Consider the following 103,307-nt stretch of genomic DNA (forward strand, 5'->3'; position numbering starts at 1 on the left):
CTCGTTACATGACGTCACTGCCTATTAGGGCTGTGTCGAGGTACCATTGGTATTCGGCGAAGCAGGGGCAGCGCCGTTAGCTGGCGGGGTTGCCGGAGCCGTTGGCGTCATCGGAGCTGGCGCCGGAGCCTGATCGCTCACCGCTGGTGGCGTCGTGGACGACGTCGTGGTCGGGTCCGTCGTGGATGGGCTGCTCATCTGCATCCAGATGAAGCCGCCGACCAGGAGGACGACGATGACTGCGGCCCATGGTGCCCAGCCCGCAGACTTGCGGTGTGTTTCAGGGGTGGTGCGCAGTTCGGGGCGGTCCGGACGAAGGTTCGGGTCGCGGGGCAGATTTGGATCAAAAGTCATGGTGTTTTCTCCTCTTCCAATGCGGAGAAAATGCACATCTGCGTGAAAGGTTCCTAAAATGCCCGAATCGTCGGTTTCAACGTGTGGAGGCGGAAAGTGCATGCCTCAAGATATTAGCGAATTGCGGATGATCGCATTGCGAGACATTGAAGCGCATGAAATTGGATGCCGTCGGCGATTGGGAAAACACATTGCCGGGTGCCAGCACCATATTCTCGGTCAGGGCACGGCGTGCCACATCGGCGGCATCGATGTTTTCAGGTAGACGGCACCATAGGAAGATGCCGGCCTGCGGCTCTATCCAGGGAATGATGTCTAGCAAGCGCAGGGTTTGGATAACATTTGCTCTTGCCTTTGCAAGCCGCGCCTTCACGGTTTCCATGTGCCGTCTGTAGCTTCCATCCTTCAGCACCTCCAACACCAGGGCCTCAGACATCTGGCTTCCGGCAAAATTGGAAGCGATCTTCATGTCCACAAGGGGATCGAGCCAATCGTTGCGCGCTACGATGTAGCCGCATCGGGCAGAGGCCGAGAGCGTCTTCGAAAAGCTGCCGATCTGGATGACACGGTTGAGATCGTCGAAGGCGGCGAGCCTTGGCGCTTTGGTATTTTCGAAGTCAGAAAAAATATCGTCCTCGATAATCGTAAGGCCAGCGCGTTCTGACAGCATCAGCAGACGGTGCGCGTTGACCGGCGAGAGAACGGCACCTGTCGGGTTGTGGATAGCCGAATTGGTGATGTAGAGCCTTGGACGATGCTCCTCCAGGCTCTTTTCGAACAATGCGACATCCGGTCCCTCTGCCGTGTAGGGCACACCGACGACCTTGACGCGATGTGCTCGCAGTAGGGCGTGGAAATTGAAGTAGCATGGATCATCCACCAGAACGGTTTGGCCGGGTTCCAGTAGAAAGCGGCAGATCATGACGATTGCCTGTGTTCCTGAATCCACCAGAAGGATCTGATCCGGCCCAACCGTGAGACCTGACTCGACCAGGCGTCTCGCCAGCAATTGGCGAAGCGCAAGCAGTCCGAGTGGGGTGGCATAGTCGGTCAGAATATGGGCCTGTGATCGCGAGAGCGTGCGGAGCGCCTTGCGCAGTGCCTCCTGCGGCATCCAGGAGGGTGGCAGCCATCCGCAACCGGGCATGGCGAGCCCCTGCCCTCCTTCCAACGCCAGCCGCGAGACCCAGAAGGGATCGACTTGCCGGTCGAGTTTCGGGCCGATCTCTACAAGAGAGAGCGGTGCAAGTGTCGTGGCAACGTAAAAGCCGGAACCCGGACGCGAGCGGATCGTGCCCTCGGCGACCAACCTCTCATAGGCTTCGACCACTGTCGAAGTCGAGACCGTCAATGCTTTCGCCAAGGCTCTGACGGAGGGCAGTTTCGCGCCCGGCGTCAATACGCGTGCGGAGATGCGGCGACGGATCTCGGACATCACCGCATCAATACGGGGCGACGCGCTCTTTGTGCGCCGTTCGGATACATCCATCTGTTGCGCTCACTCGGCCATAACAGTTTTCCCAAACTGTATGCCACTGTTGCTGGTGACGCCACTGTTTTGCAGCCACAAAAGCTGCAAAAGGAGTGCTTAGATGAACACGATATCGAGCGGGTGGCTGAGCGGCTTTGTCGGCGTTGTGATTTTCAGCGGGTCGTTGCCGGCCACGCGAATTGCGGTAACTGGTTTCGATCCGCTCTTCCTGACACTTGCCCGTGCCAGTATCGCCGGATTGCTAGGCGCCGCGCTGCTTTTGGCTTTCCGGGAAGCAAGGCCTTCTCGCAACGACCTGTTTTCGCTTGTCGTCGTTTCGCTTGGCGTGGTCGTGGGGTTTCCGCTTTTAACCGCGCTTGCCTTGAAACATGTCACTTCGGCGCACTCCATTGTCTTCATCGGCCTTCTTCCACTCGCAACGGCAATCTTCGCGGTACTGCGTGGCGGCGAACGTCCCCGCCCAACCTTCTGGCTGTTCTCCTGCCTCGGCAGCCTGCTCGTGGCGAGCTTTGCTTTCAGCCTCAACGGCGAGGGTAATTTCACAGGTGACCTGCTGATGGTGGCAGCGGTGCTGGTCTGTGGACTTGGTTATGCGGAAGGGGCCACGCTTTCGCGGCGACTTGGCGGCTGGCAGGTGATTTCCTGGGCACTCGTTATTTCACTACCGGTCATGTTGCCGTTGGCACTGTTTTTCATGCCATTGACATGGACCGGTATAGCCGTGCCCGCCTGGCTCGGACTGGCTTACGTCTCGCTCTTCAGCATGCTGATCGGCTTCATCTTTTGGTACCGCGGGTTGGCGCTGGGCGGTATTGCAGCGGTCGGTCAACTGCAACTGCTGCAGCCGTTCTTCGGCCTGTTGCTGGCGGCCACACTGCTCGGAGAGCCGGTTAGCCTTGCCATGCTGGCGGTTACACTCGGCGTGGTCGCTTGCGTGGCCGGTGCGCGGAAGTTCGCGAAGTAAACACGAATATCAACCGTTACCGCGGCCGATCCACCGGTGCCAGTCCTCTTCTCTGCCGTTAAAGACGTTGAGATCGATCTTGCCTTCGACGCCGTGGGACAGGCCGGAGCCGGAATATTGCCAGAAGAGCCACTTGCGATCCGGATAGACGCGCGAGGGATGCTGGGCCACGGCGCGCAGCCAGAATGGATAGTCGCGAAGCTCGCCGGACAGGTGATCCTTGTAGAAATCCGGTGCGGTATAGATGATCGGGCGCTTGCCGTAATGGCGCTCGAGCCTGTCCATGAAGACCTGCATCTTTTCCAGCACCTGCGCGCGGGAAAGACGCATCTTGCAGGAGGATTCGCCGTTATATTCCACGTCGATCACCGGCGGTAGCGCGTCGGGATCTCTCGGCACGTTGCGGATGAACCAGTCTGCCTGGTGGCTTGCCGGGCGGCACCAGTAGAAGAAGTGGTAGGCGCCGCGGCGCACGCCTGCGGCCTTGGCCCGCTCCCAATTGGTGCGGAACATCGGGTCCAGATGGTCGCCACCATCGGTTGCCTTGATGAAAGCGAAATTGGCGCCGCGCGTTCTCAAGCGCTCCCAGTCGATATTGGCCTGCCAGCGCGAGACATCGACGCCGTGAACTTCAAAGTGCTTCGGCTGCACCCTGCCAAAATTGATCGGCTTTGCATCCGAGAAAGCTGGACGAAACACGCGTGAGCGTGCGGAAGATCCGGCACTCATGGCAACGCTGCCCGCCATCGCAAGCTGCACCGGTCTGTCTTGTGGAAGATTAACGCGGGCCTGGGGAACGACTGCGGGAGCGATGACAGGTGCTGCGCGCTGCTGCGTCGACATCTGCTTGTCAACGGCGGCGAAAGCGGGTGAGCCCCCTGGCATCGGCCCGCCCCAGGCCAGCACTTCCTGATGCGGCTGTCTGTTCAAAGCCACCTTCTGGTCGCCCTCACCCACACTTGCCTGTGGAACGGGCGCGGAGGGGGTAACGGAATTCGTCACCTCCTTTGAAGGCAGACCCGCCACAAGAGCATCCGGTCCGGAACTGGAAGTACAGCCCGAGAGAGATAGGCAGGCAAGAACAAAAGCTGGCACTGTCGATCGACGCATGTGAACCCGTACGCAAAACAAATCGGGACACGCGCGAAGGAAGCCGGTCCTGATAACCAAAAGGTATGACTAACGGGAAATTATCAAAAAAGACTGAATGCAATCTTTACGACGGGATCAGGCTTATGCAGGTGAAAATGCGTCAAGCATCATTTATCCGTGATACGCCCGCATATTTCGCCGCTGGGACTTCGACAACTGGCTTTGCGCACGCGATCAAAACACTGTATCCGGAGCGCATGATTATGATCCGGCCTTCGCGTCCCGACGAGGGCGCCCGTACTATCGAAATCTGGCGCGGCGCCGTTGACGCCACTCATCACTTTCTGATGCCTGATGATCGTATAGTCTTAGACGAGTTGGTGTGTAATTTCCTCCCGCACGCTCCACTCTGGCTGGCGGTTGATGAAAATGACTACTCGCTCGCCTTCATGCTGATCGATGGGGGACACATGGAAGCGCTGTTTGTCGATCCCACCCAGCGCGGACGCGGCATTGGTGCTGCCTTGGTGAAGCACGGGCTCACGCTTCATCCGAAGATGACGACCGATGTGAACGAGCAAAATGATCAAGCTGTTCGCTTCTACAAACGGATGGGATTCAGACAGACAGGCCGCTCGCCAATCGACGGACAGGGCCGGCCATATCCCCTTATCCACCTGGAATATGGGATGTGACCGGCCGCGCATGGTATCTCACTCATTAGCTTCGCTGCGCTGAGCTGACTGAGCTTAGGGCATTAAAGTTGACAGCCTTCGCTGCCGCATCAGTTGCCCATAAGAATATCGAGTAGCGTCGTCTGCTTTGGCCCGTTTTGTCGCGGCGATGCGCCGCCGCCAACATCCGCAGGCGGCACAGGACCGCCGGATTGCTGAGGCGGATAGGCTTGCTGCGGATACTCCGACGGTGGCGCTGGCACGGTCCCTGCGGTTTGCTCCGCCCCCACGGGTGCGGGCGGATAATCAGTCGGCGTTGGGGCAGAGCCGCCACCCAGCGCATTCGAAATGATATCGCCGATGGTCGCCGGAGCCTGCGGGCTTTGCGCCATGGGTTGGCCGATTTCTTGGCCACCATAGGCACCCAGTCCGAAAAGCGGCGATGGCGACAAGCCGCTATGGGCTGCCGTCATGAATTCCTTCCAGGCCTTGGCCGGCAGGCCGCCGCCCGTCACTTTCTTCATCGACGTGCCGTCATCATTGCCGAACCAGACACCGGTGGTCAGCTGGCTGGTGTAGCCGACGAAAAGCGCATCCCGGAAAGACTGCGTCGTGCCGGATTTGCCGGCTGCCTGCCAACCTTTCAGACGCGCAGCCTTGCCGGTGCCCTCATTGATGACGCCCGTCAACATGCCGTTCATCGTCGCGGCGATGCCTTCATCCAAAACGCGCGGCGGGTTGTCGTATTTGTTCTCGTATAGAACCTTGCCGTCGGCATCGGTGATGCGCTTGACGATATGCGGCGTTGCCTTGAAGCCGCCATTCATCATCGGCGCATAGGCCGAGGTGAGCTCCAGCAACGACACTTCGGATGTGCCGAGCGCAATCGAGGCATTGGCCTGAAGGTCGGATTCGATGCCCATCCGATGGGCCACCTGCGTGACCTTATTCGGGCCGACCTCCATGACGAGCTGGGCGGCAATGGTGTTCAGCGAATTGGCGATCGCGGTCGCGAGTGTCACTTCGCCGCGATATTTCTGATCGTAATTTTCCGGCGTCCAGTTGCCGATGCGGACCGGCGCGTCGTTTCGCACCGAATTGGGCGTCAGGCCGGATTCGAGTGCGGCGATATAAACGAAGGGCTTGAAGGCAGAGCCCGGCTGACGCTTGGCCTTTGTGGCGCGGTTGAACTGGCTTTCGGCGTAATCGGCGCCACCGACGACGGCGCGGACAGCGCCCGAACCATCCATGGAGACAAGGGCCGCCTGCGAGGCGCCGAGCTTCTTGCCTTCGCTCTTCAGCACGTCGTTGAGAGCCTTCTCCGCATCCTTCTCAAGATCAAGATCGATGGTCGTGTCGATCGTCAGATCCTGCTTCACGTCGCCGATCAGGCTTTTCACCTCATCCATCACCATGTCGGCCGCATAGTGCTCCGCGCCCGACCAGAAGCGCTTCGCCTTGGTCGGCGGCTGCGACATAGCGGTCTTGATTTCGTCTTCGGAGATGAAGCCGACATCGCGCATGGACTGCAGCACCACCTGCGCGCGCTCCTCGGCCGCCTGTGGATCACGCGCGGGCGAGAGGCGCGATGGCGCCTTCAAAAGTCCCGCCAGCATTGCGGCTTCGCCAAGATTCACATCACGCGCCGACTTGTTGAAATAGCGCCGCGAGGCGGCTTCGACACCATAGGCGTTCGAGCCGAAGTAGACGCGGTTCAAATACATCGCGAGGATCTGGTCCTTGGTGTATTTCTGCTCCAGCCAGATGGCGAGCAGCGCTTCCTGCATCTTTCGTTCGAGCGTCTGTTCCGGAGAGAGAAACAGGTTCTTGGCCAATTGCTGCGTCAGAGTTGAGCCGCCCTGAACCGTGCGACCATGCAGAAGATTGGTGACGATGGCGCGCCCAAGACCGAGCGGGTCGACGCCGAAGTGCGAGTAGAATCGGCGATCCTCGATCGCAATCACCGCCTGCGGAATATAGGGTGACATGTCTTCGAGAGCCAAAGCTTCGCCGCCTGTTGTGCCTCTATTGGCCAGAATTGTGCCATCGACAGCGACGATCTTCAGGTTTGGCGGGCGTTCTGGAATGGCCCATGTGCTGGCGTTCGGCATGCGTGCGCCATAATAGATGACGACGCCGGCGACCGCGATGCCGCCCCATATGCCGAGCACGATACACCAATAGACGATCCGCCGGAAAAAGCCGGTGATCGCGCCGCGCTCACGCGTTTCTCGCCTTGATTTCGATTTCGACGGCTTAGTCCCGCCCTTTTTCGGCGGCGGGGCATCGGAAGGACCTGACTTTCGGCCACCCGCATTGGTGCCGGCAACCCGATCACTGGCATCGAGACGCAGGTCGTCACCGGAATCGTGAAAATCCCCAAAGGAAGGTTCAACTCTCTGGCGTGATTTTCCACTACCTGCCATCTGTCAGAAACTGCTCCGTGATAATGATGCCGCCAAAGGACATGCTGTCAATGAAGACAAATCCCGTTGAAGCTTAAATGCGGCGATTTAAGGTGGCGTTAAGGCGCAGATCGCCTCACATTGGCGTCACTGCGCCCCGCTCTTACTGGCAGACGTCGACCCATTCAGCCTTCGTCAATTGTACCAGACGATCGGGCGAGATGCGCACGGCCGCGTTGATCGCCCCTGCCGCAGGCACGACCTCGGCATAATTTCTGATCGATACATCGCAATAGACCGGCAGATCGGATGGCAAGCCGAACGGGCAAACGCCGCCGACGGGGTGGCTCGTTACCTCGACCACCTCTTCGGCACCCAGCATGCGGGGTTTGGCGGAAAATCGATCTCTGAATTTCCGATTGTCGAGACGCTTCATACCCGCCGTCACGACGAGGAGAATGGTGTCTCCTGCCTTGAGGCAGATGGTCTTGGCGATCTGATCGGGATCGACGCCGTGAGCCTCGGCGGCCAATGCCACCGTCGCGGAACTGGCCTCGGTTTCCAGTACCTCGATGTCTGGAGCATGGGTCGCGAAAAATTCTTGGACGGAAGCAAGGCTCATGCGTAATCTTTAGGCGTCCGGTCGCCTCTTGGCAAGGGGACAGCCCACAGCTATGCATAAAACGCAATGCTGCGCTGCAATGATATGTCTGTTTTCGAACGGGAACTCCTGTATCTTACAAGCATCGAAGCGACGCACTCCTCCTCCCAGCGTCGCCCGATTGGACTGACAGCACTCCTCCTCCCAGTTGTCAGTCAGTTTTAAAAACCCGGCGCACCTCCTCCCGCGCCGGGTTTTTTATTGCCTGAACGTCGGCTTCAAGCATGTTGCGTGACGGTCTACTGAAAATCGTCCGTGATATTTGTCGCGAAACCATGCTTCGGGCAAACTTGACTTATTCCTCTGCCCGCCCTACTTCTCTCGCATCGATATTTGTTTGACGACCAGAGCTTCGGCGTTCCAAAGACGCACAGACGATCTTTCTTTCCTTCAAATTCGACCAACACCGCGCTGTTTTTCAGCGCAAAAGTAATATGCCAACGGAAGGAACTCGTTATGGCTACTGGTACAGTTAAGTGGTTCAACGCAACCAAGGGCTACGGCTTCATTCAGCCTGACGACGGCGCACAGGACGTGTTCGTACACATCTCTGCAGTCGAGCGCGCTGGCATGAGCGGTCTCAAGGACGGTCAGAAGATCTCCTACGAACTCGTTCAGGACCGTCGTTCTGGCAAGATGTCTGCAGACAGCATCGTTGCTGCCTGATTATGATTTGGCTGGTTCGCCCAGCCTGTCAGTTGAAAAGCCGGGACCTCGCGTCTCGGCTTTTTTTGTTTTTAAAGGCTTTTTTGATTAATTTTTGTCGGGCCTTGTAAAAGACATGATGCACACCGATATAGGGTCCATCAGTGTTTCGGCAGTTCCCGATGAGGCTTTTGATGAGCCGCCGCGTTGCACCCTCGTTAACAAAAAATTAACTAAGGCGCGCAATGATGAAAGGGAAGACATGAGCGACAGCGAAGAAGTTGGCGCCGTGCTGAGACACAAAGCCGTTTTTGCACTTTGACCACGGATGTACTGGCACTGATTGCATGAACGGAAATGAAAGGTCGGGCTTGCCCGGCCTTTTTGTTTTTCTGGGGCTATTCCCTGATGGAGCAGGTGCCGCTCAAGCGCGGCGCCTACCTTCTACAGACGCGATTACTTCGCGCTCAGCGCGGACAGTATCCGCACCCATGAGCGGGTTCCCTTGTGGAAGGATTTCAGCTCGTATTTTTCATTGGGCGAATGGATGCGGTCGTCGGTGAGGCCGAAGCCGATCATCAGCGAATCCATGCCAAGCATATTCTGGAAGTCGCCGACAATCGGGATCGATCCGCCCATGCCGATCACCACGGCTGGCTTTGCCCATTCATCGGAAAGCGCCGACTTAGCCTTGGTCAGCGCCGGCGAGTCGTAGGACAGGTGGATGGCTGGTGAACCGCCATGCTCATGGAAATCGACCGAGCAATCCGCAGGAATCTTCGAGCGCACATAGGTGCGGAAGCTTTCGCGGATAGCTGCCGGATCCTGCCGACCGACGAGACGGAAGGACACCTTTGCGGATGCCTTGGCTGCAATAACAGTCTTGAAGCCTTCGCCTGTGTAACCGCCGGTGATGCCGTTCACTTCCGCCGTCGGGCGCGCCCAGGTGAGTTCGAGGACGGAACGTCCCTTTTCGCCCGCTGGGACGGAAAGCCCGACCTCACCGAGGAAGGATTCTGCCGTGCGACCGAGATTATCCCAGGATGCCTTGATGTTGGCGGGCGTTTCCTCCACGCCATCATAGAAACCAGGCAGTGTCACGCGTCCCGTTTCGTCATGCAGACCGGCGAGAATGTCGGTGAGAATATGGATCGGGTTCGCCGCAGCACCGCCAAAAAGGCCGGAATGCAGATCGCGATCGGCAGCGGTGATGACGATTTCCTCGCCGACGAGGCCGCGCAGGGCCGCGGCAATCGCCGGCGTCTCGTGGTCCCACATGCTGGTGTCGCAGACGAGAGCGTAATCGGCTTTCAGCTCGTCGGAGTTCGCGTCCAGGAATGGTTTCAGCGATGGCGATCCGGACTCCTCTTCACCTTCAAAAAGAATGGTGACGCGGATCGGAAGCGACCCGCTGACCTGCTTGTAGGCGCGGCAGGCCTCGACGAAGGTCATCAGCTGGCCCTTGTCGTCCGAGGTTCCGCGGCCCGAGATCACCTGACGACCACCGCCGATATCCTTCAGCTTGGCATCGAAGGGATCGTCCTGCCAAAGATTGATCGGATCGACAGGCTGAACGTCGTAGTGGCCGTAAAACAGCACATGCGGCGCATCCGCAGTCGCGCCATCATGATGGGCGACCACCATCGGGTGGCCCGCAGTATCGCGAATGGAGGCATCGAAACCGATGCTGGTCAGATCACGCACCAGCCATTCGGCCGCCTTGCGGCACTCTGCCTTGTAGGCCGGATCGGTGGAAATAGACTTGATGCGGACAAGTTCGAAAAGTCTCTCAAGGCTGGAAGGAAGGTTGTCGTCAACCGCCGAGAGAACGGGAGAAATATCTGTCATTGCATGATCCTGTCATGTCTGGCTTGTCATGTCTGGAACGCCAGCCAGCCGTTTTATCGGGCAGGTGTGTTCCATTTGTGTAAATCTCCGCAAGCAGCTCGCCGAAGACCGGTATCGGTCCATCGGGCCGATGCGCCAGATGGCAGGACGATAGAGCAAATGACGGGCGGTTTCGAGCCGGAAAACTTACTTTTCCGATTTCGCCGCGCTGATAGCGCGGCCCATATACTCCAGCAGCAATTGCCGTTCGAACTTCAAGAGACCCTTCAACAAAGCCTCTTCCGTTTCCTTCGATGCGGCGATGGCCGCCTCCTCAAGGGCGGTGCCTTTCTCCGTCAGCGTGATGATCTGTGAACGGCGATCTGTCGGATGAGGTTTGCGTTCGATCAATCCGTCTCGTGCCATGCGCGCGAGCGTGTTGGCAAGCGTTGCCTGTTCGATGTCAACCCGATCGAGCAGTTGGCGCTGGGTCAGCCCATCTTCCTGCCAGAGTTCCAGCAGAACGGGAAACTGGCCAGGAGAGAACCCGAGGGCAACGGTGCGCTTCAGCATGACCTGGGAGAAACCCTTGGCCAGTTGCGCGGCGAGATAGGCTGCAGAGTCCTGTCGAGAAAATCCCATCGGGCACATCGTCCGGATCATTTACATATCGTGCGATGTAAAGGGCTATGCTTTCGCGAAGCGTGCGTTGCGGCGGATCGCATGCACGAAAGAAAACCGCCATGACCGGGAGGGGACGGTCATGGCGGCCATATTGAGGGACAAAGGCCCGGAGAGGGGGAAAGGCCTTTGCCCGGTCTGACGCGGCGGGGGACGAGCCAGCTATCAGACTACGGCGTGATCAGTCGCCGTCCTCTAAGAAATGAGGCTGCAAATGCGGCTTTTCAAGGGAACATCGGATTACAAATCGGTAACGTTCCGGTGAGATTATTTGGCGTTATTTCGGCGCTTCTGCTGAAGCCAGGTGATGCTGGTCAGCGAACCACCAATGAGAGCCGTCATCCAAATAAAATCCATGACCATGCGGCCAGCGGCACTATCTGCATCAGCGACGACGATGACGACAAAGGCGGCCAGGAGTGCAGCGTCTGCGAACTGAAATTTCGCCGCCTGCCTTATATCCGCATCCCCTGTGGGATCATCGTGGAAATACGTCCGCAGACCTTTGGTCGCGAGCAGGTAAAGGGGAACGGTGGCCGTCTTCGCCACCGTCACTGAGGCGGCATCACCCAGAAACCAGGATGTTGCAGCAACACCTGCCATCAGGACGATCGAAACGAGCCAGGCTGTTACAGAAGATGTTGTATGCATCAAGAACCTCGCGAGACCATGGAAGAAACTTGCTGGGTACTTGAGGCCGACGATAGACCTTTTTGCCGTGTCGCGCTATCCATGCTTCCCATGAAAAAAGGCGATCATCTCTTTCTCGTGGACGGCTCCGGTTTCATTTTCCGCGCTTTCCATGCCATCCCTCCGCTCAACCGCAAGTCCGACGGATTGCCGGTCAATGCCGTGTCCGGCTTCTGCAACATGCTGTGGAAGCTGTTGAAGGATGCGCGCAATACCGATGTCGGGGTGACGCCAACGCATTTTGCGGTGATTTTCGACTATTCCTCCAAGACCTTCCGCAACGAGCTCTACGACCTCTACAAAGCCAATCGCTCGGCGCCGCCGGAAGATCTCGTTCCGCAATTCGGCCTCATCCGCCATGCAACACGCGCCTTCAATCTGCCATGCATCGAAACGGAAGGTTTCGAGGCCGACGATATCATCGCGACTTATGCCCGCCAGGCAGAAGCGATTGGTGCGGATGTCACCATCATTTCCTCCGACAAGGATCTGATGCAGCTCGTTACGCCGAATGTACACATGTACGACGCGATGAAGGACAAGCAGATCGGCGTGCCGGATGTGATCGAGAAATGGGGCGTCCCGCCAGAAAAGATGATCGACCTGCAGGCGATGACCGGCGATTCCACCGACAACATTCCGGGCATTCCGGGTATCGGTCCGAAGACTGCGGCGCAGCTCCTGGAAGAATACGGCAATCTCGATACGCTCTTGGAACGCGCAGGAGAAATCAAGCAGCAGAAGCGACGGGAAAACATCATTGCCAATGCGGAACTGGCGCGGCTTTCGCGACAGCTGGTGGCACTCAGAACCGATGTGCCGCTGGAACTTGCGCTGGATGCGCTGACGCTTGAAGTTCAGGACGGACCGAAGCTGATCGCCTTCCTGAAGGCGATGGAGTTCACCACACTCACGCGCCGCGTCGCGGAAGCGACGGGGGCTGATGCGTCTGTCATCGAGGCCGCGCATGTTCCGGTCGAGCGCGGGGCGGAAGCCCATGGACCCGATCTCGATGCTGGCACCGAGACGACCGGCGATGCCGCATCCGTTCCGCTCGGTGAAGCGTCGGTCGCGGATGTCGGCGCGGTTCTCTCCAAGGCGGAAGGCGATACGCCGCGGGATCTTGCCTCGGCGCGCGAATCGATCTTCGCCGCTGCCAAGATCGACACCGCCGTCTATCAGACCATCCGCACTATCGACGAATTGGATCGCTGGGTTGCGATGGCGCGCGAGACGGGCGTTGTCGCTTTCGACACCGAGACGACCTCGCTCGACCCTATGACGGCGGAGCTCGTCGGCTTTTCGCTGGCGATTGCCGATAACAGCAAGAATGCCAGCGGTTCGGATATCATCGCAGCCTATGTTCCCTTGACCCACAAGACAGGTTCCGGCGGCGACCTTTTCAGCGACGGCATCAAGCTGGCGCCAGACCAGATCCCTTTCGATCTGGCACTCTCGCGATTGAAAGACCTTCTCGAAGATCCCGCAGTCCTCAAGGTCGCCCAGAACCTCAAATATGATTACCTGTTGGTCAAGCGTCTCGGCATCGTCATGCAGAGCTACGACGACACCATGTTGCTGTCCTATGTGCTGGAAGCGGGCAAAGGGGCGCATGGCATGGATGCGCTCTCCGAGCGCTGGCTCGGCCACAAGCCGATTGCTTACAAGGATATTGCCGGTTCCGGAAAATCCGGCGTGACCTTCGATTTCGTCGACATCGACAAGGCGACGACCTATGCCGCCGAAGATGCCGATGTAACGCTCAGGCTCTGGATGGTGCTGAAACCCCGTCTGGTCGCCGATCGGTTGACGAGCGTTTATGAGCGGCTGGAACGACCGCTTGTGCCGGTGCTGGCGCATATGGAAGAGCGCGGCATTTCCGTCGACAGGCAAATTCTGTCGCGGCTTTCCGGCGAATTGGCACAAAAAGCTGCCGCCTTTGAGGAAGAAGTCTACGAGCTGGCGGGCGAGAAATTCAACATCGGCTCTCCCAAGCAGCTTGGCGACATCCTGTTTGGCAAGATGGGGCTGCCGGGCGGTTCCAAGACCAAGACCGGACAGTGGTCGACCTCGGCCTCCGTGCTGGAAGATCTTGCTGCCGAAGGCATGGAGCTTCCGCGCAAGATCGTTGACTGGCGCCAGCTGACCAAGCTGAAGTCCACCTATACGGACGCGCTGCCGGGTTACATTCACGCCGATACCAAGCGCGTTCACACGTCCTATTCGCTCGCATCGACGACGACGGGCCGTCTCTCCTCATCGGAACCGAACCTGCAGAATATTCCGGTGCGGACCGCCGAAGGGCGTAAGATCAGAACGGCCTTCGTTTCGACGCCCGGCAACAAGCTGCTGTCGGCCGATTATAGCCAGATCGAACTGCGCGTGCTGGCGCATGTCGCCGATATTCCACAGTTGAAGAACGCTTTCGAGAACGGCATCGATATTCATGCGATGACGGCATCGGAAATGTTCGGCGTACCTGTCGAAGGCATGCCGTCGGAAGTACGCCGCCGTGCCAAGGCGATCAACTTCGGCATCATCTACGGCATCTCCTCCTTCGGTCTTGCGAACCAACTCAGCATCGGTCGGTCTGAAGCGGGAGAGTACATCAAGAAGTATTTCGAGCGCTTTCCCGGCATTCGCGACTATATGGAAAACACCAAAGCTTATGCCCGCGAGCACGGCTACGTGGAGACCATCTTTGGTCGCCGCATCCACTACCCGGAAATCAAGTCGTCCAACCTTTCGGTCAAGGCGTTCAACGAGCGTGCGGCGATCAACGCACCGATCCAGGGGTCTGCCGCGGACATCATCCGACGCGCCATGATCCAGATGGAGCCGGCGCTCCAACAGGCGAAGCTGTCTGCCCGCATGCTGCTTCAGGTCCATGATGAATTGATCTTCGAAGTCGATGACGGCGAGATCGAAAAGACGCTGCCAATCGTTGTTTCGGTGATGGAAAATGCGGCGATGCCGGCCATCGATATGAAGGTGCCGTTGCAGGTGGATGCACGCGCTGCCGATAACTGGGATGAAGCGCACTGAAAGCATGTCGCGCAGAAGAAGCAGCTCCAGCGCCGGAGCGAATCTGAAGATCGCGACACGCTTTATAACTGTGCGGATGTCACGTGCCTGTCGCGCATGAGGCGTAGGGGGAAGGCTTCCATCAAGGAGCCTTTCCATGCACGCCCCTCTCGTTTCGCCGCAACTTCTAACCTTTTCGACTACCCATCAAACCGCACCACCGCGGCACCTGGGAACACGCTATTCTCCTGAGGGAGACTTTCTGCCCGAACCTGGCAATACCGTCGTTTGCCATCTGGTCGAAGGCTCCTCTTCCGAGGAGGCTGTCATAGCAGCGCGCCAGCGGCTTCTCGATATGCCGGAGGCTTCAACCCATCTTGCCTTCACGCCTATCTCCAGCCTGCACATGACGGTGTTCCAAGGCATTATCGAGAATCGCCGCGCCTGGCCGTACTGGCCGAAGGAAATGCCAGAAGACAGCACGATCGAGGCGATGACGACCTTCTACCTTGAGCGCCTGGCCAAGTTTCCAAAGCTGCCGGCCTTTAACATGCAGGCGACATCCGTCACGCCGCTTGGTCTCATCCTGAAGGGCGCAACCGAGGATGACGAAAGGATCGTTGCTGCGTGGCGCGACGCGTTTGCCGAGGCATTTGGCTATCGTCACCCAGACCACGAGAGGTACGAATTCCACATTACATTTGCCTACACCCGCCGCTGGTTCGATCCGGAGTGCCTGCCGCGCTGGCAGGCAATGCTGGATGATTGCCTTGAAGAATTGCGGGCGGCGGCGCCGGTCATCCAAATGCGTCCGCCAGCCTTTTGTGCATTTGCAGACATGAACCACTTCGAGGAGTTGATCGTCTTCGATCACGTCTGATAAGGATGTGGCAATGGATGCCGATTTCGATTGCGTCGGCATCTCGCGAAAAAATGCGTGTCGGGGCTGGTCAAAGCCCTGCAAGGCATGTATAAGCGCGCCAAATTTCCGATATCGAGACATGCGACATTCGGCCTAAGGTTTGGCTGGTTCCCGTGTTTCGCCGCTTCAGTGGAGTAACACAAATGGCAGTTCCTAAAAGAAAAACGAGCCCGTCCAAGCGCGGTATGCGCCGTTCGGCAGACGCCCTCAAGGCAGCAACCTACGTCGAAGACAAGAACTCCGGCGAACTGCGTCGCCCGCACCACATCGACCTGAAGACAGGCATGTACCGCGGCCGTCAGGTTCTGACGCCGAAGGAAAGCGCATAATCAGCGCTTCTTGATGTACTTGCATGACGAATGAGCCGGCCTTTGGGTCGGCTTTTTTGTTGTCTTCTCCAGTCTTTGTAATGCCGCTTGGAAAATCGAGAACCCACACATACTATCCTCAATAGGAGGGCACGTCTTTCGGGATGTGCCATGTGGAGGAGTTTGAGTGCGATATCGGTGGGTTGGCATCCTTCTGCTTTGCCTTGGTCTGTGCGGGTTTGCCTTCACCAAGGGTCGGGAACTGCTGGCTGAAAGCTATCTCAACGAGGCTGCCGAACAGGGCGGAACGACGTTGCGGCTTGCCGTCTCTGCCCTTGGCGGCCATCTCAACCGTTACGAGCCCCTTCCGGCGCTGATGGCCGACCATGACGACATCGAAGAGCTGGTTGCTCACCCGGAGGACCAGCGTCTCAGGCAGCGCGCCAACATCTATCTTAAGTCGATCAACGACCTTCTGAAATCCTCCGACATCTATATCATGACGCTGGACGGCGAGACGATCGCTGCGAGCAACTACGATGGGCCGGCAAGCTTCATAGGCCAGAATTTCAGCTATCGACCTTATTTCCAAGATGCGGCCAAGGGCCTGCAGTCACGCTTCTTTGCGCTTGGCACGACGTCACATAAGCGCGGCTACTATTTTGCCTCTCCTATCCTGTTCAACGACGTCATCAAGGGCGTCATCGTCTTCAAGGTGGATATTGAGGGCATCGAGGCCTCCTTCGGCACGGGAGAAAACCGCATCGTCGTTACCGATCCGGAAGGCATCATCTTCATGACCGGCGTGCCGCAATGGCTTTACTCGGCAATCCTGCCGCTGACACCAGACAGGATTGCCCGAACAGAAGCCTCGCGCCGCTATGCCGATGCCAAGCTCAGCCAGCTGCCGGTGACCGAGGGCACCTTCGGCAGTCATCGTTTGATGGCGGTGCGCGAAGGGCAGCAGGACCGGGAGTATCTCGTGCTTTCCCAGCCGATGCCGGAAGCTGGCTGGACGGTAAATGTGCTGATGGATACCGGCTCGGTTCGCACGCAGGTGCAGACGATGCTGCTCGCCGCGCTCCTGTGCCTTGGCCTTGCCGGTGCGTTGCTGGCGGCCATGCTGCAAAGACGCCGACGACTGCAGGATCGTCTGGTGCACCAGGCCGAAGCCCAGGCTGAGCTGGAGCGTCGGGTTGAGGAGCGCACGGCCGATCTGGCGCGGGTTAACCGCGACATCAAGCGCGAGATCGCCGAACGCCGTCAGACGGAAAAGCAGTTGCGCAAGACCCAGAAGGATCTGATCCAGGCGGGTAAGCTCGCCGCGCTGGGCCAGATGTCGGCAGCCCTCTCGCATGAATTCAACCAGCCGCTTGCAGCCGCCAAGACCTATGCCGAAAGTGCGTCGCTGTTGATCGAACGCGGACGCGTAGAGGAGGCAAGCTCCAATCTGTCCCGTATCTCTGCCCTGATCGACAGAATGGCGTCGATCAGCAAACACTTGCGCAACTTTGCCCGCAAGCCGAATGAACATGTCGGACCCGTTCCACTCGACACGGTGGTGTCCGACACGCTCGAAATCGTCAGCGCGCGATTGAAAGCAGCGGATGCCGAGTTGCGTGTGGCGCTTGGCCCCGAGACGCTCTTCGTCAAGGCCGGACCGGTGCGTCTGCAACAGGTACTCGTCAACATCATTTCCAATGCGGCGGATGCGGTGGAAGGGTTGGACGACAGGCGTATCGATCTCACCGCGCAAAAGAATGAGAACGAAAACAAAGTCATCGTCTCGGTGCGCGATCGCGGGCCCGGCGTGCCGCCGGCGATCATGGAGCGCATCTTCGATCCATTCTTTTCCACCAAGGGTGTCGGCAAGGGCCTGGGTCTTGGCTTGTCGATCTCCTATAATATCGTCAAGGACTTTGGCGGGCGGCTGATCGTCACCAACCTCGAGGATGGTGGCGCTCGTTTTGATATTGAACTCGACGCCCAGACACCGATGGAGATTGCCGCGGAATGAGCCAGTCCCGCGTATTGCTGATCGATGACGAAGAGGATTTACGCCTGTCCACAGCTCAAGGGCTTGAGCTTGCAGGTCTCGATGTCGTTACCATCGACAATGCCGACCACGTCTTTGAACTGATCGGCTATAGTTTTGACGGCGTGATCGTGAGCGATATCCGCATGCCGGGTATCGACGGCATGAGCCTGCTGCAGAAGGTGCGGGAACTGGATGCAGAAATCCCCGTGATCCTCGTCACCGGGCATGGCGATGTGCAGCTCGCGGTCAGCGCCATGCGCAATGGCGCATATGATTTCATCGAAAAGCCGTTCAGCGTTCAGTATCTTGCCGGCATCATCAAACGCGCCATGGACCGTCGCTCACTGGTGCTGGAAAATCGTCGCCTGCGCGCGGTTGCCGGCAAGCGCGACGATCTGGAAACGCGCCTGCCAGGCCGCACTCAGGTGATGGTCGAACTTCGTTATCGCATCCGTGCCATCGGAGCTGCTGATGCCGATACGCTGATCATCGGCGACACAGGTGCGGGCAAGGAAGTGGTGGCGCGCGCGCTCCACGATGTCAGCGCCCGGGCCGACCGCCCCTTCGTCGCCATCAACTGCGCGGCCCTTCCGCAACATCTGATCGAGAGCGAACTCTTCGGCCACGAGGCGGGCGCTTTTCCCGGGGCGCTAAGGGCGCGCTACGGCAAGTTCGAGCATGCGCGCGGCGGCACCATCCTCCTTGACGAGATCGGCTCCATGCCGCCCGACATGCAGGGCAAGCTGCTGCGCGTGCTGCAGGAGCGCACCATCACGCGTCTCGGCTCCAATGAGACCGTGGAACTCGATGTTCGCTTCATCGCCACCAGCAAGACCGATCTGGCACAGGAGGCGCTTGCCGGGCGCTTCCGCCAGGATCTTCTTTATCGCCTGAACGTCGCAACGATCCATGTCCCGTCCCTGGCACAACGACAAAGCGATGTCCCCTTGCTCTTCCTGCATCTCGTGAGAGAAGCGGCTGCCCGCTACGGCCGTGACGATATGGAGGTGCCCTCAAGCATCGTCTCGTCGCTTGCGATGCGCGAGTGGCCAGGCAATGTCCGTGAGCTCAGAAACGAGGCGGATCGGTTTGTTCTCGGGCTGGATGGTCGTTCCGGTGAAGGGTCGCCGAGCGATCCACTCTCCGGCCACGGGCTTTCCGCCAAGGTGGCGGAATTCGAAAAGGGCATCATCGCAAGAACAATCGCGTCTCACAAAGGCAATCTCAAAGCTGTCTATGAGACGCTCGGAATATCGCGCAAGACGCTATATGAAAAGATGCAAAAATACGCATTAACGAAGCATGCGCCCATTGATGAAGACATGGCGAGCCCTTGAGTATCCATCGCTTTTATTGCCATGGGTCGGAATCCACCCACGTCATGACAGCGATGTTTCGGAATCCACCCATTCAGGCCGTTAGCCGACGATCTTTTAACGATTTGTTTTCTTCCCTCGATTGCGTGAAGCGCGATCTCGACTGCAAATGATCTCACCCCGGCGAACACAGAGGAGTGTGTTTCGTCGCTGAGGCCATATTCATCGGGAGGAAAAGATGAAACTTCTGAAATCCGTCACGGGTGCAGTCGCTGCCGCCGCCGTATCGCTCTTTGCGCTTTCTGCAGCCGCTCAGGATTATCCTGGCCGCAACATTACTATGGTTGTGCCGTTCTCCGCTGGCGGTCCGACAGACACCGTGGCCCGCCTCGTGGCGGAATCCATGTCCAAGGATCTTGGCCAGCAGATCATCGTCGAAAATGTCGGCGGCGCAGGCGGAACACTGGGTGCCGGTCGCGTGGCATCTGCCGATCCGGATGGTTACACCATCCTCCTGCATCACATCGGCATGGCCACCAGCGACACGCTTTACCGTAAGCTCGCCTACAAGACGCTCGACGCCTTCGACTATGTCGGCCTCGTGACCGAAGTACCGATGACGATCCTGTCGCGCAAGAACCTTGAAACCAAGGATCTCAAGGGCCTGATCGACTACGCCAAGGCGAACAAGGATAAGGTCACGGTTGCCAATGCCGGTATCGGCGCTGCCTCTCATCTGTGCGGCATGCTGTTCATGAGCGCCATTCAAACGCCGCTCGTGACCGTTCCCTACAAGGGCACCGGCCCGGCGATGACGGATCTTCTTGGCGGTCAGGTCGATATCATGTGCGACCAGACGACCAACACCACCAAGCAGATTCAGGGCGGCACCGTGAAAGCCTATGCCGTCACCACGCCTCAGCGTCTCAGCGTTCTGCCGGATGTGCCGACGGCGACGGAAGCAGGCCTGCCCAACTTCGAAGTTGGTATCTGGCACGGCATCTACACGCCGAAGGGCACGCCAGCCGCCGTGAATGAGCGTCTCTCCAAGGCACTTCAGGTGGCGCTGAAGGACCAGAACGTTGCCGCGCGCTTTGCCGAGCTCGGCACCACGCCATCGCCAGAAGCGGATGCAACGCCTGCCGCACTGAAGGCCAAGCTCGAAAGCGAAATTGCGCGCTGGAAGCCGGTCATCGAATCGGCTGGCCAATACGCCGACTAAACCTGCATCGAGCCGGGGATGGCACATGCCGTCCCCGGTTTCTTGCTGCAGTCCACAGCGATCCTAAAGACCTCAATCGAACTCTACAGACGTCGGGCCATAAAAAGGCACCGATGCACAGGCGGGGACGACCATGAAATCAGTCAGTTTCGATGCCACAGAAGCCATCTGCGGCGCAATTTTTATCTGCCTCGGCATTTTCTTTGCTTGGCAATCCTATGATCTTGATCTCGGCACCACCTTTCGCATGGGCCCTGGATATTTCCCGCTCGTCCTTTCGCTGATCCTCGTGCTGCTCGGCAGCGTGATCTTCCTGCGGGCCGGCAAGGTTGCAGGCGAGCCGATGGGCTCGATTGCATGGCGGGGCATCTTCTTCATCCTCCCGGCGCCCATCTTCTTCGGTTTGACAGTGCGTGGCCTGGGCTTCGTCCCTGCCCTCTTCCTCAGTGCGCTGATCGCCTCCTTTGCATCGCACAAGATGAAGCCAGTGATGGCCGTGCTTCTATCGGCTGCCATTACGGTGTTTTCGGTTCTCGTCTTCAATTACGGTCTTGGCCTGCCTTTCCAGCGCTTCGGCCCCTGGCTCAACTTCTGAGGTCGCGTCATGGAACTCTTCGATAATCTGGCGCTCGGCTTTTATACGGCCTCCACGCTTCATAACCTGTTCTTCTGCCTGATCGGCGTGCTTCTCGGGACGCTGATCGGCGTTCTTCCCGGGATCGGCGCCACCGCGACGATCGCCATGCTTCTGCCGATTACCTTCCAGCTGGAGCCCGTTTCCTCGCTGATCATGCTCGCCGGCATCTATTACGGCGCGCAATACGGCGGCTCGACCACGGCGATCCTCATCAATATGCCGGGTGAGTCTTCCTCCGCCGTGACAGCCATCGACGGATACCAGATGGCGCGTAAGGGGAAAGCCGGGGCGGCACTCGCCATTGCGGCCATCGGCTCCTTCGTTGCCGGTACAGTTGCAACCTTCCTCGTGGCAGTCTTCGCGCCACCGCTCACCTCGATCGCGCTCGAATTCGGTGCGGCGGAATATTTCTCGCTGATGGTTGTCGGTCTCGTGTCATCCATTGCACTGGCGCACGGCTCCATCGTCAAGGCGCTTGCCATGGTCGTCCTCGGCCTGCTGCTAGGCCTCGTCGGTACCGACATCTATAGTGGCACACCGCGCTTCACACTGGGCATTCGCGAATATGCCGATGGTCTGAACTTCGTTGCGGTTGCCGTCGGTGTCTTCGGTATTGCCGAAATCCTGCGCAATCTGGAAGACGAAAAGACCCGTACCGTGCTGATGGCCAAGGTTTCCGGCCTTCTGCCCACCAAAGATGACTTCAAGAAGATGGTTGCGCCCGTCCTGCGCGGAACTGTTATCGGCTCGGCGCTGGGCATCCTGCCAGGCGGTGGTGCCATTCTCGCGGCCTTTGCCTCCTATACGGTGGAAAAGCGCGTCTCGAAGAATCCAGAAGAATTCGGCCACGGCGCAATCGCCGGTGTCGCAGGTCCGGAATCGGCCAACAATGCCGGTGCTCAGACCTCCTTCATCCCGCTCCTGACACTTGGCATTCCTGCCAACCCGGTCATGGCGCTGATGGTCGGCGCGATGATCATCCAGGGCATCGTTCCCGGTCCGAATGTTGCGACCGAGCAGCCGGCGCTCTTCTGGGGCATCATCGCCTCCATGTGGATCGGCAACCTGATGCTGGTGGTGTTGAACCTCCCGCTCATCGGGCTCTGGGTGAAGCTTCTGACGATCCCTTATTACGTGCTCTTCCCGATCATCATGGCCTTCTGCGCCATCGGGGTTTACAGCGTCAACTCCAACGTCTTCGATCTCTATGCCGTCGCCTTCTTCGGCTTCATCGGATACGCCTTGGTGAAACTGCGCTGCGAGCCGGCACCTCTGCTGCTCGGCTTCGTGCTTGGCCCGCTGCTGGAGGAAAACCTGCGCCGCGCCATGATCCTGTCACGTGGCGATCCAAGCACCTTCGTCACCAGGCCGATCAGCGCCACGCTGCTCCTGATCGCTCTTCTGGTTCTCGTCGTCGTCTTCCTGCCAAGCGTCAAGAAGAAGCGCGAGGAAGTCTTCCAGGACGAAGGCTGATACAGCCTCACGGTTCATCACAAATCAAAGGCCGGACACCAACTGTCCGGCCTTTGTCTTGTTTATGCGTCATAAAACTGCGAAAGCAGCGTGATTGGTAACGGAGGTCTTCATGGCAGATCAAAATGAAGCGCGGATCATCACTTTAGAAGAGACGGTGGCCTATCAGGCCAAGACGATCGAAGAGCTCTCCGATCAACTGGCGGAACAGTGGAAGGTCGTCGAGCAGACTCGTGCAAAACTCGATCGTCTCACGGAGCGCTTCTTGAGCCTGGAAGAACAGTCGCTTGACGCGCCAGCCATTACAAAGCCACCCCATTACTGATGACGCCGACGCCTTACGACATATTGAGGAGCTGAGATGACGCAGAGTGCGATACCAACACCAGTCGCTGAGATTCTATCTTTCTGGAATGAGGCTGGTCCCGAGAAATGGTTTGAGAAGAACGCCCATTTCGACAGCGCCTTCCATTCCCGCTTTCACGATCTGCACTTCGCGGCGGCTCGTCGGGAGCTGATCGACTGGCTTGATGCGCCGGAAAGCAGCCTCGCGCTTCTTCTTCTCCTCGATCAGTTTCCCCGCAACTGTTTCCGCGGCACAGCGCATATGTATGCGACCGATCCGCTGGCGCTTCACTACGCTCGTGACGCCGTTTCACGCGGCCATGATCAGGCGATCGATCCTGAACTGCGGATTTTCTTCTACCTAACCTTCATGCACTCGGAAGAACTGGCCGACCAGGAGCTTTGCTGCGAGCTTTGCGAGCCTCTTGGCGAACGCTATTTGCCTTTCGCGATCGAGCATCGCGATATCGTCGCGCGCTTCGGTCGCTTCCCTCACCGCAACGATATTCTGCTTCGTGAAACGACGGAAGAAGAGCGCGCCTTCCTTGCCGAAGGTGGGTTTGCAGGCTGATGAACAAAAACGCCGCCAATCCGGATGGATGGCGGCGCTAGAAGATTTGTGAACTGAAGGCGACGTCAGCCGTCAAAAAATTCCTTCATCCTAGCAAAGAAGCCCGTCGATTCCGGATTGTTGTCCTTCGACGAAATTTCCTCGAATTCCTGCAGCAATTCGCGCTGACGCTTGGTCAACTTTTGCGGCGTCTCGATCTGAATCTGGATGTAGAGATCGCCCGTCTGCGCCGAACGCAGAACCGGCATGCCCTTACCCTTTAAGCGAAACTGCTTGCCCGGCTGCGTGCCTTCCGGCACCGTCACACGTGACTTCGTTCCATCCAACGTCGTGACATCGAATGTGCCGCCAAGGGCTGCAGTCGTCATCGAGATCGGAACTGCGCAATAAAGATCGGCGCCATCGCGCTGGAAGAACTCGTGCGGACGCACCGACAGGAAGATGTAGAGATCTCCCGAAGGGCCACCTCGCATCCCTGCTTCGCCTTCACCTTGCAGACGAATGCGTGTTCCGTCTTCGATGCCGGCCGGGATGTTGACCGAGAGCGAACGCTCCTCCGTCACACGGCCCTGGCCGTGACACTTGGTGCAAGGATCGGTGATCGTCTGGCCGCGGCCATGGCAGGTCGGGCAGGTCCGTTCCACCGAGAAGAAGCCTTGGGCTGCACGCACGCGGCCCGAGCCTTGGCAGGTGCCGCAGGTCTTGGGGCTGGTGCCAGGCTTTGCACCGGAACCGGAACAGACGTCGCAGGTTATGGATGTCGGCACCCGGATTTGCGCGGTCTTGCCGCTGAAAGCCTCTTCCAGCGAGATTTCCATGTTGTAGCGGAGATCAGCTCCGCGCTCGCGGCCACCGGAAGACCGGCGCGCACGACCGCCGCCCATCATCTCGCCAAAGATGTCTTCAAAAATGTCGGAGAAGCCGCCGCTGGCAAAACCGCCGCCGCCACCGCCGCCCATGCCGCCGTGTTCGAACGCCGCATGGCCGAAGCGATCGTACGCCGCGCGTTTTTGCGGGTCTTTCAGCGTCTCGTAGGCTTCATTGATTTCTTTGAATTTTTTCTCGGATTCTGCGTCATCGGGATTTTTGTCCGGATGATACTTCATCGCAAGTTTGCGGAAGGCGCTCTTCAGCTCCTTTTCATCGGCGGATCTGCTCACGCCCAATGTCTCGTAAAAGTCTGCTTTCGCCATGAAGATAACACACCCCGAAATGGATTTCCGGCTGCACGAGGCAGCCGGAGTCAGTCTCATTCACTCAAGTCCGAGAGCAAGAGCCGCGATTTACGCGGACTTCTTGTCGTCCTTGATTTCCTCGTAGTCGGCGTCGACCACACCATCATCCTTGCCGCCTGCGCCGCCTTCACCGGCTTCCGCCTGCTGGGCTTCGTAGATGGCCTGACCGAGCTTCATGGATACTTCCATGAGCGTCTGGGTCTTCGCCTGGATGTCGTCTGCATCCGGCTCGGATGCTTCGACAGCCGTCTTGAGGGCAGCGATGGCATCTTCAATCGCCTTGCGGTCGGTTTCAGAAACCTTGTCACCATACTCCTGGACCGACTTCTCGGTGGAGTGGATCAGGCTCTCAGCCTGGTTCTTGGCTTCTACGCCCGCACGACGCTTCTTGTCGGCTTCAGCATTGGCTTCCGCATCCTTAACCATCTTTTCGATGTCGGCGTCGGAGAGACCACCCGATGCCTGGATACGGATCTGCTGTTCCTTACCCGTGCCCTTGTCCTTGGCCGAGACCTGGACTATGCCGTTCGCGTCGATATCGAAGGTCACTTCGATCTGCGGAACGCCACGTGGCGATGGCGGCAGCCCAACGAGGTCGAACTGGCCGAGCAGCTTGTTGTCGGCTGCCATTTCGCGCTCACCCTGCGAGACGCGAATGGTCACGGCAGACTGGTTGTCTTCGGCGGTCGAGAAGGTCTGGCTCTTCTTCGTCGGGATCGTCGTGTTACGATCGATCAGACGGGTGAAGACGCCGCCCAGCGTTTCGATGCCAAGAGACAGCGGGGTTACGTCGAGGAGCAGAACGTCCTTGACGTCGCCCTGCAGAACGCCGGCCTGGATGGCCGCGCCCATGGCAACCACTTCGTCCGGGTTGACGCCCTTATGAGGCTCCTTGCCGAACAGCTGCTTGACGACTTCCTGCACCTTCGGCATGCGGCTCATACCACCAACGAGAACGACTTCGTCGATCTCGGAAGCGGATACGCCGGCATCCTTAAGAGCTGCCTTGCAAGGTGCGACAGTGCGCTGGACCAGGTCATCGACCAGGCTTTCGAACTTGGCGCGCGTCAGCTTCAGCGTCAGGTGCTTAGGACCGGATGCGTCTGCCGTGATGAAGGGCAGGTTGATTTCGGTCTGCTGCGAAGACGACAGCTCGATCTTTGCCTTTTCGGCAGCTTCCTTGAGGCGCTGCAGAGCCAGCTTGTCGGACTTCAGGTCGATACCGTTGTCCTTCTTGAATTCGGCTGCAAGGTACTCGACCAGACGCATGTCAAAGTCTTCACCACCAAGGAAGGTGTCGCCGTTGGTAGACTTCACCTCAAAGACGCCATCGCCGATCTCGAGGATCGAGATATCGAAGGTACCACCACCAAGGTCGTACACGGCAATCGTCTTGCCTTCCTTCTTGTCCAGACCATAGGCAAGGGCGGCAGCGGTCGGCTCGTTGATGATGCGCAGAACATCAAGACCAGCGATGCGGCCCGCATCCTTGGTTGCCTGACGCTGGGCATCGTTGAAGTAAGCTGGAACGGTGATGACGGCCTTTTCAACCTTTTCACCGAGATAGGATTCAGCGGTTTCCTTCATCTTCTGAAGGATCATCGCGGAAATTTGCGAAGGGGAGTAGCCCTTGCCCTGCGCTTCTACCCAAGCGTCCCCATTGTCGCCCTTGACAATATCGAACGGGACCAGTCCCTTGTCCTTCTCGACGGTCGGATCGTCGTAACGACGGCCGATGAGGCGCTTGACCGCAAACAGGGTGTTGGTAGGGTTGGTAACGGCCTGGCGCTTTGCAGGCTGACCGACCAGACGCTCACCATCGTCGCTGAATGCGACCATGGAAGGGGTCGTGCGTGCACCTTCCGCGTTTTCGATGACTTTGGTGTCCTTGCCGTCCATCACTGCGACGCAGGAATTGGTCGTGCCAAGGTCAATACCGATTACTTTTGCCATTTTCTTCTCTCCTTGAAGCGAGTCATCGGAACCCCGGGAGGCATTCCACTGACGACTCCTTGACTTGGATGGTCTTGCTTTTTTGTCAGCATTTCTGCTGGTATGCGGCGTATATAAGGAGCGAATTTTCTGGCTGCAAGGCGAATGGCGCCAGCGAAGGCAGCAAAAAGAAAGATTTGCTGCACTTCTTCATCTCGGCTCTAAAGCTGGTGTGACAGCCCAGACATTCATACAAGAGATCGTGCTGCGGCAGTTGTAAGCCGCTACCCCTGTGGCTTGATCAGGCTCTTGACCCTTTGGGCAAAGACATCCAGCTGGAAGGGCTTGGTCATGACGTGCATTCCATGGTCAAGATGACCATGGTTCAGGACTGCGTTTTCCGCGTAACCAGTGATGAACAGAACCTCGAGATTCGGCCGATTGACGCGGGCTGCATCCGCCAATTGCCTGCCGTTCATGCCGCCCGGCAAGCCGACATCGGTGATCAACAGGCTGATCTGTCTGTTGGAATTAAGAAGACGCAAGGCCGAGGGCGCGTCTTCGGCTTCGATCACCGAATATCCCAAATCCTGCAGCTCCTCGACGGCGAGCATCCTGACCAAGGGCTCGTCGTCCACAACCAGGATCGTCTCGTCGCCATCGGCACGTGGTGCATCGATATGGCCTTCGGCTTGCGGATCGTCCGCATCGACAGAACCGGCATAGCGCGGCAGATAGATACAGATCATCGTGCCCTTGCCGAGTTCGGAATAGATGCGCGCCGCACCGCCCGATTGACCGGCAAAACCATAGACCATGGAAAGGCCAAGTCCTGTCCCCTGGCCGATGGGCTTGGTGGTGAAAAAAGGATCGAAGGCGCGCTCGATGATATCCTGCGACATGCCGGTCCCAGTGTCGGAGACGCAGAGCGACACATATTGTCCCGGCTCCAGGCCGCGCATGCGGGCGGCCCGCTCGTCCATCCAGCGGTTCCCGGTCTCGATTGTCAGCTTTCCGCCATTCGGCATGGCGTCACGGGCATTGATGCAGAGATTGAGGAGCGCGTTTTCCAGCTGGCTGGCATCGACGAATGTCGGCCAGACACCAGCGGCTCCCACCGTTTCCACTTTGATGCCCGGCCCCACGCTGCGCATGACCAGTTCCAACATGCTGTCGACCAGGGTGTTGATATTGAGCGGCTTCGGGTCAAGTGTCTGGCGGCGCGAGAAAGCGAGCAGTCTTTGAGTCAGTGCGGAGGCTCGCTTGGTGGCACCCATTGCGCCATTAATATAGCGCGAAAGGTCTCCCACCCTGCCTTGTGCCAGGCGCGTGTTCATCATTTCCAGGCTACCGCTGATACCAGCGAGGATATTGTTGAAGTCATGCGCAAGACCGCCAGTCAGCTGGCCGACAGCCTCCATCTTCTGCGCTTGGCGCAACGCTTCTTCCGCCACCATCAGCTCGGCACTGCGCTCTTCCACCTGCTGCTCCAAGGTGGCATTCAGTTTTTCCAGAGCCAGCTCAGCTTTTCTACGGGCGGTAATATCCTGAAAAAGGACCGCAACCTGGCGGCGTTCCTTCGGCTCGATGCGAACGGCCGCGAGCTCAAGATAGCGGCCCGTGGCAACCAGTTCCTGCTGGAAGCGAATGGGCTCGCCGGTTTTCAACACCGCGCCGTAGCGGGCGATCCAAGCGTCAGCCTCATCCGGCACCATCTCACGCAGCTTCTGACCAACGACATTGGGAATACCGGCGTGACGAGCATAGGCGTCGTTTGCCTGGATATGCACATAGTCGCTGTCCGGTCCATGCGGCCCGTCCAGGAACTCGATGATACAAAAGCCTTCATCGATCGCGTCGAAAAGACCCTTGTACAGGTCCTCGCTTTCGCGTCTTGCGCGCTCCGACACCGTGCGCTCGGTGACGTCCGAGCCTTCGACGAAAATAGCGCAGACCTCGCCGTTCTCATCGCGGATCGGCTGATAGAGAAAGTCGAGATAACATTCCCTGCCAGATCCATCCTCATCGGCGTGGATGACGAAAAGAGCACCGAGAGCTTTATAGGGTCTGCCCGTTGTGTAGACCTCATCAAGAATGTTGACGAAGCCTTGCTCTGCGGCCTCAGGAAGCGCTTCCGCGACCGTTCGTCCAACAATATCGTGACGTCCAACGAGATCCATATAGCTCGGATTGGCAAGCTCGAAGCGGTGATTTGGACCCCGCAAAAGCGCAATGAAGGTCGGCGCCTGCTCAAAAAGCTGAGTCAGGATCGGACCGATATTCCCAGGATCGTTATTCACAGTCATCGCACTCAAGACGTCGTTGTTAGCGGCATGATCAGGTTCGGCGGCACGACAAGCCCATCCTTGCCGCTGATCATGGCGTCCAGATAGCCAAGTGCGTTTTGCAAGCCATTGACGGTGTAAGGCTTTTCGATAGCGCCGACAGCGCCGGCAAAATCGGGCGGAATGCGTTTGATATTGCCGCTGACAAAGACATAGGGGACTTTTTTGCTGGCGAGAAACCTGCCGACATCCACGCCGGTCGGACCATCGAGAAGATGAATATCGACAAAAGCAAAGTCGGCACTTTCCTTTTCAATCAGAGCAATGGCCGATGCGCTATCTGCTGCGACGCCGACAACGCTATGCCCTGCTGCCTCAACTTCGCTTTCCAGTTCGAGTGCCAGAAGTGCCTCATCCTCCACGATGATAATGCGCAATTCATGATTCCTTCTTATGTCCAACCAACAGCGTCACGCTTACAATCGTCTGCCGGCCATTCTGTTCTCGTTTAATATCTGCGCTGACCTGACGCGCACAGGTTTCCAGCAACATCTGACTGAAGCGCTGCTCCTCCTCATCGACCTTCACAGGATCGATCGTATCGGCGACCTGGATGAGGAAATGTCCGTTCAGCCTCTTTACGGTCACCTTGATGTCACCGCCACCATCGCCCAGCCCGCGTCTGACGACATCGCCCACCAACTCGTTGACGATAAGCGACAGAGGCGATGCCTTGTCTGCAGGGACGTAAACCGGCGACAGGTCCAGTGTGACATTGATATCGGTGCGCTTCAGTTGACTCGTCAGATTGACCACGAGGTCTTCTGCGAAGTCGGCCACGTCGAAACGGGCGATATTATCGAGCGTGAACAGCTTGCGGTGAACGGTGCTGAGCGCCTCGATGCGGTTGAGCACCGATTTCAGTGTTGCACTCGCCGTCTCATTCTTCGTCATCCGCTCTTGCAGCTTCACGATGGACGCCATCGTCATAAGGTTATTCTTGACGCGATGATCGACTTCGTGAACCAGTACGGTCTTGGCGTCCAAGGCATCGCGCAGGTCTTTGGTGCGGCGACTGACTTCTTCCTCGGCAAGATTGCGGGCTTCGGCAAGCTCGGCCTCCTTGTCCTTGATGCGGGTGAAGTCGAGCTGCGAGGCGAAGTAGTAGATCACTTCTCCTTTGTCGTCCCTCACGGGGCTGACAAACAGAGCGTTCCAAAACTCCGCTCCGTCCTTTCGATAGTTCAAGATGTCGACCGACACCGACGTTCCGGCATCGATGCCCTCGCGAATCTTGGCGACGGCTTGCGGATCCGTCTTCTCGCCTTGAAGAAGACGACAGTTCCGACCGAGGAGTTCGTCGCTGCTATAGCCTGTCAGATCGTTGAAGGCCTTGTTGCAGAAGATGATGGGGTTGTCGTCCTGCTTTGGATCGGTGATGATCATCGGCATGCGGGTTGCTTTGAATGCTGCCGCAAAAGGGTCTTCCGATGCGTGTGCGGCGAGCAAACGCTCGCCGGCTTTACGCGCTTCCAGAGGCAGCAAATAATCGACCATGAATTTTTCCGCACTTCACCACATGCGTAATCATTCTGGGGCTGGAAGGTTCCCGACGATGGATTATTTTCGCTGGCCTGTCATCAAGTTGCAGGACTAAGTAGATTTGAGACAGGTGCCACCGTCCTAGTTGGGCTTGGCTTCTGCCTCTGAATCACCAATCAGAAGACTTTACGCAACTTGGCATCGACCGAGTGCTTGTTACCGCCTCTGACCGCAAAAAATAGGAAGATCGCCGACCACAGGATAGACTTCTCCGCACCGCCGAGTCCTTCCGATTTGACGATCCAATGGAAATAGACCGTCACCATCAAGACGATGAAGGCGGCGAACGCTGCAGGACGGGTGAAGAGGCCGATCGCGACGAGGATACCGCCGAAGAATTCCGTTGCGGCCAGAAGGGGAGACCAAAATACACCAGGATAGAAGCCCAGGCTCTCCACCATGCCTACAGCGCCGAAAGGATTGGTAATCTTGCCAAAGCCATGGGTGACAAGCAGCACGCCCGCGACAACACGCAGAACGGTCTCCACCAGTTCATAGGTGCTGTTATAGATAGGAGCGACAGCCGGGACGATCAGTCGTTCACGAGAAAGGTCATTATGTGCCACAAACATACTCCACTGAATTGCAATTCCAGACCTTCTGCAAGAAGCTGTTTTCAAAGCAAGTCTCCCTCGAAGAAAACATGACAAACTAAGTAATATTTTTGTGAGATGAGAAAAGGACCGTTTGATATGGATGGAGCCGTAAAACCTCGCATTTCGATCACCTATTGCACGCAGTGCAACTGGCTGCTGCGCTCGGCGTGGATAGCACAGGAGCTGCTCAGCACCTTCTCCGACAGCCTTGCAGAAGTCGCACTCATTCCGGCCACCGGCGGCCGCTTCGAAATCACGGTAGACGGAGCGCTCTTATGGGAAAGAAAGCGTGATGGCGGCTTTCCAGGACCGAAGGAATTGAAACAGCGCCTTCGCGACATGATCGATCCCGACCGGGATCTCGGCCATCTCGATCGGCAGAAGAATGAGGGGCTGGATACATAGTCGGACGTGTATGCGGACCGATGGTCTCAGAAGAGCGCGACGCTATGGTCGCATCGTGATGGGCCTTTATTTAAAAGGATCGACCTGGCGTCGCCATCGCACGAGAACGGGCACCGCGATGTTTTTTGACGAAAAAACAATGATCGTCACAAAACTTCAAAATCCCTGTTGACACCAGCGGCCTGCCCCCGTACATGGCTCCTCGTCGCCCAGATGGCGGAATTGGTAGACGCGCCAGCTTCAGGTGCTGGTACTCGCAAGGGTGTGGAGGTTCGAGTCCTCTTCTGGGCACCATCTAATTCCAGAAAGCCGTGTAATCTCAATAGGTTACACGGCTTTCGTCGTTTTAGTCCCCCCGTTTATTCCCCCAGTCGAATTTTGATTTTGATTGCTGATAATCGACGGTAGGCGAGCCGAAATCTACGTGTCCAGCATGTCCCAATCATCACCAAGAACCCACCTTAGAGCGGACAGTTTGCCGTTGATCATTCCCCATTCGAAGTCGTCCCAAGGGCCTAGGTTCTCTTCCCCAACCTCTTCTTCTGTTTTACGTGCCGCCGCCATGGCGCCAGCCCAAATCGAGTCAACCACGACCTCCGGGTGATAACCTTTCAATTTGCGGAATTCGTCTTGGGTTATGATCCTTATCTTGCCGGACTCTACACCGTTTCGAAGACCCCAATGCCGGTTGTACCAAACTTGCCGGTTCAGCAAGTTTTCTGCGTCTATGATCTCCGACAGGCGCCGAGGGTCCATAGTGTAGGTGAACTCAAAATCCCGCTCTTCAACAAGCTCCGGCGCGGTGTCACGGAGACAGTCTAGCAATGATATCCAGTAAGCCGCCCGGCCCGGCGCGAAAAAAGGCACCAAGTCAGGATGAGGGTTGCGGCGGTCACCGGCAGGGTCGCTGAAATCGTGGACGTTGTGGGTGACGAGGGCGGCGGCTTCCTCGGCTTTCAGGCCGGACACAACGTCGGCAAACGCTTCGATAATGAGCGCATCTCCGATACTGTTTTTGGACCGGTGATAGGGCGCGTTCCCAGCCATGGCGCGGTCCGTTGCGCGAACCTTCTGACTATCGGTCACTGGCAATAGCGTAGCGCCAGAAATGAGCCTATCCACCGCCTCAAATGCAGGTGTAATAACATCACCAGTGACATCCACCTTATGGCTAAGCTCTTCGATGGCATTTAGCGCTTCGGTTTTTTCCGCCTCATCGCCGAGCCTTCGAATGGCTTCTCGGACAAGGCGGAAATGGGTTTGCAGCCCCTTTCGCGTCTCTTCGGCGAGCTTGTCCTTTCGACGGTCAAACTCCTGCCGGACAACTTCCGGAATTAATAGTTCAACTTCGCCATCCCCAACCAAGTCTTCCAAGGCGGCAATCGTAGACAAGGCCCGATAGTCTCTCGCGAGGTCGAGCCATACCGATGTGTCCACCACCAGTTTCAGCACTTCGCGGCTCCCTTGGAGAAAGTTCTCTTAAGCGCTTTGATACCGGCGACCAATCGAGGATCCTCTCCTCCATCAAAGGTCTTTTCAATAAGCGCTAGGACCGCCGGACCATCGCCCTCACTGGCGGAGCGAAGGAAGGCCAAATCCTTCTCTACATCTGCCTGAGCGGCAGCATCTTCGGCCGCGATGAGTTCACATATAACTGACATCACTACTCCTGCTTAAATCTGCGTACAGATTAGCGGAGCCCGGATCGTGCGTCTGTTGTTAAGTTGCAAACTATGTGAGAAATAATTTGCAAAATGCAAACGTCTAAATTGTACGAGAGGTGCCCGCCTTGAAGGACCTAGTCCCCCAATCTGATCGATTCACAACAGCCGACCATGCCAAACGCGGTGAGGCCATAATTGAATATGTGTCGGCTGGCCTGGCCTACTTCTCGGAAGGTTGGTCCGAAGCTTTCATGCTGCCCCTTAGGCGCCTAATCAAAAAGCGGCTAGAACAGATGGAAGAGGCTGTTGTCGCAGACATTCGTGCGGGGCTGATTACCGCCGAAGCCGTTATCGAAGAAGAAAGGCTGGCATCATTTGTTCTACGTGTCCGGCGAGCCGCTGTTGAAGGTGTGGCTCAACACAAGTTACGGCTTATGGCACGGATATTCTTCAAGAGCGCTCCGCGTGAGGACTACGCCGAAGATGAGATGGCGGACTTTTGGGCTATCACCGTGCAATTGAATTCGAGCGACATCAAGGTCCTCGCTGTGCTGAAAGCAGCCCGCGAGAACGGGTTTGGGCGCGATTCCGATGAAGAGCGTAGCAGTCGAAGGATCAGCGCTGAATTGGACAGCAACAATGCCTTCGAAAACGAGTTGGCGTTCAGGGAAGCTGTGCTAGCCCTTGTCCGATTCGGATTCATTGATGCTGTATCGGGATGGGGCTCACTTGTATATTTCGTAACGGATCGATGCTTGCTTTATATAGACAAGCTGGATTTTACGAACCTAGACGCGCCACCTAGCACCTAGGAACACGCTTTGCCCTCTTCGCTCGAACCACGCACGGATCCTCAAACGAACCCTGCCATATGCCGAGCCTATCGGACTTCGCTGCAGCCTCATCCTTCGCAAACTCGCCGCGTGAATAGCGCTTGTAGTCAGTCGCCCAACCTTTCCTCACCATCCAAGCGTTCACCGACTGGCCATCGGCGCGTTCGCATCGGGCCACAAAACGCCCATACCTATCCTTGTCCGTCACAATGCAGGTCGTCGGGCGTGATGCGGCTAGAAAGGCGTCCAGCGCCTCGGCGGCGGCCTGGCCGCATCGGTAGGATACGCCGTTGGCGTCCAAGCAAGTTTGGTAGCTTTCTACGGCATCAATCCCGTGGAGCCTGATCTTTGTATCCCGTATGGAGATGGTATCGCCATCTGTGACCACCGCTCTTCCAGTCAACGACGAGCCCTTGGCGATTGACGCCGGAATTGCGAAACTTGCTGCGATGACGGCGGCCGCAAGCCCGGCGGCGCCAATTGTTATGATGCGTTTCATTATTGATCCTTGTTAGACCGTAGCCGGGTCCCGTGTTCCGAGACGATTGAGGGAGCCGATGAAAACAGGTTTTCCGGTAGACGTATGGACACAGCCAGGAACTGGAAAGTCGGTCCAAAGGACGAGAGGGCGGCGGATGATGCGGGCATTTTCAACGTATGACCGCGCCTGTTGCGGGTTCATGTCGACCACCACGATATGGGCAATCCCGTCACCTTTATCGCCCGCCTCGATATCGATGCACGCCAAGCGTTTGGTCATGTCGCCATTGAACCATGGGGAAGCGTCTGGCGCTTCGTAGATCCGGAGAACACGGGGCGCGAAGATGCAGGAAACCATGCCCTCTTCTGGCGCAAAGATCATTCCGGAAACCGATGGCACGTCAATTTCGGAAGCTGGCCCGATTGTCCCGATCAACCACGGCCGCCCCGTCACCGGGTTCGTTCCCTCGGCGTTCTGCGCCATGATGGTGAGGACGGCACCGGGACGGCGCGCCCGGTCAATGGCGGCGACGACCGTTTCCACGTCTTCTGCCACGAAGAGGTCGGCCGTCACCACGCCGTTCTCGGCGGAAATAACGGCTTCGAATTCGACACACGTCCCATTCGTCTTGCCGGTGTCAGGGCACTGAATTGGGACCACTCGAATGATTTTTGGAGCAATGATTGGTGTGCGCATGACTTCAATCCGACAGTGATGAGTTTACGGCGGCTGCATTCCGGCGAGAAAGCGCGGACAACTCGGCGCGGACGGCGGCGGCCACCTCGCCCGGCGAGCCTGATCCGCCAGAAACGTTGATGGTGACCCCGTTTATGGAAGCATCAATGCTCTGGGGAACATGGGCAACAATCGGCTCCGCAATGGCAAGGTTTTGCGTCTGGACGGTCTGCGTCGTCACCTTGTCCGGAGAAGCGGAGCCGCCAGATGCCGGAGCCTGTCCCGTGTTCGCGGCGGCCTCCGAAGCGCCGGTGGGAACCGCCTTCAACATCTGGCCGCCCATCTCGCCGACGCGGGCGCCAACGGCTGCAGCACCGGAAGACGGAGACGGTTTGTTATCGTTTCCGGGCGCCGGGGTCACCGTGTTGACCTTGAAGCCCAACTTGTCTTGGACGCTTTGCGGAAGCCAGCCGATGAGGTCGTTGATGGAAGATTTCAGCCAATCCACCACGGCGGACCATTTATCCTTGAGACCGTCCCAAATGGCTTGCACGATGGCAGAACCGGCGCCACGAACCCGTTTGGAAAAGCTGTTCCACCAATTCTCATAGGCGGCCCACGCATCGTTAAGGGTGCCCACGATGGCTTGCGCGAAGTCCGTGGACTTGAACCCTTCCCATAGCGAATTGATGAGGTCGGCACCCTCGGAAATGAGATCGATTCCAGTGAAATATTCGAAGACGGCATTCATGCCCTTGGCGACAAGGATGACCGGGTTAAACTCTTCGAGATAGGCGTTGATCCCATCAATGAAGCCCACCTTGAAGGCGTCTTTCACCCTGCCCCATGCCCCGGAGAAGTAGGAAATGAATTCGTCCCATTTCTGGTAGAGGACATAAACGGATGCACCCATCAGAGCGAGACCAGCGAGGATCCAGCCGAGCGGCGTGCCGAGAAGAACGGCGCCAAAGTTGAAAACTGCGGCCGTTAAGGCCACCAACGCGGCAATCATCGGACCAAATATGAAGGCTGCGATCAACCCAAGCGCCGCGTAAAGCGGACCGCCAACGAAATCTACCACGGGCTTCACCCGCGCAATGAAGTCTGCAAACCCCTTCGTCCATTCCGAGATTGCCACCCGGAGGTCCGACGCCGGGTTCATGAGGTCCCGGAGAACCTTGCGGAGAACCCGCGCCCAATCGATAAGCTTGGCCCGGATGATGTCCACGTTGGCATCATACAGTTCGCGGAGTTCGACAACGAATTCGTTGAAGACGGGAAGAAGCTGGACGGCCACCAAAGTCCGCAAGGCATCAAACCGGCGGGTGAGCGCGTCAAGGTTTTCGGTGAATGCCTTACCCAAATTGAGGGCATCTTGAGACATCAACGCGCCAGCTTTACCGGCCTCCGATGCAAGCCGGTTATATTCCTGTCCGTTCTTCCGGAGAAGCGGCAACAGAAGCGTGGCGTCGTTGGCAATGGCCTCCATGTAGAAGGTCATTTCCGCTTGAGAAAGATTGGCGTTTTCCAGGGAGGAAACATAAAGCTGTAGCGCTTGCGCGGACGAAAGACCTTGAAATGCTTTCTTTGTCACCCCGACCTTTGGCGCGATGTTCTCAAAGAAATCCTTCATGGGACCGCCGCCGGTCTGCATGAAATCACCGACCTTGTCTCCGACGTCCTTGAGGATATCGGCCATCTTGTCTTGCTCGATCCCCACCGTCTTCGCGGCATATGCCCATTTCTGGAATTCAATTGATGGCGTCCCCGCCACCTGGCTCAGCCGGTCGATTTCCTTGGCAAGTTCGGCGGTCCCGGTAGCCAGCCCGAAGAGGCCAGCAATAGCACCAGCGGAGCCCAACCCCACCAATGCGGTGAAGGATGCAAGACGTGATGTCGTAGATGCCAGACCAGCGCCGAGCCCCTTGAGAGATGTACCGAGGCGTGCCGTGGCGCCAGTGATGCGTTCTAATCCGAGCTTCTTGCCGAGATTGGAGAGGCGGGAGGAAATCCGCTTAATCGGTCCAGTGAGACGGTCAATAAGTGAGAGGGTGACTGTTGCTTGTGCATTGGCGGCCATCAGTTGCGCTCCGCCTTCTTGGCTTCGACAACAGCTTCAAGCTCGCGGACATCGAAGAGACGACGACGTCCTACCTTGATCCCTCGCGGGATAACACCGGTTTTTACCCAACGGCCAAGCGTTGCATCCGAGATGCCGCCAAAGCGTTCACGGACCTCTTCGCCGGTAATTAGATTAGATCGAACCGAATACATGGAAAATCTCCTTTGGAGGACTTTCCCATGACTGTTTATGAGTGCCTATGCGGGATATTGCGAACGGTTATGCGCGACGAATACGGACGCTATATTTTCTTTCGACGCATGATGATTTCGTAGCCCAATGTTCCAGCGAGAGCCACTAACATGTGTGTCTGTGGTGAGCGTTTGCCGGACCGCCAAGCATAGACGGAACCGACGCTGACCCCGCTTCTCTCTTCCATGTCGCCGAGGCTCATCCCCTGCCGCTGCCGTTCTGCATTAATCGCTAGGATGGCGGGCACTTGGTCTCGTAGATTGAATTCACGGCTCATCAGGCACAACGTCCTTCACTAGATTTTTTGCGCAAGATGATCTCAAAACCGAAGCACTCGGCAATTTTCACCAGATTTTGGATAGTTGGGGAGCGAGAACAATTGCGCCAGCTGTAGGTCGAATTGATGCTGACGCCACTGCGCTTTTCCATTTCGTCCAGGCTCATTCCGAGGCGCTGCCGTTCGCTTTCAAGGAACTCGAAGGCGGCGCGTTGATTGCACATGTCGAATTCATCAGGCATCGTTATCCCCTTGGTGTGGCTCATTTGATCTCCCCTTCCGGCGGCGCCTTCGCTGCCACTCGGTTCATCTCCGTCCTCACCCGCGCGTCCAGCAAGGCGATGAGCGTTCCGGGATCGACACCAAGTTCCCCTGCGATTTCGGCGCCGTAGCGTGCCGGAAAATTCAGCATGGCTTCACGGGTAACGAAGGCCACGGCCCGAACGGCGCGGCGGGCTTCCTCGGCTGGCACCAATTCGCCGCGCCGATGGGCAAGCTCAAGTTCCTGGCGACCGGCTTGCGCCAACAGAAGGCGGATTTTTGCGGCTTCGATATCCTCGCGCCCTTCACCCTTTCCGGCACCCTCGGCGGCGCCGAGCGGTCGGCCTGGGCCGGGGTTCAATTCTGCACGCACCCACTTAAGCGCAGCCTCGACCCTCACGGATCCATCCGGCAGCATGGGCAGACCCTGTTTAGCGAGTTGGGAAATTCGGCCCCGGCTTAGGCCAAGACGTTTTGCGAAACTTGATTTGGATTCAATGGTTTCGGTCGGCATATCGGTGAGTTTCCGAGTGTTTAGAATTAATATCGGAGCGCTGTCGCTACAGAAGCCTTGCGCAGCCGTGTCCCCCGCAAGATGCCACCCCGTCGGAAGGACCCAAGCTATTGATATCTTTGGGCTTTACTTTGTTGCACCGCCGGGTGAGGACGAGTCTCCCGGCGGTGCGGATGCGACGGCAGTTGGGATGCCGCCGCATGTTAGTCGCGGATGGGCGGAAGTTCGGCAGCGCGCTTCATGGCCTTCGTCCAAAGGGCGGCGCGGTCGATGCCGTCGCCACGGTTCCGGGCCGGTGTTGAAGCGGCTGGTGCATTGGCCTCACGCTTGGCACGGGCGTCCTTGCCATAAAGTAGCTTTTGCCGGAGTTCGCTGGGTGTGGGCATGTTCGGTCTCCTTAATGCCGCCACGCATCGGCGATGGCCTGTCGGGCGGCGCGCTGTTTCGCAAGGGCTTCGATTGCAGCGTTCTGCGCAAGGATCGCCCTGCGCAGCGCCAGATTGACCGGCCCGTGTCCGGGGTCGCATGCAATGGCCCATCCGGCTTCCCGGGTACGGGCATAGGCGAGACGCGCCGCTCGTTCGGCCTGATGCGACACACGTTCGGCGGCGCGTTGGGCTTTGAGGATTTCGGCGGCGCGGGTCATGATTAGAGTTCCGAGTCGTCCGCCAGAAGTGCGGCGGGGTCTGCGAATTCGGATCGGTTGACCCGGAGGCCGTGGCGCTCGGCTTCCCGCGCAAAGCGCTCCCGCAACTTTTCGAGGTCCGCGATTTCAGCTTCGAGTTTCGCGATTTCTCGCGCCCGCTCCGATGCCGCAATAGGTTCGCCGGGCGTCGCAGCTACGGCCGCATCCACCAGTGCGGTGGTGATCCCATCAGGATTTGCCAGATACGCCAGACCGATTGCGGCCCATTTCGAGAACACCGGCTTCGACCCGCCGCCTGGCGGAATGATGTTGCCACCATTGGGGTCCGAAAGGACCGAGAGGTTTGTTTCGTCCTTGAAGGCGACCACTGACGCGGCAAGTTCGGCAACAACACGTTCCTCAATTTCCTCGCGGGTGGCTGGACGGCGCCGTGTGTCGGAAAGCTTGTTCTGTGCTGCGATGATATCTTCGCCGATTTGGTCGAGGTCGCGGCGGATGTCGGAGGCGGCCTTGGCCTGTGCCGAGAACATCCCGGCGAGCCGGTCACCGATGCTTTTAATGCTGGCTTTCGCCATGGGAAGGTTCCTTTCCAGATTGATATTTAATCAGCGAGGTCGGACGGCAATGCGCCATGTTCGGCAGCGAAAGCCTTGCAGCGCGTCCAGAGGCGCCCAACGTGGTCGGCGGCCTCGGCCAAATCGTCAAATTCGGCATTGGCTCGGGTTTCGGCCGCTTCCGCCTTAGCGACCACTGCACGGGCGACCTCAATCGAATTATCGCGAGGCTTGATCCGGACCTGTTTGGTAGTTTCGGAGGCGCCTCCGAAAGCGCTCTCTTCGCGGACCACTACCCCTGCAATCGGGTTCTGAGCCCGGTCCAATTCTTCGCGTGCGGTTCCCACATCCTTGCGGGCATCAAGCACCTTCCGCCAGGCAGTGGCGCGGGCAGCGTTGGCGGCGTCCCGTTCGCGGCGGTAGTGCCGTAGTTTCTGTTCGGAAATTTTCATTGTCGGTGACCTCTTCGGCTTTGTTGAGAAGAGGTTATCCGGACCCGTGGGCAAAATCCGTCTTAACCGTTGCCCACTCGAAAAGATCAGTCACGCAATGCGGCGCGTATAGTCCTTTCAGACGGGATCAAGCCGCCGTTAAATTCAATGATCTTTGCAACAGATGTTTTCGGCTCACTTCGTTGCGGTTCACCAATACGTAAGGATGCTGCGACGCGGAGGATTTCGGCGGCCACACGACGGCCACTGTATTGAGGCCATAGTTGATTTCGAAGCCACCGGATCCGCTCGTCGCGAACTACTGCGGCCACCTTCCGGGAGGCGGCGCGGTCAGCTTCATCAAGCGCCAAGCACCGGCCAAGGAATGCCGCGACCTCCGGGTCCAAGTTCTCCGCCAGTCTTGCTATGGCACGGATCCCCTCGCTTCGGGCTCGGTCGGTTATGGCCGATGCCGCCGGGATCATCATGGCAGCGACTCCCTCAACCTTGCTTCGCGGGCCACAAACGCCGCTTTGATCTTTGCAATGTCTTCGCCAATTTCGCTCATACGAATTTCAAGGCGCTCCATTGCCGCGAGGATTTCGGCATCTCCGGTCTGCTGGTCCGACTCCGCGTTGGAGGGCTCAACTTCTTCGGAATTCTGCTTCCCAGATGCCCATTGGTTGAACCAAAAGTGCGAAACTCGAACCCGGCGCCCGACTTTGCCAAACTTAAGGTTTCCGCGTCTCATTTCTCGGCTGACGAATTGCCTTGTGAAGCCGGTGCGTTCGCATATCTGCGCGATGGTCAAAAACGCTGTCATTTTGATCCTCTGATTACTTTTGTTTCCATCAGTTTACATCATGAGGGCCAATATTCATTGCGACATCCGGGACATGGATAAGTTTTCGCCATGGGAACGCGCTAGACATCTGTTGATGCGAAGGGTTTTTCGAAGCACGACCCTTCGCTCCAAGCCACTGTTATTGTTGTGTTTCGAAGCGTCGAAGGGTGTGAAGCGTGATTTCCTGCAAACTCACTGAACGAAACGCATGCGTCCCCATCGTCTGCATTTTTTCCAAGTTTGGTGTGGTACGTCCCATTTTACCCTTCATATCCTTCGACCCTTCGAAAGATAATAAAAACAGTAACTTAGAGCGAAGGGTGTTCCGAAGGATCGAAGGGTAAGAAGAGACTTATCTTTTGCAACGGGCGATTGCTAACAGCACCGTCCCATGGTGAAAGAACATTGATGTGATTTACCCGGCCTCTAGGGAGAGTGCGTTGATCGATTTTAAGGAAATCCCGGACGGAGATGCCTGGGAAGAGTTTTGCCGCGACTATTTGGTCGCACTTGGGCTTGTAGTGGACGTCCCTCCCGGCAGAGGACCTGATGGTGGCCGCGATCTGCTTGTTAAAGAGCAACTTACGGCCACTCTCGCGTCTCGGTCATTTACCTGGCTGGTAAGCTGCAAACACAACGCAACCAGCGGCAAGTCCGTAGGGCCTGACGATGAGCAGAACATAACCGACCGTTTGGAACAACACGGAGCGGAAGGATTCATCGGCTTCTATTCAACGATGCCGAGCGCGTCACTGGTCGAGCGGCTTAAGGAACTTCGTGACAAGGGTAAAATCCATGCATTCGAAATCTACAGTGGCAGCAGGATTGAGAACGGGTTTCACGATATCGGGCTATCTGGCGTACTGTTGCAGCACCTTCCAAACAGCCATACTGCGCTGCGTCCTATACACCCCCTCCTTGGACGATACGAACCGCTGCACTGCGAGATGTGTGGGAAGGACTTGCTTAAAGCAAGCGTGAAAGGTGAGACGCTCGGAAACATTATATTTGCTACCGCTCGGAAGAAAGACGAGGATGATGAGCGGCCACCCGTTTCTAGTGTGCACTTTGTCTGCAAAGGTGAGTGCGATGAGACTCTTGAAGACCGTCTGCACAAGCGAGGCATATATACAGGGTGGGACGATATTTCCGACTATTGCAACCCGCTAATCTTCTTGCGCCGGTTGACTGGTTATACGAACCAGATGCGCAATAAACCCAACTCATATACGGAAGCAGCCCACGAGAAAATGATTACTTTCTACGTCACTTTAAGCCAGCGTACTCTAAGGCAAACGAATGAAGAGGATCGCAAGGCACTTGGCGATGCGATGTTTGTGGAGCAGTTTGGAGCCTAGTCCGACTGGTTTAGGCCGTCACTGATCCCGTACGAATAACTGACGTCGGGTTTTCGGGTCTTTTGATCCCTTCCTCCATCCTAACGACCGTAGACATTCCCCGATTCGCACCTGAACATCTTTCCGATAGTCGCGCGGGCTTAGTGACAAACAATCTGTGGCAAGTTCAGCCATAGAAATGGAGCTCCTGCCTTCGAGATAGCGCGAAACAATGTCTTCCCAAGGATCCAGTTCTCGCGCGTCATCCTGAGCAGGCGCAAAGACTTTTCGTTCAAAGTCCCGATCCGGCCACCAGTGAACTCCTTGGCGGTAGAGTTGCACCGCCTCCGCCCACAACTGGTCGCGATCATGCCGAAGTTTCGGGATACTGAGCTTGCCAATCTTTATCGGCCAGAAGCGGCGGCCGCCCGTGGCGTCCTTCAAATAGCCATTGGCGCCTGGATTAATGGTTCCGGCGAAGACGCACTGGCGCGGCACGGTGACGTTGAACCGGGCATGTGGAGGCCGGTAATCTTCGATCCGGCGGGTGACGAAAGCCTTAAGCACGTTGGTATCCGCTCGGTTCATGGAGGCCATTTCGGACGCTTCGATAATCCACTTCCCGCGTAGCACGATGCTGGAATCCTTGGAGGAAAGGTCGCCAGGAAGTTGGTCCCCAAACCATTCGCCTCCGAGGATCCGAAGAGCGGTTGATTTTTGTTCTCCCTGCTCGCCTTCCAAAACGACCATGTAATCGGCCTGACAGCCGGGCTCAAAGATGCGAGCGACGGCGGCTATGAGCCACATAGTCCCGGCATTATTGGTGTATGGGTTGCTTCTGGCTCCAAGATAACTGGAAAGCCATCCCCCCACGCGGGCCCTTCCGTCCCACTCCAGCCCGCTGAGATAGTCCCGGACGGGATGAAACCTGTTTGCGCGCGCCACCGCTTCCACGGCATCGATAACAGACGCCTTTGGGAGCGAAGGCCACATTGCTTCCAACTGCAGCCATTCCTGCAACAAGACGATGTCGACGTCGTCAATAGTGCGACCAGCGTCCCTCGCGGCCGCCGCGTTGACGGCTGGCAACGGCTTCAAGACGCTTACTTGCCCCGTCATCTCATTGAAGCCGATGCATCCTCGCAATTGCGGAGCTATCTCAAAGGACCGGATGGCATTCGGCAAACAATTAATGATCTTGCCGCTATCGCCATCGACCAATAGGTCTGCAGCCCAGTTGAAGCGTGGCGCCGCCTTCGACTTGTGACGGCCTTGGCTGCGCTTCGTCTCGTTGAGGTCTATAACATTCTCGTCGGTCATTTGCGGCCGCCCTTCACCATCCATGCGGCGCAACGCGAAACTTCCTCGGAGATTGTCGTCCCGTTCCAATGTGCCAAGAGGCTCAGAAGACCAGAGTCGGACACCAGCCAGTCTGGCGAACCGGACGTCGAGGCCATCCAGTTGTCTGACGGATCAACCGAAAGCCAATAATTCGCTTCGGCATCTGCAACCTCGAAAGCATCGCCGTTCCACTGAAAAGCCCACCTCTCTGTCCGAGCGCGCTTCTCAAGAATGGTTCGGCGACGAGAATGCAGGACGCCGTTGATTTCATGAGGCGGAGGCAAAGCGCCTAGGCTGCGAAGGTCTGCTAATTCGGCGCGGGCTTCGTCCAATATTCCATTCGCAAGACGGTCGAGGTCGGACGCTGCCTTGACGGCCCTTCCTTCTTCCAAATCTTCTACCGCACTTTGGATGACCTGAACCGCTCCAAGAAGAGCAAGCTTCTCGTTGAACCGGGTAGCTTTTGGGGTGCCTCCGGCTTGATTAATATGAGAATAGATGATATGCATTGCGAATACTTTCTTGGGAGACCCCGTTCTTTGACTTGCCGGTCGGACGGGGTTTTTCTTTGCCTGTTGGGCAGCGCGGTTCCGCGCCGCTCATCGTTGATTAAGCGGCCTTAGACTGCATACCGGCGAAGGCGCGGAGGTCACCCACCACGTAAAATACGAACGCACCGACCTTCTGATACCGAGGGCCGGTCGTTTTGGTGCTGCGTAGCTTCACGAGGGTCTTATGCGTGTAAGCGATGCCCATCAGCTGCAAAGCCTTGGCGGCGTCTTTGGTGTCCAACCGGGCAGTATCCGGCAGAGCTTCAAGTGCGGAAAATTCATCGGCATAGGTGCGGAAATCGGTCATGTCACAGTCTCCTTGAGCATTGAAGACAAAGGTACGTGACGTTACCGCTGCTAACCATAACGGAAACTGCGAAGCTATGCGTAGCGTATAGGCTGTGAAAATGTTTTTTCTCGCAATATGCACTACGCATACTACGAGATATTTTTGTTTCTATTATCGGATAGATGGAAGAGTTGCTTTCTAATCTCGCAATCGTCCAATTATTCCATCATGACACTTCATGAGCATGGGTGACATCCGTTGATAAAATGACTGTTGGCGCTCATGGAGCCTATGCGGCGGCCGTTTCGGCGATTTGCACGACCTTGCCGCCGATGCCGCGAACATGAACGGCCCAACGGTCCATCAGCGCTTTTCGCTGTACGATATAGTCGTAGTTCAAATACGAGCGAGAGACCTTGTTGCCTACAGTATGTTGCAGGCACAATTCCGCAATTTCGTGAGGCGCATCGGTGCATGCTGCAAGCCAATTTCTAAGGCTCGACCGGAAGCCGTGCGGGCGCGCAGTCAGTTCCGCCCGGCGCATATGCATGCCGAGTGTCATGTCGCTAATAACGCCCTCACGATAGGCCGGGAGAAGGTATCCGTCACGGGCGACCTTTCGGGCTTCCTTGATGACCGCCAAAGCCTCGGCAGATAGTGGCACGCGGAAATCGGACGTTTCGCCTTTGCGCCCCTTCTGCATCTCCGCTGGCACCGTCCAGATATCGATTTCATGGCCGTCTATCGTTTCTCGGGTGATTTGCTCATCCCGGATGTGGCGGAGTGGCGTCGACCGAACGCCGGTGAGAATGAGAAGCCGCAACGCCAGATGGGTGACACTTTCGTCGCCCAAGGTTTTGTAGAAGTCGGGGACATCCTGCCACGCCATGGATGGGATGTTCTTCGCCTCATGCCGTGACTTTCCGAGTAGGGCCTTCGCTTTCTCCACTGCCTGTAAATCAACATCCAACCCAAGGGCAGCGGCATGCGTCATGACGATGTTGAGGCGGTTCATCGCCTTTCGGGCTGTCTCACCCTTGGCGTCCCAAATCGGCTTAAGGGTGTCGCGGATTGCAATTTGGTCGATCTGACTGACTGGCGTTTTTCCGAGCTTTGGAAGCACATGCAGTTCCAGCGGCGTAAACCAACGACCTGCCTTTCCATCGCCCTTCAATTCGGCCTTCCGGGTTTCAAACGCATCTTTGGCAACATCGGCGAGCAAATGGAGATTGCGCTCTCTTTCACGCCTTTGCCGCTCGCGCTCTAAAATGGGGTCTTTTCCGGCCCGGACAAACGACCGGGCATCCTCGGCCATGCGCCGGGCCTCCGCCAGTGTTACCGCCGGATAAGCGCCTAACCCCATCTCGCGGCGGCGGCCATAAACAGTAATTCGAAGAATCCACCATGAACGGCCATCAGGCCGTTTCAAGAACCGGAGCCCGGCGCCATCTTCGTGCTTTCCTGGCGGGAGCGTCGAAAGCCCCTTCGCCACTAGCTTGTGAATTGCTGCCATTTCGCGCCCTCGGCTCGTTATACGTCAACTTTCTCTTCCCCCAATTATCCCCCCACTAGATGTAGTATTAGATGATAAAGGATGACATCGGGCAATTGGAAGATATGTCGAAAAACGACGCATTTGCAAGGGCTTGCTGTGGACGGTGAGTGGTACTGATAACGACTGATATCTACTAATATGCAGGTTAGATGCCTCTTCTGGGCACCATTCCTTACTTGATCCTAGCCAGATCAATCATTTAGCTGAAAAATCAAAAATTGATTTCCCCTTACGGGGACAATGCGATTTCTATTGCGATCGGCGAGCCTTGCTTACAATGATGCGCCGAAAAATGTGGTCGGATGCCGCAGCTACCTGCTAGCAAACATGCTTGTGCGTGCTGATCATTTATCCGTTTTTGCGGTCAGGTCTCTGCAAAGGGAAGAGGTTGCTCAAGCGCGGTGCTGGCTGCTCAATATCGAGTCGACATGCTCATTCACCAAACATCTCGGCAGCCGAAAACGCGCCTAAGGCTACCACGTGGCCTTGCGCGGATATCAGTTCTGGGCGTGCTCTTCGCAGGCCGGCGAACACGAGAGTACGCTTCGCGAAGTCTGGCGATAGACGCGGACGGTGTTGCCCTCATCGATCGATACGAGAACGCGCTCGTCAACGATCGCGTTGCCCTCGGCATCCAGCAGAACAAGATTCGTGGTGCCGAAACTGCGGCCGGTCAGCACGATCGTCTTTGCATCAGCAACGGTCGCATCCGCAACCTTTGAATTGCCGACGATAACCTTGCTGACCGCACGATCAAGCTTGAGCACGCGCGCCTGATTCATCGACACGCGCAGCATCTCATCGTCAGCAGAGAGTGCAATGGAAGAGGCAAAACTTAGGGCCGCTGCAGCGATTGCAAATCTTTTCACAGTGGAAGCGCGCATGAACGGATAAGACCTTTAGTTATGCTTGGTGCATGTCATCTTGATCACCATGAACGGGAATGGTGAATGAAGACTTAAACGGCGCGTCGAAATGAGAAAGCGTGACCCTATCAAGTGCGATCTGCTTCGGCATAAGCGTGTAGACAAACCGCCCAATACCAAGGTTCCGGTAGAAATTGTGCTCGAAACGGCGTCACATTATCCTTTACTCATCTATCCATCGCAAACTAATTCAAATCTTAGGTTTTAACCTTCGAATTTGTTTACCAAGCAGGCGACATTACTCATTTAACGTTACGTTAAGCGCGTTCCTTAAACGCTTGGCAATCGCGATTTCGTAGGTTGGCGTCAACCGAACAACGAGAAACAGTTGTCGGCGTGCTGACCAACAACGAATTAGGAGAACCCGCATGACAAAGATTTTCGCTCGCTTCCTGAAAGACGAATCCGGCGCAACCGCCATTGAATACGGCCTGATCGCTGCTTTGATTTCTGTGGCTATCATCGGCGGTGCAGGCGTCATAGGCAGCAAGCTAAAGTTGACATTCGACCGCGTCGGCACGGAGCTTACGAACTCCAAAGCCGCTACTGGCGGCTGATACGCTGCGGAGACCGATTTTCACTATGCATTGGAAAGTGCCGTCCTCTGGGCGGCATTCTTCTTAAGTGAGAGTTAGCTGATAAACTCGGGGTAAGACATGATCACAGCTTCCATCTTCCTTGTCGTCCCGTTGTGCCTCGCCTTTGGGGCGCTTACTGATCTTTTTTCGATGACGATCCCCAACCGAGTTTCGGTCATTCTGTTAGGTGCCTTTCTTGTAGTGGGACCCGCGTCGGGTATGGATTTGCAGGTTTTCACACTAAGTCTCGCAGCGGGGCTGACCGTTTTCCTGACATGTTTCATCCTGTTCGCGTTTAACACCATGGGAGGTGGAGATGCCAAGCTTCTCACCTCGTGCGCCGTCTGGTTTGGCTTCAATCACTCTTTATTCGAATTTTTGCTCGCGGTTGCACTCGTTGGAGGCATGTTGACGCTTTGCATCGTTATTCTACGATCGCGCGCCGAAGAGATAATGGCAACGGGGCTTCCGATTCCGGACTCGTTGTTAGTTGCCAAAAAGGTGCCTTATGGTATCGCAATTGCGATCGGAGGTTTACTGACCTACCCCGAAGCACCGATCGTACAGGCCGCAATGCGCGCCGTACTTTGAAGCGAGATCCTGAGAGCAGAATTTAAACTTGCTAATACAGCACATTAATTTCTGATTAACCCAAAACAATCACTTCTTATTAACCATAATTATACGAATGGCGGGCCATCTTCCGGGATAGAGATTCTACCCTAAAGGCCCAGCATGAAGTCCTCGCGTGTCGTTATTCTATCCGTTGCCATTGTGGCCGCCGGTCTTGCGGGTCTACTCGCCATGCAGATTTCCGCGCCGCAGGCGGTGGTGGAACAGGCAGAAGCCATTATCCAGAAAGAGCCGACAGTTAGCGTTCTGGTGTCAGCGGTTAATTTGCCGGTCGGTAGCAGGCTCGACGCGAGCTCCGTTCGCTGGGCGCGTTGGCCGCAAGGCAGCGTTAACGACAGTTATGTGACCGAAGACAAACGCCCCGATGCGATCACCGAACTGACCGGTGCCATCGTTCGCCTCCCGCTTTTCGAAGGCGAGCCACTTCGGTCTGAAAAGGTCGTCGATTCCAGCACTCGCATCATGTCTTCACTCCTGCCTGCCGGGAAACGCGCTGTTTCGACTGAGATATCGGTTGCCACGGGTGCGGGCGGCTTCGTCCTTCCCAATGACCGCGTCGATGTCATCATGGTACGCAAGAACGAGGGGGGCGGCTTCCTGACGGAGAACGTCCTCAACAATGTCCGCGTTCTGGCAATCGATCAGCAGATCAAGGAAGGGCCAGACGGCACGTCTTCCGTGATCGGCGCCACCGCGACACTCGAACTGACGCCCGAACAGGCAAAGATCATCACTGTCGCACACCAGATGGCGGACCGTCTGACGCTGTCGCTTCGATCCGTAGCGGACGTGCAGGACAGCGATACCGCATCTGCAGACTATCTACTAAACGGCGAATCCGGCAGACCGGCGATCCAGATCATCAAGTCGGGCTCGATCGTGCGTGAGAATGAGGGGACCGCACAATGAGCAAGACGAAATCAATCAGACATGGCCTCAAGGCTTCGCTCATTGGAAGCCTTGCCTTCAGCATCGGCTTTGCGGGCGTCCCCGGTGCATCGCCGTTTGGCCTTGGCCCGACGGATGCTCTGGCTCAGAGCGCCAGCATTCTTCGTATCTCCGAAAGTGGCACTGGCGTGCGCAAGCGCGTGAAGCTCGGTCTGAACAAGGCTTTGGTGGTAGATCTGCCGCAGGATGCGCATGACATTCTTGTTGCTGACCCCAGCCTGGCAGATGCGGTAACCCGTACGTCGCGTCGTATTTATCTGTTCGGCAAGTCAGTCGGCCAGACCAACATCTTCATCTTCGGGGCCCATGGCGAAGAGATCGTCAGCCTAGATCTTGAAGTTGAACGCGATATTACCGGTCTTGAGGCCAACTTGCGCCGCTTCATTCCGGAATCGGATATCCGGGTTGAAATCGTGTCGGATAACATCGTTCTTTCAGGCAGCGTCCGTACGCCGCAGGATTCCGCACGTGCGGTTCAGCTCGCAACCGCCTTCCTTCAAGGCGGTGAAGCGACGACCCGTAACATCACCGCGACCAGTCAAAGCAACGGCGATGGCGCCGTGGCAATCTTCGCAGAAAACCGACAGAAATCGTCTATCGTCAACATGCTGACGATCGAGGGCGAGGATCAGGTTACGTTGAAGGTGACCGTTGCTGAAGTCAGCCGTCAGGTTCTCAAGCAGCTTGGCTTCAATGGCTCCATCAGTGGCTCTGGGTCCGACTTTGGAGGTGCGGTCTCGTTCTCCAATCCCGCAAACCTCGGCAACGCGCTGGCGATCGGGGGCTCCGGAAATATTGGAGGCGCAATCGGCAAGGTTGCTTTGTCCAGTTATTTCAACGCTATGGAACAGGCTGGCGTCATGCGCACGCTTGCCGAACCCAGCTTGACTGCCATTTCCGGCGAGCAGGCAAAGTTCTACGTCGGTGGCGACTTCCGTCTCGCGGGCGTGCAGAACGTCACCTTTGACGAGAAGAACGTCCCAACGGTTACGCGCCAGACCGATACAGTGGAATATGGCATCGAGCTGAATTTCCGTCCCGTTGTCCTCTCCCCGGGCCGCATCAGCCTGAAAATCGAGACCAACGTGTCCGAGCCGACCTACGAAGGCAACCTCGTGTCCGGCAATGGCAATACGACCCGCGTTCCCGGTAGCACCTATCTCTCGATCCGCAAGCGTGAGGCATCCACAAGCGTCGAGTTGCCGTCGGGCGGCTCGATCGTGATTGCCGGTCTGGTACAGGACAATGTTCGCCAGGCAATGTCCGGGCTTCCCGGGGCGTCAAAGGTTCCAATTCTCGGTACGTTGTTCCGCAGCAAGGACTTCATTCGCAACGAAACCGAACTCGTCATCATCGCCACGCCCTATCTCGTGCGGCCCGTGGCACGCAACCAGATCGCGCGGCCGGATGACAACTTCAGCCCGGAAAACGACTCCGCGACGTTCTTCATGAACCGGGTGAACAAGGTCTATGGCAACAACAGGCAGCAGGTTCAGGCACAGCCGTATCAGGGCTCGGTAGGATTTATCTACAAATGACAAACACGCACCCTAAAACGAATTCTGTTCCCTATCCGCGCCTTGGCCAGCTTGCTTGTGCGCTTCTTGCAGTCGCCGCCCTTTCGCAAGGATGTGCCCGCGACCCGCAAACGACGGGCGCCATTCCGGACGACTATCGTACGCGGCATCCCATCACCTTGTCCGAAGCGCAGCATTCGCTCGATATCCCAGTCTCGCCTGCGGATAACAGGTTGCCCGGCGCAATGGCTGAGAACGTGAAGGGCTTCGTCCAAAATTACGTTGCGAGCTCGACAAGCATTGTTCAAATGCAGGTCCCGACTGGCTCTGCCAATGCAGCCTCCGCGTCGTTGATCAAACGTCAAATCCGGTCGGTTCTGACGTCTTCGGGCATTCCGGCCGGCAAGATTGTCGAAGTGCCCTATGGTGCTTCGCCTTATGGAGACGCGGCTCCCATACGCCTCTCCTACGTCGCCGTCACCGCCATGACCGGCCAGTGCGGCCAATGGCCTGAAGACCTGAACAGCAACACGTCTTCGAACAAGAACTGGTACAATTTCGGCTGCGCGTCGCAGAGCAACCTGGCGGCCCAAATCGCCAACCCCATGGATCTCGTCGGTCCACGCGGCATGAGCCCGATTGACGCTCAACGGCGGTCGCTGGTACTCGACAAATACCGCGCCGGCAAAAACACCGCCACTTCCAACGACTAAGACGCGCCCTCCAGCGTGAGCGACAGGATCTAATATGAGCCCGGTGAACTACGATATTCGGCACAATAATGCAGACGTGCCAGTCGCCGAAGACAACCTTCGACCGGGTGAGTTGGAGAGTGTGCGCCCGTTGCCGCGCATTTCGATCCATGCCTTCTGTGAAAGCGAAACCATGCAGCGGACGATGGAGCGGTTGGGCGCCGATCGCCGTATGAACAAGGTCAGTATGCGGGTGACCAACGGGGAAATCGAAGCGGCCGCCAGAACGTTTTCGTCCACGGCCACGCCCAATCTCGTTATTCTCGAAACCCATCGTGATCCCTCGACCCTTCTCGCCGATCTCGCACCTCTGGCAGAGGTGTGCGATCCATCGACGCGCGTAATCATCATCGGGCGTCACAACGACATTGCGCTTTACCGCGACCTGATGCGCAACGGTATCTCCGAATATCTCGTCTCACCGATCAAAGCGTCGGACCTGATGGCGTCGATCTCCGCGATATTCGTCGATCCAGAGGCTGAACCGCTTGGCCGCAGCATTGCCTTCATTGGCGCCAAGGGCGGCGTCGGATCCTCCACCATCGCACATAACTGCGCCTTCGGGATATCGAGCCTGTTTTCGACGGAGACCATTCTTGCCGATCTGGATCTGCCCTTCGGCACCGTCAACATCGACTTCGATCAGGATCCGGCACAGGGAATTGCCGAGGCGGTCTTTGCACCGGATCGGCTCGACGAGGTGTTCCTCGACCGACTGCTGACCAAATGCTCCGAGAACCTATCGATTCTGGCGGCACCCTCGCTTCTCGATCGCGCTTACGATTTTGACAAGGGCGCTTTCCATCCGCTCCTGGAGCTCTTGCAACGCAGCGCGCCCGTAGCCGTGCTGGACGTGCCGCATATCTGGTCGGACTGGACGCAGGCCGTGTTGGCGGAGGCCGATGAGGTGGTGATCACCGCTGTTCCGGACCTGGCAAATCTCAGAAACACCAAGAACCTACTTGATGCGTTGAAGAAGCTGCGGCCGAACGATAAGGCGCCGCATCTCGTTCTGAATCAAGTGGGTATGGCCAAGCGCCCCGAGATCGAGCCTTCGGACTTCTTCGAGCCGCTGGAAGTCGAACCGCTTGCGATCATACCCTTTGATGTTCAGCTTTTTGGATCTGCATCGAACAGTGGACGAATGATCAGCGAGATCGACGCCAAGTCGCCGATTGCAGAAACCTTCTCCCAGCTTTCGCATGCGCTGACTGGCCGATCGTCGGCTCGCAAGGCGAAGCGACCGGGGCTTGGCAAGTTCATGGAAATCCTGAAACGCAAATAGAACGTGGATCGCTCCACGAATTGACAGACCGGAAGACAAGAGATGTTTGGAAAACGTGGCGGCGAAGGCTTCGGACGAAGCGGATCAATTGGACAGTCGGCGCCGCCGCCTGCTCATGCGGCTGTCATGAAAGCGCCGCCTGTAATGGACGAACCCCGCCCATCGCAGACGGTTGTGCTGCAGCCACCGGCATCCAAGCCCGCAGCGGTTCAGAAAGATACAGGCGGTCAGCCACGCAAGCGTGTTCGTACCGACGAGTACTATCAAACGAAGGCTCAGGTCTTCTCGGCCCTGATCGACACCATCGATCTGTCGCAGCTTTCAAAGCTCGATGGGGAGAGCGCACGCGAAGAAATTCGCGACATCGTCAACGACATCATCACCATCAAAAACTTTGCGATGTCGATCTCCGAGCAGGAAGAACTGCTGGAGGACATCTGCAACGACGTTTTGGGTTACGGGCCGCTGGAGCCGCTTCTGGCGCGTGACGATATCGCCGATATCATGGTCAATGGCGCCGGCCAGACCTTTATCGAAGTCAACGGTAAGACGATCGAGTCCGATATCCGCTTCCGTGATAATGCCCAGTTGCTATCGATCTGCCAGCGTATCGTCAGCCAGGTCGGCCGCCGCGTCGACGAATCGAGCCCGATCTGCGATGCGCGTCTTCCAGACGGCTCGCGCGTGAATGTCATCGCGCCACCGCTTTCCATCGACGGCCCGGCACTGACGATCCGTAAGTTCAAGAAGGACAAGCTGACGCTCGATCAATTGGTGCGGTTCGGCGCGATTACGCCGGAGGGTGCCGTCCTTCTGCAAATCATCGGTCGCGTGCGCTGCAATGTGGTGATCTCCGGCGGTACCGGCTCAGGTAAGACGACGCTTCTCAACTGCCTGACGAGCTACATCGACCGCGACGAGCGGGTGATCACCTGCGAGGACACAGCCGAACTTCAACTTCAGCAGCCGCATGTGGTGCGCCTGGAAACGCGTCCACCAAATATCGAAGGCGAAGGCGAGATCACCATGCGTGATCTCATCAAGAACTGCCTTCGTATGCGCCCGGAACGCATCATCGTCGGCGAAGTGCGCGGACCAGAAGTCTTCGACCTGCTGCAGGCGATGAACACAGGCCACGACGGTTCGATGGGTACAATCCACGCCAATACGCCGCGTGAATGCCTCAGCCGTATGGAATCGATGATCGCCATGGGCGGCTATACGCTCCCGGCAAAGACCGTGCGTGAAATTATCGCTTCATCCGTGGATGTCATCATCCAGGCTGCGCGTCTTCGCGATGGCTCCAGACGCATCACCCAGGTCACGGAAGTGGTCGGCATGGAAGGTGATGTGATCATCACGCAGGACCTGTTCAAATATGAGATCGAGGGAGAGGACTCTTCCGGACGCTTGATCGGCCGGCACGTATCCACCGGCATCACCAAGCCGCACTTTCACGATCGGGTTCGCTATTTCAACGAGGAGCAGCGCCTTGCTGCCGCCTTGGAGGCGATGGAGCGCAACACTCAATGACCATGACCATGCTGCTTCTCGTCATTCTCGTGGCCATCTCGGCCGGCTCACTGGCCTATGTGTTCCTGTTTCCGCAGATCGAGACGGAGAAAAAGACCGCGACGCGCGTCAACCGTGTCAAGGCGGGCGAAGCCGATCGTATCAACATGAAGGCCGCGCGCGATCGCCTTCAGGAAACCACGAAACGTCGTAAATCCACGCAAGACATGCTGAAGGAGCTGGAGAAAAAGCAGAATGAGAAAGCGAAAAAGCGCAGCAATTCGAGCGTGAAAAGTCTTCTTCTGCAAGCCGACCTGTCGATTTCGCCTTCGAAGTTCTATCTCATCAGCATCGGTCTCTCCGTTTTCGCCGCGCTGGCCTCTCTGCTCTACAACATGGCGCTTCTTGTGGCGCTCGGCATTGGTTTCATTGGTATTCTTGGCGCTCCGCGCTGGGTGCTGCGCTTCTTGGTCAAACGCCGTCAAACCAAATTCCTTGAAGAATTTCCAAACGCGCTCGACGTGATGTGCCGTTCGATACGGTCCGGTCTTCCACTCAATGAGGCGGTAAAGCTGATTGCGTCGGACGGGCAGGAACCGGTCAAGACGGAGTTTAAACGCATCGTTGATGCGCAACAGGTCGGCATGTCGCTACCGGAAGCAATCGAGCGCATGACGCTGACGATGCCTCTGCCAGAGGTCAACTTCTTCGGAATCGTTATTGCGTTGCAGGCTCAGGCCGGCGGAAACCTTTCCGAGACCCTCGGCAACCTTTCGAAGGTGCTGCGCGACCGGCGCAAGATGAAGGCCAAGGTTAGCGCATTGTCCATGGAGGCGAAGGCCTCTGCCGTGATTATCGGTGCCCTTCCCTTCATCGTGTCGCTTTTGGTCTACCTCACATCCCCGGACTACCTGATGGTGCTGTTTACCGACCAGCGAGGGCACCTCATCCTTGGCTGCTCCGCTGTGTGGATGTCTATCGGCATCTTCATCATGCGCAACATGATCAACTTCGAGATTTGAGGCCGTTCCATGTTTGATCATATCATGTCCAGCCTCTTGAATTTACATTTGATCATCGCCGTTCTTGTCGGCGTGGCAGCTTTCTCTACCGTATACACACTGGCCATGCCGTATCTGAACCGCGCCGACCTCAACCGCCGGACGAAAGCTGTTTCGACAGAGCGTGAGCGTCTTCGCTCGCGTGAACGCGAACGGATGGATGGCGCGAACAAGGCGGGCAAAGCGACACTCAGAGCCACCCAGAGCAAATCGGCCACGAAGATTGTCGAGCGGTTTAACCTGCGTGAAGCGCTGGTCGACGCCAATACGATGAACAAGCTGAAGGCAGCGGGCTTTCGTTCGCAGAACGCGTTGAACACGTTTCTTGCGGCGCGTTTCATCTTGCCCTTCATCTTTCTGACCCTCGCTGCATTCTGGGTCTATGGTTTGAACAACCTTGCCGAATACAGCTTTCTTGTCCGGCTGATGGCCGTGCTGTTGTCTGGCTATCTCGGCTTCTACGCGCCGAACATCTACATCTCGAACCGCATCACCAAACGTCAGAAATCGATCAAACGAAGCTGGCCGGACGCTCTGGATCTGATGCTCATCTGCGTCGAGTCCGGCACCACCATGGAAATCGCCATGCGCCGCGTGGCAGATGAGATGACGGAGCAGTCTCCGGAGCTTGCGGAAGAAATGGTTCTGACCGTGGCTGAGCTGTCATTTCTGCAGGAGCGCCGCATGGCGCTCGAAAATCTCGGATTGCGCACCCAGTTGGACGGCGTGAAGAATGTCGTTCAGGCTCTGATCCAGGCGGAGCGCTATGGTACGCCGCTCTCTCAGGCCCTGCGCGTTCTGGCGCAGGAAGGCCGTGACGAACGCATGAACGATGCCGAGAAGAAGGCAGCTGCCTTGCCGCCCAAGCTCACCGTGCCGATGATCCTGTTTTTCCTGCCGGTACTGGTTGCGGTGATTCTCGGTCCCGCCGGTATTCGCGTCGCCGACTCGTTCTGATCACGTCGCTGCTGGACGCGGCGAACGTGCTTCAAAGTTCATAATATTAGGATCGACTCCGCGAAGTACGGCTAAGCCAGCGCGCAGAAAATCGAGAAGAAAGCCGCTTACCGGACTTCCGTCTTCTTGTTCTTGTCAGCCAGCTGTGACCAGGCATTTTGCTGAGACAGCATGCCACGAAGATAGGTGAGGTTGGCCTGCGCCTGCTGAGGCGAGAGTTCCTGCGTGGCGATCTTTTCTGCTTCCTCGAAACGTCCCTGAAGACCGACGACGAGTGCCAAGTTCTGGCGGATACGGCTGTCGGCACCGGGCTGCGCTGCGGCGGAACGGAGATAGGTTTCTGCCGTGCGCGGATCGTTCTGTAGAACGTAGGACATTCCGAGGTTGGACAAGATGCTCGGATCGTTAAGTTTCAGATCGAGCGCCTGACGGTATTTTGTCCGGGCTTCGTTGGAACGGCCCAGTTGATCCAGAACCGCACCTTCTGCGGAATAAAGACGCCAATCCGGCCTGTCGGGGGTCTGCGCACGTTGGATGGTGTTCAGCGCCTGTTCCAGCTGTCCGGCAGCGGCCTGGGATTTGCCATAGGCTGCCAGAACCTCACGGTCAGCCGGATAGGCGATAGCCACCTGCTGCATGACCGCAAGCGCCTGGGTATTCTTGCCCGTCATCATCAGGATGTTGGCGTAGTTCAGGCCGGTGTTGCGATCTTTTGGATTGCGGGCGTACGCTGCACCGACCGAGGCTTCCGCCTGCCGCAACTGATCCATGTTCATCTGATCGTAGGAATGCGAGACGGCAGGAGAAATCGATCCCGTCGACATGCGGTCGGGGCGGTTGGTCGAACAAGCGGTGAGGCCGAGCGCCAGAACAGCGGCACAGGCACCTCTAAGGAGGATGCGCTTGGTGGCATGATGTGAGGAAATCGCAATCATGATGTCGCCCGGCCCTGTGATCGGATATTCGTCGAAGCAGCGTGCACCACGCAACTTTCGCTCCAGCAATAATCTGTTAACCCTAACAGAGTGTTAATTTGCTCGCCCAAGCCGTTTACGAAAGCAGACAATGGTCCCCTATCAGTTCATCGAGCGCGCTACTCCCTTCAGTTCAAAGCCGGGGGAAACGCTCCCCGTTTTTGCGGTTACACCTGCCCATATCGAACAGGGTGCCATCGATCCGATCGCGCTCGACTGGGCCAAGAAAGCCGGCTTCAAGGCGGAGGCGGGAGCCATCCTGTTGATCCCGTCTGCAGAAGGCGCCTTGGGTGGTGCACTGCTTGGGCTTGGTATTAACCCGTCGGAGCTTCCCTTTATCACCGGCAAGCTGGCGCGTGAGCTTCCGGAAGGTGACTGGCATATCGAGACCGCACCGCTCACCGTCAATCGCTTGGCGCTTGGCTTCGGTCTTGGCGCCTACCGCTTCGACAAGTATCGTGCGACGAAAAGCACGGGTCCGAAGCTTCTCATTCCCCGCGATGCCGAGGATGCCGAGATCAAGCGCGTGCTGGCCGGCGTCTACCTCGCACGAGATCTGATCAATGTTCCTGCCAATGACATGGGTCCGGATGAGCTTGAAATCGCATTTCGCAGTCTAGCGGTCCACTACAAGGCGCAGGTTTCCGTCATTGCCGGCGACGATTTGTTGAAGGAAAACTTCCCTTTGGTGCACGCGGTCGGACGTGCCAGCGCAAGCGTGCCGCGCCTTCTCGAAATGACATGGGGCAAGAAAGGCCATCCGCGTCTGACGCTCGTCGGCAAGGGCGTCTGCTTCGATACCGGCGGGCTCGATATCAAGCCGTCTTCCTCCATGGCACTGATGAAAAAGGACATGGGCGGTGCTGCCAACGTGCTTGGTCTTGCATTGATGATCATGGATGCGCGCCTGCCGATCGATCTGCGTGTCATCGTTCCGGCGGTTGAGAACTCCATATCCGCCAATGCGTTCCGCCCAGGCGACATCTACAAGAGCCGCAAGGGTCTGACCGTCCAGATCGACAATACCGATGCCGAGGGTCGGTTGATTCTTGCAGATGCGCTGGCCTATGCCGATGAAGACGCGCCCGACCTGATGATCGATATGGCGACACTGACTGGAGCCGCGCGCGTGGCACTCGGGCCTGATCTTCCACCCTTCTTCACCGATGACGAAGACCTTGCACACAGCATTGCAGAGGCGGGGATCGACACCGACGACCCGCTCTGGCGGCTGCCGCTCCATATGGGTTACGACAAGGATATCCGCTCACGCGCGGCCGATCTGACCAACGCGCCTTCGGGTGGCATGGCCGGGTCGATCACCGCGGCGCTCTTCCTAAAGCGCTTTGTCACCGCAACGAAGAAGTGGGTGCATTTCGACATTTACGGATGGTCGCTCAGCGAGCGGCCTCATACATCGGTTGGCGGGGAAGCACAGGCGATCCGCGCCCTGTTCCACTATATCTCTCGCAGCTTCGCGAAGAAATGAACGGACGTTGTATCATCCTCGTCACTTAAGGCGGGGATGATCACGCCGCTTTAGGCTTGAAAGTCTAAACCAGAACCTTCTGGTCCTTGCGGTCTTCCTGACCGAAGAATTTCAGATAGCGTTGCACTTCGTCCGCCTCCCCGGTCGCCTTTTGCGGATTGTCGGAGAGCTTCACGGCGGGACGACCATTGGCGTCACTGACCTTGCAGACGACCGAGATCGGCTTCAAGCCCTCGATGGTTTTCGGCGCACAGCCGGCAAAATCGTTGGTGAGGTTGGTGCCCCAGCCAAAGCTCATGCGCGCGCGGCCTTCGAAATGCTTATAGGTGTCGATAATCGCATCGACATCCAGCCCGTCGGAGAAGATCAGCAGCTTCTTCTTCGGGTCGCGGCCCATTTTCTTCCACCACTCGATGATCTTTTCGCCACCCTCGATCGGCGGCGCGCTGTCCGGCCTGAAGCCCGTCCAGTCCGCCACCCATTCCGGCGCGTTGCGCAGGAAGGCCGCCGTGCCGAAGGCATCCGGCAGGACGATCAGCAGGTTACCGCCATAGAGGCGGTTCCAGTCCTTCATCACCTGATAGGGTGCGGCCGCAAGCTCCTCGTCGTTTTGCGCCAGGGCGGCAACCACCATGGGAAGTTCATGCGCATTGGTACCGACGGCTTCGAGATCGGAATCCATCGCCAGCAATACATTGCTGGTTCCAGTGAAAGCCGGGCCAATGCCTTCCTTCAGCGCTTCGACGCACCAGCGCTGCCACAGAAAGCTGTGACGGCGGCGCGTGCCGAAATCGGAGATGCGCAGGCCCGGCAATTCGCGCAGACGCTCCACCTTTGCCCACATCTTGGCCTTGGCGCGGGCATAGAGGACATCAAGGGTGAAATAGCCAAGCGAGCGCATGGCGCTTCTGGAGCGCAGTTCGTTGACTATGGCAAGTGCCGGAATTTCCCATAGCGTGGTATCCATCCAGCGGCCATGGAAATTCAGCTCATACTGACCATCGCGCTTGAAGAGTTCGTATTCCGGCAGTTGGTAGCTCGACAGCCAGGAGAGGAATTCTGGCTCGAAAATCTGCGAGCGGCCATAGAAGGTATTACCGGCAAGCCAGATCGCTTCCTTCTTTGTCAGTCGGAGGCTTCGCGCGTGATCGAGCTGTTCGCGCAGTTCGACTTCATCGATCTCCTCGGCAAGCCGAACCGTCTTTGTCCGGTTTATCAGGGAGAATGTCGCGTTTACCTCCGGATAGAGCTTCCAGATCATCTGCAACATCAACAGCTTATAGAAGTCCGTGTCGATGAGGCTGCGGATGATGGGATCAAGCTTCCAGGTGTGGTTGTGAACACGGGTCGCTATGTCTGTCTTCGTCATTGCTGCTGCTATCCCCCGCGCCGGACCCCGTGCACCAGGCAGGTCCGGCATCGCCGCGCATTTTCAAAGGTCATCGACCTTGTGGGTCAAAGGCTTATCTGAAAAGCGCATGGCAAGTCCAGACCAGTTCACGCCAGTCTGGTACTTGGAAGGGCTCGACGGACATCAGAAATCGGTGGCGGGAGGATTGATGCCCGGATACCAGTCTTTCGATGTGGGAACGCGCGTTCCGAAGGTGGATACGCCTGCCGAGCCAGAGCAACGATATCCTTGGACCGGCAAGCCGTCGCTCCCGAAGAGATCGCGGTAGGGGCCGTTGGGGTTGCTGGATTGCACCGTCGTCGAATAGCAGTGGTAACGCTCTTGCGGCTGGAGCGTCTTCGGGTCTTTGACGCCGGGCAGATTGGCGTAAGCGTCGGGTGACGGCAGATAGCCGTCCTTGTAGACCGTTTGAGCCATGCCCACCTGGGGTATGGACAAGACCGCAAGATATAAGGCCAGGTTGGCAAGACTGCGTTTCAGGCTTCTCATTATTCCGCATCCTGATGCAAGATGAGGTTCATATAGGAAAAGACGACGCCGTCGGCACCGTGTGTGCCGAAACGTTTTCGTGAGCGGTCATGGACGGCGGTAAGCCGTCGGCCTGTCGTAGAGCCAGCCAATGCGCTCAATGGCCTCGTCCAGATTCTCACGAGACACAGTCATCGTATGGCCGTTGGCGTGCAGCAGCGTCTTCTCGTCTTCCATGATGCCGACGTGGCCCTTCCAGAACACAAGATCGCCGCGACGCAAGTGGCCGCACTCAATCTCGGTTCCGAGAGACTTCACCTGCATATCCGTATCGCGCAACGCAAATTTGCCGGTCATCGCCATGGAGAGTTGCACGAGGCCGGAGCAATCGATGCCGAAGCCGGAGCGGCCGCCCCAGAGATAAGGCGTTTCGAGAAAACGAAGCGCCACGGCGACATAATCATTGGAAACGATGCGATCGACGGGAAGACAATGGGCGGCAATCACGCCCTCGCCTGTCGCGGTCATCAGGTAACGTGTTCCACGCGTTTCCTCTTCGCCGACGAAGGTCAGGCGGCTTCCCATGGATAGTGCGGCAACCGGCGGCTTTCTGAGTTCTGCGGCAGGATAGAGAAAGGTTCGAGGCGCGGTGACGATGTGGGTTGATTCCTCGACGGCACACACCGCCGCCTCTGGAAGATAACCGACATAACCGTCCGCTTCCGCCTGTACGAAAGCCCAGCCATCGGTGCTGTCGAAGACGCGGATCGCCTCGCCCAGCAACAACTCCGTGTCGATCCCCGAAGCCATGTCCGGCTTTGGCCTAAGTCCGGCGACGGGAAGAGCAATCTGCGCCGGCTCACCTTTGATGAAGCGATCTGCCTCTACCCTGCCTTTCAGCTTCTCGTCCGCCAGATCGGGGCGGAAGACATTCAGACGGCGGTCAAGGGTATCGGCGGAAGTCATGGTCTTTCGGTCCTGATTCAATAGGTCTGTGCCGCATTCATCGAACGGCAATGCGGCAACTTTCAAGCATTAGGCTTTTCGTGCTTCATCAATAATCAGATCGCCGAACTTTTCCAGATAGAGCGCGCCTGCGACCGTGCGTTTGATCACGACGTTGCGACGATCCTTCTCATCGCGTTCGCGATCCACCAGACCCATCGCCCCCATGCTATTCAGTGCGCGGGTAATCACTGGCTTGGTGACCCCGAGCACGGTTGCGAGGCCACGCACAGTATGTGGCGGCGGGACAAGATAGATGTGAAGCAGGATGGCCGTCTGTCTCAGCGTCAGATCGGGCGCATCGCCTTCTACCTGGGCAAGCGCGACGCGGTGCCACAAGCCAAGCGCCTGGCTTGGCGACAATTCCACTGGCACGTTGGACGTCTCCGTTCTTTCATCAACCGCCTCCATCATCGCGCCAACCGGTGAATAAAAACAAAACCGCCGCCATCGAAGATGCCTCTTCAAAATGGCGGCGGTCGGTATCTGCTCTTTTGAGCTTTCGCGTCCCCTCTGGACTTCGGAACGCAAGACGCAGGAAACATGCCAAGCTGCCGTTTCAACAATTTGGCTGTTCTACGCCTCCGATTCGGATCTTCCCATGAGGCTGGAGAGGATTTTTTAAGCGAGGCGCAAAATTAAGGAGCAGAAACACTCCACTTCACGAGGCAGCGGGTCTTGCGCCTTGTCAGACTTTAGCACCATGAGCGGCACTGGCTTCGCGGGCCTTTTCCTGTTTGTTATAGCGGATCGAGGACCACAGCGCGATGCCGATCAGCGTCGCGCCGCCAAGGCCGGTGATCACTTCCGGAATGTGGACGAGGCTCTGCGTATACATGATCACCGAAAGGATCAGGATCGCGTAGAAGGCGCCATGCTCGAGGTAACGATATTCTGCAAGCGTCCCTTTCTCCACCAGCATGATGGTCATGGAGCGCACATACATGGCGCCGATGCCAAGGCCGATGGCAATGATGAAGAGGTTCGACGTCAGCGCGAACGCGCCGATGACGCCGTCAAACGAGAAGCTGGCATCCAGAACTTCGAGGTACAGAAACGCGCCGAAGCCGCCCTTTGCCGCGCCTTCCAGCATCTGCTGGCTGCGATCGAGGACGCCGCCGAGCACTTCCACCAGAAGGAAGGTCAACAGGCCCCAGATGGCAGAGGTGAAGAACACGTTGGCGGCTTCCGGACCGAGATCGGGATTGGTGCTGTTGCTGATGATGCGCGTGAAGATCAGCATGATGATGAGAACAAAGGCGATTTCGATGCCCTTGATCGAGGAATAGGTGGCGATCTTTTCCTCGAACCACCGGACCCAGTGAACGTCCTTTTCATGATCGAAGAAGAAGCTGAGGCCAACCATCATCAGGAAGGTGCCGCCAAAGGCGGCAATCGGCAGATGCGCGTCATGCATGATCTGGGCGTAGCGATCCGGTTCGGTCGCTGCCATCACCATGGCTGTCCAGGGGCCGACGTTTGCGGCGATGACGACGATCAGAAGCGGGAAGACGATACGCATGCCGAAGACGGCGATCAAAATACCCCAAGTGAGGAAGCGATGCTGCCACTCGGGCGTCATGTCCTTCAACTTGTTGGCATTGACGATGGCGTTATCGAAGGAAAGCGAGATTTCCAACACGGCAAGAACCGCGCAGATGAAGAAGATGGTGGCCGTGCCACTTACCGTGCCGGTCATTTCCCAGCCGAGATAGCCGCCGAGAATGAGGCCGACGACGGTTACGATAAAAGCCCATTTGAAATAGGAGAGCGTGGATTGCGTGGTGGGCGTCATCAGAAATCCCCCGCAACGGTACAGGAGCAGGAGATGTGCATGGCGTTGCGCGCCAGCACAGAATGCGTGGTTGGATTGTTCATGGGTGTTCATCCGCCGGCGTCATAAGCAGGCGGTACCGACATCGCGAGAGCGCCGTAAAACTCTCGCCAGAGGGGCCCGGCACCAAGGTTTTGTCTTGCCCGATGTCAGGGGCAAGATGTCATTCTAGTCTCGCAACTTCGTGATTTCGTCAAGGTCAAAGTTGTTTTTGGACCTGTTCACGAGCAGTTACGGCCTGGAAAAGCTGGATTTGTATGCCGCAGGTTGTATTGGGCGCATCTCCATCAATGCAGATGCGCAGCACTCAGACCAAATCTTCGATTGGCTGGTCCGCCAGCCTCGCCTGTTTGCGCTTCACTGCATTCTCGCGGAAGAAGATGTAAAGGCCGGACAGCACGATCAACCCTGCGCCGATGACGATGCTCATCTGCGGCACATCGCCAAAAATCAACCAGCCGAAAATGACGGCCCAGAGCAGCAATGTGTATTGCAACGGCGCGATAGTTGCCGCGTCGGCAAGTTTGAGCGCACGGTTGACAAGGACATGCGCAGTCATTGCCACGATGCCGAGAAGCGCGAGCAGCGACAGATCGAAGCCCGATTGCAGCGCAATCCAGCCGGACGGCGTCACGACAATGGCGATAACGCCTGCAAGCCCTGCCCCAATAATCTGCCAGAAGGCGAGCACGGTATCGGGCGTGTTGCGCAACTGCCGACCGGACAGCATCATGAAGGCAAAGGCAGCGCTGCCGAGAATGGAGAAGAAGGCGGCGCTAGTCAAAGAGGCGGAGCTTGGCTTCAGGGCGATCAGAACGCCGACGAAGCCGATGCCGATCGCCGTCCACCGCCGCCAGCCGACTTTCTCGCCGAGAAGAAAGGGCGAGAGAGCCGCCACATAGATGGGTGCAGCCAGCCAGTAGGTCATGACGTCGGCAAGCGGAAGTGCTGCGACGGCGAAATAGAAACAGAAGAGCTCCGCGGTGGAGAAAAAGACGCGTGCGGCCTGCAGGCCGGGGCGCTCGACATTCACCAGTTTCGACAGCCCTGCCTTCCAGACGATCGGCAGCAGGATGACGATGGCCGCGATGCTTCGCACGGCGACCACCTGGCCAAGGCTATAGGTGGAGACGAGGAACTTGCCCATTGCGTCATTGAGCGCGAAGAGCACCATGCCAAAAAGCATGACGGCAACGCCGAGACCTGTCGGCGAAAGCTGGCGAAGAAAATGTGGCATGTGTCTGAACTCCCTGACCGCAATGACTCCGCGAGCTTGTTTACGAAGTCAAGGTCGCCCAGCGCCTATATTAGCTTCATCTGCAAAGGTCAGACGGACAAAAGCTGCCTCATCGTGTGCTGGAAGCGACGTGCGATCTCATCGCGCCGGATATGGATGCCGTCGCGGACCACGGCCTTGCCGCCGATCCAGACGTCGCACGGCCTGACAAGATTGCCGAAAATCCAGCCATCGAGAATGTCGTCACCTTGGAGATAGGGTGCGGCATCCACGTTCAATGAGCAGAAATCCGCAGCGTTGCCCACGGCAATTCCAGCCTTGGCGCCCAAAGCGCTAGCGCCACCCGCCAGAGCGCCGTCGAACAGCGTGCGTCCGGTCGAGCCGTTGGCCGGCGCAATGACATTGCGCGCCCGATGCGCCAAGCGCTGGGAATATTCAAGTTGGCGCAATTCTTCACCGACGCCGATCAGCACATTGCTGTCGGAGCCGATCCCGAAAGCGCCCCCATGCTTGAGGAACTCAACCGCGGAAAAAGTACCGTCGCCGAGATTGGCCTCCGTGATGGGACAAAGACCGGCGATCGCACCCCTCTCCGCAACACCGCGTGTTTCCGCTTCCGTCATATGGGTCGCGTGGATGAGGCACCAGCGGTTGGTGACGTCGGCATTGTCCAGCAGCCATTCCACGGGACGCATACCGGACCAGGCGATGCAGTCTTCGACCTCTTTCACCTGCTCGGCAATGTGAATGTGGAGCGGCGCATCTGGAGCCAATTGCGCAGCAAAGATCAGCTCTTCCGGCGTGACGGCGCGCAGGCTGTGCGGAGCGACGCCGATCACGCTGTCCGGCAGGCCTGAAACGGCCCTGCGGCAGCCCTCCAAAAGCTGGGAAAAACTGTCGGTCGAATTGATGAAGCGGCGTTGGCCATCAACCGGAGGCTGACCGCCGAAACCGGAATGGGCGTAGAGCACCGGCAGCAATGTTAGAGAGATGCCCGTCTGCGATGCTGCGGCGGCGATCCGTTCTGCGAGCTCCGCAATATTGTCGTAGTGCCCTCCATCCTTATCATGATGGAGGTAGTGAAACTCGCCCACGCGACCGAAACCGGTTTCGAGCATTTCCATGTAAAGCTGGGCAGCTACGGCCTCCACCTGCTCTGGCGTCATAGACAGGGCAAAGCGGTACATCAGCGTGCGCCAGCTCCAGAAGCTGTCTTGCGTAGCACCGCGCCGCTCCACCATGCCGGCCATGGCGCGCTGAAAGGCGTGGCTGTGCAGGTTCGGCATCGCAGGAACAATTACGGCGTGCCGCTGGTCATCCGCGAGCGCTTCCATATCCGGCGTGACCGACATCACCTTACCGTCGGCAATCTCAAGGCGGACATTGCTTGTCCAGCCCGTCGGCAACAAAGCGGTTTCAGCATGGATGAACATGTCGGCTCCTCAATTTCCTCGAACAGGCTCTTGCCTCTGCCTCCATTATGTATATACATATTGATCAGAAGGGAAGGAAAAACTGATGGCACACCGGAATTCCACCTCAGCCGAGAACGGCCTTTCGCTCTGGCGAAATGCCCGCATTGCGACGCTCGATCCCTACCGTGATGGCCTTGGCATTATCGAGGGCGGTGCGATTGTCGCAAAAGAGGGGCGGATAGTGTTTGTCGGCCCCGAGACCGAGCTTCCTTCCACCCTGATCGAACAGGCAGAGACAATCGATTGCGAAGGCCGCTGGATCACGCCCGGACTGATCGACTGCCACACACATCTGGTATTTGGCGGCAACCGCGCCATGGAATTCGAGATGCGCCTCAACGGCGCAAGCTATGAAGAGATCGCCAAGGCTGGCGGCGGGATCGTCTCCTCTGTGCGCGATACCCGCAATAGGAGCGAAGACGAACTGGTGGCGGAAGCCCTTCCCCGCCTCGAGACGTTGCTGGCCGAAGGTATTTCCACCGTCGAAATCAAATCCGGTTACGGACTGGATATAGAGACTGAATGCAAGATGCTGCGTGTGGCGCGCAGGCTTGAGACCCTGCGCCCGGTTCGCGTGGTCACCAGCTATCTCGCCGCGCATGCGACGCCCGCCGAATATAAGGGCCGAAACGCGGATTACATAGCCGGCGTTGTATTGCCTGGTATGGAACGCGCCCATCAGGAAAAACTCATCGATGCGGTCGATGGCTTTTGCGAAGGCATCGCTTTTTCCGTCGGGGAAATGCGCATCGTCTTCGATAAGGCGAAGGCGCTCGGCCTTCCCGTCAAGCTTCATGCCGAACAGCTTTCCAATCTTCACGGCGCAGAACTGGCAGCCTCTTATCGTGCGCTCTCTGCCGATCATCTGGAATATCTCGATGAGGCCGGTGCGAAGGCGCTTGCCCGGTCCGGCACGGTTGCCGTTCTCCTACCTGGCGCGTTCTATGCGTTGCGCGAGACGAATCTGCCGCCAATGCAAGCGCTTCGCGATGCAGGCGCCGACATCGCGCTTGCCACCGATTGCAACCCCGGCACCTCGCCGCTGACATCGCTGCTGCTCACCATGAATATGGGCGCGACACTCTTCCGCATGACCGTGGATGAGTGCCTGACCGCTACGACCCGCAATGCTGCAAAGGCTCTTAATCTTCTTTCCGAGACGGGCACGCTGGAAGTCGGCAAATCTGCCGATCTCGCCATCTGGAGTATCGAGCGCCCAGCGGAACTCGTCTACCGCATTGGCTTCAATCCGCTTCACGCACGCATCTTCAAGGGACGGACGATCTGACCATGACCATCATTCTTCATCCGGGCGCTGTGCCGCTTGCCGATCTGGCAACAATCTATTGGGGGAATGGTGCTGCCAAGCTTCATCCATCCTTCGATGCGGGTATCGAGAAAGCGGCAAAGCGTATTGCCGATATCGCCGCCGGCAATGCGCCGGTCTATGGCATCAATACCGGCTTCGGCAAACTTGCCTCGATCAAGATCGACGCCGCCGATGTCGCGACCCTTCAGCGCAATCTGATCCTCTCCCACTGCTGCGGCGTCGGCGCGCCCCTGCCAGAGAACGTCGTGCGGCTTATCATGGCGCTAAAGCTGATTTCGCTCGGTCGCGGTGCGTCCGGCGTTCGGCTGGAACTGGTGCGGCTGATCGAAGCCATGCTGGAAAAGGGTGTTATTCCCCTGATCCCGGAAAAGGGCTCGGTCGGCGCTTCGGGCGATCTCGCTCCGCTTGCCCATATGGCAGCGGTGATGATGGGCGAAGGCGAGGCCTTCGTTGGTGGTGAGCAGATGGCCGCCCGCGACGCGCTGGCAAAAGCCGGTCTGTCGCCCGTCGTTCTGGCGGCGAAGGAAGGACTTGCGCTGATCAACGGCACGCAGACATCGACCGCTCTGGCACTTGCCGGTCTCTTCCGCGCACACCGTGCGGCACAGGCAGCGCTCATCACTGGCGCGCTGTCCACCGATGCGGCCATGGGGTCTTCGGCGCCTTTCCATCCCGATATTCACACGCTTCGCGGCCATAAGGGCCAGATCGATGCGGGTTCGGCTCTTCGGCAATTGCTGGAAGGATCGGAAATTCGCGTCAGCCACATCGAAGGCGACGAGCGCGTGCAGGACCCCTACTGCATTCGCTGCCAGCCGCAGGTCGATGGTGCATGCCTCGATCTCCTGCGCCAAGTGGCAAAGACACTGGAAATCGAAGCCAATGCGGTGACCGACAATCCGCTGGTTCTCTCCGACAATTCCGTCGTCTCCGGCGGCAATTTCCATGCGGAGCCGGTGGCATTTGCCGCGGACCAGACAGCCCTTGCGATCTGTGAAATCGGCGCAATTGCCCAGCGCCGTATCGCGCTTCTCGTCGATCCCGCCCTCTCCTACGGACTGCCTGCGTTTCTATCCAAGAAGCCCGGCCTGAATTCCGGCCTGATGATTGCCGAAGTGACATCGGCTGCGCTGATGAGCGAGAACAAGCAGATGTCACACCCGGCATCGGTGGATTCCACGCCAACCTCCGCCAATCAGGAAGACCACGTGTCCATGGCCTGCCACGGCGCGCGCCGCCTGCTTGCGATGACGGAAAACCTCTTTGCCATCTTGGGCATCGAGGCCTTGTCCGCGGTGCAGGGCGTCGAGCTGCGTGGCCCGTTGACGACGAGCCCTGAACTGCAGAAGGCCATGTCAGTGCTGCGCGCCGCGATCCCTTCGCTGGAAGAAGACCGCTACATGGCGCCCGATCTGAAAGCCGCGTCCGATCTTATCGCCACCGGAGCGCTGGTCGATGCGATTTCGGCCGGCATTCTGCCGAAGCTGGAGGCTTGAGATGGCCGTCGTCGATATCCACCACGGTCGATCGCCCATCATACTCGGCCTGCCTCACACTGGCACGGACGTTCCACCAGACATCCGGGAGCGGCTAAACGACAATGGCCGGCTGCTGGCAGACACAGACTGGCATATTCACGAACTTTACGCCGGTCTGCTTGCCGACGCGACGACGGTGCGTGCCACGTTCCACCGCTATGTTATCGACGCCAACCGCGATCCTTCCGGCACCAGCCTTTACCCGGGCCAGAACACGACCGGCCTCGTTCCCGAAACCGACTTCGACGGCAAGGCGATCTGGAAAGAGGGTGAAGCGCCAAAAGAAGCGGATATCGCTTATCGGCTCGAGAATTTCCATGCGCCTTATCACGCGGCGCTGGCAGCGGAGATCGAGCGGGTGAAGGCGATCCATGGCATTGCCATTCTCTACGATTGCCATTCCATCCGCTCGCATATTCCCTTTCTCTTCGAGGGCAAGCTACCGGATTTCAACATCGGAACGGATATGGGCAAAACCTGCAATCCAGCAGTGGAAGCCATTGCCGTCGATGTGACGACTGCCGCCGAAGGCTACACCTCCATTCTCAACGGCCGCTTCAAGGGCGGCTGGACCACGCGCCATTACGGTCAGCCAGACAAGGGCGTGCATGCGATCCAGATGGAGCTTGCGCAATGCACCCATCTACAAACCGAAACGCCGCCCTTTGCCTATGATGGCGACAAGGCCGCGAAGCTCCGCACCCATCTCAAAACCATTCTGACGCGCATGGAAGATTTTGCGCTGAACTTCAGGACATAAGGGGAAAACCATGACAAATCCGCGTCATAACGAACGTGAAGTCCGCGCACCACACGGTCCGGAACTGAATGCCAAGAGCTGGATGACCGAAGCACCGCTTCGCATGCTGATGAACAATCTGGACCCGGACGTGGCCGAGCGCCCGCATGAGCTGGTCGTCTATGGCGGCATTGGCCGCGCTGCGCGCACCTGGGAGGATTTCGACCGGATCGTTGCCACGCTGAAAGACCTCAATGAGGACGAGACGCTGCTGGTGCAATCCGGCAAGCCTGTTGGCGTGTTCCGCACCCACAAGGACGCGCCGCGCGTGCTGATCGCCAACTCCAACCTCGTTCCACATTGGGCCACCTGGGAACATTTCAACGAACTGGACCGCAAGGGTCTCGCCATGTACGGCCAGATGACCGCCGGTTCGTGGATCTATATCGGCACGCAGGGCATCGTTCAGGGCACGTACGAAACCTTCGTGGAGGCCGGACGCCAGCATTTTGGCGGCAACCTCAAGGGCAAGTGGATCTTGACCGGCGGTCTTGGCGGCATGGGTGGCGCGCAGCCGCTCGCCGCCGTCATGGCAGGCGCATGCTGCCTTGCTGTCGAGTGTGATGAGACCCGCGTCGATTTCCGCCTTCGCACCCGCTATCTGGATGCCAAGGCCCATACGCTGGATGAAGCGCTGGCACTGATCGACCAGTGGACCAAGGCAGGCGAAGCAAAGTCCGTCGGCCTGATCGGCAATGTCGCCGATATCTTCCCGGAACTCGTCAAGCGGATGAAGGCGGGTGGTGCCCGTCCGGATATCGTCACCGACCAGACCTCTGCCCATGACCCGATCCACGGCTACCTGCCGTCTGGCTGGAGCGTTGCCGAATGGCGTGCCAAGCAGGAAAGCGATCCGAAGGCGGTGGAAGCTGCGGCCCGTGCCTCTATGAAGACGCAGGTTCAGGCCATGGTGGATTTCTGGAACGCCGGTGTTCCAACGCTCGACTACGGCAACAATATCCGCCAGGTCGCCAAGGAAGAAGGCTTTGAAAATGCCTTCGCCTTCCCCGGTTTCGTGCCTGCCTATATCCGCCCGCTCTTTTGCCGCGGCATCGGGCCGTTCCGCTGGGCCGCCCTCTCGGGCGATCCGGAAGATATCTACAAGACCGATGCGAAGGTGAAGGAGCTGCTGCCGGACAACAAGCACCTCCACAACTGGCTGGACATGGCGCGCGAGCGCATCGCCTTCCAAGGCCTGCCGGCACGCATTTGCTGGGTTGGCCTTGGCGATCGTCATCGCCTGGCACTTGCCTTTAACGAGATGGTGAAGAACGGCGAGTTGAAAGCCCCTGTCGTCATCGGTCGCGACCATCTGGATTCCGGCTCGGTCGCGTCACCCAACCGCGAGACGGAGGCGATGAAGGATGGTTCGGATGCCGTGTCCGACTGGCCGCTGTTGAACGCGCTCCTCAACACCGCCTCGGGCGCCACCTGGGTGTCGCTGCACCACGGCGGCGGTGTCGGCATGGGCTTCTCGCAGCATTCGGGTGTCGTTATCTGCGCCGATGGCACGGATGATGCGGCACGCCGCCTGGAGCGGGTGCTGTGGAACGACCCGGCGACCGGCGTAATGCGTCACGCGGATGCCGGTTACGACATTGCGCTCGACTGCGCCAGGGAGAAGGGCCTTCGCCTGCCCGGCATTCTGGGGAACTGAGCGATGAAGCGGCTTCGCGCCTGCGACTACAAGCGCATGCCGTGGAAGAACGGCAAGGGAGAGACGGTGGAAATCGCCGTTTTTCCACCCGGCGCATCGATGGATGGATTCGCGTGGCGGATCAGCATGGCGAGCGTCGCCAATGACGCCGCCTTCTCTCTCTTTCCCGAGATCGATCGAACGCTATCGATTCTCTCCGGGCACGGCATGTCGCTCACCATCGATGGTGCGGCACCGGTTCTTTTGACGATGGAAAGCGATCCGCTTCGATTTGCCGCCGATGTTCCTGTCGACGCCACGCTTCTGGATGGCGCGATCACCGATCTCAACGTCATGACCCGCCGTGGACGTTTTGTGCATAGCGTGGCAAGGAAGACGGGCTCGTTCTCGGTGCGTGGCTGTGAGCGTGGGGAGACGATGTATCTTCTGGCGACGGGTCCCGTCACGCTCACCAGCAAGGATGAGGCAGTGGAGTTAGAGGCGATGGATTGCGTGCTCGTTGGAGAAGATGCCAGTGTCACGGCAGAGAATATCGTCTGCTATGAAATACGACTCCAAGGGGCTGCTTAGCGCTCGAGAAGGGATAAGCTCAAGCGACGCTCTGCTTAGAGATGACGGCCAACTTCCCTCTTAACCGTCATCCTCCTTGAGCCGAGGATTTATAAGCCATTAACGTGGTTGGGAAAAATGGATTCTCGGGTCAAGCCGGAGGATGACCCGAGGGGGAATTCGGGGCTACCAAAAGAAAGGCCCCGCGCGAACGGGGCCTCCATCTTTCACACTAAAAACCGCATCACTTCATCGTCGGCATGACGAATTCAGCGCCCGACTTGATCCCGGATGGCCAGCGGGCGGTGATCGTCTTGGTCTTGGTCCAGAACTTGATCGAATCCGTGCCGTGCTGGTTGAGGTCGCCGAAGCTCGAGGCTTTCCAGCCACCGAAGGAGTGATAGGCAAGCGGAACCGGGATCGGCACGTTGACGCCGATCATGCCGATATTGATGCGGGAGGCGAAATCGCGGGCGGCATCGCCGTCGCGGGTGAAGATGGCAACACCGTTGCCGTATTCATGCTTCATCGGCAGATCGAGTGCTTCTTCATAATTCTGGGCGCGGACGACAGAGAGAACCGGTCCGAAGATTTCCTGCTTGTAGATATCCATGTCCGGCGTGACGTGGTCGAACAGGCAGCCGCCGACGAAGTAGCCGTTCTCATAGCCCTGAAGCTTGAAATCGCGGCCATCGACCAGAAGCTTTGCGCCCTGCTCCACACCACTGTCGATCAGGCCCTTCACGCGTGCCTGAGCTTCCTTTGTAACGAGCGGACCCATGTCGGCCTTGTCGTCAGTATAAGGACCGATCTTCAAGGCTTCGATCTGCGGGATCAGCTTTTCAACCAGACGGTTGGCGGTGTCTTCACCGACCGGCACGGCAACAGACACAGCCATGCAGCGTTCGCCAGCAGAACCGTAGCCAGCACCCATCAGCGCGTTGACCGCCTGATCGAGATCGGCATCCGGCATGATGATCATGTGGTTCTTGGCGCCGCCGAAGCACTGGGCGCGCTTGCCGTTCATCGCGGCCGTTCCATAGACGTAACGGGCAATCGGCGTGGAGCCGACGAAGGAGACGGCGCCGATATCCGGGTTGGTCAAAAGGCCATCCACTGCGCTCTTGTCGCCATTGATGACGTTAAGGATGCCGGCTGGCAGTCCCGCTTCGATCATCAGTTCGGCAAGACGAATCGGCAAAGAAGGATCGCGCTCGGAGGGCTTGAGGATAAAGGCGTTGCCGCAGGCTATCGCCGGCGCAAACATCCACATCGGGATCATGGCCGGGAAGTTGAACGGCGTGATGCCCGCGCCGATGCCGACCGGCTGGCGGATCGAGTACATGTCGATCGCCGGGCCGGCACCCTCAGTGAACTCGCCCTTGGCGAGATGCGGAATGCCGCAGACAAATTCGCAAACTTCCAGGCCGCGAATGATATCGCCCTTGGAATCTTCCACTGTCTTGCCGTGTTCGCTGGAGAGAAGAACCGCCAGCTCATCCATGTTCTTGTTGAGAAGTTCTACGAACTTGAAGAAGACGCGGGCGCGGCGCTGGGGGTTGGTTGCCGCCCATTTGGGCTGCGCGGCCTTGGCACTCTGAACCGCGGCAAGGATTTCCGCGTCGCTTGCCAGCGCGACCGTTGCCTGCACTTCGCCAGTTGCCGGGTTGAAGACATTCGACGTGCGGCCACTCGTGCCTGCCACGCGCTTGCCGTCAATGAAATGGCCGATCTCGTTCATGGTGTCCTCCAAAGATCTTTTAGATGCTGCACCATCCTGTTTTGAGTTGCACAAATCAATGGCCAGGAATACGCATCCGTTGTGCATAAATAGACACAAGGCGCAGCGATGGACTGGGACGATGTGCGAATTTTTCTCAGTGTGGCGCGGAGCGGGCAATTCCTCGCAGCTGCGAAACTGCTCGGCGTCAATCATGCGACGCTAAGCCGCCGGGTCACCGCGCTGGAGGCAGCGCTTGGGTGTCAGCTGTTTCTTCGAACCACCACGGGGTGTGTGCTGACCGAAGACGGTAGCCGCTTTCTCGTGGCTGCCGAGCGGATGGAAACGGAGATGCTTTCGGTGCAGGCAGCGCTTGGTCAGGGTGTCGCGTCGATTAGCGGCACCGTGCGCATCGGCGCGCCGGATGGCTTTGGGGTTTCCTTCCTCGCGCCGCGGCTTGGAGAACTGACAGCGCGGCATCCTGAACTCAAAATCGAGCTAGTGCCCATCCCGCGCTCCTTTTCACTCTCCCAACGCGAGGCCGATATTGCGATCACGATCGAGCGACCCGAACAGGGGCGGCTGGTCTTTTCCAAACTGACGGATTACTCGCTCGGGCTCTATGCGGCGAAGAGCTATCTGGAGCAACACCCATTTCCTGACAGCGTCGAGGCGCTGAGACAGCACCGGCGTATCGGCTATGTCGAGGATCTGATTTTCTCCCCGTCGCTCAATTTCACCGAAGAAATCATGCGGGACTGGGATCCGAGCTTTGCGGTCTCGAGCGCGATCGGGCAGACGGAAGCCGTCCGCTCCGGCGCGGGCATCGGCATCCTGCACGATTACATTGCCCGAAACGATCCGGCTCTGGTTCGTCTTCTTCCGCACATGTCCATTCGACGCTCCTACTGGACGGCATATCACGAAAATGCCCGGCAGCTAGCGCGCGTCAGAACGGTGGTGCAGTTTCTCCAGGATATCGTGGCGAAGGAGCGACGTAGCTTTTTGTGACTGGGGTGTTATCGGGCAGGCAGGTAATCCTGAACGAGGGCGAGCAAAGCGGAGCCGGCCTCTTCGATCTCGCCACTATTGTCGATTGTTGTCACATCGACATCGTCGCAGAGCACCTCAACCTTACGATCGAGCCGGCCCATAATTTCGGCCATGCTCTCACGCCCACGATTGGCGAGCCTCGCAGAGAGGATTTCCGGCCGGGCCGTGACCACAACCACCTTCAATGACGGGAAAGCACTTCTGAAATGCGGCAGCGCCGAGCGCGAGCCGTTGGCGACCGCCACGCCACCATGCTTCAAATGCTCTTTGACCGAGGCGGGAATGCCGTAATGCAGGCCATGGGCGCTCCATGACACACAAAATTCGCCGGCTAGCTTTTCCCGCTCAAAAGCGTCTTCGGTACAGCCCTGATGGTTCTCACCACCCGCATCGCTGTCTCTGGTGATGACGCGCCGGACGAAATTCACGTCGGGATTATGCCGCAAGCGTTCTGCGGCATAATCGATGAGCGTATCCTTGCCGGCGCCGCTCGGACCGACGACAACGATCATGGTTCCCACCCTGTCGGGGCTTGGTAAGCTTGAGTCTGGCGATGCTAAGCTCATGCGACACGTTTTCCTTGTCGCCAGACGCTCCGCACCACCGGCACGCCGCTTTCGCGACGAACCCGCACGAGATCGGCGCGCAGGCCTTCGGCGATTGAACCGCGATCCGTCAGGCCCACCGTCTTTGCGGGCGTTGCCGTGACCATGGACAGAGCCTTGGGAAGGGTAATGCCTTCCACCTGATCGGCCAGCAGGAAGGGCGCATAGAGCAGGCTGAAGGGTACGTAGTCCGACGACAGCACATCGAGAACGCCGAGTTCGGCGAGATCGCGTGCAGCAATATTGCCGGAATGGGATTTGCCGCGAACGATGTTCGGCGCGCCCATCAGTACGCTCATGCCAGCGGTGTGGGACGCCTTGGCGGCTTCGACGCTGGTTGGAAATTCGGCAAGACGCACGCCGTGGCCGATGGCCTCCTCGACATGGGCTTCCGTCGCATCGTCATGACTGGCAACGGTGATGCCGCGTTCGGCGCAGCGGGCCGACAGATAATCACGGTGCTTGCCGGAGAATTTTTGCGAGGCGGAAACGCGTCGATCGACAAAGGCCTTGAAGGCTTCGTCGCTCAAGCCACGCTTCTTTTGATAGAACATGACGTACTGATCCATCGTCTGGAACTGACGCTGGCCCGGGGAATGGTCCATCAGCGAAATCAGCCGCACATGCGGATCGTTTTCGAAGTCTTCGAAATGCTCCAGCACGTCGGCGGAGGCGACTTCGCAGCGCAGATGCAGCAGGTGATCGGAGCGAAGACGATCTTCACCCTTGGCTTTTTCGATGGCATTGGCCATGTCGCGCATTTCGCCGCGGGCAAAGCCGCCATCCTCGTCCGAGCCAAGACGCAGGCAATCGAAGACGGTTGTGATGCCGGACGATGCGACCTGCGCGTCATGCGCCTGAATGGCGGCGATCTTGTCCCAGGTCACACCGGGGCGTGGAGAATAGTGCTGCTCCAGATGGTCGGTGTGCAGTTCGACGAGGCCGGGAATCAGATAGTCGCCGTCGAAATCTTCGCCCGTTTTCGATCCACCCTCACTGATATCGGCAATCACGCCATCGCGGATCAGGACGGAGCCTTGGACGACATCGTCGGACAGCACGATGCGCGCATTGGATAGGACATGTTCAGCCATTTCGGACATCTTTCGTATTGGGAGCAGCCAGTGGCTGCCAGCTATGAACGGTGAAAACTTCGCCCCGCTGCTTTTCAACGAAAAGGCCAAGGCCGGAAATCGTCAGCGGGCGATGAATGAAGCCGGCAAATGTCTGGGTGAGAATATCCGCCATCTCTTGCCTGCGCCCGTCACTCACCGGCCCAGTCAGGGTCATGTGGAAGCGAAAATCGTCCATGACGTAAGGATAGCCCCACCGATGAAGATTGGCGCGCTGGCTTTCGCTCAGCGTTTCGGGCTTTCGACGGGCGATGTCGCGCTCGGAAAGCGGCGCGCGGAAAGGTTCGAAATGCGTTACCACCTCGGCGGTGAAATCCTGAAGCGGTTGATAGAGTGTGGCAGGAACCAAGGCGAAGAATGGCCCGAGAGAACCGATGACGATTTCGGGAATATCGAAGGCGACTCGTTTGGCTGCAAAAGCTGAAAATGCCTCCACCAGTTCTGCTTCGCTTCTGTCTTCGGCAAGTTCGAAGGGCGCTTTCAGCGTGGCGTGAAAACCATAGCGCCTTGGATCTTCGGTGACACCTGCGAAGTCGGCATAGTCGTCACACACCTCGTCGGAAAAGGCGTTGCGCCCCAGCCACCGCGATGCCGTCTCAGTGAGCGGATCGGTGGCGGGAGGCGTAAAATAGATTGCGTAGCGCACGGGGTCGCACTTTCAAACATCATGAAAACAGCGGAAGCGCCATTTGAGACGACTCGTCTCGGCCCCGCAAGGTCAGATGTGCGGGGTAGACCTTTTCCATGACAGAATGATGATATCGGCAGAGAAATTCGCCGGATATCAGTCTCATATTTAATGGTGCGTTTTACCGATGAGGCGAGAGCGGATCGCATTCGACATATTGTCGAACAGGAAGACGACGATGAGGATCAGCAGCACCATATAGGCGACCTTGTCCCAGTCCTGATTGGTGCGCATGGCCTCCAGCAATTTGAGACCGATACCGCCTGCACCGACCGCGCCGATAACGGTGGCCGAGCGCGTGTTGCTTTCCCAGAAATAGAGAGACTGCGAGATGAATACCGGCAGCACCTGCGGAATGACGCCGTAGCGATTGACGATGACCGGCGAGGCGCCGACCGACTTCACGCCCTCGCGCTGCTTGTCATCGACATTCTCCAGCGCCTCGGCATAAACCTTTCCTAGCGCGCCGGTATCGGTGAAGAAGATCGCCGCGATGCCGGGGATCGGTCCGGGACCAAAGCTCCGGGTAAAGAACAGCGCCCAGATCAGCATGTCGATGGAGCGCAGGAAATCGAAGAGCCGCTTCATGCCCCAATTCGCCGCCTTATTGGCAGTGATGTTACGAGCGGCGATAAATGCCAGAGGGAAGGCGAAGAGCGTTCCCAGAAGTGTGCCGAGGAAGGCCATAACCAGGGTCTGCAACAGCTTGAAGAGGATATCCTCATGCTGCCAGGCATCGTTGCCCAGGAAGTCATCGGCCATCTTGGAGATGTTGGACTGCGCTGGATCGATGCGGGGTTGCCACAGCGCAAGCGAGGCGAGTTCACCCCAACTCTTACCCCAGAACTGCGAGCGTGTGTCGAAGAAGAAATTGGCCCAACCGAGGAAGCGGCGCTGGACGTAAAGTTGCGAGGTGCGGATTTCCGCCTGACCGGCAAACCCATATTCGACCACAACCTTGTTTTCGTCCTGACGGATCTGCGCGGGCGATCCCGCGGGGGCTGTGACGCGGTCTGCGCCGATTGTCACCGGATAGAGCTTGCCGTCGATATAAACATCGGCCTGTGTCGGCGTGATATCGATTCGGTTCTGCTGGCCGCCAAAGATCACGCTATATCCACCATCCGGCAGCGGCTGCAACCAGCTGATGCTGGCGTTAGCGGGATACTGTCCGCGGCTCGTCCATTGCGGCACGACCTTGCCATCTGCGAAACGAAGGCGCGGCTGGGCGCGCCAGGAATACCAGTCCTGAATGTAGCTGGAAGCGCGGTCCCATCGGCCATTCATCAAGGCCGGACCTACGTTGAAGGCGAAGAAGCAGATGATGAGATAGGCGACGGCTGCGACAAGGCCTAGAAGCAGTCCGTAGCGGCGCAAAAAGCTCTGCTGGAAGACCTGCGGATATTGCGAAAGAAGACGTTCGCGATCGGCACCATTGATGACAATGCTGGTGGACATCAAGCTGCTCCCCGTCCGAATTCAAAGGATTGATGGCCGATCAGCCTGCGGCGCAGCCAGCCGGAAAACTGATCGACAGCGATGATGGTGACCAGCAGCATGATGATGATGGCATAGGTTTTGGCCGCGTGATCGTTGCCGATCGCCAGGCGGAAGACCTCACCGATGCCGCCGCCGCCGACGGCCCCGATGATGGTGGAGGCGCGCACATTGATTTCGGCGCGCAGCAGCGCATAGGAGACGAAATTGGGCAGGACCTGCGGCACGATGGCAAAGCGTACACGCTCCAGCCAATTGGCACCCGAGGCTCGCAAACCTTCATCCGGCTTCATATCGGCATTTTCGACGACTTCGAAAAAGAGCTTTCCGAGCGCACCGACGGTATGAATGGTGATGGCGACGATTGCGGCAATAGGCCCGAGCGAAAGAATGGCAGTCAACAATCCGGCGATGACGATTTCCGGGAAGGCGCGCATCACTTCCAGCATACGTCTAACGGCAAAACGCACGGCACCTGCGCCGACCAGATTGGTGGAGGCAAAGAAGCACAGCGCGAAAGCGAAGGCCGTGCCGATCAGCGTCGAGACCAGCGCGATGTTCAGCGTGATGACAAGCTGGTAGAAGAAATGCGGAATGTAGAAGCCGTCGCCGATATAGACCCGCTCAGACACATAGTCATATTTCAGGGATCCATCGGCATAGGGCGATGGCAGGTCGAACATGGCGCGCACGACTTCCATCGGGCTGTTCGGCAGGAAGGTCTTCATGAAGTCGAAGAAATAGGGCAGCCGCTCGAAGAACTTGCCGGAATTGGCGCTGTTGGCGAAATCCAGCGATGCGAAGAGAAGCGCCAGAAAGACGACAATGGCGATGCCGGTGTAGATACGCCGCGTCATCAGCTGTTGCTGGTAATGACGCATGACCTTTTTCGAGGTCTCGTTCAGTCTATCATGCGTGATTGGCGTGCTGGCCATATCCTGGCGTCCCTTGCGCGAGCGTCTGGGTGACGAGGTCTTACCGCCACTGCTCCAACTTACGGTTTTCCGACATGTCCGGGTGCAGGCCAAAGACAAGCTCGCCGGAGATGCCCTTTTAAAAAAACGGCGGCGTCTTCTCGACGCCGCCGCCGTCTCATGCACGTGTCGGCAATCAGCCGCCGATAACGGCCTTACGGGCATCGATGATGGTCTGGTAGAAGGACGCGTCTACCTTGATGTATTCCTTGTTCTTGCCTTGGGTGAAGCCCTGGAAGCAGGCCAGATCCTTCTTCGGCAGTTCAAGGAAGAAGTTCTCGATCTTCTGCTTCATCGGCTCGCCAACCTTGTTGGCAACCATCAGCGGGCCGTTCGGGATCAGTGGTGACTTCCAGACTTCGACCAGATCGTCCATGTCGAGATTGCCCTTGGCGACCATCTGGTGAAGGTTGCCGGAGCTGTAGCCTTCTTCCCACTTGCCAACGCCAGAGCCAAAGGTGGTGCCGACATCGAACTTCTTGTCGAGAACGGCGAGAACGAGGTTCTCATGACCGCCACCGAAGCCGGTTTCGGAGAAGTATTCCTTGACCGGCTTGCCGGTTTCCTTCGGCAGCGCAACGTTCGGGATCAGGTAGCCGGAGGTGGAGTCAGGATCGGCGAAACCGAGCTTCTTGCCCTTGGCGTCTGCCAGAGACTTGATGCCAGAATCCTTGCGGGCCACCATGATGGTGTAATAACCGCTGGAGCCATCAGCGCCGGTGTAGGTCAGGATCGGATCCACAGCCTTCGGGTCCTGAATGGCAATCTTCGCGTATGAAGATGCACCCATGGAGGCGATATCGATGGTGCCGCCGAGCAGACCCTGAATGACGCCGTTGTAATCCGGCGACGGGAAGAGCTGAACCTGCTCAACACCGGTCGCAGCCTTCAGGCCATCGGCGATGCACTGCGCGTTGCGCAGCTGGTCGTTGGAGTTTTCGCCGCCATCGAGACCGATGCGCAGAACCTTGACGTCTTGAGCAAGAGCCGAACCAGCCAAAAGGCCAAGCGCGACCGCAGAAAGAAGAGCTTTCTTCAACATGGATTTATCTCCGTTGTTCCGGCGAGCCGGAGTTTGACACGATATGGAATGTGGATATTGGGCGCCCCTGACGCGGGCGATCGATGCTGTGCAGTCCTTACAGTCCAGCCATGGAAAGCGGCTTGGGGGCGGAAGCTTCAGGACCGGCAGATGGGTGTGGGGCGCGCGCGCCAAGCTGTGCGCCTTCGATGGTGATGCTGGTTGACGTCATGGTTTCGTCGACGCCTGCCCCTTGCGAGTCCGTGCCGTAGATTTCCTTCACCGCACGGGCATCAAGCTCGGCAGGCGTGCCGTCGAAGACAACGCGACCGGCCGTCATGCCGATGATGCGCTCACAATAATTGCGGGCCGTGTCGAGCGTATGAAGGTTGGTGATGACGGTGATGCCTTCGCGCTCATTGATATCGCGTAGCGCATCCATGACGATCTTGGCGTTCAAAGGATCGAGCGACGCAATCGGCTCGTCGGCAAGCAGCATGCGCGGCGACTGCATCAGCGCACGTGCGATCGCCACACGCTGCTGCTGGCCGCCCGATAGTGTGCCCGCTGGCTGCATCGCAACATGTTCGATGCCGAGGCGCTCAAGCGCTGAAATCGCCATCAAACGTTCTTCGGTGGTGAAGATGCTGAGCAGGCTCAGGACCGTTGAACGGTGATTGAGACGGCCGAGCATGACGTTGGTCAGAACGTCCAGACGCGGAACGAGATTGAACTGCTGGAAGATCATGGCGCAATCGCGCTGCCAGTGGCGCAGCTCCGCGCCACGCAGCGACGAGACCTCGAGATCGCCGAAATGGATGGAGCCGGATGACGGATCGACCAGCCGGTTGATCATGCGAAGGAGGGTGGATTTGCCCGCACCCGAACGCCCGATGACGCCGACCATCTGGCCTTGGGGAATATCGAGCGTCACGCTGTCGACCGCAGTCGATTTGCCGAAACGGCGCGTTACCTGCTTGAGGTGAAAAGTCATAGGCCAAATCCAGTCTCGTTATTTCGGATTCGGCCTATCAGGGGTGCATGAAGCGCCAATGTCAGTTTGATGAAGAAATTATTACAGGGCTAACGTTGCGGCAGACGGGTTTGGCTTACCCGTCATATTTGGCCAGAAATGCATCCGCTTCGAGCGACCGGAAGTCTTCAAGAGCGGCGCGAAGTCTCGCATGATCCCAATCCCACCAGGCGAGCCTGTCCATACGCTCGCCGATCTCTTCGGGAAAGCGGCGTCGGATCAGCTTTGCCGGGACACCGCCGACGATGGTGTAGGGCGCAACGTCTTTGGAGACCACGGCACCGGCACCGACAACCGCACCATTGCCGATGGTGACACCAGGCAGAATGGTCGCGCCATGGCCGATCCAGACATCGTGGCCGATGATCACGCGTCTTGCACGTCTTGCAGCAAAGAACTCCGTCTCGTCCTCCGCATCGTCCCAGTAGTTATGGGCGCGGTAGGTGAAGTGATGCAGCGTCGCGCGCGACATGGGATGGTTGGTGGCGTTGATGCGCACCGAGGCGGCAATGTTGACGAACTTGCCGATGGTGGCGCACCAGACGGCGCCGTCCTGCATGATGTAGGAGTAATCGTCCATCTCCACTTCTTCGATGCGGCAGCGCTCCGACACTTCGGTGTAGCGGCCGATCTTCGAGTTCGTGACACGGGCGGTTTCGTGTATAGCGGGCTCCAGGCCAACTTTGACGCTCATGCTGCAATCTTTCTGGGTGAGAACTGCGAGACATCGAGAATGCGGTCGGCGACGGCTTCACGCACTTCCTCATCATGGAAGATGCCAAGCAGCGCTGTCCCCTCGGACTTCTTTTGCCGGATCATCTCCACCACCACCTTGCGGTTCGCGGCATCGAGCGAGGCCGTCGGTTCGTCCAGCAGCAGAATAGCGTGGTCGGTGATGAAGCCGCGAGCGATGTTGACGCGCTGCTGTTCGCCACCGGAGAAGGTGGCAGGCGGCAGGGACCACAGTTCCCGTGGCAGATTGAGTTTGGACAGCAACTCCCCTGCCCGCTCGCGTGCCTCTTCAACCGGAACTTTTCGGGCAAGCAGCGGCTCCGCCACCACATCGACGGCGGCGACACGCGGGACGGTGCGCAGGAACTGGCTGACATAGCCAAGGCTGCGGTGACGAACCTCGAGCACGGTGCGCGGTGCGGCACTGCCGATATCGACCATCTGGCCCTCATGCTTGATGAGGATCTGGCCGCTATCGATGGCGTAATTGCCATAGAGCATCTTGAGGACGGAGCTTTTGCCGATCCCCGACGGGCCGCCAAGCACGACGCATTCGCCAGCCTGGACGGAGAAGTTTACATTGCGCACCACCGGCAGCTCGATACCGTCGCGCAGATGCATGGTGAAGCTTTTGAAGACTTCTGAAACAATGAGAGGGGTCGGCATGTCACACCTGCAGGATCGAGGAAACGAGGAGCTGGGTATAAGGCTCGCGCGGGTCGTCCAGTACCCGGTCAGTCAAGCCCTGCTCGATGACGTTGCCGTCCTTCATCACCATCATACGATGCGACAAGAGACGCGCGACCGCAAGGTCATGGGTGACGACGATGACGGACAGGCCGAGATCGGTGACCAGACCGCGAACGAGATCGAGAAGCCGTGCCTGCACCGAGACATCCAGACCGCCGGTCGGCTCGTCCATGAAGACCAGGCGTGGCGAGGTCACGAGGTTGCGCGCGATTTGCAGGCGCTGGCGCATGCCGCCGGAAAAGGCGCGGGGCTGGTCGTCGATGCGGTCGGTGCTGATCTCGACCCGCTCAAGCCATTCGCTGGCGGTGTTGCGGATATTGCCATAATGGCGGTTACCGACCGCCATCAGCCGTTCGCCGACATTGGCGCCGGCCGATACCGTCATGCGCAGACCGTCTGCCGGATTCTGGTGAACGAAGCCCCAATCGGTACGCATGAGGAAACGGCGCTCCGCCTCGCCCATGTGGTAAAGATCGCGCAGAGACCCGTCGCGCATGCGATATTCGACGCTGCCGGTCGTCGGCATCAGCCGGGTCGAGATGCAGTTCAGCAGCGTCGTCTTGCCGGAACCGGATTCGCCTACGATCGCCAGGACTTCTCCCGGCCAAAGATCGAATGAGACGTTGCGGCACCCGGCGCGGTCGCCGTAATATTTGGAAACGTCGCGAACTTTCAACAGCGGCTGGTCGCTCATTCTGCGGCCTCCTTTACATCGGCCAGCAAATGGCCGCGATGGCCATGTTCGCGCCGATCTTCGCAATGGTCGGTATCGGAGCAGACGAACATGCGCCCGCCCCGATCATCGAGGATGACCTCATCGAGATAGACATTGTCCGCGCCGCAGAGCGCGCATGGCTTGTCGAAGGTTTGAATTTCGAAGGTATGATCGTCGAAATCGAGACTGACGACTTCGGTAAAAGGCGGCACTGCATAAATGCGCTTTTCACGCCCAGCACCGAAGAGCTGCAAGGCTTCCGACATGTGCATTTTCGGATTGTCGAATTTCGGCGTCGGCGACGGGTCCATCACGTAACGCCCTGCGACCTTCACCGGATAGGCATAGGTGCGCGAAATCCGGCCATTATGGGCGATGTCTTCATACAGGCGCACATGCATGAGGCCATATTCTTCCAGCGCGTGCATGACGCGGGTCTCGGTCTCGCGCGGCTCGAGGAAGCGCAAAGGCTCAGGGATCGGCACCTGATAGACCAGCACCTGACCTTCCGTCAGCGTTTCTTCGGGAACGCGGTGACGCGTCTGGATGACGGTGGCATCCTTCGTGTGCGTCGTGACCGCGACATTGGCGACCTTCTGAAAGAAGGCACGGATGGAGACGGCATTGGTCGTATCATCCGCGCCTTGGTCGATGACCTTCAACACATCCTTCGGTCCGAGGATTGCGGCGGTCACCTGCACGCCGCCCGTGCCCCAGCCATAGGGCATGGGCATTTCGCGCGAAGCGAAGGGCACCTGATAGCCTGGGATCGCAATCGCCTTCAGAATAGCGCGGCGGATCATCCGCTTGGTCTGTTCGTCCAGATAGGCAAAATTGTACGTTGCGAGACCTTCATCGGTGAAGTTCTCTTCAAATGAAACTTCTTCAAGCATCGTGCGTTGTCCTTCCGTAAGTCACAACGGATGTCAGGAGTAAATGATCATGGAGATCGGAATTCTCATCGCGCTGTTCTTCACTGTATTTGCAGCGTCCAGCGTGTTTTGCGCTTACTGGTTCAACGAGCAGCGCTAAGACCAAGCCTTTATTCGGCAGCATCATTCAACCAACTTTCATCTGATCTTTGCGCAGCTTCAAAGTCGGCGCGCATCTTCCTGACGAGACCAAGTTCAGCCTGGAAATCGACGTAGTGCGGGAGTTTCAAATGCTCCACAAAGCCCGTCGCCTGAACATTGTCCGCATGTGAAATCACAAATTCTTCGTCCTGCGCCGGCGCGGTCCTGTCTTCTCCAAATTCATCCGCTCGCAGAGCGCGGTCCACCAGCGACATCGCCATGGCCTTGCGCTCGCTTTGACCGAAAACGAGGCCGTAGCCGCGTGTGAATTGCGGTGGTGCCTTGGCTGATCCCTTGAACTGGTTGACCATCTGGCATTCGGTGACCTGAATATCGCCGATGGAAACGGCAAAGCCGAGTTCGGGAATATCCAGCTCCACCTCGACCTCGCCAATCCGTACCTCGCCGACAAAGGGGTGGTTGCGGCCATAGCCACGCTGTGTCGAATAGGCCAACGCTAAAAGAAAGCCTTCATCGCCACGTGCAAGCGATTGCAGACGCAGGTCTCGCGCCATGGGAAACTCCATGGGCTCGCGGGTGAGGTCGCCTGGAATATGCTCCTCAGGCATTTCACCGTCGCTTTCGATCAGGCCTTCTTCCGCCAGAATTTCGGACACGCGCATGACGTGCTCAGGTTCTGAATCGCGCAGAACAGGCTCCTCAACCTCTCCATCCTCAAGCAGCGACGGATCAAGCAGGCGGTGGGTGTAATCGAAAGTCGGGCCGAGCAACTGGCCGCCGGGCAGATCCTTGTAGGTGGCCGACACGCGACGCTCGACCAGCATCTCGCCCGTTTCCACCGGGTTGGAATAGCCGAAACGCGGCAGCGTGGTGCGATAGGCGCGCAGCAGGAAGATCGCTTCGATCATGTCGCCGCGCGACTGCTTGACAGCGAGCGCCGCGAGCGCCCGATCGTACAGCGAGGCTTCCGCCATTACCCGGTCGACGGCAAGGCCGAGTTGCTCGACGATCTGGCCGATCGTCATGGCCGGCAGGTTGCGGTCTCCACGACGACGATCGGCAAGCAGGCGGTGTGCATTGGCAATGGCGGTTTCTCCGCCCTTTACGGCAACATACATAGCTCAGGCCTCCGTCTTTATACGGGTGGAGCGCGGCAGGCAGATGAAGTGGCTGCCGCAGGTGAGGATGACATCGACGCCGCGGGGGAAGACCGCGCGGTTCTCGCTCCAAAGCCGCACGAAGATGCCGGGCAGGCCCGAAGGGCGGATGATCTCGCTCTCGCGGATACCGGGTCCGGAAAGGCGCAAGGCTGGGCCGCTTGTCAGATCCGGTACTTCGATGATCACGGTTGCGGAGCGGTCGGGATATTCCTGGCTACCCTGAGCGAAGAGATCGAAGGAGGACAGCGTGCTTCCGGCATCCAGAACCGCGAAACGGGCGTCAGCCTTGGTGGGCGCCATCTGCGCTCCGGTATGGAAGCTCAGCCAGCTTGGAACGACGGATTTCGAAAAGGCACCGTTCATCCAAACAGGCGTCTCGTAATCGCAAAGGGTAAGAAGAATGCCGCCAGCGGCCTTGCCGAGAGGGCTTGGCGGCTGGATCGGCAGATCGAACGACTGCAGCCTTCCCGGCCGTGCCATGCCGTCCATGGCCGCCTTGAAGATGTGCTGGGAATCGAAGACCGGATCGGAAAAGCCGCCAGTTACGATGTTTGCTTTGGCGGACATTAGTCGTCTCCCCGTACCATGGTGAAGAAATCGACGCGGGTTGCGGCGGTTTGCTGAATGGCGCTGGTCTTGCGTTTTTCAAGACGAGACGCGACCACCGAGAGGACCTCGCGCTCAACGAGAGGACGGGTCGTCTCTTCCTGCCAAAGCGCATCGGCGATTGCTGCATACCACGCCTGCTTGCGGCTGGTGCCGAGCGCATGGGCATGGCCGATCGTACCGGAGGCAAGCTTGACAGTGGCGCGCGTCACGGTCGCTTCTCCGAGATTGAAGGGCGAACCGCCGCCGCCGATCTTTCCGCGCACCATGACGAGCCCGGTTTCCGGTCCACGCACCTTTTCTACTTGCGGCTTGGTGTCCAGAGCGCTCCAGCAATTGAGAAGCTCTTCAACCGTCGCACGGGCCAGCAGCCCTGCGGCCCGCTTTCTCGCCTCTTGAATTTCGGTCGGTTCGTTCATTTTATCCTCGAACGTCTATTGATATAGACAACTATACAAGATAGCTTAGATGTAAGCCCTGAGGATGACAAGCGTGTGACATGACCCTGACGAACAATATGCGAAAGAAGAACGGCGTAGCTCTGTGGCGCCAGATTGCAGACCGGATCAGGACTGCCATTGCTGCGGGGGACTATGACAGCACCGGCATGTTGCCGTCAGAAATGGTGCTGGCCGAACGCTTTGGCGTCAATCGTCATACCGTCAGAGGCGCCATCGCAGCACTTGCGGATGAGGGCATCGTTCAGGCGTTGCAAGGTCGCGGTACACTCATCACCCGAAAAGATCGCCTGAATTTCCCGATCTCGAAGCGAACACGTTTTACTGCTGGTCTTGGTGATCAGGCACGGGAAATGGAGGGCCTGCTTTTGGCGCACTCACTGGAAGCCGCGCCCACGGCGCTTGCGCAGAAGCTGAACGTCGCGCCGGGGGCGCCACTTATTCGGTTGGAGCTTTTGCGCAAGGTCGATCAGAAGCCAGTGTCGCGCTCGACATCCTGGTTTCCGGCTGAGCGCTTCAGCGGCATTGCCACTGACTACGAAGACACGGGCTCGATTACCGAGGCGCTGAAACGATCAGGCTTGGCCGACTACGTCCGCGCCTCAACCACAGTGTCCGCGCGCCATGCGGAGGCGGACGATCTGGCCGACCTCGAGCTGTCGCCGGGCGCTATTCTTCTCGTCTCCGACTCACTGAATGTCGATATGGACGGCCAGCCCATCCAGTTCGGCACGAGCCGTTTTCCCGCTGATGTGGTACAGTTCACTGTGGAGAATTGACGCTAGATCGACACGGCCGTCTATCGGGCGGCCGCTATCTGATCTGGACGGGAACGACGAAGGATGTCTGCGCTCCTGGTGGTGGCGTCGAGACCGAGGCCCTACCGATCGACGACTTGATCTTGGCATCGACGGCTTCATCGCCTGTGGATTTTACCACGCTGAGCCTGCCAATCGACCCGTCGTTTTGCACGACGAAGGACACTGTCACCGTCATTCCTGAACGTCCTGCACCGCGAACGATACGTCGGGCAACAGCGCTTTGAACTTTCGATGCCCAGTCTGCCGGAGAGACGGAAGACGATGCAGAGCCCGCGCTGTTGCGAGACGCCGCCGTTCTGTCCGACTGTGTTGCCTCAGCCTTGGCGATATCGCGGCGCTGAGATTGTTGTGGCGCCTGCGTCGGCTTCTGTACCCGCTTCTTCTCCGGCTCCTTTTCCTTCTCAACCTTTTTCTGGACTGGTGGCGGAGGCGGCGGGCGAAGGACGGGAAGCGGAACCTCGACATTTTCGAGTTCCGCCACCTGCTGTTGCTCGATCGGATCAACCTCCTGCACCGGTTCCGGCGGCGCAGGCTCCTCTACAGGCTGTACGACCTCTGGCGGCACCTCAGGTGCAGGCTCTGGCTCTGGCGGCGGTTGCTCGACGACAGGCTCCGGAACGGGTTCCGGCGGTGGTTCTACGGGCGGTAGTTCTTCGACAGGCTGGGTGACATTGCTCTTGACCTCTTCGGTCTCGATCTCGTCATTGGCTTCAACCGTTTCTTCGGTATTGACCGCTTCCGGCAGGGCCGCAAGCTCAATCATGATCGCCGCCTGAGGGGCGTTATCGCCCAGTTCTTCGGGCTTTTCCTGCATGAGATAATAGGCGCCTGCGGCATGCACCGAGACCATCACCAGTGCCGCCGCGGACCAGAGTGCGATCTCTCCAAAGCGGGATTGTCTGGAACGAGAGTGGACGGGGTCCGTCACTGCGCCCCTCCATTTGCGCCAGATCCAGGCTGACCGGTTTGCGACTGGCCGATGTCAGGAACCGGCGCCCCTGCTGGAGAGGCGCCCGCAGTACCCTCCAGTCCGACGAGCGCAATCTTCAGATAACCGCTATCACGCAGCAGATTCATGATCTCCATGAAGTGACCGTAATCGACAGCCTTGTCGGCGCGCAGGAAAATGCGCGTGTCCTTCTTGCCGCCGGTCTTGGCGTCGAGGCTCGACGCCAGCGCCTCGCGTGCCACGGCATCATTGCCGATATTGAGCGAAAGGTCGTCCTTTACCGTGAGATAGAGCGGCTGATCCGGTCGCTCGGCGGCCTTTGCCGTCGAGGCCGGGAGATCGACATTGACATCCACGGTGGCAAGCGGTGCCGCCACCATGAAGATGATCAGCAGCACCAGCATCACGTCGATGAAAGGCGTGACGTTGATCTCGTGGTTTTCGGGAAGTTCTTCCCCGTGGCTTTCTCGAATACCGCCAGCCATGATCTTATCGCCCTACCAGGGAGACCGGAGGCTTGCTGGCATTGCCCGGCGGGATGCGGCGAAAATCGAGATCGCGACTGACCAGACGCTCAACGCCTGCGGCAACATCGGCCAGAAGATGGCGATAGCCGGTGATCGAACGGGCAAAGACGTTGTAGATCACCACGGCCGGAATGGCTGCTACAAGACCGATTGCGGTTGCCAGCAGGGCTTCGGCGATGCCGGGTGCCACGATCGCAAGGTTTGTCGTCTGCGATTCAGAAATGCCGATGAAGGCGTTCATGATGCCCCAGACCGTACCGAAGAGGCCGACGAAGGGTGATACCGAGCCGATGGAGGCCAGCACGCCCGTGCCGCGCGACATGCGACGACCCGCATGGGTTTCGATGCGGGACAGGATGGAGGAGACGCGTTCTTTGATGCCGCCGCCATCGGTGTGGGCCACGACTGCATCAGAAAGCTGCATCTCGTAGGAGGCCATGCGCAACATCAAGGCGGCAGGACCGCCCTTCTTCTCGACCGCCTCTGTGGCTTCGGCGAGCGTTCTCGCCTTGTGAACGACCTTCAACGTTAAGCCAGCCCGCACCCGTGCGGCTGCGAGTTCAATCGATTTCGCCAGCCAGACCGTCCATGTAATGAGCGACGCCAGCGCAAGCCCGATCATGACGCTTTTGACGACCCAATCCGCCGCCATGAACATGCCCCAGGGGGACAGGTTGTGCGGAATGTCGGACCGTTCATCGGCGCTTACCTCCAAGGGAGAAAGAGCTTCACCGGATGGGCCTGGCTGTGCCTGCGCTGATGCCGGTTCATTGGACGGTTGCGACGGAGCCTCGCTTGTCACGGGCGCTGGCGCCGTCGCTGCAGGCGCTTGCTGATCCTGCGGCGGAGATTGCGGAGCCTGCGACGGCTGAACGGGAACAGACGGAGTGGAATTCGTAGCCGGCGAAGGAACTTCGTTCTGTGTCTGCGTCGTGGCAGGCGCGCTTTGCGACGGCGCTGCCGTCTGCGCGACGGCCTGGGCGGCGCAAGTGCCGAGTATGACGGTCATCGCCAGCGCTACGCGCCGGCCCCGCGTCCATGGTGCCACGACAGGATTGGACGAAGAAATCGAGAGAATGGAGGTCATCAGATGGTCCCGGGTTTCTGTACTGCACGACGACCAGACGCATCGGCATGAGCCCTACCCGCACCGAGGCAGCAACACGCAAGTCGCTCCGCTATAAGTGGAGTAAGATTAGCAACTAATACATTGCAGAAACCGGACCTGTAAACTCATCTTTTGGAAAAACATGCGTGATCGAACCATGTTTTTGCACTTGCGAAGTTGGGCATCACTGTTGCTGCATGGGCAGAAATTGCGCCACAAGCTCATGGCGCTCGCCGGGATAGGTCACGGTAACATGAGTAACGTAGGTCTGGCCGTGCCACGTGCGGCGCTCGACGACGAGACAGGCCGTGCCGACCGGGATGGCCAAAGCATCGGCGATGCGGCGATCCGCCGGGATGGCCCGGATGCGATGCTCGGCGGCGCTCCATGGCACCATCTGCAAAAGCCAGGTGCCTGGGCCGACAGAGGAAAAATCCGCGTCTTTCGCCTCCGGCACGGCGGAGACGTTGACGATGCGATCTTCAAGACAGAAGGGAATGTCGCCGGTGAAATGCCGGCAGGTCAGCGAAAGAATGTTGACGCCCGCCTTCACCTCCAGCGCGGCGCGATCCGGTGCTGTTGCTTTACGGAGCACGCGATGATCCAGCCTGTAGCCGTAGGTCAGGCCCATCTGCTGGACTTCGCGCTGGATATCGTGAATTTCCAGAACGGCGGATTGCGCATGTGGGCGGGTGACAAAGCTGCCGGAACGACGGCGGCGTTCGATGAGGCCCTTCTTGACCAGCTCTGTCAGAGCCTTGTTTACCGTCATGCGTGAGCAGTCATATTCCTTCGTTAATTCATGTTCGAAGGGAATACGATGGCCGGGCGGCCACTCGCCTGACAGAATCCGTCCCTCCACGTCGCTCATGATGCGTTCGTGCAAGGACTTTTCCTGTGGTGCGGCCGCATCAGCCATGGTCTTCGTTCCGTTCACAGCATCGGCACAAAAATCGGACTCGATCTTCGGAAACGCACGATGCTTCGTTCAAGAGGTAAAGCGTCTTGGTGCGTCCGATTGGACGTACGGCGCTTGAATGGCTCGCCTGATACCATCACGCTCAGCCGTTATCCATGGGTAGCCGCCGCAATCGCCTCACCGCGGATTTCTTCGGTCAGTCGCGCACGCAGTTCTGAGAATTCCGGGCTGGCCTTGACAGTATAATGACGCGGATGCGGAAGATCGACCGGGGTGATCGACTTGATGCGACCCGGACGCGCCGACATCGTCACCACACGGTTGGCCATGAAGACAGCCTCTTCAATATCATGCGTGACGAAAATCACCGTCTTCTGCTCGCGCTCCCATATACCGAGCAGCAATTCCTGCATCAGCCCGCGTGTCTGGTTGTCCAGCGCACCGAATGGTTCATCGAGCAAAAGAATGCGTGGACCGTTGGCCAGCGCTCTGGCAATTGCCGTTCTCTGCTGCATGCCGCCGGACAGTTGCTTCGGCCAATGATTTTCGAAGCCTCTCAAGCCCACCTTATCGATATAGCTATCGACGATATCCCATTTTTCCTTCTCCGCCACGCCGCGCTCGCGAAGACCAAAGGCGACGTTCTCGCGCACGGTGAGCCAGGGAAACAGTGTATAGGACTGGAAGACCATGCCACGATCGGCACCCGGCCCCTTCACTTCCTGACTAGCCAGCAGAACCTTGCCGGTGGTGGGGCGATCGAGACCGGCAATGATGCGAAGCAGGGTGGACTTCCCGCAGCCCGACGGCCCGAGAATGGTGACGAAATCGTTCTTGGGGATTTCCAGGTCTGTTGGCTGCAGGGCAAGCGTCGGCGTCCCGCCACGCACGCCCGGATAGGTGCGGCTGACACCTTGGATCACGAGTTCATTCATCAGGCAAGCCTCCAGGCGAACAGCTTTCGATTGAGAGACTTGAAGGCAAAGTCCGAGATGAGGCCGATGACGCCGATAACGATGATGCCGAAAATGATCTGCCCGGTCGCCATCAGCGCCTGGCTGTTGATGATCATATAGCCGATGCCCGAGGATGCGCCGATCAGTTCCGCCACGATGACGTAGGTCCACGCCCATCCGAGGACGAGACGCAGGATTTCAGCGATATCCGGCGCATTGGCCGGGATCAGCACGCGGCGCACGACGCCACGATCTTTCGCGCCGAGCGAATATGCCGCCTCGACCAGATCACGCCTGGTTCCAGCAACGGCGACGGCGATCATCAGGATGATCTGGAATACCGCGCCGATGAAGATGACCAGGAGCTTCTGCATTTCGCCGATGCCTGCCCACAGGATCAGCAGCGGCACAAAAGCGGATGCGGGAAGGTAGCGGGCGAAGGAAACGAAGGGTTCGAGCAACGCCTCGATCGGTTTATAAGCGCCCATGGCAATTCCGAGGGGAACAGCTACGAGTGCCGCCAGAACGAAGCCGCCCACCACGCGCCAGATGGTCATGCCGATATCATAGGCAAAGCCCTGCTCGGTCAAAAGATAGATCCCATCCTTCATCATGGTGATCGGATCAGCGAGAAAGGTCGGCGATACGAACCCGCCCAGTGTGGCGATACCCCAGGCGAGGAAGAACAGCACGAAGAATAGGATGCCGAGCGCAATCCGCGTGCTGTGTTTGATAGGCTGTAAAGGCTGCATGTCGATCCCGACAGTCATGAGGCAGGGCGCAGCATCAAGCCGCGCCCGATGGTGTTGCGTGATGACCGATTACTTGATGAAGGAGGTGTCGGCCAGCGTCGAAAGATCGGGCTTCGACTTGATGACGCCGATTTCGAGGAGAAGATCAGCGGCCTTTTCCGAAAATGTCTTGAACTCGCCTTCGAAGAAATTCTGGTTGGCCGCCTTGTCCTGCCACTCAAGGAACTTGGCGGAGTTGCCGAAAGCCTCTCCCGACTGCTTCACGTCTGCGCCCATGGTCGCGTAAGCCTTCTCAGGATCGGCCTTGATGGCGTCGAGCGCTTCAAAATAGCTTGTTGCCAACGCCTTGGCGGCGTCCGGGTGGGCCTTGAGGAACTCCGGCGTGCAGCCGAACGTGTCCATCACGGCCGGGTAATCCAGCGTTGTGGCGATGATCTTGCCCTTGTCGGGTGCGGCACGAACGGTGGATAGATAGGGCTCGTAAGTCATAGCGGCGTCGTTCTGGCCGGCGACGAACGCTTGTGCTGCCGGGCCGGGCTCGAGGTTCACGACCTTCACGTCCTTCAGCGTCAGCCCGTTTTCCTTGAGAATCCAGGCGAGAAAGAAATAGGGCGAGGTGCCAGGCGCCGATGCGGCAATCGTCTTGCCCTTCAGATCGGCGATCTTGGCGATGTCGTTGCGAACGGCCATGCCATCTGCACCATGCGATTTGTCCATCTGGAAGATCTGCGTCGATTTGACACCGTTGGCGTTCCACGCGACCCAGGTTTCAACGGTGGTTGCCGCGCACTGGATATCGCCGGAGGCGAGCGCCAGGTGACGGCTTGCCTGCGGAATCTTCTTGATCTCGACCTTCAGGCCGTTCTTTTCGAAAATGCCCGCTTCCTTGGCAAGCGTCAGCGGCGCAAAGCCTGTCCATCCGGACATGCCGATGGTGACAGATGTTTCAGCGTGGGCCACGGTGGAAAACAGTGCGGCGGCGAGAAGGGCAAAACCCAGTGTCTTTCTCATGATCGATCCCCTGTTGCTTTATTTTTGAGCGGCAACTTTCTCCGCTTCTTTAGAGAGCATTAATTCACAGGGAGAATAATTTGTCTAGACAAAATACGTTACTGACCGGCGCGGTGTGCGGCCCTGGCCTCAAGCATCGAGAATACGCTATGGATCAAAACGGCAAGTGCCGCCACGATCAAGCCGCCTTGCAAGATGAAGGCAAGGTTGTTGGATTGCAACCCGGCGATGATGACTTCGCCAAGCGTGCGAGCCGCAACGGTTGAGCCGATGGTTGCCGTTGAAAGGCTGATGACGGCCGACAGTCGGATGCCGGCAAGAATTGCGGACATGGCGAGGGGCATATCGATCTTCCACAATCGCTGCCAGCCGGTCATTCCGGCCCCGCGGGCTGCTTCTGTGATCGCAGCCGGAACCGTCGTCAGGCCTGTCAGGGTATTTTCAAAGACGGGCAGCAAGGCATAAAGAAACAGCGCCACCAACGTCGGCTTCTGTCCGAACCCCATGATCGGCACCGCAAGTGCGAGCACGGCAACCGGCGGAAATGTCTGGCCGATATTGACGATGCTGCGAGACAGCGGCAGGAACTCACGGCCGAAAGGACGGCTGACTAGAACTGCAAGTGTCGCGGCCACTAGCGTGGCAGCCGCCGTCGCCATCCCCACGATTGCCAGATGGGACAGCGTCAGGGACAAAAGATTGGCCTGCTGGTAGATAGCCGATGCATTGGCTTGGACAAGCGGTAAGAAGATCGGGGCAAACGTGCTTGGGGTTACCAGGAAGACGATGAGCACTATCGCCAACCCGACCACAAGCACCGGGCCGAGCAGCCCTCCTTCGCCCGCGCCCCTCATGAACGGCCCGCGGCTTGTTGCAGGAGTGTCTCGCGCCGAATAAGGCCGATCTTTCGCCCATCGCCGCCGACGACCGGCAAACTGTCTCGTCCTGCCCAGAGCATTGCCGAAAGCGCATCACGTTGATTGAGGCCATCCCACAGTGGTTCACCTTCCGCTTCTCCAGGTTCCACAAGTTCGGACACGGTTGCAACGGAAAGCAGTCTCAGGGGTCTCTCGCGCTCGCCGATCAACGTTCGGACGAATGGCGTTGCCGGGCTCAAGACCAGTTCGGCCGGTCGCCCGTTTTGCACGATCTTCCCTTTGTCCATCACCGCAATCTGATCCGCCAGGAAGAAGGCCTCATCCATGTCATGGGTCACGAGAATGATGGTGACACCGAGTTTCTTCTGGATTGCCAGAAGATCTTCCTGCGCCTTGGCGCGGATGATCGGGTCGAGCGCGCCAAAGGGCTCGTCCATTAAAAGAATGTTCGGCTCGGCTGCCAGAGCGCGCGCGACGCCGACGCGTTGCTGCTGCCCCCCTGAGAGTTCGCTGGGAAAGCGGTTGGCGTAGAGTTTCGGATCGAGTTGAAAGAGGGCGAGCAGTTCTTGAACTTTCGCAGATATCCGCTGGCGGTCCCAGCCAAGCAGCTCCGGCACGGTTGCGATGTTCTGGGCAACGGTACGATGCGGAAAAAGCCCGTGTCCTTGTATGGCATAACCGATGCTGCGGCGAAGCTCGAACCCTGGCAGATCCAGAACGTTGCGCCCATCGATCCGAATGATACCCAAGGTCGGTTCAACGAGACGATTGATCATGCGCAAAAGCGTCGTCTTCCCGGACCCTGAGGTGCCGACGATGACGGTGACGCTGTTTGCACGAACAGAAAGGCTCACATTGTCGACCACCGTGGCGTCGCCGTAACGCTTGGAGAGGTTTTCAATCTCGATCATGTGGCTTTTCCTCGTGACAGGAGCTTGCTGTCGATCAGTGCATCCAGCAAAATTGCCGCAGCAAATCCCAGGATCACGGTCGGGATTGTCCCAAGAAGAACAAGGTCCATCGCCGTCTGGCCGATGCCCTGGAAGACGAAGACGCCGAAACCGCCGCCGCCGATGAGCGCCGCAATCGTCGCAAGGCCGATGTTCTGTACCAGCACGATGCGCAGGCCGGTCAAGATGATGGGAAGCGCCAGTGGAAACTCCACCTTAAGCAGGCTTTGGCGGCCCGTCATGCCGATACCGCGCGCCGCATCACGCACAGCAGGCGAAACGCCGGCGAGCCCAACAACCGTATTGGAAACGATCGGAAGCAGCGAATAGAGAAACAGCGCGACGAAGGCTGGGGCAGCACCGATGCCGCGGATGCCGATTTCCGAGGCGCCCGGGACATGCGCGCCAATCCAGCCCAGCGGCGCAATCAGAATACCGAAGAGCGCAATGGAAGGGATTGTCTGGATGATGTTGAGGCTGTTCAGCATGGCGGCTCGAATACGCTCAACTCTAAAACACAGCACGCCAAGAGGAATACCGACCAGCATGGCTGCGAACACGGAGCCCAAGGCCAGTTGAAGGTGGCGCTGCGCTTCCGTCCAGAAGATATCGGAGCGGCTCTGATACTCCTTCATGATCGAGACCTCGTTCCAGAGGCCAGAGAGCAGGAAGGCGCTGAGAACCATAAGCGCGAGCACAAGAAGGACAAGACGTGTCAGAGGCTTTGGATTGAGCCTTGCGATGGCATCCGTGGCGAGAACCACCAGCCCGGCAAGCAACAACCAGAATCCGGTGGCGGCTGACACGCGGGCGTAGGTGTTTTCGGGCGGGATGAGAGACGATGCCGAGAGCCCGATTGCGACCGCCAACGCCACCAAAGCCACAAAGGCGGTTGCCAGACGGATCTTGGTATTCGCGACGAACAGCGCGACTCCTGCGGCCAAAACGATGATGCCGATCAAGCCGTAACCGACAGAGGTCGGCATGCTGTCCAGCAGAAAGCGTCCCTCCCCCTGAACTATCCGGTTTGCGCGAAAGCTGACGAAGGGCGGAACAAGTGCAGCATAGAGGAGCAGGCCGCAGATCAGAACGCCGACCTTATCGACATGTCGTGTGACATTTTGCGGCTTTGGAATGGCGTTCTCGCTCTGCAACGACAGCCCTTACTTTACGAAGCCGTTCTTGGTGAGAAAATCGAGTGCAACGGCTTTGGCCTGTTCCCCACCCACCTGCACACGGCCATTCAGTTCCTGAAGGGTCGTGAGGTCGAGCTTTTCGAAAACAGGCTTCAGCACCTTTTCGATATCCGGGTGCTTCTTCAGCACCTCTTCGCGGATGATGGGCGCAGGCTGGTAGACCGGCTGCACATTCTTGTCGTCCGTGAGAACGACGAGGCCGGACGGCGAAATCCCGCCATCGGTGCCGTAAACCATGGCAGCGTTGGCATTGTTGGTCTGGTTGGCGGCCGCGGCAATCGTGGCTGCCGTATCGCCACCGGAGAGTGTGATCAACTGCTCCGGCTTCAGCGTGAAGCCGTAGGTCTTCTGGAAGGCGGGTAAAGCTGCCGCCGAGTTGACGAACTCGGAGGATGCAGCAAGGACGATCTGGCCGCCGCCGGCAACATATTTGCCGAAATCGCTCAGTGTCTTGAGATTGTTCTTCTCCGCCACATCCTTGCGAACCGCGATACCCCAAGTGTTGTTGGCAGGAGAAGGCGACAGCCAGACGATCTTGTTGGCATCGTAGTCCAGCGTCTTGGCTTCTTCATAGGCCTTTGCGGCATCCTTCCAGACAGGGTCGTCTGCCTTTTCGAAGAAAAACGCAGCGTTACCGGTATACTCAGGATAGATATCAATCTCGCCTGCGATAATCGCTTTGCGCACCACAGGTGTGGCGCCCAGCTGGATGCGGTCGGTGGTGGCGATGTTGTTGACGTTCAGAACCGACTGAATAATGTTGCCAAGAACGCTGCCTTCCGTGTCGATCTTGGATGAGACGACGACCTGGGCCTGGGCAATTGAGGCATAAAGAGCAAGCGCAAACCCGGCGCCAGCCAGCTTCATCAGACGGTTCATGGGCAATCTCCACTCGGAACGGTTACGCGGGTAGGACAATCCCTCGGCTTTCTGACCATCACTGATGAGCTACTGTCCCCGGTTCAGCACGAGGTAACGAGGTAAGCGACAAAAAAGTTGCAGCGAAAGATGCGGGTGAACGAGATTCGCCGGATTGCGTCCGGCAGTCAACGCTCTCGCGCTTGCTTGCCGATGACGAACGGCATGAGCACCGACAGAAACAGCAGGCGCAATACATGATGCGAACCGACATAGGCCGTATCTGCATGCATCATCACCGCCATCGCTGCCATGGTCTCAAGACCCCCTGGTGCAAAAGCGATCATCACGGCGTTGAGCGGGACGCCCGTCAGGCGCGAGACCAGAACGGCAACCGAGCAGGCAAGGACAACGACCGCGACTGTGACCACCGCACCTGCCAAGAACGCCTTCCTCATGTCCCTCAACGAGGAGCGCGAGAAGCGCGTGCCGATCAGGCTTCCAAGGACGATGTAGGTGGGGATGGCGAGCCAGTCCGGCACACCGCCGCTGGAGAAGCCCGTGATATGCGAACCAATGGACACGGCAACACCACCGAGCAGCAACGCCGCCGGAAAGCGCCAACGCATGAAGAGAAGACCGACGACTAGAGACGCCACCAAGGTCAGGCCAAGTTCGAGCGCCGGCATGGGTGGCGGCAGGATGGAAGGCTCGATGCTGACGAGATCGAGATACTTGACGATCAGCGGCACGGTGAGTGTGAGCGCCAGAACGCGTACACTCTGGATAACGCTGACCGTTGCCAGATCGCTCTTGGTCTCTGCCGTCAGGCTGATGATGTAACTGAGATGGCCGGGCGACGCACCGAGCATTGCCGTCGTGTGGTCGTAGCGGAAGATGACGCGCAGGATCCAGTAGGCAGTATAAAGAAGCGCCACCACCGTCAACAGCACTGCAATGAAGCTCAGGGGCCAGGTTCTGGCAGCTTCGAAGACGTTCGGCGTGATGTTCGCTCCCATCGACACGCCGACGATGACGAAGGTGGCGTTGCGAAGGTTTTTTGGCACAGAGAGCGTCAAGCCGAGAAGACTTGCGCCGGTGACGGCAAGTGCCGGTCCGCACAGGAAAGGCGCCGGCAAACCCACGAGAACACCGAACAGCGCACCGAGACTGCCGATAAAGACGGTCAGGGCAAGGCGAGAAAGTTCGGATATTGAAATCATGGCACCGGTGAGAATCAGAACGCAAACAGGAGACGTCCACTTGCGCCGTCATCACCGCTAGAATCAAGCTTTTCCAAAAGAAAAGCCCGCCGGCCATCTGCGGGCGGGCTTTTGTCAAAGTGTCGAAGCGCTAATCAGGCCGCCGCGACCGGGGTCGGATGCACGCGAGGCGCCAGTTGATCGAGACCAAGCAGGAAGTTAATCTGCGGGCGAGCCTTGACGAGATCGTCGATCGAATATTCGGTCAGGACGTCGAAAAACGCGTTCAGCGCCTTGCGAAGCGCGGAGTTGAGGCCGCAGCTGTCTACAAGCGGACACTCGACAGCGCCATCCTCGAAACATTCCGCCATGGCAAAGCTGTCTTCGGTGACTTTGACCACGTCGAACAGGCTGATCTTGTCGGCCGGCTTGCCGAGCTTCACGCCGCCATTGCGGCCTCGCACGGTTTCGACGAGGCCGGCCTTGGTCAGCGGCTGAAGAATTTTGAAAAGGAAGAGCTCCGACACGCCGTAAGCCTTGGCGATTTCAGGGATGCGGCTCAGATTGCCGTCATTGGCGGCGCAATACATCAACATGCGGACTGCATAGTTGGTCTGTTTGGTCAAACGCATGCTGATCTCCTGATCGGTAATGTGGAGTTATATAGTTTGTTTTTCAGTTTAGAACAATTCCAGACATGAAAAAATCTTCCTTACCCGTTCGATCTGTGGCGCTTGACCGTTGACCGGTCCGCCGATTCATGAACAAACAACTCCACAATTCAATCCTACTGCATCGGCCCGAAAATCGGAACCGATTTTCGGAAATGCTCGGTGCGGAGATTCAACGGGATCGCGCCTTCCTTGTGCGTTCGACAATGGACGCGCGGCGCGCTAATGGAGACCTGTGGCATGGTAAGCTTGAAAACCAGCTTTCTGACGCTCGGTACGGCGTTATCTTTGGCCTGTGGCAGCACGTCATCAGCCTTTGCCGGTGGTGAGGTTAATGTCTACTCCTACCGCCAGCCGGAACTGATCCAGCCGCTGCTTGACGCCTTCACCAAGGAAACCGGGATCGAGACAAACGTCCTGTTCCTGGACAAAGGCCTGGTCGAACGCCTTCAAGCCGAAGGTGTCAATTCTCCTGCCGATGTTCTGCTGACTGTCGATATTGCCCGGCTTGTCGAGGCTAAGGAAGGCGGCGTCACGCAGCCGGTGCTCAACGACCCGATCATCGAAAAAGATATTCCGGCCAATCTTCGCGATCCGGAAGGCGAGTGGTTCGGTCTGACCACTAGAGGACGTGTCGTCTATGCCTCCAAGGAGCGCGTACCGCAGCAGTCGATCACCTATGAGGAGCTGGCCGATCCGAAGTGGAAGGGCAAGATTTGCATCCGCGACGGGCAGCATTCCTACAATATCGCGCTCTTTGCCTCGATGATTGCCCATCACGGCCTCGACTACACCCGCACCTGGCTGACAGGCTTGAAGAACAATCTAGCGCGCAAGCCAGATGGCACGGATCGCAGCCAGGCCAAATCCATCTATTCCGGAGAGTGCGATATTGCGCTGGGCAACACCTATTACGTCGGCTTGATGCTGACCAATGACCAGGAACCGGAAGAAAAGGTCTGGGCCAATTCCGTCAAGGTCATCTTCCCCAATGCCGAAGATCGCGGCACACATGTCAACATCTCCGGCGTTGCCATGACCAAATACGCGCCTAACAGGGAAAACGCCATGAAACTGATGGAATTCCTGGCGTCTGGAGAAGCGCAGGAAATCTACGCCAAGCAGGTTTTCGAGTATCCGGTGCTGCCAAGCGCCCAACCTTCCGATGTGGTCAAGGGCTTCGGGCTGATCAAGCCCGACACATTGTCGCTGACCGAGATCGCGGCGCACCGGAAAGAGGCTTCCGAACTGGTCGACGAAGTCGGCTTCAATGACGGGCCGTCGCAATAAGGGCGGGCCTACAAATCTACCGATGACGAAAAAAACGCCCGCGACGACATCGCGGGCGTTTTTTGTGGTGTCGTTCACCTAAAGCGATCATGCCGCCTTAATGAGATCGCCATGCGGATCGAGAACAAACTTGGTCGCGGCACCCTGATCGAAGCTTTCATAGCCCTGGACCGCGTCATCCAGCGCAATGATCTTGGCGTTGACGATATCGGCGATCGGGAGACGATCATGCAGGATCGCTTGCATCAGCTGGCGGTTATATTTAAGAACCGGCGTCTGCCCCGTATGGAAGGACTGCGCTTTCGCCCAGCCAAGGCCAAAGCGGAGCGACAGGCTACCTTGCTTGGCAGCATCGTCCACAGCGCCCGGATCTTCCGTGACATAGAGGCCCGGAATACCGATGTTACCGGCCGCACGGGTGATTTCCATCATCTGGTTGAGAACGATAGCAGGCTGTTCGCCGCCCGCATGTCCGCGCGCTTCGAAGCCAACCGCATCGATTGCGCTGTCCACCTCATTGGTGCCGACGATCTCGGCAATCATGTCACCAAGACGATCGCCCTTGGACAGATCGACAGGCTCGAAACCAACCTTGGCAGCATGCGCCAGACGATCCTTATTGAAGTCGCCGATCATCACCACGGCTGCGCCGAGAATACGGGCGGAGGCTGCGGCGGCAAGACCGACCGGACCTGCGCCCGCCACATAGACGGTCGAGCCGACGCCGACGCCAGCTTTGACCGCACCGTGGAAACCGGTCGGCAGGATATCGGACAGCATGGTCAGGTCGCGGATTTTAGACATCGCTCTGTCGCGATCGGGGAATTTCAGAAGGTTGAAGTCGGCATAGGGGATTGTGACATATTTCGCCTGACCGCCGATCCAGCCGCCCATATCGACATACCCGTATGCGCCACCGGCGCGAGACGGATTGACGGTGAGGCAGACGCCGGTGTCCTGCGACTTGCAGCAACGGCAACGACCGCAGGCAACATTGAAGGGTACTGAGACGATATCACCAACCTGCAGCATCTCGACATCGATGCCCTTTTCGATGACTTCTCCGGTGATCTCGTGACCGAGGACTAAGCCTGGCATCGCGGTCGTGCGACCACGCACCATGTGCTGGTCCGAGCCGCAAATATTGGTCGAGATGACTTTAAGGATCACGCCATGCTCGATCCTGCGTCCGTCCGGGGCTTCCAGCTTCGGATCGTCAATATCGCGAACCTCCACCTGACCCGGCCGTAAATAGACAACGCCTCGGTTCCTGCTCATATCCATCTCCTCCATGGTTTGAACATCAATGCCGAAGCCGTCAGGGCCACGACATTCTCCACTGTCGGACGATCAATAGACGATCCGGTAAAGACTGGGACTTACCCCTCCTCACCGACGGATCCTCCAGACTGATCCTCCTCCTGACCGGTTGAGACCGGCCATCTGCGCAAATAACGCCACCTCCTCAAGTGGCGTTTCGATGCCGACAGGAGACCACGTGAGGCTGGGCTAGACGTTCTGGATTACGACACGCCATGTGTGTTCAACGACACTGAGGCCGCGCTTCTAGAAGGCGTTTGGCATTGTCCCGACGCCAATATCCAATGGACTGTGCGTGTGAAAGATTTGATGTTTGTTGTAGGATATGCCCGCAGTTACGTGCGTGGCTGGACGCGAGGCTATCGAAATTCAGAAAGGTGGCAACGGATTTTGCAATGCCCGCAATAACTTACAGCTGCAGGGAGAAGTCATCGGACTTTTGGTGAATGATGTTTGTCATTGAAGCCCACTACAAGAGGCCACCATCATCATGCCGTCCTAATGGAGTCGCATTTTCGAGGGGATGATCGCTGCTCCGAAACCACGCACTCCTGGAGTGCAAGCGTTCCTGCTCCACAAACGCAAAAAACCCCGCAGGGTTGAGCCACGGGGTTTTTATAAAGATCGAGAATTTGGTTGCGGGGGCAGGATTTGAACCTGCGGCCTTCAGGTTATGAGCCTGACGAGCTACCGGGCTGCTCCACCCCGCGTTGACTTTTGTCGACTATTACAGCCGAATAAGCTTAGAACTGCAAAAGGCCGCGTATTGCGCGGCCATTGGTATCGGCATTAGCCGCGGTTGTGATTGAGAAGATGTGTTGT

General features: G+C 58.0%; 104 protein-coding genes and 2 tRNA genes. 36 read left to right on the plus strand and 70 right to left on the minus strand.

The genetic code is table 11. The features are described 5' to 3' along the window. Positions 1–24: 24 nt before the first annotated feature. Together WKI41_RS13595 and WKI41_RS13600 are read right to left on the minus strand one after the other, a co-directional pair. The gene (locus WKI41_RS13595; RefSeq protein ID WP_340194032.1) at positions 25–354 is read right to left on the minus strand and encodes a hypothetical protein; all 330 of its coding nucleotides are present in this window, start codon (positions 352–354) and stop codon (positions 25–27) included. A gap of 76 nt (positions 355–430) precedes the next feature. Then, complete coding sequence (locus tag WKI41_RS13600; RefSeq protein WP_340194033.1) at positions 431–1,789, minus strand: PLP-dependent aminotransferase family protein; 1,359 nt, start codon at positions 1,787–1,789, stop codon at positions 431–433. 157 nt (positions 1,790–1,946) lie between these two features. Here WKI41_RS13600 and WKI41_RS13605 point away from each other — a divergent pair, with 157 nt between their 5' ends. Beyond that, positions 1,947–2,810: a DMT family transporter gene (locus WKI41_RS13605; protein WP_340194034.1), complete on the plus strand. Its 864-nt coding sequence runs from the start codon at positions 1,947–1,949 to the stop codon at positions 2,808–2,810. A 9-nt stretch (positions 2,811–2,819) separates the two neighbouring features. On the opposite strand, the gene WKI41_RS13610 is transcribed toward WKI41_RS13605, so the two are convergent. Then, the gene (locus tag WKI41_RS13610; RefSeq protein ID WP_340194035.1) at positions 2,820–3,920 is read right to left on the minus strand and encodes a glycoside hydrolase family 25 protein; all 1,101 of its coding nucleotides are present in this window, start codon (positions 3,918–3,920) and stop codon (positions 2,820–2,822) included. A gap of 239 nt (positions 3,921–4,159) precedes the next feature. Between WKI41_RS13610 and WKI41_RS13615 the strand changes: the two genes are divergently transcribed. Then, positions 4,160–4,597, plus strand: a complete 438-nt coding sequence (locus WKI41_RS13615) for an acetyltransferase (protein ID WP_340194133.1) — start codon at positions 4,160–4,162, stop codon at positions 4,595–4,597. A gap of 89 nt (positions 4,598–4,686) precedes the next feature. Here WKI41_RS13615 and WKI41_RS13620 read toward each other — a convergent pair whose 3' ends face one another. Next, positions 4,687–7,002, minus strand: coding sequence for a PBP1A family penicillin-binding protein (locus tag WKI41_RS13620; protein WP_340194036.1), 2,316 nt, complete (start codon positions 7,000–7,002; stop codon positions 4,687–4,689). A 142-nt stretch (positions 7,003–7,144) separates the two neighbouring features. Further along, positions 7,145–7,603, minus strand: coding sequence for a YbaK/EbsC family protein (locus WKI41_RS13625; RefSeq protein WP_340194037.1), 459 nt, complete (start codon positions 7,601–7,603; stop codon positions 7,145–7,147). Between the two features lie 495 nt (positions 7,604–8,098). On the opposite strand from WKI41_RS13625, the gene WKI41_RS13630 reads away from it, so the two are divergent. Beyond that, positions 8,099–8,308: a cold-shock protein gene (locus WKI41_RS13630; protein WP_027674583.1), complete on the plus strand. Its 210-nt coding sequence runs from the start codon at positions 8,099–8,101 to the stop codon at positions 8,306–8,308. Between the two features lie 115 nt (positions 8,309–8,423). Continuing rightward, positions 8,424–8,609, plus strand: coding sequence for a hypothetical protein (locus WKI41_RS13635; protein ID WP_340194038.1), 186 nt, complete (start codon positions 8,424–8,426; stop codon positions 8,607–8,609). A gap of 134 nt (positions 8,610–8,743) precedes the next feature. Here the strand turns inward: WKI41_RS13635 and WKI41_RS13640 are convergent, their stop codons facing one another. From WKI41_RS13640 to WKI41_RS13650, 3 genes are all read right to left on the minus strand, one after another. Further along, complete coding sequence (locus WKI41_RS13640; protein WP_340194039.1) at positions 8,744–10,135, minus strand: M20/M25/M40 family metallo-hydrolase; 1,392 nt, start codon at positions 10,133–10,135, stop codon at positions 8,744–8,746. Positions 10,136–10,321: 186 nt separating this feature from the next. Continuing rightward, entirely contained in the window at positions 10,322–10,756 is a 435-nt protein-coding gene (locus WKI41_RS13645) for a MarR family winged helix-turn-helix transcriptional regulator (protein WP_340194040.1), read from the minus strand. Positions 10,757–11,062: 306 nt separating this feature from the next. Continuing rightward, positions 11,063–11,446 carry a hypothetical protein gene (locus tag WKI41_RS13650; protein ID WP_340194041.1) on the minus strand — a complete coding sequence of 128 codons (384 nt, stop codon included), beginning with the start codon at positions 11,444–11,446 and terminating at the stop codon, positions 11,063–11,065. 90 nt (positions 11,447–11,536) lie between these two features. Here WKI41_RS13650 and polA point away from each other — a divergent pair, with 90 nt between their 5' ends. The 10 genes from polA (at position 11,537) to WKI41_RS13700 (ending at position 23,341) form a co-directional block, all read left to right on the plus strand. Next, positions 11,537–14,530 carry a DNA polymerase I gene (gene polA, locus WKI41_RS13655; protein WP_340194134.1) on the plus strand — a complete coding sequence of 998 codons (2,994 nt, stop codon included), beginning with the start codon at positions 11,537–11,539 and terminating at the stop codon, positions 14,528–14,530. A gap of 136 nt (positions 14,531–14,666) precedes the next feature. Beyond that, positions 14,667–15,389, plus strand: a complete 723-nt coding sequence (locus WKI41_RS13660; RefSeq protein WP_340194042.1) for a DUF1868 domain-containing protein — start codon at positions 14,667–14,669, stop codon at positions 15,387–15,389. A gap of 185 nt (positions 15,390–15,574) precedes the next feature. Further along, positions 15,575–15,760, plus strand: a complete 186-nt coding sequence (gene rpmF, locus WKI41_RS13665; protein ID WP_016556742.1) for a 50S ribosomal protein L32 — start codon at positions 15,575–15,577, stop codon at positions 15,758–15,760. Between the two features lie 166 nt (positions 15,761–15,926). Next, a complete protein-coding gene (locus WKI41_RS13670) occupies positions 15,927–17,756 on the plus strand; it encodes a sensor histidine kinase (RefSeq protein ID WP_340194043.1) in 1,830 nt (609 codons plus the stop codon). Beyond that, positions 17,753–19,114, plus strand: a complete 1,362-nt coding sequence (locus WKI41_RS13675; protein ID WP_340194044.1) for a sigma-54-dependent transcriptional regulator — start codon at positions 17,753–17,755, stop codon at positions 19,112–19,114. The genes WKI41_RS13670 and WKI41_RS13675 overlap by 4 nt, the downstream gene beginning before the upstream one ends. Before the next feature lie 217 nt (positions 19,115–19,331). Further along, the gene (locus WKI41_RS13680) at positions 19,332–20,315 is read left to right on the plus strand and encodes a tripartite tricarboxylate transporter substrate-binding protein (RefSeq protein ID WP_340194045.1); all 984 of its coding nucleotides are present in this window, start codon (positions 19,332–19,334) and stop codon (positions 20,313–20,315) included. A 133-nt stretch (positions 20,316–20,448) separates the two neighbouring features. Beyond that, positions 20,449–20,910 carry a tripartite tricarboxylate transporter TctB family protein gene (locus WKI41_RS13685; RefSeq protein ID WP_340194046.1) on the plus strand — a complete coding sequence of 154 codons (462 nt, stop codon included), beginning with the start codon at positions 20,449–20,451 and terminating at the stop codon, positions 20,908–20,910. A gap of 9 nt (positions 20,911–20,919) precedes the next feature. After that, positions 20,920–22,425, plus strand: a complete 1,506-nt coding sequence (locus WKI41_RS13690) for a tripartite tricarboxylate transporter permease (protein WP_340194047.1) — start codon at positions 20,920–20,922, stop codon at positions 22,423–22,425. Positions 22,426–22,537: 112 nt separating this feature from the next. Then, entirely contained in the window at positions 22,538–22,750 is a 213-nt protein-coding gene (locus WKI41_RS13695) for a SlyX family protein (protein ID WP_340194048.1), read from the plus strand. A 36-nt stretch (positions 22,751–22,786) separates the two neighbouring features. After that, on the plus strand, positions 22,787–23,341 hold the full coding sequence (locus tag WKI41_RS13700; protein WP_340194049.1) for a DUF924 family protein: 555 nt from the start codon (positions 22,787–22,789) through the stop codon (positions 23,339–23,341). 65 nt (positions 23,342–23,406) lie between these two features. Here the strand turns inward: WKI41_RS13700 and dnaJ are convergent, their stop codons facing one another. From dnaJ to WKI41_RS13730, 6 genes are all read right to left on the minus strand, one after another. Then, the gene (gene dnaJ / locus WKI41_RS13705) at positions 23,407–24,534 is read right to left on the minus strand and encodes a molecular chaperone DnaJ (protein ID WP_340194050.1); all 1,128 of its coding nucleotides are present in this window, start codon (positions 24,532–24,534) and stop codon (positions 23,407–23,409) included. A gap of 90 nt (positions 24,535–24,624) precedes the next feature. Further along, complete coding sequence (dnaK, locus tag WKI41_RS13710) at positions 24,625–26,529, minus strand: molecular chaperone DnaK (protein ID WP_340194051.1); 1,905 nt, start codon at positions 26,527–26,529, stop codon at positions 24,625–24,627. 263 nt (positions 26,530–26,792) lie between these two features. Further along, positions 26,793–28,814: a PAS domain-containing protein gene (locus WKI41_RS13715; RefSeq protein WP_340194052.1), complete on the minus strand. Its 2,022-nt coding sequence runs from the start codon at positions 28,812–28,814 to the stop codon at positions 26,793–26,795. A 5-nt stretch (positions 28,815–28,819) separates the two neighbouring features. Next, on the minus strand, positions 28,820–29,230 hold the full coding sequence (locus WKI41_RS13720) for a response regulator (protein ID WP_340194053.1): 411 nt from the start codon (positions 29,228–29,230) through the stop codon (positions 28,820–28,822). 1 nt (position 29,231) lies between these two features. Next, positions 29,232–30,350, minus strand: coding sequence for a PAS domain-containing protein (locus tag WKI41_RS13725; RefSeq protein WP_340194054.1), 1,119 nt, complete (start codon positions 30,348–30,350; stop codon positions 29,232–29,234). 161 nt (positions 30,351–30,511) lie between these two features. Continuing rightward, the gene (locus tag WKI41_RS13730) at positions 30,512–30,961 is read right to left on the minus strand and encodes a DoxX family protein (RefSeq protein ID WP_340194055.1); all 450 of its coding nucleotides are present in this window, start codon (positions 30,959–30,961) and stop codon (positions 30,512–30,514) included. Positions 30,962–31,087: 126 nt separating this feature from the next. Between WKI41_RS13730 and WKI41_RS13735 the strand changes: the two genes are divergently transcribed. Both WKI41_RS13735 and WKI41_RS13740 read left to right on the plus strand, forming a co-directional pair. Continuing rightward, entirely contained in the window at positions 31,088–31,396 is a 309-nt protein-coding gene (locus tag WKI41_RS13735) for a SelT/SelW/SelH family protein (RefSeq protein WP_340194056.1), read from the plus strand. A gap of 207 nt (positions 31,397–31,603) precedes the next feature. Beyond that, positions 31,604–31,690 (plus strand) — tRNA-Leu (locus WKI41_RS13740). 126 nt (positions 31,691–31,816) lie between these two features. On the opposite strand, the gene WKI41_RS13745 is transcribed toward WKI41_RS13740, so the two are convergent. After that, a complete protein-coding gene (locus tag WKI41_RS13745; protein ID WP_340194057.1) occupies positions 31,817–32,848 on the minus strand; it encodes a PIN domain-containing protein in 1,032 nt (343 codons plus the stop codon). Between the two features lie 337 nt (positions 32,849–33,185). Here WKI41_RS13745 and WKI41_RS13750 point away from each other — a divergent pair, with 337 nt between their 5' ends. Beyond that, positions 33,186–33,872, plus strand: a complete 687-nt coding sequence (locus WKI41_RS13750; RefSeq protein WP_340194058.1) for a hypothetical protein — start codon at positions 33,186–33,188, stop codon at positions 33,870–33,872. Here WKI41_RS13750 and WKI41_RS13755 read toward each other — a convergent pair. The 12 genes from WKI41_RS13755 to WKI41_RS13805 form a co-directional block, all read right to left on the minus strand. Then, complete coding sequence (locus WKI41_RS13755) at positions 33,862–34,392, minus strand: thermonuclease family protein (RefSeq protein ID WP_340194059.1); 531 nt, start codon at positions 34,390–34,392, stop codon at positions 33,862–33,864. The genes WKI41_RS13750 and WKI41_RS13755 overlap by 11 nt on opposite strands. A 12-nt stretch (positions 34,393–34,404) precedes the next feature. Next, positions 34,405–35,070, minus strand: a complete 666-nt coding sequence (locus WKI41_RS13760; RefSeq protein ID WP_340194060.1) for a hypothetical protein — start codon at positions 35,068–35,070, stop codon at positions 34,405–34,407. Between the two features lie 4 nt (positions 35,071–35,074). Further along, on the minus strand, positions 35,075–37,129 hold the full coding sequence (locus WKI41_RS13765; RefSeq protein WP_340194061.1) for a hypothetical protein: 2,055 nt from the start codon (positions 37,127–37,129) through the stop codon (positions 35,075–35,077). Beyond that, complete coding sequence (locus WKI41_RS13770) at positions 37,129–37,323, minus strand: helix-turn-helix transcriptional regulator (protein WP_340194062.1); 195 nt, start codon at positions 37,321–37,323, stop codon at positions 37,129–37,131. Before WKI41_RS13770 ends, WKI41_RS13765 begins: the two co-directional genes overlap by 1 nt. Before the next feature lie 89 nt (positions 37,324–37,412). After that, the gene (locus WKI41_RS21745) at positions 37,413–37,640 is read right to left on the minus strand and encodes a helix-turn-helix domain-containing protein (protein WP_425341034.1); all 228 of its coding nucleotides are present in this window, start codon (positions 37,638–37,640) and stop codon (positions 37,413–37,415) included. Then, the gene (locus WKI41_RS13775) at positions 37,640–37,906 is read right to left on the minus strand and encodes a helix-turn-helix domain-containing protein (protein WP_340194063.1); all 267 of its coding nucleotides are present in this window, start codon (positions 37,904–37,906) and stop codon (positions 37,640–37,642) included. Before WKI41_RS13775 ends, WKI41_RS21745 begins: the two co-directional genes overlap by 1 nt. Further along, positions 37,903–38,319 (minus strand): hypothetical protein, encoded by a 417-nt coding sequence (locus tag WKI41_RS13780; RefSeq protein WP_340194064.1) that lies wholly within the window; start codon positions 38,317–38,319, stop codon positions 37,903–37,905. The genes WKI41_RS13775 and WKI41_RS13780 overlap by 4 nt, the downstream gene beginning before the upstream one ends. Positions 38,320–38,618: 299 nt before the next feature. Beyond that, positions 38,619–38,801 (minus strand): hypothetical protein, encoded by a 183-nt coding sequence (locus WKI41_RS13785; protein WP_340194065.1) that lies wholly within the window; start codon positions 38,799–38,801, stop codon positions 38,619–38,621. Positions 38,802–38,812: 11 nt separating this feature from the next. Then, positions 38,813–39,061 carry a hypothetical protein gene (locus tag WKI41_RS13790; RefSeq protein WP_340194066.1) on the minus strand — a complete coding sequence of 83 codons (249 nt, stop codon included), beginning with the start codon at positions 39,059–39,061 and terminating at the stop codon, positions 38,813–38,815. A 2-nt stretch (positions 39,062–39,063) separates the two neighbouring features. Further along, positions 39,064–39,636, minus strand: a complete 573-nt coding sequence (locus WKI41_RS13795) for a hypothetical protein (protein WP_340194067.1) — start codon at positions 39,634–39,636, stop codon at positions 39,064–39,066. A 26-nt stretch (positions 39,637–39,662) separates the two neighbouring features. Then, positions 39,663–40,067 (minus strand): hypothetical protein, encoded by a 405-nt coding sequence (locus WKI41_RS13800; protein WP_340194068.1) that lies wholly within the window; start codon positions 40,065–40,067, stop codon positions 39,663–39,665. Between the two features lie 463 nt (positions 40,068–40,530). Next, the gene (locus tag WKI41_RS13805) at positions 40,531–40,869 is read right to left on the minus strand and encodes a hypothetical protein (RefSeq protein ID WP_340194069.1); all 339 of its coding nucleotides are present in this window, start codon (positions 40,867–40,869) and stop codon (positions 40,531–40,533) included. 461 nt (positions 40,870–41,330) lie between these two features. On the opposite strand from WKI41_RS13805, the gene WKI41_RS13810 reads away from it, so the two are divergent. Then, positions 41,331–42,248 carry a restriction endonuclease gene (locus WKI41_RS13810; protein ID WP_340194070.1) on the plus strand — a complete coding sequence of 306 codons (918 nt, stop codon included), beginning with the start codon at positions 41,331–41,333 and terminating at the stop codon, positions 42,246–42,248. Positions 42,249–42,266: 18 nt separating this feature from the next. Here the strand turns inward: WKI41_RS13810 and WKI41_RS13815 are convergent, their stop codons facing one another. From WKI41_RS13815 to WKI41_RS13835, 5 genes are all read right to left on the minus strand, one after another. Then, positions 42,267–43,547, minus strand: a complete 1,281-nt coding sequence (locus tag WKI41_RS13815) for a VapE domain-containing protein (protein WP_340194071.1) — start codon at positions 43,545–43,547, stop codon at positions 42,267–42,269. Further along, the gene (locus WKI41_RS13820; protein ID WP_340194072.1) at positions 43,544–44,077 is read right to left on the minus strand and encodes a hypothetical protein; all 534 of its coding nucleotides are present in this window, start codon (positions 44,075–44,077) and stop codon (positions 43,544–43,546) included. Before WKI41_RS13820 ends, WKI41_RS13815 begins: the two co-directional genes overlap by 4 nt. Before the next feature lie 100 nt (positions 44,078–44,177). After that, complete coding sequence (locus tag WKI41_RS13825; RefSeq protein WP_340194073.1) at positions 44,178–44,426, minus strand: hypothetical protein; 249 nt, start codon at positions 44,424–44,426, stop codon at positions 44,178–44,180. A gap of 271 nt (positions 44,427–44,697) precedes the next feature. After that, a complete protein-coding gene (locus tag WKI41_RS13830) occupies positions 44,698–45,921 on the minus strand; it encodes a tyrosine-type recombinase/integrase (protein ID WP_340194074.1) in 1,224 nt (407 codons plus the stop codon). Between the two features lie 539 nt (positions 45,922–46,460). Then, positions 46,461–46,760, minus strand: a complete 300-nt coding sequence (locus WKI41_RS13835; protein WP_340194135.1) for a pilus assembly protein N-terminal domain-containing protein — start codon at positions 46,758–46,760, stop codon at positions 46,461–46,463. A gap of 497 nt (positions 46,761–47,257) precedes the next feature. On the opposite strand from WKI41_RS13835, the gene WKI41_RS13840 reads away from it, so the two are divergent. The 9 genes from WKI41_RS13840 (at position 47,258) to WKI41_RS13880 (ending at position 56,132) form a co-directional block, all read left to right on the plus strand. Next, positions 47,258–47,446 (plus strand): Flp family type IVb pilin, encoded by a 189-nt coding sequence (locus WKI41_RS13840; RefSeq protein ID WP_340194075.1) that lies wholly within the window; start codon positions 47,258–47,260, stop codon positions 47,444–47,446. A 99-nt stretch (positions 47,447–47,545) separates the two neighbouring features. Beyond that, positions 47,546–48,058 (plus strand): A24 family peptidase, encoded by a 513-nt coding sequence (locus WKI41_RS13845; protein WP_340194076.1) that lies wholly within the window; start codon positions 47,546–47,548, stop codon positions 48,056–48,058. Positions 48,059–48,202: 144 nt separating this feature from the next. Continuing rightward, positions 48,203–49,009 carry a Flp pilus assembly protein CpaB gene (cpaB, locus tag WKI41_RS13850; RefSeq protein WP_340194077.1) on the plus strand — a complete coding sequence of 269 codons (807 nt, stop codon included), beginning with the start codon at positions 48,203–48,205 and terminating at the stop codon, positions 49,007–49,009. Next, the gene (locus WKI41_RS13855; RefSeq protein ID WP_340194078.1) at positions 49,006–50,586 is read left to right on the plus strand and encodes a type II and III secretion system protein family protein; all 1,581 of its coding nucleotides are present in this window, start codon (positions 49,006–49,008) and stop codon (positions 50,584–50,586) included. The genes cpaB and WKI41_RS13855 overlap by 4 nt, the downstream gene beginning before the upstream one ends. Continuing rightward, a complete protein-coding gene (locus tag WKI41_RS13860; RefSeq protein WP_340194079.1) occupies positions 50,583–51,278 on the plus strand; it encodes a CpaD family pilus assembly lipoprotein in 696 nt (231 codons plus the stop codon). Before WKI41_RS13855 ends, WKI41_RS13860 begins: the two co-directional genes overlap by 4 nt. Positions 51,279–51,312: 34 nt before the next feature. Continuing rightward, on the plus strand, positions 51,313–52,602 hold the full coding sequence (locus tag WKI41_RS13865) for a CtpF protein (RefSeq protein ID WP_340194080.1): 1,290 nt from the start codon (positions 51,313–51,315) through the stop codon (positions 52,600–52,602). A gap of 42 nt (positions 52,603–52,644) precedes the next feature. Then, entirely contained in the window at positions 52,645–54,135 is a 1,491-nt protein-coding gene (locus WKI41_RS13870) for a CpaF family protein (protein WP_340194081.1), read from the plus strand. Continuing rightward, positions 54,132–55,136, plus strand: coding sequence for a type II secretion system F family protein (locus WKI41_RS13875; protein ID WP_340194082.1), 1,005 nt, complete (start codon positions 54,132–54,134; stop codon positions 55,134–55,136). Before WKI41_RS13870 ends, WKI41_RS13875 begins: the two co-directional genes overlap by 4 nt. Positions 55,137–55,145: 9 nt before the next feature. After that, the gene (locus WKI41_RS13880; RefSeq protein ID WP_340194083.1) at positions 55,146–56,132 is read left to right on the plus strand and encodes a type II secretion system F family protein; all 987 of its coding nucleotides are present in this window, start codon (positions 55,146–55,148) and stop codon (positions 56,130–56,132) included. A gap of 107 nt (positions 56,133–56,239) precedes the next feature. Here the strand turns inward: WKI41_RS13880 and WKI41_RS13885 are convergent, their stop codons facing one another. Next, a complete protein-coding gene (locus WKI41_RS13885) occupies positions 56,240–56,956 on the minus strand; it encodes a tetratricopeptide repeat protein (RefSeq protein WP_340194136.1) in 717 nt (238 codons plus the stop codon). 241 nt (positions 56,957–57,197) lie between these two features. On the opposite strand from WKI41_RS13885, the gene WKI41_RS13890 reads away from it, so the two are divergent. Further along, positions 57,198–58,595, plus strand: a complete 1,398-nt coding sequence (locus WKI41_RS13890) for a M17 family metallopeptidase (protein ID WP_340194084.1) — start codon at positions 57,198–57,200, stop codon at positions 58,593–58,595. A 64-nt stretch (positions 58,596–58,659) separates the two neighbouring features. On the opposite strand, the gene pncB is transcribed toward WKI41_RS13890, so the two are convergent. The 7 genes from pncB to WKI41_RS13925 form a co-directional block, all read right to left on the minus strand. Further along, positions 58,660–59,964: a nicotinate phosphoribosyltransferase gene (pncB, locus tag WKI41_RS13895; RefSeq protein WP_340194085.1), complete on the minus strand. Its 1,305-nt coding sequence runs from the start codon at positions 59,962–59,964 to the stop codon at positions 58,660–58,662. A gap of 165 nt (positions 59,965–60,129) precedes the next feature. Further along, positions 60,130–60,495 (minus strand): hypothetical protein, encoded by a 366-nt coding sequence (locus tag WKI41_RS13900; RefSeq protein WP_425341035.1) that lies wholly within the window; start codon positions 60,493–60,495, stop codon positions 60,130–60,132. Between the two features lie 87 nt (positions 60,496–60,582). Next, complete coding sequence (locus WKI41_RS13905; protein WP_340194086.1) at positions 60,583–61,440, minus strand: C40 family peptidase; 858 nt, start codon at positions 61,438–61,440, stop codon at positions 60,583–60,585. Between the two features lie 69 nt (positions 61,441–61,509). Beyond that, positions 61,510–61,854 carry a MarR family transcriptional regulator gene (locus WKI41_RS13910; protein WP_340194138.1) on the minus strand — a complete coding sequence of 115 codons (345 nt, stop codon included), beginning with the start codon at positions 61,852–61,854 and terminating at the stop codon, positions 61,510–61,512. A 313-nt stretch (positions 61,855–62,167) separates the two neighbouring features. After that, entirely contained in the window at positions 62,168–63,274 is a 1,107-nt protein-coding gene (locus WKI41_RS13915) for a DUF475 domain-containing protein (protein WP_340194087.1), read from the minus strand. Positions 63,275–63,620: 346 nt separating this feature from the next. Then, positions 63,621–64,550, minus strand: coding sequence for a DMT family transporter (locus WKI41_RS13920; RefSeq protein WP_340194088.1), 930 nt, complete (start codon positions 64,548–64,550; stop codon positions 63,621–63,623). Between the two features lie 89 nt (positions 64,551–64,639). Continuing rightward, positions 64,640–65,983 (minus strand): formimidoylglutamate deiminase, encoded by a 1,344-nt coding sequence (locus tag WKI41_RS13925; RefSeq protein WP_340194089.1) that lies wholly within the window; start codon positions 65,981–65,983, stop codon positions 64,640–64,642. An 85-nt stretch (positions 65,984–66,068) separates the two neighbouring features. Between WKI41_RS13925 and hutI the strand changes: the two genes are divergently transcribed. From hutI to WKI41_RS13950, 5 genes are read left to right on the plus strand one after another with little or no spacing between them, the layout of a single operon-like run. Continuing rightward, positions 66,069–67,313 carry an imidazolonepropionase gene (hutI, locus tag WKI41_RS13930; protein WP_340194090.1) on the plus strand — a complete coding sequence of 415 codons (1,245 nt, stop codon included), beginning with the start codon at positions 66,069–66,071 and terminating at the stop codon, positions 67,311–67,313. After that, positions 67,310–68,851 carry a histidine ammonia-lyase gene (gene hutH / locus WKI41_RS13935; RefSeq protein ID WP_340194139.1) on the plus strand — a complete coding sequence of 514 codons (1,542 nt, stop codon included), beginning with the start codon at positions 67,310–67,312 and terminating at the stop codon, positions 68,849–68,851. Before hutI ends, hutH begins: the two co-directional genes overlap by 4 nt. A 1-nt stretch (position 68,852) precedes the next feature. Beyond that, the gene (gene hutG / locus WKI41_RS13940) at positions 68,853–69,653 is read left to right on the plus strand and encodes an N-formylglutamate deformylase (RefSeq protein WP_340194091.1); all 801 of its coding nucleotides are present in this window, start codon (positions 68,853–68,855) and stop codon (positions 69,651–69,653) included. Positions 69,654–69,663: 10 nt separating this feature from the next. Further along, positions 69,664–71,349: a urocanate hydratase gene (gene hutU / locus WKI41_RS13945; RefSeq protein ID WP_340194092.1), complete on the plus strand. Its 1,686-nt coding sequence runs from the start codon at positions 69,664–69,666 to the stop codon at positions 71,347–71,349. Positions 71,350–71,352: 3 nt separating this feature from the next. Beyond that, the gene (locus WKI41_RS13950) at positions 71,353–71,919 is read left to right on the plus strand and encodes a HutD/Ves family protein (RefSeq protein ID WP_340194093.1); all 567 of its coding nucleotides are present in this window, start codon (positions 71,353–71,355) and stop codon (positions 71,917–71,919) included. 223 nt (positions 71,920–72,142) lie between these two features. Here WKI41_RS13950 and WKI41_RS13955 read toward each other — a convergent pair whose 3' ends face one another. Then, positions 72,143–73,639, minus strand: a complete 1,497-nt coding sequence (locus WKI41_RS13955; RefSeq protein ID WP_340194094.1) for a CoA-acylating methylmalonate-semialdehyde dehydrogenase — start codon at positions 73,637–73,639, stop codon at positions 72,143–72,145. A 108-nt stretch (positions 73,640–73,747) separates the two neighbouring features. Between WKI41_RS13955 and WKI41_RS13960 the strand changes: the two genes are divergently transcribed. After that, the gene (locus WKI41_RS13960) at positions 73,748–74,629 is read left to right on the plus strand and encodes a LysR family transcriptional regulator (protein WP_340194095.1); all 882 of its coding nucleotides are present in this window, start codon (positions 73,748–73,750) and stop codon (positions 74,627–74,629) included. A gap of 8 nt (positions 74,630–74,637) precedes the next feature. On the opposite strand, the gene phnN is transcribed toward WKI41_RS13960, so the two are convergent. From phnN to phnG, 14 genes are all read right to left on the minus strand, one after another. Further along, the gene (phnN, locus tag WKI41_RS13965) at positions 74,638–75,183 is read right to left on the minus strand and encodes a phosphonate metabolism protein/1,5-bisphosphokinase (PRPP-forming) PhnN (RefSeq protein ID WP_340194096.1); all 546 of its coding nucleotides are present in this window, start codon (positions 75,181–75,183) and stop codon (positions 74,638–74,640) included. Positions 75,184–75,233: 50 nt separating this feature from the next. Next, complete coding sequence (locus WKI41_RS13970; protein WP_340194097.1) at positions 75,234–76,370, minus strand: alpha-D-ribose 1-methylphosphonate 5-triphosphate diphosphatase; 1,137 nt, start codon at positions 76,368–76,370, stop codon at positions 75,234–75,236. Next, positions 76,363–77,055 (minus strand): DUF1045 domain-containing protein, encoded by a 693-nt coding sequence (locus WKI41_RS13975; RefSeq protein ID WP_340194098.1) that lies wholly within the window; start codon positions 77,053–77,055, stop codon positions 76,363–76,365. Before WKI41_RS13975 ends, WKI41_RS13970 begins: the two co-directional genes overlap by 8 nt. 150 nt (positions 77,056–77,205) lie before the next feature. After that, positions 77,206–78,555: a phosphonate ABC transporter, permease protein PhnE gene (gene phnE, locus WKI41_RS13980; protein WP_340194099.1), complete on the minus strand. Its 1,350-nt coding sequence runs from the start codon at positions 78,553–78,555 to the stop codon at positions 77,206–77,208. After that, entirely contained in the window at positions 78,555–79,529 is a 975-nt protein-coding gene (phnE, locus tag WKI41_RS13985; protein WP_340194100.1) for a phosphonate ABC transporter, permease protein PhnE, read from the minus strand. The genes phnE (WKI41_RS13980) and phnE (WKI41_RS13985) overlap by 1 nt, the downstream gene beginning before the upstream one ends. A gap of 175 nt (positions 79,530–79,704) precedes the next feature. After that, positions 79,705–80,610, minus strand: a complete 906-nt coding sequence (gene phnD, locus WKI41_RS13990) for a phosphonate ABC transporter substrate-binding protein (protein WP_340194101.1) — start codon at positions 80,608–80,610, stop codon at positions 79,705–79,707. 97 nt (positions 80,611–80,707) lie between these two features. Beyond that, the gene (gene phnC / locus WKI41_RS13995; protein ID WP_340194102.1) at positions 80,708–81,583 is read right to left on the minus strand and encodes a phosphonate ABC transporter ATP-binding protein; all 876 of its coding nucleotides are present in this window, start codon (positions 81,581–81,583) and stop codon (positions 80,708–80,710) included. 115 nt (positions 81,584–81,698) lie between these two features. Continuing rightward, complete coding sequence (locus tag WKI41_RS14000; RefSeq protein WP_340194103.1) at positions 81,699–82,316, minus strand: DapH/DapD/GlmU-related protein; 618 nt, start codon at positions 82,314–82,316, stop codon at positions 81,699–81,701. Continuing rightward, entirely contained in the window at positions 82,313–83,020 is a 708-nt protein-coding gene (gene phnL, locus WKI41_RS14005; protein ID WP_340194104.1) for a phosphonate C-P lyase system protein PhnL, read from the minus strand. The genes WKI41_RS14000 and phnL overlap by 4 nt, the downstream gene beginning before the upstream one ends. Before the next feature lies 1 nt (position 83,021). After that, positions 83,022–83,798: a phosphonate C-P lyase system protein PhnK gene (phnK, locus tag WKI41_RS14010; protein WP_340194105.1), complete on the minus strand. Its 777-nt coding sequence runs from the start codon at positions 83,796–83,798 to the stop codon at positions 83,022–83,024. After that, on the minus strand, positions 83,795–84,712 hold the full coding sequence (locus WKI41_RS14015; RefSeq protein WP_340194106.1) for an alpha-D-ribose 1-methylphosphonate 5-phosphate C-P-lyase PhnJ: 918 nt from the start codon (positions 84,710–84,712) through the stop codon (positions 83,795–83,797). Before WKI41_RS14015 ends, phnK begins: the two co-directional genes overlap by 4 nt. Before the next feature lie 149 nt (positions 84,713–84,861). Beyond that, the gene (locus WKI41_RS14020) at positions 84,862–85,971 is read right to left on the minus strand and encodes a carbon-phosphorus lyase complex subunit PhnI (protein WP_340194107.1); all 1,110 of its coding nucleotides are present in this window, start codon (positions 85,969–85,971) and stop codon (positions 84,862–84,864) included. A 3-nt stretch (positions 85,972–85,974) separates the two neighbouring features. Next, a complete protein-coding gene (gene phnH / locus WKI41_RS14025; RefSeq protein ID WP_340194108.1) occupies positions 85,975–86,580 on the minus strand; it encodes a phosphonate C-P lyase system protein PhnH in 606 nt (201 codons plus the stop codon). After that, positions 86,580–87,038 (minus strand): phosphonate C-P lyase system protein PhnG, encoded by a 459-nt coding sequence (gene phnG / locus WKI41_RS14030; RefSeq protein WP_111850278.1) that lies wholly within the window; start codon positions 87,036–87,038, stop codon positions 86,580–86,582. Before phnG ends, phnH begins: the two co-directional genes overlap by 1 nt. A gap of 80 nt (positions 87,039–87,118) precedes the next feature. Here phnG and phnF point away from each other — a divergent pair, with 80 nt between their 5' ends. Continuing rightward, on the plus strand, positions 87,119–87,856 hold the full coding sequence (gene phnF, locus WKI41_RS14035) for a phosphonate metabolism transcriptional regulator PhnF (RefSeq protein ID WP_340194109.1): 738 nt from the start codon (positions 87,119–87,121) through the stop codon (positions 87,854–87,856). Positions 87,857–87,890: 34 nt separating this feature from the next. Here phnF and WKI41_RS14040 read toward each other — a convergent pair whose 3' ends face one another. The 13 genes from WKI41_RS14040 to rirA all read right to left on the minus strand — a co-directional run bounded on the left by WKI41_RS14040 (position 87,891) and on the right by rirA (position 99,836). Then, complete coding sequence (locus tag WKI41_RS14040; protein WP_340194110.1) at positions 87,891–88,826, minus strand: TonB family protein; 936 nt, start codon at positions 88,824–88,826, stop codon at positions 87,891–87,893. Further along, on the minus strand, positions 88,823–89,332 hold the full coding sequence (gene exbD, locus WKI41_RS14045; RefSeq protein WP_340194111.1) for a TonB system transport protein ExbD: 510 nt from the start codon (positions 89,330–89,332) through the stop codon (positions 88,823–88,825). The genes WKI41_RS14040 and exbD overlap by 4 nt, the downstream gene beginning before the upstream one ends. A gap of 4 nt (positions 89,333–89,336) precedes the next feature. Then, positions 89,337–90,461: a tonB-system energizer ExbB gene (exbB, locus tag WKI41_RS14050; protein ID WP_340194112.1), complete on the minus strand. Its 1,125-nt coding sequence runs from the start codon at positions 90,459–90,461 to the stop codon at positions 89,337–89,339. Positions 90,462–90,666: 205 nt separating this feature from the next. Then, positions 90,667–91,401, minus strand: coding sequence for a histidine utilization repressor (gene hutC / locus WKI41_RS14055; protein WP_340194113.1), 735 nt, complete (start codon positions 91,399–91,401; stop codon positions 90,667–90,669). Between the two features lie 149 nt (positions 91,402–91,550). Beyond that, the gene (locus WKI41_RS14060; RefSeq protein WP_340194114.1) at positions 91,551–92,336 is read right to left on the minus strand and encodes an ABC transporter ATP-binding protein; all 786 of its coding nucleotides are present in this window, start codon (positions 92,334–92,336) and stop codon (positions 91,551–91,553) included. After that, the gene (locus WKI41_RS14065; protein ID WP_340194115.1) at positions 92,336–93,109 is read right to left on the minus strand and encodes an ABC transporter permease; all 774 of its coding nucleotides are present in this window, start codon (positions 93,107–93,109) and stop codon (positions 92,336–92,338) included. Before WKI41_RS14065 ends, WKI41_RS14060 begins: the two co-directional genes overlap by 1 nt. A 69-nt stretch (positions 93,110–93,178) precedes the next feature. Then, positions 93,179–94,120 (minus strand): ABC transporter substrate-binding protein, encoded by a 942-nt coding sequence (locus tag WKI41_RS14070; RefSeq protein ID WP_340194116.1) that lies wholly within the window; start codon positions 94,118–94,120, stop codon positions 93,179–93,181. A gap of 98 nt (positions 94,121–94,218) precedes the next feature. Then, the gene (locus tag WKI41_RS14075) at positions 94,219–94,974 is read right to left on the minus strand and encodes an ABC transporter permease (RefSeq protein ID WP_340194117.1); all 756 of its coding nucleotides are present in this window, start codon (positions 94,972–94,974) and stop codon (positions 94,219–94,221) included. Beyond that, a complete protein-coding gene (locus WKI41_RS14080) occupies positions 94,971–95,909 on the minus strand; it encodes an ABC transporter ATP-binding protein (RefSeq protein WP_340194118.1) in 939 nt (312 codons plus the stop codon). The genes WKI41_RS14075 and WKI41_RS14080 overlap by 4 nt, the downstream gene beginning before the upstream one ends. Then, on the minus strand, positions 95,906–97,102 hold the full coding sequence (locus WKI41_RS14085) for an ABC transporter permease (RefSeq protein WP_340194119.1): 1,197 nt from the start codon (positions 97,100–97,102) through the stop codon (positions 95,906–95,908). Before WKI41_RS14085 ends, WKI41_RS14080 begins: the two co-directional genes overlap by 4 nt. 9 nt (positions 97,103–97,111) lie before the next feature. Continuing rightward, the gene (gene osmF, locus WKI41_RS14090) at positions 97,112–98,023 is read right to left on the minus strand and encodes a glycine betaine ABC transporter substrate-binding protein OsmF (RefSeq protein WP_340194120.1); all 912 of its coding nucleotides are present in this window, start codon (positions 98,021–98,023) and stop codon (positions 97,112–97,114) included. A gap of 167 nt (positions 98,024–98,190) precedes the next feature. Then, positions 98,191–99,225, minus strand: a complete 1,035-nt coding sequence (locus WKI41_RS14095; RefSeq protein WP_340194121.1) for an AbrB family transcriptional regulator — start codon at positions 99,223–99,225, stop codon at positions 98,191–98,193. Positions 99,226–99,359: 134 nt separating this feature from the next. Continuing rightward, a complete protein-coding gene (rirA, locus tag WKI41_RS14100) occupies positions 99,360–99,836 on the minus strand; it encodes an iron-responsive transcriptional regulator RirA (protein ID WP_062427286.1) in 477 nt (158 codons plus the stop codon). Positions 99,837–100,115: 279 nt separating this feature from the next. On the opposite strand from rirA, the gene WKI41_RS14105 reads away from it, so the two are divergent. Further along, the gene (locus WKI41_RS14105) at positions 100,116–101,165 is read left to right on the plus strand and encodes a Fe(3+) ABC transporter substrate-binding protein (protein ID WP_425341036.1); all 1,050 of its coding nucleotides are present in this window, start codon (positions 100,116–100,118) and stop codon (positions 101,163–101,165) included. 87 nt (positions 101,166–101,252) lie between these two features. Here the strand turns inward: WKI41_RS14105 and fdhA are convergent, their stop codons facing one another. Both fdhA and WKI41_RS14115 read right to left on the minus strand, forming a co-directional pair. Continuing rightward, positions 101,253–102,443: a formaldehyde dehydrogenase, glutathione-independent gene (gene fdhA, locus WKI41_RS14110; RefSeq protein WP_340194122.1), complete on the minus strand. Its 1,191-nt coding sequence runs from the start codon at positions 102,441–102,443 to the stop codon at positions 101,253–101,255. Positions 102,444–103,118: 675 nt separating this feature from the next. Next, positions 103,119–103,195: transfer RNA gene (locus tag WKI41_RS14115), tRNA-Met, on the minus strand. Positions 103,196–103,307: the final 112 nt, after the last annotated feature.

The organism is Agrobacterium larrymoorei (assembly GCF_037722385.1).
GTDB lineage: Bacteria > Pseudomonadota > Alphaproteobacteria > Rhizobiales > Rhizobiaceae > Agrobacterium > Agrobacterium larrymoorei_C.

Excerpts from the sequence above, each read along its gene's own strand:
- WKI41_RS13600 (WP_340194033.1), bottom strand. The coding sequence starts at position 1,789 with ATGTCCGAGATCCGTCGCCGCATCTCCGCACGCGTATTGACGCCGGGC.
- hutI (WP_340194090.1), top strand. The coding sequence starts at position 66,069 with ATGGCACACCGGAATTCCACCTCAGCCGAGAACGGCCTTTCGCTCTGG.
- WKI41_RS13840 (WP_340194075.1), top strand. The coding sequence starts at position 47,258 with ATGACAAAGATTTTCGCTCGCTTCCTGAAAGACGAATCCGGCGCAACC.
- WKI41_RS13630 (WP_027674583.1), top strand. The coding sequence starts at position 8,099 with ATGGCTACTGGTACAGTTAAGTGGTTCAACGCAACCAAGGGCTACGGC.
- hutC (WP_340194113.1), bottom strand. The coding sequence starts at position 91,401 with ATGGCTGATGCGGCCGCACCACAGGAAAAGTCCTTGCACGAACGCATC.
- WKI41_RS13635 (WP_340194038.1), top strand. The coding sequence starts at position 8,424 with ATGATGCACACCGATATAGGGTCCATCAGTGTTTCGGCAGTTCCCGAT.
- WKI41_RS13960 (WP_340194095.1), top strand. The coding sequence starts at position 73,748 with ATGGACTGGGACGATGTGCGAATTTTTCTCAGTGTGGCGCGGAGCGGG.
- exbB (WP_340194112.1), bottom strand. The coding sequence starts at position 90,461 with ATGACCTCCATTCTCTCGATTTCTTCGTCCAATCCTGTCGTGGCACCA.
- WKI41_RS14095 (WP_340194121.1), bottom strand. The coding sequence starts at position 99,225 with ATGATTTCAATATCCGAACTTTCTCGCCTTGCCCTGACCGTCTTTATC.
- phnK (WP_340194105.1), bottom strand. The coding sequence starts at position 83,798 with ATGAGCGACCAGCCGCTGTTGAAAGTTCGCGACGTTTCCAAATATTAC.
- WKI41_RS13950 (WP_340194093.1), top strand. The coding sequence starts at position 71,353 with ATGAAGCGGCTTCGCGCCTGCGACTACAAGCGCATGCCGTGGAAGAAC.
- WKI41_RS14075 (WP_340194117.1), bottom strand. The coding sequence starts at position 94,974 with ATGAGGGGCGCGGGCGAAGGAGGGCTGCTCGGCCCGGTGCTTGTGGTC.
- WKI41_RS13775 (WP_340194063.1), bottom strand. The coding sequence starts at position 37,906 with ATGAGCCACACCAAGGGGATAACGATGCCTGATGAATTCGACATGTGC.
- WKI41_RS13690 (WP_340194047.1), top strand. The coding sequence starts at position 20,920 with ATGGAACTCTTCGATAATCTGGCGCTCGGCTTTTATACGGCCTCCACG.
- WKI41_RS13780 (WP_340194064.1), bottom strand. The coding sequence starts at position 38,319 with ATGCTGCCGGATGGATCCGTGAGGGTCGAGGCTGCGCTTAAGTGGGTG.
- WKI41_RS13815 (WP_340194071.1), bottom strand. The coding sequence starts at position 43,547 with ATGACCGACGAGAATGTTATAGACCTCAACGAGACGAAGCGCAGCCAA.
- WKI41_RS13845 (WP_340194076.1), top strand. The coding sequence starts at position 47,546 with ATGATCACAGCTTCCATCTTCCTTGTCGTCCCGTTGTGCCTCGCCTTT.
- WKI41_RS13605 (WP_340194034.1), top strand. The coding sequence starts at position 1,947 with ATGAACACGATATCGAGCGGGTGGCTGAGCGGCTTTGTCGGCGTTGTG.
- phnG (WP_111850278.1), bottom strand. The coding sequence starts at position 87,038 with ATGAACGAACCGACCGAAATTCAAGAGGCGAGAAAGCGGGCCGCAGGG.
- WKI41_RS21745 (WP_425341034.1), bottom strand. The coding sequence starts at position 37,640 with ATGAGCCGTGAATTCAATCTACGAGACCAAGTGCCCGCCATCCTAGCG.
- WKI41_RS13820 (WP_340194072.1), bottom strand. The coding sequence starts at position 44,077 with ATGCATATCATCTATTCTCATATTAATCAAGCCGGAGGCACCCCAAAA.
- WKI41_RS14070 (WP_340194116.1), bottom strand. The coding sequence starts at position 94,120 with ATGAGAAAGACACTGGGTTTTGCCCTTCTCGCCGCCGCACTGTTTTCC.
- WKI41_RS13640 (WP_340194039.1), bottom strand. The coding sequence starts at position 10,135 with ATGACAGATATTTCTCCCGTTCTCTCGGCGGTTGACGACAACCTTCCT.
- WKI41_RS13685 (WP_340194046.1), top strand. The coding sequence starts at position 20,449 with ATGAAATCAGTCAGTTTCGATGCCACAGAAGCCATCTGCGGCGCAATT.
- phnE (WP_340194100.1), bottom strand. The coding sequence starts at position 79,529 with ATGGCCAGCACGCCAATCACGCATGATAGACTGAACGAGACCTCGAAA.
- WKI41_RS14065 (WP_340194115.1), bottom strand. The coding sequence starts at position 93,109 with ATGCAGCCTTTACAGCCTATCAAACACAGCACGCGGATTGCGCTCGGC.
- WKI41_RS13890 (WP_340194084.1), top strand. The coding sequence starts at position 57,198 with ATGGTCCCCTATCAGTTCATCGAGCGCGCTACTCCCTTCAGTTCAAAG.
- dnaK (WP_340194051.1), bottom strand. The coding sequence starts at position 26,529 with ATGGCAAAAGTAATCGGTATTGACCTTGGCACGACCAATTCCTGCGTC.
- cpaB (WP_340194077.1), top strand. The coding sequence starts at position 48,203 with ATGAAGTCCTCGCGTGTCGTTATTCTATCCGTTGCCATTGTGGCCGCC.
- WKI41_RS13835 (WP_340194135.1), bottom strand. The coding sequence starts at position 46,760 with ATGCTGCGCGTGTCGATGAATCAGGCGCGCGTGCTCAAGCTTGATCGT.
- WKI41_RS13680 (WP_340194045.1), top strand. The coding sequence starts at position 19,332 with ATGAAACTTCTGAAATCCGTCACGGGTGCAGTCGCTGCCGCCGCCGTA.
- phnD (WP_340194101.1), bottom strand. The coding sequence starts at position 80,610 with ATGTTGAAGAAAGCTCTTCTTTCTGCGGTCGCGCTTGGCCTTTTGGCT.
- WKI41_RS13925 (WP_340194089.1), bottom strand. The coding sequence starts at position 65,983 with ATGTTCATCCATGCTGAAACCGCTTTGTTGCCGACGGGCTGGACAAGC.
- WKI41_RS13790 (WP_340194066.1), bottom strand. The coding sequence starts at position 39,061 with ATGACCCGCGCCGCCGAAATCCTCAAAGCCCAACGCGCCGCCGAACGT.
- WKI41_RS14015 (WP_340194106.1), bottom strand. The coding sequence starts at position 84,712 with ATGCTTGAAGAAGTTTCATTTGAAGAGAACTTCACCGATGAAGGTCTC.
- WKI41_RS14105 (WP_425341036.1), top strand. The coding sequence starts at position 100,116 with ATGGTAAGCTTGAAAACCAGCTTTCTGACGCTCGGTACGGCGTTATCT.
- rirA (WP_062427286.1), bottom strand. The coding sequence starts at position 99,836 with ATGCGTTTGACCAAACAGACCAACTATGCAGTCCGCATGTTGATGTAT.
- WKI41_RS13970 (WP_340194097.1), bottom strand. The coding sequence starts at position 76,370 with ATGGCTGAACATGTCCTATCCAATGCGCGCATCGTGCTGTCCGACGAT.
- WKI41_RS13625 (WP_340194037.1), bottom strand. The coding sequence starts at position 7,603 with ATGAGCCTTGCTTCCGTCCAAGAATTTTTCGCGACCCATGCTCCAGAC.
- WKI41_RS13760 (WP_340194060.1), bottom strand. The coding sequence starts at position 35,070 with ATGCGCACACCAATCATTGCTCCAAAAATCATTCGAGTGGTCCCAATT.
- WKI41_RS13920 (WP_340194088.1), bottom strand. The coding sequence starts at position 64,550 with ATGCCACATTTTCTTCGCCAGCTTTCGCCGACAGGTCTCGGCGTTGCC.
- WKI41_RS13855 (WP_340194078.1), top strand. The coding sequence starts at position 49,006 with ATGAGCAAGACGAAATCAATCAGACATGGCCTCAAGGCTTCGCTCATT.
- phnN (WP_340194096.1), bottom strand. The coding sequence starts at position 75,183 with ATGATCGTTGTCGTCGGTCCGAGCGGCGCCGGCAAGGATACGCTCATC.
- WKI41_RS13825 (WP_340194073.1), bottom strand. The coding sequence starts at position 44,426 with ATGACCGATTTCCGCACCTATGCCGATGAATTTTCCGCACTTGAAGCT.
- WKI41_RS13660 (WP_340194042.1), top strand. The coding sequence starts at position 14,667 with ATGCACGCCCCTCTCGTTTCGCCGCAACTTCTAACCTTTTCGACTACC.
- WKI41_RS13755 (WP_340194059.1), bottom strand. The coding sequence starts at position 34,392 with ATGAAACGCATCATAACAATTGGCGCCGCCGGGCTTGCGGCCGCCGTC.
- phnF (WP_340194109.1), top strand. The coding sequence starts at position 87,119 with ATGACCCTGACGAACAATATGCGAAAGAAGAACGGCGTAGCTCTGTGG.
- WKI41_RS13870 (WP_340194081.1), top strand. The coding sequence starts at position 52,645 with ATGTTTGGAAAACGTGGCGGCGAAGGCTTCGGACGAAGCGGATCAATT.
- WKI41_RS13800 (WP_340194068.1), bottom strand. The coding sequence starts at position 40,067 with ATGAAAATTTCCGAACAGAAACTACGGCACTACCGCCGCGAACGGGAC.
- phnH (WP_340194108.1), bottom strand. The coding sequence starts at position 86,580 with ATGTCCGCCAAAGCAAACATCGTAACTGGCGGCTTTTCCGATCCGGTC.
- WKI41_RS14020 (WP_340194107.1), bottom strand. The coding sequence starts at position 85,971 with ATGTATGTTGCCGTAAAGGGCGGAGAAACCGCCATTGCCAATGCACAC.
- WKI41_RS13880 (WP_340194083.1), top strand. The coding sequence starts at position 55,146 with ATGTTTGATCATATCATGTCCAGCCTCTTGAATTTACATTTGATCATC.
- WKI41_RS13715 (WP_340194052.1), bottom strand. The coding sequence starts at position 28,814 with ATGACTGTGAATAACGATCCTGGGAATATCGGTCCGATCCTGACTCAG.
- WKI41_RS13620 (WP_340194036.1), bottom strand. The coding sequence starts at position 7,002 with ATGGCAGGTAGTGGAAAATCACGCCAGAGAGTTGAACCTTCCTTTGGG.
- WKI41_RS13885 (WP_340194136.1), bottom strand. The coding sequence starts at position 56,956 with ATGTCGACGGGATCGATTTCTCCTGCCGTCTCGCATTCCTACGATCAG.
- WKI41_RS13785 (WP_340194065.1), bottom strand. The coding sequence starts at position 38,801 with ATGCCCACACCCAGCGAACTCCGGCAAAAGCTACTTTATGGCAAGGAC.
- phnE (WP_340194099.1), bottom strand. The coding sequence starts at position 78,555 with ATGTCCACCAGCATTGTCATCAATGGTGCCGATCGCGAACGTCTTCTT.
- WKI41_RS13615 (WP_340194133.1), top strand. The coding sequence starts at position 4,160 with ATGATTATGATCCGGCCTTCGCGTCCCGACGAGGGCGCCCGTACTATC.
- WKI41_RS13695 (WP_340194048.1), top strand. The coding sequence starts at position 22,538 with ATGGCAGATCAAAATGAAGCGCGGATCATCACTTTAGAAGAGACGGTG.
- hutU (WP_340194092.1), top strand. The coding sequence starts at position 69,664 with ATGACAAATCCGCGTCATAACGAACGTGAAGTCCGCGCACCACACGGT.
- WKI41_RS13675 (WP_340194044.1), top strand. The coding sequence starts at position 17,753 with ATGAGCCAGTCCCGCGTATTGCTGATCGATGACGAAGAGGATTTACGC.
- WKI41_RS13830 (WP_340194074.1), bottom strand. The coding sequence starts at position 45,921 with ATGGCAGCAATTCACAAGCTAGTGGCGAAGGGGCTTTCGACGCTCCCG.
- osmF (WP_340194120.1), bottom strand. The coding sequence starts at position 98,023 with ATGAACCGTCTGATGAAGCTGGCTGGCGCCGGGTTTGCGCTTGCTCTT.
- WKI41_RS14000 (WP_340194103.1), bottom strand. The coding sequence starts at position 82,316 with ATGAGCGTCAAAGTTGGCCTGGAGCCCGCTATACACGAAACCGCCCGT.
- fdhA (WP_340194122.1), bottom strand. The coding sequence starts at position 102,443 with ATGAGCAGGAACCGAGGCGTTGTCTATTTACGGCCGGGTCAGGTGGAG.
- WKI41_RS13725 (WP_340194054.1), bottom strand. The coding sequence starts at position 30,350 with ATGGTCGATTATTTGCTGCCTCTGGAAGCGCGTAAAGCCGGCGAGCGT.
- WKI41_RS13955 (WP_340194094.1), bottom strand. The coding sequence starts at position 73,639 with ATGAACGAGATCGGCCATTTCATTGACGGCAAGCGCGTGGCAGGCACG.
- WKI41_RS13860 (WP_340194079.1), top strand. The coding sequence starts at position 50,583 with ATGACAAACACGCACCCTAAAACGAATTCTGTTCCCTATCCGCGCCTT.
- exbD (WP_340194111.1), bottom strand. The coding sequence starts at position 89,332 with ATGGCTGGCGGTATTCGAGAAAGCCACGGGGAAGAACTTCCCGAAAAC.
- WKI41_RS13865 (WP_340194080.1), top strand. The coding sequence starts at position 51,313 with ATGAGCCCGGTGAACTACGATATTCGGCACAATAATGCAGACGTGCCA.
- WKI41_RS13915 (WP_340194087.1), bottom strand. The coding sequence starts at position 63,274 with ATGACGCCCACCACGCAATCCACGCTCTCCTATTTCAAATGGGCTTTT.
- phnC (WP_340194102.1), bottom strand. The coding sequence starts at position 81,583 with ATGACTTTTCACCTCAAGCAGGTAACGCGCCGTTTCGGCAAATCGACT.
- WKI41_RS14080 (WP_340194118.1), bottom strand. The coding sequence starts at position 95,909 with ATGATCGAGATTGAAAACCTCTCCAAGCGTTACGGCGACGCCACGGTG.
- WKI41_RS13650 (WP_340194041.1), bottom strand. The coding sequence starts at position 11,446 with ATGCATACAACATCTTCTGTAACAGCCTGGCTCGTTTCGATCGTCCTG.
- WKI41_RS13700 (WP_340194049.1), top strand. The coding sequence starts at position 22,787 with ATGACGCAGAGTGCGATACCAACACCAGTCGCTGAGATTCTATCTTTC.
- WKI41_RS13645 (WP_340194040.1), bottom strand. The coding sequence starts at position 10,756 with ATGGGATTTTCTCGACAGGACTCTGCAGCCTATCTCGCCGCGCAACTG.
- WKI41_RS13735 (WP_340194056.1), top strand. The coding sequence starts at position 31,088 with ATGGATGGAGCCGTAAAACCTCGCATTTCGATCACCTATTGCACGCAG.
- WKI41_RS14060 (WP_340194114.1), bottom strand. The coding sequence starts at position 92,336 with ATGAATGAACTCGTGATCCAAGGTGTCAGCCGCACCTATCCGGGCGTG.
- WKI41_RS13805 (WP_340194069.1), bottom strand. The coding sequence starts at position 40,869 with ATGACAGCGTTTTTGACCATCGCGCAGATATGCGAACGCACCGGCTTC.
- dnaJ (WP_340194050.1), bottom strand. The coding sequence starts at position 24,534 with ATGGCGAAAGCAGACTTTTACGAGACATTGGGCGTGAGCAGATCCGCC.
- WKI41_RS13905 (WP_340194086.1), bottom strand. The coding sequence starts at position 61,440 with ATGACTTCCGCCGATACCCTTGACCGCCGTCTGAATGTCTTCCGCCCC.
- WKI41_RS13595 (WP_340194032.1), bottom strand. The coding sequence starts at position 354 with ATGACTTTTGATCCAAATCTGCCCCGCGACCCGAACCTTCGTCCGGAC.
- polA (WP_340194134.1), top strand. The coding sequence starts at position 11,537 with ATGAAAAAAGGCGATCATCTCTTTCTCGTGGACGGCTCCGGTTTCATT.
- rpmF (WP_016556742.1), top strand. The coding sequence starts at position 15,575 with ATGGCAGTTCCTAAAAGAAAAACGAGCCCGTCCAAGCGCGGTATGCGC.
- WKI41_RS13795 (WP_340194067.1), bottom strand. The coding sequence starts at position 39,636 with ATGGCGAAAGCCAGCATTAAAAGCATCGGTGACCGGCTCGCCGGGATG.
- phnL (WP_340194104.1), bottom strand. The coding sequence starts at position 83,020 with ATGCCGACCCCTCTCATTGTTTCAGAAGTCTTCAAAAGCTTCACCATG.
- WKI41_RS13900 (WP_425341035.1), bottom strand. The coding sequence starts at position 60,495 with ATGAGAAGCCTGAAACGCAGTCTTGCCAACCTGGCCTTATATCTTGCG.
- pncB (WP_340194085.1), bottom strand. The coding sequence starts at position 59,964 with ATGACGAAGACAGACATAGCGACCCGTGTTCACAACCACACCTGGAAG.
- WKI41_RS13875 (WP_340194082.1), top strand. The coding sequence starts at position 54,132 with ATGACCATGACCATGCTGCTTCTCGTCATTCTCGTGGCCATCTCGGCC.
- WKI41_RS13610 (WP_340194035.1), bottom strand. The coding sequence starts at position 3,920 with ATGCGTCGATCGACAGTGCCAGCTTTTGTTCTTGCCTGCCTATCTCTC.
- hutG (WP_340194091.1), top strand. The coding sequence starts at position 68,853 with ATGGCCGTCGTCGATATCCACCACGGTCGATCGCCCATCATACTCGGC.
- WKI41_RS13765 (WP_340194061.1), bottom strand. The coding sequence starts at position 37,129 with ATGGCCGCCAATGCACAAGCAACAGTCACCCTCTCACTTATTGACCGT.
- WKI41_RS13770 (WP_340194062.1), bottom strand. The coding sequence starts at position 37,323 with ATGTATTCGGTTCGATCTAATCTAATTACCGGCGAAGAGGTCCGTGAA.